General features: G+C 64.5%; 65 protein-coding genes and 1 pseudogene. 28 read left to right on the forward strand and 38 right to left on the reverse strand.

The features are described from left to right. Positions 1-152: 152 nt before the first annotated feature. On the forward strand, positions 153-5,036 hold the full coding sequence (locus AC3WTO_RS28760) for an autotransporter domain-containing protein (RefSeq protein WP_492464364.1): 4,884 nt from the start codon (positions 153-155) through the stop codon (positions 5,034-5,036). A gap of 111 nt (positions 5,037-5,147) precedes the next feature. On the opposite strand, the gene AC3WTO_RS28765 is transcribed toward AC3WTO_RS28760, so the two are convergent. The 4 genes from AC3WTO_RS28765 to AC3WTO_RS28780 form a co-directional block, all read right to left on the reverse strand. Further along, positions 5,148-8,399, reverse strand: coding sequence for an autotransporter domain-containing protein (locus tag AC3WTO_RS28765; protein WP_492558465.1), 3,252 nt, complete (start codon positions 8,397-8,399; stop codon positions 5,148-5,150). A gap of 318 nt (positions 8,400-8,717) precedes the next feature. After that, positions 8,718-13,082, reverse strand: a complete 4,365-nt coding sequence (locus tag AC3WTO_RS28770) for an autotransporter domain-containing protein (protein ID WP_492464366.1) — start codon at positions 13,080-13,082, stop codon at positions 8,718-8,720. Positions 13,083-13,305: 223 nt separating this feature from the next. Beyond that, complete coding sequence (locus AC3WTO_RS28775) at positions 13,306-16,710, reverse strand: autotransporter outer membrane beta-barrel domain-containing protein (RefSeq protein ID WP_492464367.1); 3,405 nt, start codon at positions 16,708-16,710, stop codon at positions 13,306-13,308. 345 nt (positions 16,711-17,055) lie between these two features. After that, positions 17,056-20,514, reverse strand: coding sequence for an autotransporter domain-containing protein (locus tag AC3WTO_RS28780; protein WP_492464368.1), 3,459 nt, complete (start codon positions 20,512-20,514; stop codon positions 17,056-17,058). A gap of 449 nt (positions 20,515-20,963) precedes the next feature. On the opposite strand from AC3WTO_RS28780, the gene AC3WTO_RS28785 reads away from it, so the two are divergent. The 3 genes from AC3WTO_RS28785 to AC3WTO_RS28795 all read left to right on the forward strand — a co-directional run bounded on the left by AC3WTO_RS28785 (position 20,964) and on the right by AC3WTO_RS28795 (position 23,061). Beyond that, positions 20,964-21,638, forward strand: coding sequence for a hypothetical protein (locus AC3WTO_RS28785; protein WP_492464369.1), 675 nt, complete (start codon positions 20,964-20,966; stop codon positions 21,636-21,638). A gap of 80 nt (positions 21,639-21,718) precedes the next feature. Beyond that, entirely contained in the window at positions 21,719-22,633 is a 915-nt protein-coding gene (locus AC3WTO_RS28790; RefSeq protein WP_492558466.1) for an alpha/beta hydrolase, read from the forward strand. A 71-nt stretch (positions 22,634-22,704) separates the two neighbouring features. Then, positions 22,705-23,061 carry a hypothetical protein gene (locus AC3WTO_RS28795; RefSeq protein ID WP_492464371.1) on the forward strand — a complete coding sequence of 119 codons (357 nt, stop codon included), beginning with the start codon at positions 22,705-22,707 and terminating at the stop codon, positions 23,059-23,061. 208 nt (positions 23,062-23,269) lie between these two features. Here the strand turns inward: AC3WTO_RS28795 and AC3WTO_RS28800 are convergent, their stop codons facing one another. From AC3WTO_RS28800 to AC3WTO_RS28815, 4 genes are all read right to left on the reverse strand, one after another. Then, positions 23,270-24,556 carry an NAD(P)/FAD-dependent oxidoreductase gene (locus AC3WTO_RS28800; RefSeq protein ID WP_492464372.1) on the reverse strand — a complete coding sequence of 429 codons (1,287 nt, stop codon included), beginning with the start codon at positions 24,554-24,556 and terminating at the stop codon, positions 23,270-23,272. 2 nt (positions 24,557-24,558) lie between these two features. Further along, the gene (locus AC3WTO_RS28805) at positions 24,559-25,905 is read right to left on the reverse strand and encodes a glutamine synthetase family protein (protein ID WP_492464373.1); all 1,347 of its coding nucleotides are present in this window, start codon (positions 25,903-25,905) and stop codon (positions 24,559-24,561) included. Positions 25,906-26,170: 265 nt separating this feature from the next. Then, entirely contained in the window at positions 26,171-26,413 is a 243-nt protein-coding gene (locus AC3WTO_RS28810; protein ID WP_492464374.1) for a helix-turn-helix domain-containing protein, read from the reverse strand. Between the two features lie 635 nt (positions 26,414-27,048). Further along, positions 27,049-29,847 (reverse strand): autotransporter domain-containing protein, encoded by a 2,799-nt coding sequence (locus tag AC3WTO_RS28815; RefSeq protein WP_492464375.1) that lies wholly within the window; start codon positions 29,845-29,847, stop codon positions 27,049-27,051. Positions 29,848-30,084: 237 nt separating this feature from the next. On the opposite strand from AC3WTO_RS28815, the gene AC3WTO_RS28820 reads away from it, so the two are divergent. Continuing rightward, positions 30,085-30,351 carry a hypothetical protein gene (locus AC3WTO_RS28820; RefSeq protein ID WP_492464376.1) on the forward strand — a complete coding sequence of 89 codons (267 nt, stop codon included), beginning with the start codon at positions 30,085-30,087 and terminating at the stop codon, positions 30,349-30,351. A 597-nt stretch (positions 30,352-30,948) separates the two neighbouring features. Here AC3WTO_RS28820 and AC3WTO_RS28825 read toward each other — a convergent pair. Then, on the reverse strand, positions 30,949-33,342 hold the full coding sequence (locus AC3WTO_RS28825; protein WP_492464377.1) for a CoA transferase: 2,394 nt from the start codon (positions 33,340-33,342) through the stop codon (positions 30,949-30,951). 386 nt (positions 33,343-33,728) lie between these two features. Further along, on the reverse strand, positions 33,729-34,364 hold the full coding sequence (locus AC3WTO_RS28830; protein ID WP_492464378.1) for a hypothetical protein: 636 nt from the start codon (positions 34,362-34,364) through the stop codon (positions 33,729-33,731). An 84-nt stretch (positions 34,365-34,448) separates the two neighbouring features. On the opposite strand from AC3WTO_RS28830, the pseudogene AC3WTO_RS28835 reads away from it, so the two are divergent. Both AC3WTO_RS28835 and AC3WTO_RS28840 read left to right on the forward strand, forming a co-directional pair. Next, positions 34,449-34,556 (forward strand): annotated as a pseudogene (locus AC3WTO_RS28835) (nucleotidyltransferase); the annotation flags it as partial. 258 nt (positions 34,557-34,814) lie between these two features. Then, positions 34,815-35,570 carry an NYN domain-containing protein gene (locus AC3WTO_RS28840; RefSeq protein WP_492464379.1) on the forward strand — a complete coding sequence of 252 codons (756 nt, stop codon included), beginning with the start codon at positions 34,815-34,817 and terminating at the stop codon, positions 35,568-35,570. A 180-nt stretch (positions 35,571-35,750) separates the two neighbouring features. Here the strand turns inward: AC3WTO_RS28840 and AC3WTO_RS28845 are convergent, their stop codons facing one another. Next, positions 35,751-37,229, reverse strand: a complete 1,479-nt coding sequence (locus tag AC3WTO_RS28845) for a protein adenylyltransferase SelO (protein ID WP_492464380.1) — start codon at positions 37,227-37,229, stop codon at positions 35,751-35,753. 279 nt (positions 37,230-37,508) lie between these two features. On the opposite strand from AC3WTO_RS28845, the gene AC3WTO_RS28850 reads away from it, so the two are divergent. Further along, the gene (locus AC3WTO_RS28850) at positions 37,509-37,985 is read left to right on the forward strand and encodes a metallophosphoesterase family protein (protein ID WP_492464381.1); all 477 of its coding nucleotides are present in this window, start codon (positions 37,509-37,511) and stop codon (positions 37,983-37,985) included. 376 nt (positions 37,986-38,361) lie between these two features. On the opposite strand, the gene AC3WTO_RS28855 is transcribed toward AC3WTO_RS28850, so the two are convergent. From AC3WTO_RS28855 to AC3WTO_RS28865, 3 genes are all read right to left on the reverse strand, one after another. Further along, entirely contained in the window at positions 38,362-38,637 is a 276-nt protein-coding gene (locus AC3WTO_RS28855) for a hypothetical protein (protein WP_492464382.1), read from the reverse strand. Between the two features lie 562 nt (positions 38,638-39,199). Further along, a complete protein-coding gene (locus tag AC3WTO_RS28860; protein WP_492464383.1) occupies positions 39,200-39,841 on the reverse strand; it encodes a nuclear transport factor 2 family protein in 642 nt (213 codons plus the stop codon). 648 nt (positions 39,842-40,489) lie between these two features. After that, positions 40,490-40,993 carry a hypothetical protein gene (locus tag AC3WTO_RS28865; protein WP_492464384.1) on the reverse strand — a complete coding sequence of 168 codons (504 nt, stop codon included), beginning with the start codon at positions 40,991-40,993 and terminating at the stop codon, positions 40,490-40,492. A 308-nt stretch (positions 40,994-41,301) separates the two neighbouring features. Between AC3WTO_RS28865 and AC3WTO_RS28870 the strand changes: the two genes are divergently transcribed. Then, positions 41,302-41,583, forward strand: a complete 282-nt coding sequence (locus AC3WTO_RS28870; RefSeq protein ID WP_492464385.1) for a DUF982 domain-containing protein — start codon at positions 41,302-41,304, stop codon at positions 41,581-41,583. A gap of 154 nt (positions 41,584-41,737) precedes the next feature. Here AC3WTO_RS28870 and AC3WTO_RS28875 read toward each other — a convergent pair whose 3' ends face one another. The 3 genes from AC3WTO_RS28875 to AC3WTO_RS28885 form a co-directional block, all read right to left on the reverse strand. Beyond that, positions 41,738-41,893 carry a hypothetical protein gene (locus AC3WTO_RS28875; RefSeq protein WP_492464386.1) on the reverse strand — a complete coding sequence of 52 codons (156 nt, stop codon included), beginning with the start codon at positions 41,891-41,893 and terminating at the stop codon, positions 41,738-41,740. Between the two features lie 73 nt (positions 41,894-41,966). Continuing rightward, a complete protein-coding gene (locus AC3WTO_RS28880; protein ID WP_492464387.1) occupies positions 41,967-42,944 on the reverse strand; it encodes a GlxA family transcriptional regulator in 978 nt (325 codons plus the stop codon). A 226-nt stretch (positions 42,945-43,170) separates the two neighbouring features. After that, positions 43,171-43,503, reverse strand: a complete 333-nt coding sequence (locus AC3WTO_RS28885; protein WP_492558467.1) for a GatB/YqeY domain-containing protein — start codon at positions 43,501-43,503, stop codon at positions 43,171-43,173. A gap of 112 nt (positions 43,504-43,615) precedes the next feature. Here AC3WTO_RS28885 and AC3WTO_RS28890 point away from each other — a divergent pair, with 112 nt between their 5' ends. The 5 genes from AC3WTO_RS28890 (at position 43,616) to AC3WTO_RS28910 (ending at position 48,161) form a co-directional block, all read left to right on the forward strand. After that, positions 43,616-44,029, forward strand: a complete 414-nt coding sequence (locus AC3WTO_RS28890; RefSeq protein WP_492464389.1) for a helix-turn-helix domain-containing protein — start codon at positions 43,616-43,618, stop codon at positions 44,027-44,029. Between the two features lie 284 nt (positions 44,030-44,313). After that, a complete protein-coding gene (locus tag AC3WTO_RS28895) occupies positions 44,314-45,210 on the forward strand; it encodes an ABC transporter substrate-binding protein (RefSeq protein WP_492464390.1) in 897 nt (298 codons plus the stop codon). 25 nt (positions 45,211-45,235) lie between these two features. Continuing rightward, positions 45,236-46,156, forward strand: coding sequence for an amino acid ABC transporter permease (locus AC3WTO_RS28900; RefSeq protein WP_492464391.1), 921 nt, complete (start codon positions 45,236-45,238; stop codon positions 46,154-46,156). After that, on the forward strand, positions 46,153-46,950 hold the full coding sequence (locus AC3WTO_RS28905) for an amino acid ABC transporter ATP-binding protein (RefSeq protein ID WP_492464392.1): 798 nt from the start codon (positions 46,153-46,155) through the stop codon (positions 46,948-46,950). Before AC3WTO_RS28900 ends, AC3WTO_RS28905 begins: the two co-directional genes overlap by 4 nt. 56 nt (positions 46,951-47,006) lie before the next feature. Beyond that, positions 47,007-48,161 carry an amidohydrolase gene (locus AC3WTO_RS28910; protein ID WP_492464393.1) on the forward strand — a complete coding sequence of 385 codons (1,155 nt, stop codon included), beginning with the start codon at positions 47,007-47,009 and terminating at the stop codon, positions 48,159-48,161. A 490-nt stretch (positions 48,162-48,651) separates the two neighbouring features. On the opposite strand, the gene AC3WTO_RS28915 is transcribed toward AC3WTO_RS28910, so the two are convergent. The 6 genes from AC3WTO_RS28915 to AC3WTO_RS28940 all read right to left on the reverse strand — a co-directional run bounded on the left by AC3WTO_RS28915 (position 48,652) and on the right by AC3WTO_RS28940 (position 55,705). After that, a complete protein-coding gene (locus AC3WTO_RS28915; protein WP_492464394.1) occupies positions 48,652-49,533 on the reverse strand; it encodes a LysR substrate-binding domain-containing protein in 882 nt (293 codons plus the stop codon). 434 nt (positions 49,534-49,967) lie between these two features. Further along, the gene (locus tag AC3WTO_RS28920; protein WP_492464395.1) at positions 49,968-50,507 is read right to left on the reverse strand and encodes a hypothetical protein; all 540 of its coding nucleotides are present in this window, start codon (positions 50,505-50,507) and stop codon (positions 49,968-49,970) included. After that, complete coding sequence (locus AC3WTO_RS28925; RefSeq protein WP_492464396.1) at positions 50,500-53,376, reverse strand: sarcosine oxidase subunit alpha family protein; 2,877 nt, start codon at positions 53,374-53,376, stop codon at positions 50,500-50,502. The genes AC3WTO_RS28920 and AC3WTO_RS28925 overlap by 8 nt, the downstream gene beginning before the upstream one ends. Then, complete coding sequence (locus AC3WTO_RS28930; protein ID WP_492464397.1) at positions 53,373-53,636, reverse strand: sarcosine oxidase subunit delta; 264 nt, start codon at positions 53,634-53,636, stop codon at positions 53,373-53,375. Before AC3WTO_RS28930 ends, AC3WTO_RS28925 begins: the two co-directional genes overlap by 4 nt. Before the next feature lie 74 nt (positions 53,637-53,710). Continuing rightward, on the reverse strand, positions 53,711-54,964 hold the full coding sequence (locus tag AC3WTO_RS28935; RefSeq protein ID WP_492464398.1) for a sarcosine oxidase subunit beta family protein: 1,254 nt from the start codon (positions 54,962-54,964) through the stop codon (positions 53,711-53,713). 39 nt (positions 54,965-55,003) lie between these two features. Next, a complete protein-coding gene (locus AC3WTO_RS28940) occupies positions 55,004-55,705 on the reverse strand; it encodes a TetR/AcrR family transcriptional regulator (protein ID WP_492464399.1) in 702 nt (233 codons plus the stop codon). A 282-nt stretch (positions 55,706-55,987) separates the two neighbouring features. Between AC3WTO_RS28940 and AC3WTO_RS28945 the strand changes: the two genes are divergently transcribed. The 7 genes from AC3WTO_RS28945 to AC3WTO_RS28975 all read left to right on the forward strand — a co-directional run bounded on the left by AC3WTO_RS28945 (position 55,988) and on the right by AC3WTO_RS28975 (position 64,993). Then, the gene (locus AC3WTO_RS28945; protein WP_492464400.1) at positions 55,988-57,973 is read left to right on the forward strand and encodes an alpha/beta hydrolase family protein; all 1,986 of its coding nucleotides are present in this window, start codon (positions 55,988-55,990) and stop codon (positions 57,971-57,973) included. Next, positions 57,970-59,208, forward strand: a complete 1,239-nt coding sequence (locus AC3WTO_RS28950) for an NAD(P)/FAD-dependent oxidoreductase (protein WP_492464401.1) — start codon at positions 57,970-57,972, stop codon at positions 59,206-59,208. Before AC3WTO_RS28945 ends, AC3WTO_RS28950 begins: the two co-directional genes overlap by 4 nt. Positions 59,209-59,352: 144 nt before the next feature. Next, entirely contained in the window at positions 59,353-60,351 is a 999-nt protein-coding gene (locus tag AC3WTO_RS28955; RefSeq protein ID WP_492464402.1) for an ABC transporter permease, read from the forward strand. Next, on the forward strand, positions 60,348-61,172 hold the full coding sequence (locus AC3WTO_RS28960) for an ABC transporter permease (RefSeq protein ID WP_492464403.1): 825 nt from the start codon (positions 60,348-60,350) through the stop codon (positions 61,170-61,172). The genes AC3WTO_RS28955 and AC3WTO_RS28960 overlap by 4 nt, the downstream gene beginning before the upstream one ends. Beyond that, positions 61,165-62,790, forward strand: a complete 1,626-nt coding sequence (locus tag AC3WTO_RS28965; RefSeq protein ID WP_492464404.1) for an ABC transporter ATP-binding protein — start codon at positions 61,165-61,167, stop codon at positions 62,788-62,790. The genes AC3WTO_RS28960 and AC3WTO_RS28965 overlap by 8 nt, the downstream gene beginning before the upstream one ends. Before the next feature lie 25 nt (positions 62,791-62,815). Then, positions 62,816-64,387, forward strand: coding sequence for an ABC transporter substrate-binding protein (locus AC3WTO_RS28970; protein ID WP_492464405.1), 1,572 nt, complete (start codon positions 62,816-62,818; stop codon positions 64,385-64,387). Between the two features lie 129 nt (positions 64,388-64,516). After that, on the forward strand, positions 64,517-64,993 hold the full coding sequence (locus tag AC3WTO_RS28975) for an MgtC/SapB family protein (protein ID WP_492464406.1): 477 nt from the start codon (positions 64,517-64,519) through the stop codon (positions 64,991-64,993). Positions 64,994-65,024: 31 nt separating this feature from the next. Here AC3WTO_RS28975 and AC3WTO_RS28980 read toward each other — a convergent pair whose 3' ends face one another. Genes AC3WTO_RS28980 through AC3WTO_RS28990 form a run of 3 tightly spaced genes read right to left on the reverse strand, consistent with a single transcriptional unit; the run spans position 65,025 to position 69,428 of the window. Further along, a complete protein-coding gene (locus AC3WTO_RS28980) occupies positions 65,025-66,182 on the reverse strand; it encodes an FAD-dependent monooxygenase (protein WP_492464407.1) in 1,158 nt (385 codons plus the stop codon). Between the two features lie 10 nt (positions 66,183-66,192). Further along, the gene (locus AC3WTO_RS28985) at positions 66,193-68,187 is read right to left on the reverse strand and encodes a TonB-dependent receptor (RefSeq protein WP_492464408.1); all 1,995 of its coding nucleotides are present in this window, start codon (positions 68,185-68,187) and stop codon (positions 66,193-66,195) included. Next, a complete protein-coding gene (locus tag AC3WTO_RS28990) occupies positions 68,184-69,428 on the reverse strand; it encodes an MFS transporter (RefSeq protein ID WP_492464409.1) in 1,245 nt (414 codons plus the stop codon). The genes AC3WTO_RS28985 and AC3WTO_RS28990 overlap by 4 nt, the downstream gene beginning before the upstream one ends. Before the next feature lie 124 nt (positions 69,429-69,552). Between AC3WTO_RS28990 and AC3WTO_RS28995 the strand changes: the two genes are divergently transcribed. After that, positions 69,553-69,987 (forward strand): helix-turn-helix domain-containing protein, encoded by a 435-nt coding sequence (locus AC3WTO_RS28995; protein ID WP_492464410.1) that lies wholly within the window; start codon positions 69,553-69,555, stop codon positions 69,985-69,987. 104 nt (positions 69,988-70,091) lie between these two features. Here AC3WTO_RS28995 and AC3WTO_RS29000 read toward each other — a convergent pair whose 3' ends face one another. Together AC3WTO_RS29000 and AC3WTO_RS29005 are read right to left on the reverse strand one after the other, a co-directional pair. Beyond that, positions 70,092-70,955 (reverse strand): SDR family oxidoreductase, encoded by an 864-nt coding sequence (locus AC3WTO_RS29000; protein WP_492464411.1) that lies wholly within the window; start codon positions 70,953-70,955, stop codon positions 70,092-70,094. 388 nt (positions 70,956-71,343) lie between these two features. Then, positions 71,344-72,003: an O-methyltransferase gene (locus AC3WTO_RS29005; RefSeq protein WP_492464412.1), complete on the reverse strand. Its 660-nt coding sequence runs from the start codon at positions 72,001-72,003 to the stop codon at positions 71,344-71,346. A gap of 320 nt (positions 72,004-72,323) precedes the next feature. Between AC3WTO_RS29005 and AC3WTO_RS29010 the strand changes: the two genes are divergently transcribed. Beyond that, positions 72,324-73,019: a TetR/AcrR family transcriptional regulator gene (locus AC3WTO_RS29010; RefSeq protein ID WP_492464413.1), complete on the forward strand. Its 696-nt coding sequence runs from the start codon at positions 72,324-72,326 to the stop codon at positions 73,017-73,019. Here the strand turns inward: AC3WTO_RS29010 and AC3WTO_RS29015 are convergent. Then, positions 72,988-73,377: a DoxX family protein gene (locus AC3WTO_RS29015; RefSeq protein WP_492464414.1), complete on the reverse strand. Its 390-nt coding sequence runs from the start codon at positions 73,375-73,377 to the stop codon at positions 72,988-72,990. The two genes, AC3WTO_RS29010 and AC3WTO_RS29015, sit on opposite strands and share 32 nt — an antisense overlap. 494 nt (positions 73,378-73,871) lie before the next feature. Here AC3WTO_RS29015 and AC3WTO_RS29020 point away from each other — a divergent pair, with 494 nt between their 5' ends. The 3 genes from AC3WTO_RS29020 to AC3WTO_RS29030 all read left to right on the forward strand — a co-directional run bounded on the left by AC3WTO_RS29020 (position 73,872) and on the right by AC3WTO_RS29030 (position 77,491). Next, positions 73,872-75,137, forward strand: coding sequence for an alkyl sulfatase dimerization domain-containing protein (locus tag AC3WTO_RS29020; RefSeq protein WP_492464415.1), 1,266 nt, complete (start codon positions 73,872-73,874; stop codon positions 75,135-75,137). A 102-nt stretch (positions 75,138-75,239) separates the two neighbouring features. Next, positions 75,240-76,352 carry an agmatine deiminase gene (aguA, locus tag AC3WTO_RS29025; protein WP_492464416.1) on the forward strand — a complete coding sequence of 371 codons (1,113 nt, stop codon included), beginning with the start codon at positions 75,240-75,242 and terminating at the stop codon, positions 76,350-76,352. Positions 76,353-76,393: 41 nt separating this feature from the next. Further along, positions 76,394-77,491 (forward strand): polyamine ABC transporter substrate-binding protein, encoded by a 1,098-nt coding sequence (locus AC3WTO_RS29030; protein ID WP_492464417.1) that lies wholly within the window; start codon positions 76,394-76,396, stop codon positions 77,489-77,491. Positions 77,492-77,813: 322 nt separating this feature from the next. Here the strand turns inward: AC3WTO_RS29030 and AC3WTO_RS29035 are convergent, their stop codons facing one another. After that, complete coding sequence (locus tag AC3WTO_RS29035) at positions 77,814-78,686, reverse strand: helix-turn-helix transcriptional regulator (RefSeq protein WP_492464418.1); 873 nt, start codon at positions 78,684-78,686, stop codon at positions 77,814-77,816. A 95-nt stretch (positions 78,687-78,781) separates the two neighbouring features. Here AC3WTO_RS29035 and aguB point away from each other — a divergent pair, with 95 nt between their 5' ends. Then, entirely contained in the window at positions 78,782-79,660 is an 879-nt protein-coding gene (gene aguB / locus AC3WTO_RS29040) for an N-carbamoylputrescine amidase (RefSeq protein ID WP_492464419.1), read from the forward strand. Positions 79,661-80,037: 377 nt separating this feature from the next. On the opposite strand, the gene AC3WTO_RS29045 is transcribed toward aguB, so the two are convergent. Beyond that, on the reverse strand, positions 80,038-80,391 hold the full coding sequence (locus AC3WTO_RS29045; RefSeq protein ID WP_492464420.1) for an ethanolamine utilization protein: 354 nt from the start codon (positions 80,389-80,391) through the stop codon (positions 80,038-80,040). 185 nt (positions 80,392-80,576) lie between these two features. On the opposite strand from AC3WTO_RS29045, the gene AC3WTO_RS29050 reads away from it, so the two are divergent. Beyond that, the gene (locus AC3WTO_RS29050) at positions 80,577-81,461 is read left to right on the forward strand and encodes an AraC family transcriptional regulator (RefSeq protein ID WP_492464421.1); all 885 of its coding nucleotides are present in this window, start codon (positions 80,577-80,579) and stop codon (positions 81,459-81,461) included. A 35-nt stretch (positions 81,462-81,496) separates the two neighbouring features. Here the strand turns inward: AC3WTO_RS29050 and map are convergent, their stop codons facing one another. From map to AC3WTO_RS29085, 7 genes are all read right to left on the reverse strand, one after another. Further along, the gene (gene map / locus AC3WTO_RS29055) at positions 81,497-82,264 is read right to left on the reverse strand and encodes a type I methionyl aminopeptidase (protein ID WP_492464422.1); all 768 of its coding nucleotides are present in this window, start codon (positions 82,262-82,264) and stop codon (positions 81,497-81,499) included. Between the two features lies 1 nt (position 82,265). After that, positions 82,266-82,475, reverse strand: coding sequence for a ParD-like family protein (locus AC3WTO_RS29060; RefSeq protein ID WP_492464423.1), 210 nt, complete (start codon positions 82,473-82,475; stop codon positions 82,266-82,268). A gap of 265 nt (positions 82,476-82,740) precedes the next feature. Further along, positions 82,741-83,439 carry a DUF899 family protein gene (locus AC3WTO_RS29065; RefSeq protein ID WP_492464424.1) on the reverse strand — a complete coding sequence of 233 codons (699 nt, stop codon included), beginning with the start codon at positions 83,437-83,439 and terminating at the stop codon, positions 82,741-82,743. 674 nt (positions 83,440-84,113) lie between these two features. Continuing rightward, entirely contained in the window at positions 84,114-84,359 is a 246-nt protein-coding gene (locus tag AC3WTO_RS29070; RefSeq protein WP_492464425.1) for a MoaD/ThiS family protein, read from the reverse strand. Continuing rightward, positions 84,359-86,623: a xanthine dehydrogenase family protein molybdopterin-binding subunit gene (locus AC3WTO_RS29075; RefSeq protein ID WP_492464426.1), complete on the reverse strand. Its 2,265-nt coding sequence runs from the start codon at positions 86,621-86,623 to the stop codon at positions 84,359-84,361. Before AC3WTO_RS29075 ends, AC3WTO_RS29070 begins: the two co-directional genes overlap by 1 nt. A gap of 5 nt (positions 86,624-86,628) precedes the next feature. Beyond that, positions 86,629-87,102 carry a (2Fe-2S)-binding protein gene (locus AC3WTO_RS29080; protein ID WP_492464427.1) on the reverse strand — a complete coding sequence of 158 codons (474 nt, stop codon included), beginning with the start codon at positions 87,100-87,102 and terminating at the stop codon, positions 86,629-86,631. After that, positions 87,102-87,962, reverse strand: coding sequence for an FAD binding domain-containing protein (locus AC3WTO_RS29085; RefSeq protein WP_492464428.1), 861 nt, complete (start codon positions 87,960-87,962; stop codon positions 87,102-87,104). Before AC3WTO_RS29085 ends, AC3WTO_RS29080 begins: the two co-directional genes overlap by 1 nt. Positions 87,963-88,178 lie beyond the last annotated feature (216 nt).

Here is an 88,178-nt window from a genome sequence, read left to right on the forward strand (position 1 = left end):
TTTCCTAGATGACCCCTTTTTTCCCTTCGCTCAAGGGGATGCGGGCTTTGCGACGAATCGTGTTGCAAAACTGACATACACGGCGCTTAATAATAAAAAAACAACATCAGATGTTGCTAAAGTGACATTGAAGATCGTGAGGGGAAAGCTGCATGAAAGCCGTTCCAGTCAGATTGCGTGCATCCAAGCGCATGGTTTTCGCCGGCCTGCTGGGCTGCACCGCGATGATCCCGGTTCCGCTGCTGGCGCAGGAGGCGCCGCAGAAGACCTTCTCGCTGAAGGTGCTGGGCTACAACATCTGGAACAAGGGCGTCGGTGGCTACTTCTGGGACCCCGCCGCGAAAGCCCTGCAGCAGCTGAAATTCCGCGACGAGATGAAGGCCCTGATCAACCAGGCGAAGCCGGATGTCGTTGCGTTGCCGGAATTGAACAACAACCGCGGATTGCCTCCGGCCGGCTGGTTGCAGCAGAAGGTGTCGACGTCGGTCATCAACGAAATGCTGGCGACCATGAACCAGGCCAATGCGGGCAAGCTTGGCTATGTGGCTGCGTCCACCAATGCCGGCAGCGACGGCACCGATGGCGACGTGTTTTCCTCGCTGCCCATGCAGGACACCAGGCAGGACAACACCGTCATCCTCAGCCCCACCAACGGCTTCCCGAAGACCTATTTCACGTCGGCCCACCTTAGTTATGCCGACGAGCCGACCGGCCGCATCATGGAGGCCAAGGTCTACAACCAGAATGCAGCCGATCGCATTCTGCCCACCATCCTGGCTGGCGATTTCAACGCCGGTGACGTTTCAGAGCGCGGCCTGGAACGGGCTTCGCAACAGGAACTGATCCTGCGTGGGGCCGCCGGCGGCAACGCCTTCTACCAGAGGCTGGCCCGGCAATATGCCCAGATGGCCGCGGTCGCCGGCAAGACCGGCACGCCGGCCTATGTCGACGCCTACATCAAGGCAGGCAACAAGAACGCCGCGATCACCGGCGGCATCTTCGTCGACGAGACCTATCCCGTCGCGGACAACATCCCGCAGACGATGAACATCCTCAAGCAGGAATACCAGATGATCCAGCGGCCGCAGGATCAGGAGCCTTTCAAGCCGCATGCCAGCGCCAATGACGGCAGCAGCACCTGGACCACGCTCGGCCATGACAACACCAACACCTGGGCGTCCTGGGATCACGTCAAGATCGACCATATCATGGCGTCGCGGCCTTTCGCCAAATGGATGATCACCGATCCCAACGACCCGAGGGTCGGCGTGCTTTACGGCTATGGCGACTTCCAGAATGGCAATTCGACCAGCTCGATGTCCGACCACCAGCCTTATGCGCAGAACCTGATCTGGGTCGGGCCGCAACTCGAAGCCTACCGGAACGGCAACACCGACAAGACACGCCTGGTCTGGGGCAAGGATGTCTACGACTTCGCCACGCGCGGCAGGACATTCTACCTGACGCGCAACAATCTGCGCGCGGACATGTTCCTCGGTCAGCTCTCCGACGCCAACGGCATTCCCTTCTACGCCTCGCCGACCGCCTCGTTGCGCTCGGACCAGGATCTCGGTGTTCTGCTTGCCTATGCCGTCTATGATCGTAGCGGCGTCGATCAGGCCGGCAGCCGCGCCACGCTGCTCAACTACGTCAAGCCGGACCAACTGGCGCTTTACAACGACTATCTCACCAAGCTCAGCACGAGCGGCACCAGCAATTTCTACCGCACGGTGATCCAGGCCTATTTTGACGCGCATCGCGACGAATTCCCGGGCATCAGCGGCATCGGCAGCATGTCCTGGGAGCAGTGGGGCGACATCCTGATCAAGACGGTCAAGACCGGTGGCCTGACATTCTCCAACGAAGGCGTGCGTGTCGCCGGTGCCTTGCAGGAACTGTCCACGGCGCTCGGTCTCGGCGATCCGGTGATCCGGCAGCAATACGCCACCCGGTACGGCCTGGATTTCGACAGGGATCCCAATGCAGTGCTGAAGATCCCGCTCGATTGCGGTAATGCCGGCATGCTCAGCCTGAAGGGCGCGAAGGCGTCCTGCATCGACAGCCATGACTTCATCGGCGAGACCCTGGTCCGCGACAAGGGCACCGTCATCGTCGACGAGGATGCGGCGCTCGGCAAACCGGACGCCAGGCTGCGTCTCGCCGACGGGCGGCTGCTGGTCAAGGGCACGGCCATGACCAGCCTCGACCGTCAGGTCAGTCTCGAAGGGGCAGGCGGCACCATCCATGTCGCCGAGGCCGCCAACAGTCTGACCGCCCGGCAGAAGATCAGCGGCGACGGCGCGCTGACCAAGGAAGGCAATGGCACGCTCGTTCTCGGCGCCGTCAACGACTACAAGGGCGGCACCACCGTCCAGGCCGGCACGCTCAGGGCAGGCGTATCGGGCGCCTTCGTCGACAGGACGAATTATGCCGTCGCCACCGGCGCGACGCTCGACCTCAATGGTTTCAACCTGACGGCCTCGGCGCTGCAGGGCAACGGCACTGTCGCACTCGGGGCAGCCACGCTGACGCTCGATCTTCCTGGTGCTTCCCGCTTTGGCGGCACGATCGGCGGCAATGGCGGCCTCATCAAATCGGGTGTGGACAAGCAGACGCTGGCCGGCGAGACCAGCTACCGGGGCGACACGAAGATTGTCGGCGGCACGCTGCAATTCGGCGATGGCGCCAACAGTGGTGTCGGGCTCGCCGGCTCCATCCTCGTCAGTGGCGGTGCCGGCCTCGCTTTCGACGCGCCGAAGACCTTCAGCGTCGGCGGCACTGTCGACCTCGGCGATGCCAGCACGCTGTCGATCAAGTCCGCCGGCGGCCAGCCATCGCTGAGGGCAGGCAGCATCAGGCTCGGCAATGGCGTGACCTTCAATCTCAATGGCGTCAGCGATCTGAGCCAGGCCAGCCAGGTGCTGATCGACAGCGCAGCCGTCATCCAGGGTGACTTCGGCACGGTGAATGTCGGCGGCTTCAACGGCGCCGTCGATTACCTCACCTTCAGCACGCGCAGATCGGCCGACGGCAAGCAGTATCTGGTCAGCTACGACCTGAAATGGGCGACCGCCAACAGCCCGACCAGCGGTACCTTCACGCTGAGCGATGCCGCCAACAGCTTTGCCGTTGCAACGGCCCTCTCCGACCAGGCTGGCAATGCCGGCTGGGACGGCAAGTCGCTGACCAAGGCCGGCGCCGGCACGCTGATCCTGTCGGCGGACAACAGCTACAGCGGTGGCACAACCGTGGCCGGCGGCACGCTGCAGATCGGCAATGGCGGCACCACCGGATCGATCGCCGGCAATGTCGCCAACAACGGCACGCTGTCCTTCAACCGCAGCGATGCGCTGACCTTTGGCGGTGTCATCTCGGGCAGCGGCCAGTTGCTGCAGGCTGGCGCCGGTCTGCTCAAGCTCACCGGAGACAGTTCGGGCTTTGCGGGTTCGACGGCGGTCCAGGCCGGAACCCTGTCGGTCGACGGCAAGCTCGGCGGCACGGTCGCCGTCCAGTCCGGCGGCCGCCTGCAGGGAACCGGCACGCTTGGCGGCCTCGGCGTCGGCGGCGGTGGCGCCGCCGCCCCCGGCAATTCCATCGGCACGCTCAATGTCGCCGGCGACGTGTCGTTTGCCGCCGGCTCCACCTACGAGGTCGAAGTGAATGCCGCCGGCGCCTCGGACAGGATCGCGGCCACCGGCAAGGCGACGATCGCTGGCGGCACCGTGCAGGTGCTGGCCGGACGCGGCAATTACGCCTGGCAGACCGACTACACGATCCTGACCGCCGCCGGTGGACGCAGCGGCAGCTTCGACGGCGTGACCTCGAACCTCGCCTTCCTGTCGCCATTGCTCGGCTACGATGCCAACAATGTCTATCTGCGACTGGCGCGCAACGACGTCCGCTTCGCCTCGATCGGAGAAACCGTAAACCAGCGCTCGACCGGTGCCGCTATTGAACCGTTGGGCAGCGGCAACGCCGTCTTCGATGCCATCGTCCAGTCGGATGCATCCGGTGCCCGCGCCGCCTTCGATGGCCTGTCTGGCGAGATCAATGCGTCCACGGTCACCGGCTTGGTCGAGGACAGCCGCCTGACGCGCGATGCCATCAACGATCGCCTGCGTTCGGCTTTCGAGACCGTGGGGGCCAAGCCGCTGCCGCTGATGGGGTATGGCGACGACGCCAGGGACATCACCACGGCGTCGGTCGTGTCCGAACGCTACGGCGCCTGGGGCTCTGCCTTCGGCTCGTGGGGTTCGACCGACAGCGACGGCAATGCCGGCAAATTGTCGCGTTCCACCGGCGGTTTCGTCACCGGCGTCGACGGCTTCGTCACCAATGACTGGCGCCTCGGCTTCCTCGCCGGCTACAGTCATTCGAGCTTCAAGGGTGATGACCGCAGGTCGTCGGCGTCGAGCGACAACTACCATCTTGGCCTCTATGCCGGCACGCAGATGGGCGCGCTGTCGCTGCGCTCAGGGCTCGCCTACAGCTGGAGCGACATCGACTCGAGCCGGCAGGTTTCGCTGCCCAGCCTGACCGACGGCCTGAGCGGCTCCTACCGCGTCGGCACCACGCAGCTGTTCGGTGAGCTGGGTTACGCCATCAAGGCCGGCAATATCGCCTTCGAGCCCTTCGCCAACCTTGCTTATGTCAATGTCCATACCAACGGCTTCACCGAGAAGGGCGGATCGGCGGCGCTCACCGTGCAGGGCGGCTCCAACGACATCACCTTCGCCACGCTGGGCGTGCGCGCTGCGACCGACTTCGACCTCGGTTCAATGAAGGCGACCGCGCGCGGCATGCTCGGCTGGCGGCATGGCTTCGGCGACGTCACGCCGACGGTCGCGCAAGCCTTCGCCGGCTCCAATGCCTTCACGATCGCCGGCGCGCCGATCGCCCGCGACAGCGCCGTCATCGAAGCCGGTCTCGACTTCGCCATCACGCCACAGGCCACGCTTGGCATTTCCTACCAGGGCCAGCTCGGCTCCAAGGCCCGTGACCACGGTGTGCGGGCCGACCTCAGCATCAAGTTCTGAGGAGGCAGCATCCGGAGAGCGCCGCTTTGCGGCGCCTGGCATCAAGTTCCGAGGACTGGAGCATTTCCGCCTTGCGCGGAAACGCTCCAGTACCTGTTCTGCAATTGAGCCTCAGAATTTCGCGCCGACCTGGAGCCGGAATTGCTGTGGGCCGACGCCGCTGCGGCCGTCGATGGTGAAGCCGTAATCGGCGCCGAGTGTCCAGTCCGGGCCGACCCGCATGTCGGCGCCGAGTGTGACCGTCGCATGGTCGCGTGCGCTGCCGGCCGTCGTCAGGAGATAGGACGGGCTGCCGGTCAGGTTGGCATAGGTCAGTGACAGGCTGCTGGCGCTGGCGAAGTCATGTCCGTATTCGAGCCGCAGCTTCGGCGTGAACACGCCCCAGTCGGTCGGCATCGGATAGCCGAGCCGTAGCCCGAGCATGCCGGTGAAGGTGTCGATGGTCTGGTCGCCATAGCGGATCGCAGACCAGGCCGTGCTGTTTTCGCTGAAGGCGTCGAGGCTGCTGCGCGAGGCGCTCATGCGCAGATAGGGCGAGATGAACACGCCGTTGATCGTCGTCTCATAGCCCGTCGTCACCGATGCGAAGATCTGCCGGCCGTCGCGCGATCCGTCGAACAGGGCGCCCGCCGGAGCATCGAACCGCTTCGAGTCGAAACGCAGCCAGCCATAACCGGCGACGCCGTCGAGGAAGACGCCATTCGCGGGATGGTAGCTGCCATAGACCGCGGCACTGTAGGCGAGGCCGTTGCTGCGCGTTCCGTTGTCGCCGATGAAGCTGCGGTCGGAGCCCATGCTGATGCCGAGGCCGGCGGCGAAACGTTCGCTGAAACGGTAGTCCATGCCGGCACTCAGCCCGAACGTCGTAAAGTCGAAATTCTTGCCGTTGTCGGTGAAATCCGTCGATCCGAAATTGACCGATCCGCCGGTCCAGAACGCCAGCGCGCCATCGGCGAAGGGGGAGCAGGTGTCCGGCGTCATGGCGCGCCTGTCTTGCGCATCGTTCGAAGCCCCGATCCGGTCCGCCATTCCCGGAGCCTGCGCCTCCTTTTCCTTGCCCGGGCGGGTGTCGTTCAGGTTCACGCCCCATCGATTGGCGAGACAGCCGCCGCCATGCAGCTGTTCGAGATGGCCGTTGAGATTATCGAGCGCCATCGCGGCGAAGCGCTTCCCCGCCTCCGCTTCGGCATTTGCGAGGCCGGCAATGTCGCTGTCCTTGGTGGGATCGGGCAGGGCGGCGACGCTGAAGGAGATCGTCGCCGGGGCCGAGGTGGCATAGCGGTTGGACAGCGTGTAGGTCGCGACCGCCGTGCCGGAGAAGGTCGGCGATGGGGTGAATTTCAGCTTGTAGCGGCCAGCCGCCACCAGCGAAGCCATCATGGCGCCGCCGGCATCGGCGGTGTCGCCGAAGATGATCGTCGCCGTTCCGGCCGAAGCCGGGGTGAGCGATACCAACCGTGCGTCGGTGAACGGGCCGCCGGTTGCGCCCGTCGTCAGGTCGACGATGGTGTTGGTGCCTGCGACGACCGAGGCGTTGAGGGAAGGCGCCGTGATCGACGGTGCCGCGACCGCAAGCGCATAACTTGCCGTGCCGGTGAAGCCGAGATGGTCGGTGGCCGTCACGGTGATGGTGCTGCTGCCGACTTCGGTCGGCGTTCCGCTGATGGCGCCGCTGGTCGCATCGAAGCTCAGCCCGGCCGGCAGCGTTCCTGTCGTGATCGCATAGCTGTAGGGTCCGGTTCCATTCGTAGCGGTGATCTGGGTGGCATAGGCCGTGTCCACGCTTGCCGGCGGCAGGGCGCCCGCGCCCGGTGTAAAGACCAGCGGCGAGCGTGGCTGCACGGTGACCGTCACTGTCGCCGGCGCGGAGGTGCCGCCCGGGTTCGTCGCCGTGTAGGTGAAACTGTCGGTGCCGCCGAAGAAACCCGGATCCGGCCTATAGGTAGCGACCTCGCCCGCGATGGAAACGGTGCCATGCGCTGGCGCCGTCATGATCGTCACCGTGCTGATGTCGGCGCCGGTGATCGAACCGGACAAGTCGATCGCCACGTCCGTGGCATAGGATGTCGTCGCGGTCTTGTCGGCGGCGACAGGAGCCGCGTGGCCAACGGTAATCGTATAGGGCGCCGAACCGGTGAAACTGTTCCCGTCCGTCGCGGTGATGGTGAAGTTTTCTGTTACCGCCGCCTTTGGCGTGCCGCTCAGCACGCCGCCTGCCGAAAGGCTGAGCCCATCGGGCAGCGACCCCGACGTAATCGTGTAGCTGTAAGGCTGCTTTCCGCCGGTGGCGCTCAGTGTTGTCGAATATTGGGTGCCGACCCGACCGTTGGGCAATGTCGAGGGACTGAGGGTAATGCCAGGCGCCTTGACCTCAAGCTGGAAGCTCTGGGTGGCGGTTTGCGTCGCCTGGTCGGTGACCTCCACCGTGAAACTGAATGGGCCGGCGCTCACCGGCGTACCCGACAGGATTCCTGCGCCATTCAGTGTCATCCCGGTGGGCAAGTTGCCGGATGTTTTTGAAAACCTGTAAGGTGGTGCTCCGCCAATGGCCGTGATGGTCCAGCTGTACGGAACCCCGCCTGTTGCCGATGGAAGGGAAAAAGGTGTGGAAAACGAAACCGCCCCGCCCGGCACCGTGATCGCGAAGGTTTGCTTCACCTCGAGCGCATCGCCGTAGGTGGTGTCGCCGGCTTGCGTCGCGATGATGGTGCAGCTCCCCGGCGCGCGGGTCGACACCTGGCCCATGGGAGTGACTGTGCAGACATTGGGGCTGTTCGACGCGAACGAGATCGGCAGGCCGGAGGTCGAGGAGGCGCTCAGTTGACGCGTTGTTCCGAAGGGCTGGTCGCCCGGATTGTCGAAGGTGATCGTCTGCTTGTCCCGCACTGTCACAGCGGGCGATTGTGCGGAAGCTGGCCCTTCTCCCGCCGAATTGGTTGCGGTCACGACAAAGCGGTAATATGTGCCGAAGGTAAGTCCGCTCACGGTGATGGGGCTGTTCGACCCGCTTGCCGAGATGTTGCCGGGGCTGGCTGTGACGGTATACTTCGTGATCGGCGCTCCGCCATCGTCTGATGGGGCTTGGAACCCCACATCCACAGATGTGCTGCCGACGGCCATGTAGAGTGATGTGATCAACGGCTTGCCAGGCACGACAGCATTTGCGGAGAATGTTTGCTGCGCGGTGTGAGCGGGGTCCAGGCTGGCAGCGCCGGGCCTTGCGGTGGCCGTCAGCATCGGCGCGGTTCCACGATCCTTGGAGTCTGGATTGCTGGCGGGGATCGTCTGCGCGGTCGCGGCAACAGTCAGGGCTCCCGGCGCCAGCATGCAGATCTGCATGGCGATGAAGACAAGCCCCTTCACAAGAGCGTTTCCGTTTTTCACGGAACCGCGGAAGCGCTCCGGTTTTTTACGCAATTGTCGAAGGAAAACCGTTGCCCATTTTTCCCGGAAACGCTCAAGCGCCGGTAGTGTCTTCGAAAAACGCGCCAAGAAATTCCCCAGACGCCCGCGATGCATCCGCGGTGCACTGTGTTGAAAGAAAACGGAGAATCGTGCGCGAGCGCGTTCAGGGTAGGCATCCAGGCATGAGGGTAAATACGGCAGATGCCGTATATCGGCGCGGGTCGTGTCTGTATGGTTATCGCGCCGTTAACGGCCTAAGCCGTCGCTGTCATACGTTCAAAACTTGACATTCAAATCCGCCCGCACGCCATGGTCGCTTGCCTTCGAGCCGACCTGGCCATGATAGGAAAGCCCGAGTGTCGCTTGCGGGGTGATGGCAAAGTCGAGCCCGGCTTCGATGACGGCCGCATCCCTGGCGATCGGCGCACCGGCGACGGTAAAGGCGCTGGAGCCGCTGAAGGCCTGGCTCACTGCAGGCGTCGCATCGCCAAAGCCATGCCGCCAGCCGAGCATGCCGCGCGCCGTTGCCTTCATCGCGCCGATATCGAAATCGGTCGAAGCGCGAAGCCCAAGCGTCGTGAAAGTGTTGTCGTTGGAGCCGCTATAAACGGTCAGCGCCGATGCGCCGCCCGTCTCTGTGAAGCCATTGGTGTGCACATTGACGTAGGCCAGATTGGCGAAGGGCTCGAAGGCGAAGCCGCCGGCCTTGATGCCGTAGCCGAGTTCCCCGAACAACTGCGTGGTGCCGGCACGGTGGGAGATGGTCAGGCTGTCGGTGAAGCCGGGGAAGGTGACCTGTCGGCTGGAGTCGATGTCGCTCCAGGCATAGGCAAGGCCGGAGCGGAGTGATAGCGCTCCCCACTGCGTGCCGCCATAGAGGCCAAGATGGTAGTTGTCGCTCGCAGCGGACGAGTGCGGGTCATCGACCCTGAAGCTCGAATGGCTGTAGCCGGCGAGAAAGCCGAGGCGGATGTCGTCGGTGATCAGGCCGTCGACACCGGTGACGAAGCCGCCGGTTGAACGGCTCAGCTTTGCTGCATTGCCGTCGCCGCCGAAATGCCCCCATGAGCCGAACACCGAGCCCCAGGCGCCATGGCGCTCGGAAGCGACAGAAGCCGTGGTAATTTCCCTGGCATCCTTGCCATAGTTCATCAGCGGCAGCGGTTCTGCACCGACGGTCTCGAAGGCCGAGCGCAGGCGATCGTTGATGGCATCGCGCGTAAAGCGGCTGTCTTCGAGCAAACCGGTCACCGTCGAAGCGTTGACCTCGCCCGACAGGCCGTCGAAGGCGGCGCGGGCTTCATCGGCGGAGAGCAGCAGCAGCTTGTTGTAGAGTTCGAGTGGCGCACCGCTCTGCTGCAGCGTATCCAGCGCGCCGGCCGTCTGAGAGCGGTTGAACGTATCGGCGACTGTCGCAAACAGCGGCTTCTTGCCCGGTTCCTGCGGTTTGCCGGGCTCTTCCGATTTCTTGATCGCGATCTTCAGGTCGACCGCATTCGCATTCTGCACCACTGTCGCATCGAGGAAGGCCGAGTGCGACAGCACGGCCGGGTCGAAGCTGCCGGAGACGCCGCCGCCTGCCGTCAGGATCGTATAACTCTGGCCGGTCTGGTAGCTGGTCTGGGCGTCCAGCGCAGTCACCGCGACCTTGGCTCCACCGAGTGTTGCCGTGCCTGTGGTGACGATGCGGTCGCTGTTGCCGCTGCCGCCAAGTTCGACCGCATAGGTCGAGCCCGCTGCCAGGGTCACGTCTCCCGCCACGTTCAGCGTGCCGATCGAGTTGCCCGGCGTAACCGTGGCGCCGCTCTCCGCCACCAGGCCGCCCAGCGTGCCGATGCCGCCAAGCGATGCCCCCGATTTCACCGTCACTGTGCTGGCAAGGGTGGCAGTTGAGTGGAGACTGTCGCCGACGATCAGCTTGCCGCCATAGACGGTCGTTGCACCCGTATAGCCATGGGCGCCGTTCAGCACGAGCGTGCCGGTGTTGTATTTCGACAATCTGCCGGAGCCGTCGATCGGGGTGTCGAGCGTGACGCTGTCGGTGAAATCGGCGTGGATCGTGCCGTTGTTGTTGATGGAAGGGGCAACCAGCGCCCCCGACAGGCCGCCGCTGCCGATCGAGAGCAGCGAGCCTTGTTCGACCATGACGGGCTGGGAGGCCACCACGGAGCCGCCATCGGCCACGAACAGTTGGCCGGGCAGGGTGTCGCCGCAGGCGCAAGGCGGCCGCCCGATGATCAGCGTGTCGGTCGTAAGCTTCGACCCCGCGCCGGTCACGACGACCTCCGAAGGTTCCAGTCCCGTGGCGGTTGGATCTGCGGCGATCACCGTGGTGTCGCCGACATCGACGACACCGCCCTTGACCACCGCCAGGAAGCCCGTACCGCCGCCAAGCATGTTGCCGACACCGAGGAAGGTCGCGATGTTCCAGGTCGACCCTGGTCCGCTGACCACGGCGCGCGCCGCATCGAACGGATTTTCGATGACGGCTCCGAACAGGCTGTCGATCACACCGCCGTTCTGGATCGTCAGGACGGCGGCATTCGCCATCGAACCGACGAAGGTCAATCGGGAGGCGGTTGCTTTCGTGCCGGTCCCGTCGACAAGCATGGCGCCGCCGACAAGCAGGTTGTCGGTATTCAGCTTCGCGCCGGCAAGCAGGTTCAGCGACCCGGCGGCTTCGACACCCGGCAGCGCGCTGATACCAAAGGTCCCGCCGGCGACATCGAATGACGCGCCTGGGCCGAACAGCGTGAGGGTTGCGTCGGAGCCGACATAAAGGTCGCCGCCGATGTTGCTGGCGCCCCTCAAAATCAGCGAGCCCCGGTCGAGCTTCAGCGATCCCGCGCCCGTGATCTGCCCGCTGAAATCGCTGGCGACGAGGCCGCTGGTTCCCACTTTGAGAAGGGTAGACGCATCCGCGGTACCGATCGTGACGTCGCCGCCATATCCCGACGCGCCGTCATACAGTCCCTTGATGCTGGCTCCGACCCCGTCCTTGAGCTCCAGCGTCGCGCCCTGATCGAGATAGACCGCGGAATTGGCCGACAGTGCCGTGTTGACGCCCGCTACCAGGGTACCGCCGTTGATGACGGTGTCGCCGCTATAGCTGTTCGTGCCGTTGAGGACCGTCGTTCCCGACAGCTGAACCATGCCACCCAGGCCCTCGATGTTGGGCGAGAAGGTGTAGCCGCCATCGGTGTGATTGAAGACGAGCCGGCTCATTTCGTGATTGAGCGCGACGGTGCCTGCCTCCAGCAGGCCTGCCTTTGCGGCGGGCGCGCTGCCGGCTGCGCCGATGTTGATCGTTCCGCTCACGCCGGCTTCGCCCACCAGGACGGTACCGGTGCCACCGCCGATACGCATCAAGCCGTCATCCGTTACCGTCAAGGTACCGTCGAAGTAATGGCCGACATAGAAAGACGATCCGTCGCTCACCCATTCCGAGCCGCTGCCGGTGATGGTGGCGATGCCGTATCCGTTTTCCCCGATGACGCCGATATTCTTGGAGTGGACCTTGCCGCCGTTCTCGACCCGCATGGCACCGGCGTAGCCGCTGTTGCCGATGAGGATATTGCCACCGGTGGTCCAGCTGCCGCCGTCGACGATCACGGTGGCATTCGAAATAGAGGCGGGGCCCGTCGTCGCGGCGCCGCCGAGCTGGCCGCCAGTCTCGATGCGCAATGTGCCGCTGGTGACGCGTACCGTGCCGAGGAAGCCGCTGCCGTCGCCGGTCAGCACCAGTGTGCCGGCACCCGTCTTGGTAAAAGTGGCGCTGCTGGTGCCGATGATCGATCCGGTAAGCTTCAGCGTGGTGTCGGTTTGCGTCTGCAGGCCGCCGCCATAATTCACGAAACTGAACGTGCGCGCGCTGTCGAAGGAAGCCGTCGACCGCAATAGCGTGAGACTAGCAGGCGTCTGGTGGACGGAGGCGAAGGTGACCTTGCCGGCCGCATCGCCCAGGTTGGCGTCGCTGGAGACGGCAAGGATGTAGTTTGTGATGGTCGTGCCGCCAGTATAGGTATTCGTGCCCTTGAGGGTCAGGGTGCCCGCCCCCGTCTTCACAAATGTCCCATTTCCGCTGATCGTGCCGGCAAGCGAGAAATTGCTACTGGTGTTGGAATCGAATTTGACATCACCCACGCCGTTCAGGACGATGTCGTTTGTCAGCGCCATGCCGGTGTTGTCGGCCCTCAGCGTTGTCCCGGCATCCAGCGTGACAGTACCCAGGCCTAGCGCCTTGACGTTGGCAACGCCGATTGTCGCTCCATTGATGGCGAAGAACCCGCCGGTGGAATTGTTGAACTGGCTGGCAAAGGTGGTGCTGCCGCCGGACTGGCGGATCGCGATCGTTCCATCCGATTGATAGACGTCGCCGATGTAGGGATTGTAGGGATCGTTGCCGCCGATGCTGGTGAGGGTTCTCGCGACGCCGCTGTTGTTGACGATGGCTTCGGACCCGTTCAGATAGGAGAGGTCGCGAAAATGGCCTGTCGAGGGCAGCGTGACGTCGCCGCCGGCCAGGTCCAGTTCCTGGGCCCACCCCGCTGTCGGCAACGCAAGCGCGATCGCGCTGCCGCACAGCAGCCCGGCTATGCGCGGCAGCCTTGCCAGGCGCCAAATCTTCAGCGAATTCCCCATCCCACCCCATGCACGACGACGGAACACCGGAAACCGCCAGTGGCTGGCTTCGGCATCTGTGCGTAACCGCGAACCATCTGGTCACGGCATGCACCGCGACCAGAGGTCATGAACGTACCGGCACGACAAGCGCCGGATTCTGAAATTTTTCTGATATTTCGGTTCACGAGGTCGGGACGATGCCCGCTCCGGCGCAGTGCAGCGGGCTATCCATGATCTTCGGTCAGAACTTCACATCCAGATCCGCCCGCACGCCATGATCGCTGGCCTTCGAACCGACCTGGCCATGATAGGCGATGCCGAGCGTGGCCTGCGGCGTGATGGCGAAGTCGAGCCCGGCTTCGATGACGGCGCTGTCCCTGGCGATCGGCGCGCCGGCAACCGTGAAGGCGCTGGAGCCGGTGAAGGCTTGGCTCACTGCCGGCGTCACATCGCCATAACCATGCCGCCAGCCGATCATGCCGCGCGCCGTCGCTTTGGCTGCACCAAGGTCGAAGTCAGTCGCGGCGCGGATGCCGAGTGTGGTGAAGGTGATGTCGTTGGAACCGCTTTTGACGGTGAGCGCCGCCGCTCCGCCCGTCTCGGTGAAGCCGTTGCTGTGCACATTGACATAGGCGAGGTTGGCGAAGGGCTCGAAGGCGAAATTGCCAGCCTTGATGCCGTAGCCCAGTTCGCCGAAGACCTGCGTGGTGCCGGCGCGGTAGGAACCGGTGAGGCCATCGCTGAAGCCGGGGAATGATACTTGCCGGCTCGAGTCGATGTCGCTCCAGCTGTAGGCAAGGCCGGAACGCAGCGACAGCGCACCAAACTCCGTGCCGCCATAGATGCCGAGATGGTAGTTGTCGCTGGAAGCGGATGACCGCCGGTCATCGACCTTGAAGCTCGAATGGCTGTAGCCGGCCAGCAAGCCGAGGCGGATGTCGTCGGTGATCAGGCCATCGACACCGGTGACGAAACCGCCGGTCGAGCGCGACAGTTTGCCGGCATTGCCGTCGCTGTCGGTCGAGCCCCATGAGCCGAAGACCGAGCCCCAGGCGCCGTAGCGCTCGGTTGGCAACGCCGCCGTCGTCATTTCCCTGGCGTCATCGCCATAGCCCATCAGCGGCAGCGGTTGGGCGCCAGCAGTCTCGAAGGCCGAACGCAGGCGGTCGTTGATGGCATCGCGCAGGAGCTGGCTGTCTTCGGTCAGGCCCGTCATCGTCGAGGCGTTGACCTCACCCGACAGGCTGTCGAAGCCGGCGCGCGCCTCGTCGGCCGACAGCATCAACAGTCTGTTGTAGAGCGCCAGCGACGGCCCGTCCTGCTGCAGCGTGTCCAGCGCCCACGCGGCCTGCTTTTGGTTTTGGGTTTTACCGACTCCGGCGAGAGACTTCACGGCGATCTTCAGGTCGACGGCGTTGGCGCTCTGCGAGAGCGTCGCATCGATGAAAGCAGAGCGCGACAACACTGCCGGATCAAAGCCTCCGCTGATGCCACCCGCTGCGGTGAGGATCGTGTAGGTCTGGCCTTCCCGGTAGCTGGTCTTGGGATCGATCGCCGTCACAGCGACCTTGCCGCCGCCGAGCGTCGCCGTGCCGGCGGCCACGATGCGGTCGCTTGTACCGTTGCCGGCGAGCTCGACCTCGTAGATGGAGCTGGCCGCCAGGGCTAGATTGCCGGCGATGTTCAGCGTGCCGATCGAGTTGCCGGGGGCGATGGTGCCGGCGATCGTGACAACTCCGATCGTGCCGCTGCCTTGCAGGCGCCCGCCGGCAAGCACATCGACGGCGCCGCCAAGCTTGCCGTCGACGGAAAGAATGCCGTTCTCGATGCGCGTCGAGCCGGTGAAGCCCGAACTGTCGCCGCTCAGCTTGATCGTGCCGGAACCGATCTGGCGGATGGTGCCACCGCCGGAAATCGCATTGGCAAAGGATGCCGTGTCGCTGCGGTTGAAGGCCAGCGTGCCGTTGTTGACGATCGCCCCGGCAACCGAGCCGGAGGCGCCGCCATTGCCGATCTGCAGGATGCCGCCCTTGATGGTGGTGGAGCCGGTATAGGTGTTCGCGCCCGCCAGCGTCAGCGTGCCGGCGCCGGTCTTCACCAGCGAAGCGCCGGTGCCGCCGACAGCGCCGCCATCCTGCAGGATGCCGTCGATGCGCTCGTTGCCGCCAAGCCCGCCGAGCGTCAGTGTCTTTGAACCCATCAGCACATTGCCGGCGCCCGAAAGCGAGCCGATCGCTATGCCGCTCGTCACCCGCGACAGGTCGACGATACCGCCTGCATTGTTGGTGATTGTCGCGCCTGACGCATCGGCGTCGGTCCTCAACAACACGCGCCCGCCATTGCCGTTGATGATGGTGGATGTGCCGGCGCTGCTTTCGTAGCGGAACAGGACGTAGCCGCCATTGTTGACGATGGTGGCATTGCCCGCGCTGGAATTGTCGAAGAAATCGATCGCGCCGCCCGCCGCATTGGTGATGTGCGCATTGCCGGCCGAAGCGTCGTTCAGGAAATTGGTGCTGGCATCCTTGCGGTTGAGGATCGTGGCCTGGCCGGCATCGCTGGTGTTCGAGAAATCCACCGTGCCTGAATTGTCGAATTGTGCGGATGCGGCTGTCGAACTGCCGTGGAAGCCGACGCCACCACCATCGCCACCGCCAATGACGATCCGCGCATGGTCGGCGCTGCTGCCGTCCTTGAACAGGATGCTGCCGCCATTGGTGCCGAAGCCGCTGCTGGCGGCGGTATTTATCTGCAGCGATCCGGCGCTTGTTCCGGTTTCGAACTCGAGCAAGCTGTTGGTGCCGACAAGGACCGGCCCGCTGCCCAAGGCGCCGGTGGTGGCCACCGAAAGGATGCCTCGGCTGATGGTGGTGCCGCCGCTGTAGCCATTGCTGCCCGACAGCACCAGCGTGCCTTGGCCGAGCTTGGCAAGGCCGCCGCCTCCGTTCAGCGATTGCGAAACCGTGAAGGTGTTGAAGGCGCTCTGAATGTCGAAGCCGCCGCCGCCCGCTCCCCAGGTGATCGCACGATTGGTGCTGGTGAAGGTCGTTCCCGTCACCTGCAGGATGCCGCCATTGAAGATCAGGCCGCCGCCAATGCCGAGATTGTTGTCGGATGCTACCGAAAGCGTGCCGCCCAGCAGCGAGGTGTCGCCCGTATAGGTATTCGCCGCCGTCAGCACCAGCGTGCCGTTGCCGGTCTTGTTGAAACCGGTGGCCGTGCCGTTGACGAGCGTACTCTCGATCTGGGTTGTGACGCCGTCGTCGACAAAGATGGTGCTGGCCGAACCGGATGAAGGGCTGAAGGCTAGGCTGCCGCTGTAGATGAGGTAGCCGTCTTTCAGGAACCGCAGCGTGTCGAAGCTTTGTATTCCCGAGACGCTAACCGCGCCGTATGCACCCTGGAACACGCCGATCCAGCCCAGCCATGGCTGGTTCCCTGTCCCGTCGGCGCTTGTCCAGTTCGTGCTGCCGCCTGTCCAGTTGCCGGAGCCGCCATCGACCGTGCCGTTGGGCGTTGTGTTGCCGCCGTCCCAGAACTGCATGGCCTGGCTGGCGTTGGCAGGCAGCGCGGAGACCAGCGCCAGCGCGGTCGAAGCCCAGAATACCAGTCTCCGCCGACGCGACAACCCCAAACGAACGCCCACTATGTGCACCCCTCAACCCCCGTTTTTCGATGGCTCGTGCAGTACTCGCGCAAACCTTCGGGCTGCCGAAGACCCCTCAACGACAGCTTCCTCATCTGGGCTCACGGATAAACCTATCCGACAAGCTCGGAATTCTGAAATTTTTCTGAAAGTTGCTGTTTTTCCACAGTCGCGATGGCTATTGGTGGCCAAGGCGGAGTGCGATGCAAAAGCGTTTCCCTATTTCGCGGGTATGCGCCAGCGCCTTGTTTTATGCACTTCCGGGCGGAAAACCGCCGCACACTTTTCCTGCAACCGATCTTGGAATCCGAGCCCGCCGGTAACCGGGCGGGCTCGGTTGCGGCCTCAGAACCTCACATTGAGATCCGCCCGCACGCCGTGATCGCGCGTCTTCGTGCCGAGCTGGCCCTGGTAGGACAGCCCGAGCGTCGCCCGCTGTCCGACGGCGACGTCGAACCCGGCTTCGATGACGGCGGCATCCCTGGCGATGGGGGCGCCGGCGATCGAGAACGCATTCGAGCCGTTAAAGGCCTGGCTGACCATGGGCGTCATATCGCCAAAACCATGCCGCCAGCCGAGCGTGCCGCGCATCCTCGCCCGGGCCGTGCCGATCTCGAAATCGGTGGCCGCGCGAAGCCCGAGCGTCGCGAAGGTGACGGCGCTGGTGCCGCCTTGCACGCTCAGCGCCGCCGCGCCGCCCTTTTCGGCAAAGCCGTCGTGGCGCACACTGACATAGGCGAGGTTGGCGAAGGGCTCGAAGGCAAAGTCGCCTGCCTTCATGCCGTAGCCGAGTTCACCGAACAGCTGCGTCGTGCCGGCGCGGGTGCTTGCACTGAGCGCATCGCCGAAGCCGGTGAACGACACCTGCCGGTTCGCATCGATGTCGCTCCATGTGTAGGCAAAGCCGGAGCGGAAGGAGAGGTTGCCCCATTGCCTGCCCCCATAGATGCCGAGATGGTAGCTGTCGCCCGATGCCGAGGATCTGCGGCTGTCGGCCTTGAGCGAGGCGTGGCTGTAGCCGGCTAAGAAGCCGAGCCGCCAGTCGCCTGAAACCAGCCCGTCGCTGCCGGTCACGAAGCCGGCGGTGTTGCGCGCCAGCTCCGCCGCATTGCCGTCGCTGCCGGTATGGCCCCAGGAGCCGAATCCCGAAACCCATGCGCCACGGTCATAGGGGCGTTCCGTCGGCACCAATGTCGTGGCGGCGGTCTTTGCTTCCTCGCCGTAACCCAGCAGCGGCAGGGGGCCGGCCGTTTGTGCGGCGCGAAGCCGGGCGTTCATGGCATCGCGCACGAAGCGGCTGTCTTCCAGCAGCGCCGTCACCGTCGAGGCATTGACCTCGCCGGAGAGGCCGTCGAAGGCGGCACGGATCGCCGGCGTGTCGTCCGGCAGCAGCGCGATCGCGTCGTAGAGCGGATTGGCGGCGGCCACGCCGATGCTTTCCACCGCCTTTGCCGTGGCGATCTGGTTGCCGCTCGATGCCTTGGCGCCGAAGTCGATGTCGTTGCGCATCAGCTTCAGCGTGACGTCGCCCTTGCCGTAGCCGAGCACCGGGGTCAGGAAGGCGAAGTTGGTCGAGACGCTGTCGAAGCTTCCCGACACCGCGCCTTTGGCCGACAGGATCGTATAGCTCGAGCGCAGCCGGTAGTTGCCGCCGGCGCCGACATGCAGCACCGAGCCGCCCTTGATGGTGGCATTGCCGGTCACGTCAACGCGGTCGGACACCTGGCTGTCGGGGTCGACCTCCACCGTGAAGCGCGAGCCCTTGTCGAAGACCAGGTCGCCGTCGACCGTCAGCGTACCGATCGAATTGCCGGCCGACAGCGTGCCGCCGGACGCCACCGTCACCGTCGAACCGAGGCCGGAGCCGACCGTGCCGTGGCCGGCGAGCGTTCCCGCCACTGTCATGGAGCCGCCGAGCACGGCATTGCGATGGCTGGTGTCGGAGCCGACGACCAGTGTTCCTGACGCCACCCTGGTGGTGCCGGCGAAGGCGGCGCTGTTGCCGTCATAGACCAGCGCGCCTGTCCCGGTCTTCACCACCGTGCCGTTGCCGGAGAGGACGCCGCCATAGCGGGCATCTGTGGCCTGGTCGAAGACGAGCGCGCCGCCGGTTTCGATCCTGGCATTGCCGCCGAGCCGCTCGGCCGCCGAGACCAGGCTGCCGCCCTCGATAGTCCAGTCCAGCACCGACAGGCCGCCAAGGGTGAGGGTGCCGGCACCACGCTTGACCATGGTGCCGGCGGCGCCGTTCAGGCCGGCGATCTGCCCGGCGAAACGGCCGTCGCCGGCCTGGTCGAACACGGTGGTGGCGGCATTGAACAGATTGCCCGAGATCGAGGCGGCATTGCCGACCAGCGTGCCGGCCTCGACCAGCGTGTTGCCATAGGCGTTGCCCTTGTTGTCCAGCCGCAGCGTGCCGCCGCCGGTCTTGACCAGATTGCCATTGCCCAGCACTTCGCCGGTCAGACCGAGCGTGGTGCCTGGTGCCGTGTCGAAGCGTCCGTCCACTACCATCAGCACGGGGCGGGCGCTGTCGAAGCCGGCGGTGGTCGCCAGCCGTCCGCCATAGAAGATCAGGATGCCGCTGCCGGCGCCGAGATTGCTGTCGGCGGAGACCTGCAGCGTGCCGCCGGTGATGGCGGTGCCGCCGCTGTAGCTGTTGTTGCCGGTCAGGGTCGTCGTGCCCGGACCGTTCTGGTAGACGACGCCGCTGCCCGAAATCACGCCGGCGAAGGTGAAGCTGTCGCTGCGGCTGAAGGCGAATGCTCCATTGTTCTCGACATTGCCGGCGATCGAGCCGGAAGCACCGCCATTGCCAAGTTGCAAGAGCCCGCCGGCGATCGTCGTGCCGCCGCTGTATGTGTTGGTGCCGCTGAGCAGCAGGCCACCGCCGGCAAGGTTCAACCCCAGCCTGCCGCCGCCGGCACCGTCCTGCATGGTGCCGGCAAAGGTCGAGGGCAGCCCGAGCTTCGAGGTGTCGACGGTCAGCAGCGCGTCGGCCGCGCCATCATTGGTGATGATGCCCGAGCCGGCGAACGCGCTGTTGATGCCGCCGATCGCGGTGCTGTGGCCATTCAGCCGCAACGTGCCGCCGGTGCCGCCTTTGCTGTTGTCGAAGGTCACCGTCGCGCTGGTCGTCAGTGCCTGCTCGGCCAGCACGTTGAGCGTGGTGGAGCCGCCGAGATATTGCAGGCCGCCGCTGATCGCGCCGGCGACGGATGCGTTGATCGTGCCATTGTCAAGCACGGTTCGCTTGCCGCCGCTGATGGCATTGGTCGCGGAGGCGTTGATCGTTCCGTTGCCGGTTACATATTGCTCACCGCCGCTGATGGCGTTCTGCGCGGAGGCGTTCAGCGTGCTGTTGTCGTTGATGAACTGCAGGCCGCCGCTGATCGCACCGGCGGCGGAAGCGTCGAGGCGGCTCGAATTGTAGAACCACTGCAAGCCGCCGGCGATCGCCCCGGCGGCTGAGGCGTTGAGTACATTGCTGTCGTGGAAATATTGCGCCCCGCCGCTGATGGCATTGGCCGTGGACGCGTTGAGCGTGGCGTTCTCATAAAACCATTGCTCGCCGCCGCTAATCGCATTGGCGGCCGCAAGATTGAGCGTGCTCTGGTTGCGGAAGAATTGCGTGCCGCCGCTGATGGCGTTGGCTGCGGATGCGTTGAGCGTGCTGCGTGTCAAGAAGGACTGTTTGCCGCCGTTCACGGCATTGGCCGCTGAGGCGTTGAGCTTGCTGTCGTCCTCGAAAATCCAGTCCGGCGAAGCGTCGGTGAAGACGTCCTTCGTGGTTGCCTGCAGCACGGAGGTGCCGGTGCAGGGGTTCAGCGTGCAGGCTGCCTGCGCCCAGGTGGGATCTTCGACCCAGAGGCCGGAGCCGAGCAGGCCGGCGCACCAGAAACCGAAGAGAATCTTTCCTTGTTTCGTTTGTGTTTCAGATTTTGAAGTTATTCCAAATGGGTCATGCAAAGATTGAGGACAGGCCATTTCGAATCACCTTTCCTCCCCAGTCGGGATTAAGGTTATTTTTCAAATATACGTGGCTTCAATCCGGAAATATTGTGAATCGATATTTGTGTTATTCGAAAGTAGCATATTCGGCGTGCCGTCGGTGCATGAAGGCCGGCGGATAATATTTTCACCTCAAAGGCATGGGGGCGTTTGCTCATTCAGCGAAGGACATCTCGCCAGCAAAGCGGAATCCTGTTGATCTGCGCATCTCTGCCGGACTTGCTGCAGCACCCGAGGGACACATGGACTTTTTCAACATCCCGAAACTGATCGAGCAGGGCGTCTACGACGTCATGATGTGGATCCTGTTCTTTCCGCTCACCGTGCTGCGCATGATCGTCAGCCCGCGCCGGACCTTGCGCTACGTTCGCGAGCAGGCTGCGCAGGACCACGACGCGGCATTCTCGGATGCGATGCGGCCCGCGCTTTTTCTGGCCATCGCCATCATCGTCGGCAGCCTCATCTCCCCGGACGACCTCGATGCCTTGCGCGCCGCCACCGGCAGCACGCTCGGCACGATGGTCTACAGTTCTTGGACAAGCGTCACCGCCTTCTCGATGATCGCGCTGTGTCTCGTGCCGCTGGTCGGCGCGCTGCTGCTCGACCTTCTGACACCGGGCAGGGTCAGTCGCGAAAGCCTTCGCGTCCCCTTCGACCAGCAATGCTATATCGGTGCGCCGTCGATCCTTTTGCTGACCTTTTTCGGCGGCATCGGGCCGGCGCTTTTGGGGTTGACGGTCTCGGGCGCCGCAGTGGCTTTGGTGCTCGTATGGGTGGTCATCGTGGAGTATTTTTACTTTCGCGACAATTCCGAGCTTCGTCCGCTGGTCTGTATGGCGCTCGTCTTCACCACGCTGCTTGGCGGGCTCATGTTGATCGTGCTTGCCGCGCTTTTCGTTTCCGGCATCTCGCATTGAGTTTGCCGCGAGCGCCGGGCCAGCCTTCTTGATTTTGCACGGTTTTCGCTGAATTCTGCGGCATTTGCCAGGGATTGCAGATGCCGTCTTTCCGCTCATGGTTGTACTACCAGATATCGCGCTTCACTTTGGCCCGGCTGCGCGTTCGCAACCTGTCGCTGCCGGACCTGCGCGCCGACCGCGAGAAGATTGCCCGCCGCGTGTTCAAGCTGCCGCCCGGCGTCGTGGTGCGGCCCTGCAGCATCGGCGGCTGTCCGGCCGAATGGCTGGTGCCGCCCGATGCGCGTCCCGGCACCGCCGTGCTGCACCTGCATGGCGGCGCCTACCAGACCGGATCGCTGGCCACCCATCGCGCCCTGGCGGCGCGGCTCGCGGTGGACACCGGCTCGCCGGTACTGCTGTTCGAATACCGGCTCGCGCCGGAACACCCGTTTCCGGCCGCGCTGGACGATGCGCTGCGGGTCTATCGTGACCTGCTCGCCGACACCGAAATCCGCCGCATCGCTTTCGCCGGCGACTCGGCCGGCGGCGGCCTGGCGCTCGCCTTGGCACTGGCCCTGCGCGACGCCGGCGAGCCGCTGCCGGCCGGTTTGGCATTGCTGTCGCCCTGGACCGATCTCGCGCTGACCGGCGCAACCCATCGCAGCGAGGCCCGGCACGATCCGTATTTCCCGACGCCGGATATCCTCGACGCCGCGGCACAGCGTTACGCCGGCGCCGACCGGCGCAACCCGCTGGTGTCGCCGCTCTATGCCGATCTTTCCAGCCTGCCGCCGATGCTGATCCATGTCGGCACCTATGAGACGCTGCTCGACGATTCCGTCATGCTGGCCGAACGTGCCAATGCCGCCGGAACGGCGGTCGAGATCCGGCAATGGCCCTATATGTGGCATGTCTGGCAGGTGTTCAGCGGCAGGATGCCGGAAGCGGATCAATCGCTGGCGGAGCTGGGCGCTTTCCTTCGACAACGGCTTGAAATTTCCACCCGAAGCTGAACAGACCACCTGAAGCGGCCGCTTGTCATCAATGGCGACTGCCGTATTCGAGACATGGAATCGGGAAAAGCATGCAAAAGATCGTCTTCGCCGTCATCGCCATCGCCCTCATCGGTATCGGTTGCTATCGCCAGTTCGCAACCCCATCTGCGTCCGCCGCCGATCAGGCCCGCTGCGAAGCGATTGTGAAGGAGATCTACGCGACGACCCCCGAGAGCATCGCGACGCTGGCCGGGAAATGCGGCGAACCCGGAATGGTCGCCATGATGGACGCCAAAAAGAACAGTGATGGCGCCAAGGCGGCAGCGCAGGCCATAGCCTCGGCCAATCAGCAGGACCTGTGGTCGATCCTGATCAATTGCGCCTTGATCGGTGCCGGCATTGGCGCCGCCGGCGCGGCCGTCGGGGCGGCGCGCAGGAAGGTCTGACTGGACTGCATCTTGCCGTGCCGTAACGAGCTCCACCGGCGGAGGCGTTGGCCCCCGCCGCTCGCTGTTCATACCAACGGTCATTCAGAATGACCGTTGGAGCGCGCGACCGCGCGCCGCGCCCGTTGGCGCGAAAGCCAAGCGGCCCGGAGGGGCCGCGCCGGCGCTTGAGGCGTCCTGGATGTGTACACATCCAGGATCGCTAGTATCAGTGCTTCAGCCGGTCGCGCATGGCGTACCACAGCATGCCGAGCACATAGAGCGGTCCGCGCAGCGCCGCTCCGCCCGGGAAGGGCATCGGGTTCAGCCCCTCGAACAGCGAAAAGCGGCTGGTCTCGCCGGACATCGCCTCGACCAGAAGCTTGCCGGCCAGCGTCGACAGGATGACGCCCATGCCGGAATAGCCATGCGCGTAGTAGACCTCGCCGTCGCGCCCGACATGCGGAAAGCGCGACGTCGTCACCGACACCAGGCCGCCCCAGGCATAGTCGATCCGACGGCCCTTGAGCTGCGGGAAGGTCTGCTCCATGTGCGGGCGCACGAAGGCCTGGATGTCGGCCGGCGGCCGCGGCGTGTAGCGTTCGCCGCCGCCGAACAGCAGGCGTCCGTCGGCCGTGAGCCTGTAGTAGTTGACGACGAAACGCGAGTCCGAAACGGCAGCATTGCTGGGGATGATCTCCCCGGCGTCAGTCAGCGGCTCGGTGGCGACGATGTAGTTGCCGACCGGCATGATGCGGCTTTCCACGCGCTTGTCGATGCCGGCGAGCAGGGCATCGCCGGCAAGCACGGCGTGGCGGGCCCGCACCGCGCCATCCCGCGTCTCCACCCGGATGCCGCCGCGTCGGTCGAGCCGCAGCGCCGGCGTGTCCTCATGGATGGTCACGCCCGCCGCAACCGCCGCCCGGGCCAGCCCGAGCGTGTAGTTGAGCGGATGCATGTGCCCGCCCAGCGCGTCGAAGAACGCACCTTTGTAGGGCGAGGCGACAGCGCCCAAAGCCTCGGCGGCAGACAGCATGCGCGCATGCGGATAGTCCATCACCGTGGCCAGGCACTCGACCTCGCGCTCGAACCAGGCCGCGTCGCCATCGCTGACGGCGCAGACGAGATGGCCGGTCTTGCTGAGGTCGCAGTCGATGGCGTGGCGCTCGATCATCTCCAGCACCAGGCCCCAGGCGGAGAAGGCAAGGTCGAACAGCGCCTTGGCGCGTTCGCGGCCGTAGAGCGAGACCAGCTCCAGCGCCCCTTTGCGCAGGCCGACGATCATCTGCCCGCCATTGCGGCCGGAAGCGCCCCAGCCGACGCGGCCACCTTCCAGCACCACCACCTTCAGGCCGCGTTCGGCGGCATGCAGTGCCGCCGACAGGCCGGTGCAGCCGCCGCCGACCACGACGAGGTCGGCATCGACCTCGCCGGCAAGCGGCGCGTGCCGCGGCGCCGGACTGGCCGTCGCCGCGTAATAGGATCGCTCCATGTCGAGTCCGGAATTGAACCCCATGATCACACCCTCCCGAAGAGGTGATCACGTTCCCAGGCGGTGACGACGCCCTGGAAGCTCTCCAGCTCGACCTGCTTCAGGCGCAGGAACGCGTTGGTGAAGCTCTGGCCGAGCAGCCGGCGCACCGGCTCGCAACCGTCGAGGCGCGCCAGCGCATCCTCCAGCGTGCGCGGCAGATCGGGCTTGATCGTGTAGGCATTGGTCGGCGCTTCCGCCCGCCGTTCCAGCCCTTCCTCGATGCCGAGATAGCCGCACAGCAGCGATCCGGCCATGGCGAGATAGGGGTTGGCGTCGGCGCCCGGCAGCCGGTTCTCGACACGCCTGCCGATGCGTTTCGAAGCCGGCACGCGCAGGCCGCAGGTGCGGTTGTCACGCGCCCATTCGACATTGTTCGGCGCGCTGAAGCCCGGTTTCAGCCGGCGGAACGAGTTCACATTGGGCGCAAACAGCGGCATGACCTGCGGCACATAGGCCTGCAGCCCGCCGATGAACTGCGAGAACAGCGCGCTGTCGCGGTCCTTTTCGTCGGCGAACAGGTTGAGACCGCTTTTCGTATCCACCACCGACATGTGCAGGTGCATCGAGCTGCTCGCCTGCTCGGCGATCGGCTTGGCCATGAAGGTCGCCGCCAGCCCATGCTCGCGCGCCGCCTGCCGCACCAGCCGCTTGAACACAAGCACCTGGTCGGCGAGCCGCAGCGGGTCGCCATGCTTGAAGTTGATCTCGAGCTGGCCGGCGCCGGTTTCGTGGATCATCGTGTCCAGCGGCAGCGCCATCATCTCGGCCTGCCGGTAGATCTCGTCGATGACCGGCTGGAATTCGCCGAGCGCTTCCATGTCGTAGGGCGCGGGCGAGGTTTCGGCGCGGCCGGAAATGCCGACCGGCGCGCCGGGCGGCACGTTCGGGTCGGGGTTCGGGGCGGTGAGGAAGAATTCCAGTTCCGGAGCCATCACCGGCCGCCAGCCGCGCGCCGCATAGAGCGCGATGACCGACTTCAGCACCTGGCGTGGCGCCGACGGCCACGGCGTGCCGTCCTGGGCAAAGGCATCGCAGAAGACATAAGCCCGTCCGGGCCGGGTTCCCGCTGCCAGGCAAAGGCTGGTCAGGTCGGGCTGGAGCCGCATGTCGGCGTCCTGATAGGCGCTCTCGTCGTCGATGGCGCCGGTGTAATGGCCGGTCACCGCCACCATGAAGGCGCTGTTCGGCAGCATGATCGCGGCATCGTCGGGCGCCGCCAGGAGTTTCGGTGCAGGCACGATCTTGCCGCGCAACACACCATTCATGTCAGGTACCAGGCACTCGACTTCCGAGATTGCCTGTTGTTCGAGCCACTTTGCCGTATCAGTCATGTCCCACCACTTCTATGCGCCAGTCAGAAATCTTGTCCGAGATTGCGAGCAGGTTGGTCGGCAAAGGGCCAGGGCGTGGGCGCCGGTCGTCGATCTGCATTGTATCCTCCTGGGATGGTTGGCCGGAATCGGCCGCGCGGAATGCGCCCGTCTGTGTTCGCATGCCTGTCACACAGGCCGCAAGCCATGCGCGCACGCCATCGTTTGGCGCAGGGCGGGACCATGCGCCGCTGGTCGTCAGGGCAGGCTGGTGTGCTTCAGCCTCTCAAGCGGGCTCCTCGCCATCCGCCGCGATCAGCATGTGCGGTTCGATCTCCAGCGCCATCGCGATCACGACGATCATGTCGAGTGTCGGGGTCCTGTCCATGCGCTCCAGCCCGCCGACGCAACGCCGGCTCAGCCCTGCCTGCAAGGCAAGACCGAGCTGGTCGAGCCCCTTGGAGGTCCTGTGCTTCTTCAGGTTCCTGGCGAACAGCCGTCGATATTTCCATTGAACAGGCACTTCCATCTCACATGTCCCCAAGCCCGCGGTGAACCATCTTGCCAGGTCCGGACCGTTCCGTCGGCCCGGTTCGAGTACGGGCGATTGTGGCGCCCGCAACGGAGGTGTCCTCCTCCCCGGGGAATGTGGCCGGGGAGGAGGACGAGGCTGCATGGGGTATCGAAGGAAGTCTTTTGCAGCCTCTTGCACGAACGAGCTTGACAGCCCCCTGTCAAAGTTCGTTCATGAACATGTTGCTCTCCTAATCTTCAGGTTGCGATTCTTCCATATATACAATCTTGAGTTGAAGAAGCGGTCAAGGCCGTTCGACCCTTGCTGTTCCCAAATTTGTTCAGGTGAGTTGCACGGTGGCGCAATGGCGTTTGCGCGGCTGCCTGCGGTCCGGCAGGTGCCCCGGCTGACGGTCCGCAGCGGGGAGGGCTGGCTCGCTGCAGAAGCAGCCGGTTTCCCGGATCGACCGAAAATCGGGTGCGACGGCGAAGCCGCTAAGGTCTCAGTCGCAAACCATGCGCCTCATCCGGCATCCGGCCGGGATGATCGAACGGATCGTCGGCAAAAAAGCGCCCGCTCCGGCGAACCGAAGCGGGCTAGTCGTTGGCCCCTTGCGCGTATCCGTTGTTCGCGGAAACGCGCAAACCCTTCTAGAATTTCACGCTCAGATCCGCCCGGAAGCCGTGGTCGCGAGCCGCGGGGCCGATCTGGCCTTGATAGGACACGCCGAGCGTGGCTTTTGGTGCGATGGCGAAATCGAGCCCGGCTTCGATCACCGCTGCGTCGCGGGCGATCGGCGAGCCCGCCACCTGGAAGACCTGGGTGCCGGACAGCGCCTGGCTCAGCGTCGGCGTGACATCGCCGAAGCCGTGGCGCCAGCCGAGCATGCCGCGCGCTGTGGCCTTGACCGCGCCGAGATCGAAGTCGGTCGAAGCCCGAACGCCCAGCGTGGTGAAGGTGACGGCGTTGGAGCCGCTATGGACGGTCAGCGCACCCGCCTTGCCTTGCTCGGTGAAGCCGCTGGTGTGAATGTTGACATAGGCGAGATTGGCGAAGGGCTCGAGGGCCATGGTGCCGGCCTTCAGGCTGTAACCCAGTTCGCCGAACAGCTGTGTGGTTCCGGCACGATGGCTGCTTGTTTCACTGGCGATTTCGCCGTCGAACGCAATCTGGCGGCCGCTGTCGATCTCGCTCCATGTGTGGGCAAGCCCGGAGCGGAATGACAGGTCGCCCCACTGTGTGCCGCCATAGATGCCGACATGGTAGTTTTCGCTCGATGCCGACGAGCGCCTGTCCTCGACCTTGAACGAGGAGTGGCTGTAGCCGGCGAGGAAGCCGAGGCGCCAGTCATCGCTGACGATGCCGTCGGCACCGGTGACGAAGCCGCCGGTCGAGCGCGACAGCCTGCCGGCATTGCCGTCGCCGTCGGTCGAACCCCAGCTGCCGAACGCCGAACCCCAGGCGCCGTAGCGTGCGGCCGGCGCGAGTGCGGCGGTGGTGATGCCGGCATCGTCGCCATAGGCCATCACCGGCAGCGCGCCGACCGTCTCGAAAGCCGAGCGCAGCCGGTCGTTCATCTGGCTGCCGACCAGCTGGCTGTTCTCGATCAGCCCGCTGACGGTCGAGCTGTGCACCTCGCCCGGCAACTGGCCGAACAGGCTGGCGGCCTCTGCTCCGGTCAGGGTGACGGTGAGGTCATAGAAGGCTTGCCCGATGCCGAGTGCTTCGATGGCGCCGGCGACGGCCGCGCCGTTGCGGCTGGTGGCCCTATCCGCGAAAGCCACGCTGTTGCGGGCGACGTCGAGATAAACTGCGGTCGGATCGTAGGACAGCGTGAGGTCGAGGAAGGCGTAGCAGCCGCAATCGTCGTCGAAACGTCCGCTGATGCCGCCGAGCGCCGTCAGCACGGTGTAGCGTGCATCGCCCCGGTAGCCGCCCATCGGCACCAGCGCGTCGACAAAGCCGCCGATGTTGGCGCCGCCTGTGACATCGACCCGGCTGGTGCCTTGCGGCGCGCCGACCATGACCATCAGCGCCGCGTTGGCCGACTGCCTGTAATTTCCGTCGATGGTCAGCGTGCCGCCTTCGCTGCCATAGCCGCCATAGACGGCGCCGTCGTTTTGGACATCGCCATGCACGGTGCCGCCGCCCGAAAGCATGCCTTGGGGCTCAATGAAAGTCCGCGAGGCGATCGAACCATCGACGGCAAGCACGCCTTGGGCGATGCGGGTGTCGCCGCGATAGCTGCTGTTGCCGGTCAGCACCAGGGCGCCATAACCCGACTTCACCAGCCCGCCATCACCGGTGATGTCGTTCTCCCAGGTGCTGAGGCCCGACGGAACATTGGCGAGGAAATCGCCCCAGTCGAATTTGCCCGGCCCAAGCACCGCCCTGCCGACATCGAGCAGGCCGTAGCCGTAAGTGGCATCGACGCCGGGAGCACCGATATCCTGGGCGGTACCGAGCAGCACCTGCCGCACCTGGCTCATCGTCATATAGGGGAAGGCTTGCGCGACAAGTGCTGCGGCGCCCGCGACATGCGGCGCGGCAAGCGACGTGCCCGTCCTTTTGGCATAGCCGCCGCCGGTGGTCGCGACGGTGATGTCGTCACTGTCCGGCCATTCCAGTTCTCCGGTTTGCGGATTTTGCCGCCACCATCCGCCGCCAGGAGCCGTCAGGCACCAGTTCATGGCCACACCGCACCGGTTTGCCCAGGCGGGCCTGTAGGTGGGAGCGACGGCGGTGACCGCGAGCCAGCCGGCTTCCAGCTCCGGATAGAGATAGGGCAGGCCTGATTCGCCCTCCGGGCCGGGCCGGAAGGCGTTACCCGTCGACCATATCAGCAAGGCATCGGCATTGATGGCTTCGCGATAGATTTCAAGGGAAGACTTCCCGTTGAGCAACGGGCGCTCCCAGGAGTTGCCCCACGCATAGCCATCGATCGGCTCTTCCGTGCCGTAGCTGTTGTTGATGATCCGCAAGCCCTGGCTGACAAGGCTGCGGACACCGTGCAGCGTCGCTAGTGTGTCGAAATACTCACCATCGGCGACGGCGTTGGCCATGACGATCGTCGCCCCGGGCGCCACGCCGTGCATGCCGCTGCCGTCCCGGTTTGCGGCGATGATCGAGGCCACCGCGGTTCCGTGCCCGTTTGCATCGACATTCCATGGCTGCGCCGGATCATACGAGACGCCGGGCGCATAGCGGCCAAGGAACTCCGGATGACCGACATCCAGGCCGCTGTCCACCACGCCGACCCTGACGCCGCTGCCGTCGAAGCCGCGCGCATAGGCCTCGTCGGCATAGATCCAGTCGAGCCCCCACTGCGCCTTGAACTCCGGCGTGCGCCAGGTCTCGGGATTGCCTGGATCGCCGATGCTTTGCGCCATGGCCGGCAAGGCTGTCGACAGCAGCAAGGCTGCAAGCACGGTGCGGCGCGATTTTGCCAAGGCATTCCCCCGATGCCCGCACTGTGTTGAAAGACAAAGGAGATTCGTGCGCGGGCGAGCGGAAACTAGCCGCGCGCCAGGGTCGGAAAAATACGGCATATGCCGTATTTCGACCGGGGGTTGGCAGGACGAGTCACCTGCCGGCAGCCACGAACTGGCGACCCCGCCACCTTGCTGTTAGCCTGCGACGGTGCCGATTGAGCGGCGCGGATCGTGGTGAGCTGCGGAGAGCGTGCCATGCACACTGCGCAGGGTCGAGACGTCCTGAAAGGCGTAACGCTGCGGACGCTGATGCGTGTGCTGCTGTTTTTGCTGGTGGCCGAGGTGGTGCTGAAGCTCCTGTACTTTTTCGGCTGGCGGCTGTTCGAGGCGGTCGGCATCGCGCCCTGGCTGCGCAGGCTCCAGCAGGTGCCGCGCACTTACTGTCCGGGCCGGGCGGTGATGCGGCTCACGAGGTTTCTGCTTGCTTCGGTGCTGCAACGTTCCATCTCTCTGCGGACGTGAGGTTTCGCCCGCCTTCTTCTTCGTTCCGGAATGGATCCCCGACACTCTACACTCCCTGCGGTCGCTCCGAGGTCGAGGATGACGGAGTTTCTATGCTCCCGCCAATCGCGAACGCCGGTGCTGCGATCAACGTCATCGGGAAATGAAATGTTGACGGGAAACGCCGGTGTCATCAGCGGCGCTGGAGATTGGCCGGGCCCCTTACTCCCGTCATCCTCGACCTCGGAGGGAGCGAAGCGACTGGAGAGTGTCGGGGATCCATTCCGGAACTTGGAAAGAGAAGCACAGTCATGTGCCTGCCTCGACAGAAGGCTACCTCCATCTGCAATCACCCTATGCCATGAAGGCTCATCGCCAGATCGTTCTCCGCGTCGCGCGGTCACCCGAGATAGCGCCTGGCCACCGCGACCTCCGCCAGCCGGCGCCGCGCACTTATTGGCCGGGCGGGGACGTGGCTCGTGAGGTTGCCGCTTGCCTCGGTGCCGCAACACTCCATCACCATGCCGACGCGAGACCCGGCCCTTTTCCTCGCGTGAAGCGTCCGCTTTGAACGGCACGTTCCGCAAGCGTCCCGTGCTTGCATCGAACACCACCGCATCAGTCGGGCAGATACTGCGTCGACCAGCTGGTCGACACGCAGCGTGCGCGGATCAGGCCATCGATCTCGTCATCGCTGTAGCCCAGTTTCGTCAGCACATGGCGCGTGGAAGCGCCGTATTTCTCCGCCGGTGGGAAGCTCAGCATCGTGGCGTTGGCTGCGCGTATCGCGCAGGGCGCGAACAGCTCGACCGTGCCGCCGTCGATGGTGTGGCGCTGGAACGCATAGCTGCCGATGCCATCCAGGGCATTGCCGTCCTGTCGGTAACGGTCGCGCAGCCCGGCGATCGACGCGGGGATGACGGCGCCGAAGCCGAGCCCGCGCAGCAGGCCGACCCAATAGTCGGCCGGCCGCGCCCGGAACACCTGCTCCAGTCCGGGTTCATCGACGGCGCCTTCCGGCAGGTCGAGCACATAGGCCAGTTTCCGCAGCTCGCCCGCATTGGCGCAGGCCAGGAAAAACCAGCGGTCGCTGGCAAGGTAGAAACGGTAGCCGGCCCATGTGCCGAGCGCGCTCGGCCCGCTCGGCTCATCGAAGGGGCCGCGTCCCGAAAAATCGAACATGAAGGGCAGCTGGATCAACTGGCCGGCGGCGGTCAGCGACGAGCGCGCCCGTCGCACGTCGCCATGGTTGTGTCTCGACAGCAGTGCCGCGCCCGCGGCGGCGGCGGCCAGGAAGCCGCCCAGCACGTCGATGGTTCCGAAATGCGCATGTTCTTCGGGCGTGTCGGGGCCGCCGCCGAAACGGATCATCACCCCCGTCATGGCCTGGACGGTGTCGTCATAGCCGAGATGATCGCTCATCGGCCCGCGCTTCGGCCCGCCGAAAGCGTCGACCTGGCACAGGATGGCGTCGGGATTGATCGCTTTGAGCGACGCGTCGTCGAGCCCAAGCCCTTCGATCTGCCTGTCGACGGCGTTGATGGTGATCAGGTCGGCCCAGCGGATCAGCCTGTTCAGGATCTCGCGCCCCTCGGCCGCACGGATATCGGCCAGGATGCTTTTCTTTCCGCGTCCGGCCTGCATGCCGAACACGATGGTGTTCCACGGATCGAATGTCGGCTTCACCGGATCGAGCTTGATGATTTCGGCCCCGAAACGAGCCAGCAGCGCGGCGATGGTCGGCCCGGCGATGACATTCGTCATGTCGAGGACTTTCAGCCCGCTCAGCCACGAGCCATCCCTGACGCTCGCCGGTTTGCCTGCGCGCCTGTCGGCTTGTGGCTCGCCGCCGGCGGCACCGAGCCAGGCAAACGGGCCGGGTGAGCGCAGTCTCTTGAGACCGGGGCGTTCGACGATCAGCCCCGCCTGCACGGCATGGCTGGTGTTGAGCCATTCCCGCGTCGAGCGGTGGGCGCGGGCGGGAACGCGGCCCTCGCCGAGCTTCTGTTCCCAGGCAAGGGCGGTGTCGGTCAGGAAGACCTCCTGCATGCGGCGCGAGACGATGTCGGCCCAGCGCCTGGACAGCGGATAGTGCCCCAGGGCGCAGTCGCCCGCCCACTCCCGCATCGGTCGGTACCAGTCGTCCTCTTCGGGAATGCCGAGAGCCCTGATCTCCTCCAGCAGGCCGAGCACGCCGAGGCAGCGCCTGGCGTGGTCGATATGCGAGGCGCAGACGACATAGACCATGCGCCCGTCCGAGCACCGGTAGCTGCGGTAGAACGGGTCGAGCAGATCCTGCAGGGCGGCGTAGGACAGGTCGAGCGGCAGGCCCTGCGTGCTGCGGCGTTCGACCTCCTTTTCGCGTGGCGACTTGTAGCGTTCGGGATAGGGTTCGACCCGCTGCGAGTTGTAGGCCAGCCCTTCCATCAGCGCCGAGGCCAGCGGCACTTCGATGTGGTCGCCCTTGCCGCTAAGGCGGCGGCCGAAAAGCGCGAACAGCACCGCGTTGAGGCCCAGCGCCGCACCATAGGCCGAGGCCAGCGGCAGCGGCGAGAAGCTCGGATCGATGCCCATCAGCACACGGTTGAGGCCCATATCCGTGAACTGGCCGGAGGCCGCCGAGATAATGGCTTCGAAGGCGCGCACGTCGGCGCGCTCCCGGTCGGTCGAGGCAAAGCCCGGCAGCGACAGGTAGACGAGGCCGGGATTGACACGCGCCAGTTGCGCATAAGACAGCCCCAGCCGCGCCATCACGCCTGGCCGGAAGTTCTCGATCAGCACATCGGCTTTCGCGGCCAGCGCCCACGCCTGCGTCAGGCCCGCAGCATCCTTCAGGTCGAGCTCGATGTTGGTCTTGTCGCGCGCCAGAAGCTGCGCTGCCGGCCAGCGTGGCCCGCCGGGGGGCGAGATGCTCGTGACGTCGGCGCCGAAATCGGCGAGCATCATCGCCACTGCCGGGCCGGCAATGTAGTGGCCGAAGTCGACGACCTTGTAACCGGAAAGGGCTGACATTTAGACGCTCCGCTGTCTGGACAGCCTTGCCTACAGCGCCCGGCGCGCGGGCGATTGACCGCAACGGAACAGTGCTTACCCGTTTGGGACAGCTTCCCGTCCGGTGGGCCCGGTTGTCGATGCATGGGCATTGACCGAAATCGATGGGGACGGCCCGTTGTGTCGCAATTCTTCGGAAGCTGTGTCGCTGCGTTGCCACTCAGGACTTCTGCGGCGAATTGCGACTGACTTGCCCCGGCGTCAAAATGCCGGTTCAGGCTTCCAGCCTGGGCCGGGGGGTGCCTGCAGGCGCCTGCAATCGGTCGGTTGGACTGGAATGCCGGTGCGCATCCGATGGACTCGTACACCGCGACCGTTCGGGAATGCCCCGAAGCACTCAGCCGGCATCAGTCCTCTGACTGGTTGCTTGGGGCTTCATCTTGCCAGCCGGCCAGCTCTGGCAGGTCGTCAAGCCAGCTTTTCTCCGTCATCAAGGCATCGCCAGCCAACGGCACGGACTCGGTGGCGTTTTGCATAAGCCAGTCCATCCACTTCCGATAGGCAATCGCGTCCAGTTGGGGCGGCAGCACCTTGGCCTTGGCCAGCATGCGTTTGCGGAAACTGACTTGCCTGCGCAATTTGGTCGTCGTGAACTTGATTGACTTGCCCTGGTATTCAACCGTCCAGCGCTCATTGCCGTGGCTGGTGAGCCTGTCGATGGCGAAACCGGAATCGACCGGCCTGTCGCGCCAGGGAAGCTCGATGGCATTCTTCCTCAGATCGAGTGCCCATCGCCGGTAGTCGTCCCCCGTACGCTGGGGTGGCAGCACACCAGCCTGTTCGACGATCTTCCTGCGGAAGGTCGGCTGCCTCTTGATCTGACCCGTCGTCAGTTCGATGCGATGCCCACGGAATTCGACGTGCCACCGGATCCTGCCGTTGCCGAAATACTTTACCAGCCTGTCGATGACGAACTCGTCATCGGTAAGCGTCGCGCATCCCTGATTGATGCTTTCGAGAATATACTGGCTGTCGGTGGTCATCACGCGGCCTCATGCAGGCCCCTCTCAAAAGCTTCGGGAGCAGAAAAGTCGAGGACCCCCACCATATTGCATTGTTGCTGGCGGGGCAGCCCGGATTGGAAGAAAAGCGGCCGTATCCTCAAGATCATCCTCTTCGGCTCCCACGCTCGCAGCAACTGGGTCGACGAGCCGCTGACGGTGAACCGCAGCGACCTGCTGGTTCGAAGCAATGGCAATTGCACTCAGGGCTCCGGCGAAACGATCACGCTCAATTCCACACGATGGGCGTCTTGGTTGGGGCCGGAAGCGGACAGACGGGTTTTAGACCAGGGAATGTGATAGCGGACACCCCATCGGCCTGCCCTTGAACGTAGAACGTCGACTGAACTGTGAACCGACTTTAGGGCATCGCTGTTCAACGAAACGCATGATAGGCAGGCAAGTAACTCCCGGCTGAAAGGTCTTCCGGTAATGGCTGTCGACAATCGCTCCCCGCGCCTAGCTGTACTGATTGATGCAGACAACGCGTCCGCGAAGATCGTCGACGGTCTTTTCGATGAGATCGCGAAGATTGGTGAGGCCAGTGTCCGGCGAATCTATGGCGATTTCGCCAGCTCGAGATCGAAAGCGTGGATCGATGTCCTGGCACGGCACGCAATCATCCCGCAGCAACAGTTCGCTTATACGACTGGCAAGAACGCGTCTGACATCACGCTGGTTATCGATGCGATGGACCTATTGCATAGTGGCCGTTTCGACGGCTTCTGTCTGGTCTCGTCAGACAGTGATTTTACGCGACTGGCTGCTCGTATCCGTGAGCAGGGTGTCGATGTCTTCGGGTTCGGGGAACAGAAAACACCAGAGAGCTTCCGTCAGGCCTGTCGACGCTTCACCTACACCGAAAACTTGCTCCCCGATGCGCCGGCCAATGCGGAGGCGGCAGGAAGCAAGTCCAAACCCCTTCAGCCGCCGAGCGCGGCCACGCCGATCATCCGCCGCGTTCTCGATCAGATGGAGACAGAAGATGGCTGGGCCCCGCTAGGAGCGGTAGGTGCGCAGTTGGCAAACCTTTCGTCCGACTTCGATCCCCGCAATTTTGGCTTCCGCAAGCTAAGCGACCTCGTCCGCAAGACTAATGGCTTTGAGATCGAACATCCGGAAGGGCGAGCCATACGCATCCGCGAGAGGCCAGCATCAGCGAAGCCCTCGCCCGAGCGGAAGTCCTGACTGGCTGCACCATTGAACTGGAATTTGGGGGCCGACAGCAGACAGTCCGGTTTTGAGCCTCTGGTGGGGATAGCTGCCAGCAAAAAAGCGCTTCGATCCCAGAGACGGCTTCCGCCCCCACAGGCAACGATTGCTGCCATTTCTCTTTCACCCCATCCGGCACCTGTACCGCAGTCGCAATTACGTACCGCAGAATGTCTGGAGGACGCGCTCTTCGTCCGCTGGTGGCTGCGCATATTCCCCCATCTCGGGCTGCTCGTCGAACGGGCGCGCCAGGACGGCGAGCAAGCTCTGGAAAGGACCAAAGTCGCCTTCATCGGTGGCGGCGACGATGGCAGCTTCGACACGGTGATTGCGTGCTATGTACTTCGGGTTCACCCTGCGCATCCGCGCAGTCCGGTCGGCTGCATTCTCCGGCTCGCGCGCCAGCCGTTCACGCCAGCGCAAAGCCCAGCTATCGAAAGCAGTAGGGTCGGTGAAGTGGTTGCGTACTTCGCCGGCGCCTTCGATCTCATGCGCGAGATCGCGAAATGTGAGGGTGAAATCCGCCCGATTGCGCGCCATCAGGTCAAGCAGTTCGGCAGCAAGGTCGAGGTCGCCCGGCTGGTCGGCAAACAGCCCGATCTTGTGGCGGATGCCTTCATGAAACGCAGCCTCGTAGCGTGCCTGGAACGATCCGATGACCGCTTTCGCCTGCTCAAGGCCTTCGTCGTCTCCGCCTGCTTCACTTCCTACAATGGGCAGCAGCGCTTCGGCCAGCCGCGCCAGGTTCCAGACGGTAATGCCGGGCTGGTTTGCAAACGCGTAGCGGCCTTGATGGTCGATGGAACTGAACACCGTCGCGGGATGATAGGCGTCCATGAACGCGCACGGACCATAATCGATCGTCTCGCCAGAAATTGCGACGTTGTCGGTGTTAAGCACGCCATGAATGAAGCCGACCAGCATCCATTGCGCCACCAGCTTCGCCTGCGCGGTTACAACGGCATCGAGGAACCCAAGGGTACGACGGGGGACTTCGGTGAGATGCGGATAGTGCCGCGCAATTGCGTAGTCCGCCAACGCCCTCAGGCCGTCGATGTCTTCCCGTACGGCAAGGTACTGGAACGTGCCGACGCGGATGTGGCTTGCGGCAACGCGCGCTATCAGTGCCCCGGGAAGTCTGGTCTCGCGGTAGACGTGCTCGCCAGTGGCAACCAGCGACAGGGTTCGCGTGGTTGGGATTCCGAGTGCGTGCATCGCCTCGCTGACGATGTATTCGCGCATCATCGGTCCGAGCGCTGCGCGCCCATCGCCATTGCGGGAAAACCGGGTCGGACCGGAGCCCTTCAATTGAACGTCGCGCAATTGGCCGCCGGTATCGAGCAACTCCCCGACAAGGGCGGCACGACCGTCGCCAAGCTGCGGCACGAAGTTGCCGAACTGGTGACCCGCATAGGCCTGGGCGATGGGACGCACGTCAGCGGGGAAGCGGTTTCCGGCCAGCATGTCGAGACCGTCGGAACTACGCAACCAGCCTATGTCGAGGCCCAGTTCCATCGCCAGTATTTCATTCAGTTCAAGCAGACGTGGTGTCGAAACCAAGGACGCATCCGGACGGGCGTAAAGCCGTTCGGGGAGATCGGCGGCGTAAGTGTGGTGGAACTGGGGGCTGGGCATGACAACTCTGGGCTTGTTCAGGTTACCAGCTAAATAGGCATGCCGCGAGGTGCGGGCCAACAATTTGAGAGGGGTCGCAGCCCAATCGCAGTTCTGACACTGGCATCCAGCCAGGAAGCTGCTGTCAGGTGTCGCGGTAGCCCCATTGCATATCTAGAAGGAGGCGAGCGGCCGAGGGTCTTTTGACGGAGCCCCTCCACTGAGCCTCCAAGCGCATACGAACGACGCCGAACTTCCAGTCCTCGCCAGTGCCAGGCAGGACTGATAGTTCTGGGCTCTATGAACACGCTCGGTGTGATCTCAGATACTCACGGCCTTCTGCGTGAGGGCGCAGTCACGCTTCTCCGAGGCGTCGACCACATCGTCCATGCGGGCGACATTGGAGACCCCGCCATCATCGAGAGATTGGAACGTGTCGCGCCAGTCTCGGCAATTCGCGGCAACATCGATGTCGAGCCGTGGGCGTCTATGTTTGCAGATACCATTCAAGTGACGCTGTTCGGGCACAGGATATTCGTGATCCACGACCGAAAGGACATGACATTTGCTCCAGCCGGGATGGGCGTGAAACTCGTGATTTCCGGTCATTCTCATCGTGCCAGTATCGAAAGCCGCGATGACGCTATTTATCTCAACCCGGGCAGTGCAGGCCCGCGCAGGTTCAGGCTGCCTATAACCTTGGCAAGGGTCCAGATCATCCACGGGCGATTGGTGCCCAGGATTTACGAGATTGCCTCAGATGACGAGCGGCCGTGAGGAGTCCCCGCCTCTGGGGCAGAGACCAAGAATGCAGACGCCATCTGCAAACAACTATGCGGGAAGGCCGAGCACGACGCGACCCATCCGGTGCATCGACAACATTGTGGCCAGGAAGTCGTGAGACCTGGTATGCCAAATGACTCAATTGGTTTCGCCAAAGGCCATAGAGACGAAAAAAGGCGGTAGTGAATCCAGGAACTTTGCGTCGTCGGAAAGCCGCATTCCGCGGCGCAAGGTTGCCCGAAGCTTTGAACGCTTTTGGTTCGGCGCTACATGCGTGTCGGCAGACCGGAAGTGGCGGACCTCGCGGCCCCCCACCTCCTGTTTTGAAACGCCTATCGATCAGGCCCTTATTGGATCGGGCCTTCCACCATCATTTGTGACCGGCAAACATATTCACGTTCGCGCAGAATTCGGCGTGAGGCTTGCTCATCGCGGCATCCTGACACTCCTTCATCATCATGCCCTGCTTGTCCTTCGGCGTAGCCGCCCAGGCCGCCTTGAACTCGGTCTCCGACTTCATCGTCTTCATCCCGGAATCGGTGAAGAACGGCGCCATGTTGTCCGGCTCGTCGAGTGCTCCCGCAAAGGCAACGCCGCCAACCATGGAAAGCGCGAGCGCGCCCAGCGCAATGTACTTCAAGTTCATGGGTTGATTCCTTCCCTGCGTTATCGACCGCTCAAACGACGATCGCCTTCGTGGTACGGGGCGGGCCTTGCCGGTGTTTCGCGACTTCAATCTCAAAATTACGTGATCGAAATTTTTGAGGAACCCATTGTCGAGCGATTCGAAATCACTCCTATCAGTGCAGTAATCGATTTCGGCTCGATCGACCCAGACTAGCCCTGCGAAGAACGACGCAGTGGCAGACTTGAGACCGAGGCGCAGAAGAACCCCTTGAATGGCAGGTCCCCCGGATAGCCGCACGGACCGTAAGGAGGGCGCAAAGCCGCCCTTCGATCGGAGCTGGAGTAGCCATGAGGTGGAACCCGTAGACATCCGTGCCAGGCCGCAAGTGTGCACTTGTGAGGGCGACGAGGCTGCTGCCCTCCTTCATTTCATTCGCGCATCATGTCGCCAGGACTGGGGCAAGCAGGCATAAACGCAGTATCCAGCATTGTCTCACACTGGATATTTTCAACCAGCTCAGGGCTTTAACGCACCTGTCGATCTCGTCTTGGCAACTCCAGATGCTGTCTTGACGAACATCTTATTTCGACTCCGCCGACGAGGCGGGAGTGGGCCGCTTGTAGGCATCCATGCCAATGACCAAGCGCTCGAAGCGCCAGGTCCCATCAGGCTGTCTCTTGAGATCACCGCGATAGATGACGCTGGCACCGAGGTAAAGGTCGTTATCGCTGGCAACTGTAACGACACTGTAAGCGATGGCTGTCGCGCTGTCGGTACCGAGTTTTTCGACAAGCGTATTGGAAATCAGGTGGCGTCGCTGGTCGTTTTGACTGGCGCGGTCTCTTTTCACGGCTGCGACAATAGCGTCGACGCCTTCCACCACTTCGATCGGCTTTCCGCTTCCTTTCAGTACTTCGAGTCGGCCATTGTCGGTAAACAGCGACCGTACAACCTCAAGCTTCCCCTCATCATAGGCGATGCCCCAACCCCCGAAGGCATTGGCAATCATCATCTGATCCGCCACACCCGACGAAGGAATAGGTTTCGCGGGTTGCATGCTCACAACACCATCAGTGGTGGCCCAATTTTGACGGGGAGCGTTGGCGACCGGCTTTTTGTCCGTAGTTTCCGCTGCGGAAACAGTGGCACTGGTCGAAGTCATAAAAGTCGGCACAAGAGCCAAACACAGGTAGAACCCAGTAAACCGCCGAGCAAAATCCATGGCCATCCTCCAACCAATTGAGATAAACTTTATTAGGCGAGAAATTTGACTTACTTTCAAATTTTTATTGTAGAAAAACTAATCTTTCCGTCAAATGAATAAACATAAAGGTAGGATGAATATATCTCATTCGAAATATTTGAAGATTCAGGCCGGCAACAGCGGAAGCTTACGCTTGCCGATTCAAATCAGGGGTCCCAAACCTTGAGCGGCTCCAGCAATTTGCCGGCCGAACTGGCCCGCGATGGCGGGTGGATGCACAGTCCCGCGGAAAAGACAGTTGAAGCTACAGCGAGCAAGATTAGTTGCGGCGATCTAGCTCATCTCGAGCATGGGCTACGACCAGCTCTCTCTTGCCGCAATTGGAGCTCTTGCAGATGTAGCCGCGGGTTGGGAGTCCATTATTTTGTATCGGAGTTCATCTCTGACGACTGCGATCTCAGCGCAGCTCTCAAACTAAGTTGGCGACCATTCTTCGACATGCGGCAAACGGCAGCTATGAGGGCGAGGTCAAGCTACAGCTTTACGACCGACATGCGGGCGCAAAGCTGCCGCCCTTCGTGGAACCGCTGGAGGGCTCCTTCCCTCATCTTGTCCTGACCGCCTCAGGCCAGCCACGCATCACGCTGACCCTGCCATCAAGAACAGCTAGCTGCGGTTGAGATTGATCTGGCTGATGACCACGTTTTTCCCCGTCGCCGGGTCCTTGTCGATGGTCGTCAGGCGCATCCGGTTGTTGCCGAGCTTTTCCAGTCTCAGCTGGGCGGCGCGGTCGCCATTGACTTCTTTTGCCCAGCGAATGCCCAGGACCAACGCATCGCCGGCTCGGTTGCCACGCAGGCCGGCAGGACCGGTTCGGGAACCGGTGTACACACCCGTATAGGTTTTTCCGTCGGTCTTGACGTCGGCGCCGATCGCTCGCGAGAAGACGACATATCCGGTGCATTTGCCATTCAGCGACAGCGAGGTATCAGTCGCACGCGACGAAAATTTGCAGTTGATTTTGATAGGCTTGGACCCGGTCTCGACTTCGACTGTGCCCTTGCCGGCCCAACTTCCGGCCAGCGACTTAAGGAACGAGGCATCCGTTGCATGGGCGGGCCCTGCAAGACAAATCGTTGCCGCCGCCAGCCAGCCAATGGATCTTGTCATGGTGGATACTCCTTTGAGCCAGCGTTGCTTCCGACATTTGAAACCGGAATTCGACCGGTCCTGATGCGGCAGACAACCAACGGGTCCTGCTCGAAAACGGGACGGATACCCGATGGTTCCGCTAATTATTGAAGCGCCGCATGCCCAACGGAACCTTCTGTGCTGGTCTCGCGCTGCCGCTCGGGGCCGCAAGGTCCATCGAATTCGCGTCCATCCTCCGAACGGATGAATTCGTTTGAACGAAGTGCCGGATCGTTTGTTTTAAGCGAACCCGATAATTTCGGTGTTGCTCACAAACGAGGAAGCCCATGAAGCGTTTTGCGAAACCCGTTTACATTTTCGTCGGCCTTGGATTTCCGCGCGATGTGGAATCCGTCGAAGAGGCCTTTGAAATCCTCAACGAATGGGTCGGTTCGCGAAGCCCCACTCACGAGCAGGCGCTTGCTGCAGGTCGCGCGGCTCTCACCGACGGCAGCGTGTCCGCGGCACGCCTCGCCTTCGAAGCTTTCGCCAGAAAAACCGGTATCCTCGCCCCCGACGCGCTGGAGCTGGCGGCAGCAAGGGCTGCCGATGAATGGCTGCCTGCATGATCCGGTCTGGGCGGTCGTGCTTATGCGGCCGCCCTCGCCATTCCTGCGGTGGCGTCGGTCTTGTCGCCGTGTTTTCACCGGAATGCGTAACTTCGGCGTCGAACTCGAACTGCATGCGAGCTGCCAGCCTTGCTAACCGCAGTGATTAGGCGCGCTACTTCTCTCGCTTTTCAATCTTCAGATTTGGCAGGTCGGGGCGCTTGGATACCACGCCGGCCTCCTTCAAGGCTGTGTATCCAACCTTTTTGAGGAGCTTCTCTGTTTTGGCGCGCTCCTTGTCGAGAGCGCTCTCGCGTTTGACCTTGGGCATCGGTCCTCCATTCGGTTCATTGTCGTTCGCCCACGGACATATTGCCAGCACTATCGTTGCCGACTGGATACGATCAGCCTGAAAGGTAGGCGGCGCCGCTGTCGTCGATGGGGCGCCGTGCGAAGGCGCGGCGGTAGGCGCGCGAGAAGTCGGCTCCCGACGAGAAGCCGCAGCTCGAGGCGATGTCGCCGACCGCCATATCCGTCTGGCGCAGCAGGTCCTGCGCGCGCTGCAGCCGCAGCCCGCGATGATAGGCTTTCGGCGACACGCCGAGATGTGTCTTGAACAGGCGCTGGACCTCGCGCACCGAGATGTTCTCGGCGGCGGCCATATCGGCGACTTCGACGGTTTCGGCCAGCGTCCGTTCGAGAAAACCGAGCAGTCGCCGAAGGCGCGGGTTGCGCGCGCCAAGCCTGTCGGATGCCGGCAGCCTTTGCGGCGATTGTCCCCGGCGCATACGGTTGTAGATGAACTCGTCCGCAATGCTCGAAGCGACCTGGCGACCTGCCTGTTCGGCGATCATGGCCAGCATCATGTCCATGGCGGCGGACGCGCCGGAAGCGGTGAAACGCCGGCGGTCTATCTCGAAAAGCGTATCGGTCAGGTGCACCTCGGGAAACGCCTCGGCGAAAGCCGGTGCATTCTCCCAATGGATGGTCGCGCGATGGCCATCGAGCAGGCCCGCTTGCGCCAGCACGTAGGCACCGGTTTCCACGGCCCCGACCATGGCGCCCCGGCGTGCCTGCCGCCGCAACCAGCCGAGCATGGCCGGCGTGACGTGGAGCTGTGGGTCGAAACTGGAGCAGACGATGACGACGGGGCTGAACGCAACATCCCGCATCGCACCGTCCACCTGCAGCATCAGCCCGTTGCTGGCTCGCACCGGCTTGCCGTCCTGCGAGACCACGGTCCACGTGTACAGCGGCTTTCCGGCAACCCAGTTGGCTTCCCGCAGCGGTTCGACCGTCGATGAGAAGGCGATCATCGCAAACTGTTCGAGAATGAGGATCGTCACCTCGATGGGCGCGGCGTCCGGGCGGGAGAGGGGCATCGATGTCTCCAATCGCCGTTTAGGCTAGAGCAATTCCAGCAAAAGTGCGCAGCGGTTTTGCGTCTGGAATTGCGTAAAAACAAAGAGATAAAGCATTTTGGAGCCAGTGGAATTATTTGGTGTTACAAAAATGCTTTGAAAACAAAAGCTTGGAGCGTCTCCGTGTTTTCGTGAAAAACGGAAACGCTCCAAGCCTTCCGGTTCCAAAAACGAAAGTGCCCGATCCCTACGCGGTTTCAAGATACCGCCTCGCCACCGCGACCTCCGCCAGCAGGCTGTCGGCGCCTTTGCCCAGCCGGGCATATTCGGCCGCCGCCTGCTCGCGCATGGCGATTTCGGCCTGCAGCACGTCGCGCACCTGCTCGGTGCTCAGCACCAGCTTTGCGGTTTCCGCCGTGGCGCTGAAGAAATCATGGCGGACCAGCGACAGGCACTCGTCGCGCGCGGGGGCGGCTTCGGCATTGTCGAGCGCGGCGATCAGTTCGCGCAGGATCGTCGCCTCAGTTTTCCTGCCCTGTTTCATCGCCGCGACCAGGTCGATCCGCAGCCGGGTTTTCATGCGCTCGCTTTCCAACATTGCTATCTCCATAAAGTTTCATAGCGGATGAGCTATTGCTCTACATGATTCCATATAATACCCTAATATGGAATTTTAAGGAGTAATTCAGAGCATGTCTGAAATCCTTCTCAGCGTCGACCAGGCCGCCGAGCAGCTGAAGCTGCATCCCAAGACGGTGATCCGCTACATCCGCGACGGGCGCCTGCCGGCGACCCGCATCGGCAAGTCCTACCGCATCGAGCAGGCGAGGCTGGACGCCTTTGCCGGCGTGACGAGCGGACATGCCGCCGGCGGCGCGCGCGCCACCTGTGTCGTCGACATTCCCGACATCACGCTGCAGCGCGCCGAGCGGCTGGCGACCTTCCTCGGAGCTGCCGCCATGACCGGGGATGCCGGCACGCCGGCCCTGCATCTCACCACGGCCTTCGACCCGGAGGCTGGCAGCCTGAAGGTCGTTCTGGTCGGCAGCCCGGCCGACACGGCGGGCCTGCTGCAGATGCTGCAATTGCAACTGTCGCGTTCCTGAGGGCACGCTTTTTTCGAATGGTCGGGGTTGTGGGTTTGCCGGGCCGTGTCCAGTTGTGCGGCTCGCCAGGCCTGGAAGCGGTCGAGCACGAACACCCGGCCGAAGAGCTTGCCCGACGCTTCATCCCATAACCAAACGGAATAACGCGGCGAAAACTCAATATTGGACGGAATGCGTTCCGTCTGGCTAGTCTTTGGCCATCGGTAGCACTCCGCCGGCCTTGCCTTGTGGAGAGACCGCAATCGACCGGCTGCGATGCCGGATCGCAAGAACAGGGGAACACCATGAACAAGTCGAGACGGGTCGTTCAGGCGGCCATGGTAACGTTGCTGGCCGCTGCGCCGGCTCTTGCACAGGAAGCGCCGAACTTCTCCCCGGACAAGATCGCCACCGATCCGGCGCTGGCGGCGAAGCTTCCCGAGCGCATCGCCAAGGCGGGCGTGCTGGTCATCGGCTCGGATACGGCCTACGCGCCCTGGGAGTATATCTCCGAAAAGGACAGCACGACGCCCGAAGGCATCGACGTCGATATCGCCGAGGCCATGGCCAGGACGCTCGGCCTGAAGCTGGATTTCCGCACGGCGGCGTTCGACGGCATCCTGCCTGCGCTCGGCGCCAAATACGATCTCGGCATCTCGGCCTTCTCGATCAGCAACGAACGCATGAAGGCCGTCAATTTCGTCAGCTATTCGCAGACCGGCGCCCTGTGGGCGGTCAAGCAGGGCAACCCCAAGGCCTTCAAGCCGGACGAACTGTGCGGGCGCCATGTCGCCATCCAGAGCGGAAGTTTCTTCCAGCGCCTGTTGCAGGAGGAAAACCAGGCATGCCTGTCCGCCGGCAAGCCCGAGATCGAGATGATCCCGTTCGCGACGCAGGCCGAGGCGCTGACGCGTGTCGCCGCCGATGGCGCCGAGGCGACGGTCTCCGGCTCGGCCACGATCGGCTATGCCGCCAAGCAGTCGAAAGGCCGGCTGGTGACCATGCGCCCGACTGGCAAACTCGGCGGCTTCGGCCTCAACGGCATCGCCATCGCCAAGAAGGACACTCAGCTGACGGAGCTGATCGCGGAAGTCACCAACAAGCTCATCGCCGACGGGGTCTACAAGGAGATCTACGGCATGTGGGGCATCGACGATTCCAACATTGCGGTGGCCGAGATCAATCCGAAGGTGAAGGATTGAAGCAGCCAAAGCGGGAGCGGATCAGGTGAGCGTGGACATCGAGAAGGCCGCACCGGACCATCCGGTACCAGTGTGGCAGGCCGACCGGGATGGTGCCGTCAAGCTGAACGAAGTGGTTCCGAGGCGCCATCCCGGACGCTGGCTGGCGACGCTGCTGCTTGTGTGGCTGGCCATTTCTTTTGCCCAGAGCGTGGCCACCAACGAGAACTTCCATTGGGACATCTTCGCCCAGTATGTCTTCGCCCCGCAGGTGATACGCGGCGTCGGCTGGACGATCCTGCTCACCCTCGTCGCCATGGCGGTGGCGATCTCGATCGCGCTGCTGCTCGTCGTCATGCGCGGTTCCGACAATCCGATCCTGCGCACCTGCGCCTGGTTCTGGATCTGGTTCTTCCGCGGCACGCCGGTCTACACGCAGCTGCTGTTCTGGGGGCTGTTCGCGGTGCTGTTTCCGCGCATCTCGCTGTCGTTGCCCTTCGGCGGCGAGATCGTCGGCTTCGACACCAGGATGCTGGTCACGCCGGCGGTGGCCGCGATCGTCGGGCTTGGCTTCAACGAATCCGCCTATCTCGCCGAGATCTTCCGTGCCGGCTTCAACGCCATCGACCGCGGCCAGCTCGAGGCAGCGCAGGCGCTCGGCATGCGGCAGGGCCGGATCTGGCGGCGCATCCTGTTGCCGCAGGCCATGCGGGTGATCGTGCCGCCGACCGGCAACGAGACGATCGGCATGCTGAAGATGACGTCGCTGGTGCTGGCCGTGCCGTTCACGCTCGACCTGATGTTCGCCACCAACGCCATCGCCAACCGGCTCTATCTGCCGGTGCCGCTGCTGCTGGTCGCCGGCTTCTGGTACCTCTCCATCACCAGCCTGCTCATGGTCGGCCAGTATTATCTCGAGCGTCATTTCGGCAAGGGCGTCGACACGATCAGGGCGAGGACGGAATGAACGCCATCATGACACCGCCCCGCGACGCCGCCGCGCAGCCTTGCGTCGTCCTGCAGGGCATCCACAAATTCTACGGTTCCGTGCATGCCTTGCGCGGCGTCGATCTCACCATCCGGCGCGGCGAGGTCTGCGTTGCCATCGGCCCGTCCGGCTCCGGCAAGTCGACGCTGCTGCGCTGCATCAACCAGCTCGAGCAGATTTCCGCCGGCAAGGTCTTCGTGCTCGGTGAACTCGCCGGCTACACCGAGATCGACGGCCGCATGCATGTGCTGGCGCCCGGGCGCATCGCCGAACAGCGCCGCCGCACCGGCATGGTGTTCCAGCGCTTCAACCTGTTCCCGCACATGACGGCGATCGAAAACGTCATGGAAGGGCCGGTGCATGTGAAGAACATGCCGAAGGCCGCGGCGCGCGAAAAGGCGCAGGCCCTTTTGCAGCGCGTCGGCCTTGCCGATCTCGCCGGCCGCTATCCGAGCCAGCTCTCCGGCGGCCAGCAGCAGCGCGTCGCCATCGCCCGGGCCCTGGCGATGGAGCCGGAGGTGATGCTGTTCGACGAACCGACCTCCGCGCTCGATCCCGAACTGGTCGGGGAAGTGCTGGATGTCATCAAGGATCTCGCCCGTTCCGGCATGACCATGATGCTGGTCACCCATGAGATCGGTTTCGCGCGCGAGGTCGCCAACCATCTGGTGTTCATGGACCAGGGAGCCGTCGTCGAGGAAGGCGACCCGCGCGAGGTGCTGAACCGGCCGGCCAATCCGCGCACCCGGGCTTTCCTGTCCAAGGTGCTCTGAAAGCAGCGGTTTGTGTCCGCAACAGCGCCAAGAATTTCAACCTGGATTCCGTCACCATGACCCATATCGACCATGAATTGCTGGCCAGGCTGAAGGCATGGCGGCGTCACCTGCACCGGCATCCCGAAGTGTCGGGCGAGGAACGCCAGACCAGCGCCTTCGTCAGCGCGCGGCTGACCGAACTCGGCATACCGCATGTCACGGGCGTCGGCGGAAGCGGCGTGGTCGCCACGCTCAGGCGCGGCAGCTCGAACCGTTCCGTCGGCCTACGGGCCGACATGGATGCACTGCCGATCGCCGAGGCCAACGCTTTCGCCCATGCCTCCGTCCATCCAGGCGTCATGCATGCCTGCGGCCACGATGGCCACACCGCCTGCCTGATCGGTGCGGCGGCGGCCCTGGCGCGCGACGACAGCTGGTCGGGCACCATCCATTTCGTCTTCCAGCCGGCGGAGGAAAACGGCGAAGGTGCCAAGGCGATGATCGCCGACGACCTGTTCGAACGTTTTCCAATGGAGCGGCTGTTTGCCTGCCACAACTGGCCCGGAATGGCGCCCGGCGTCGTGGCGGTCCACAACGGCCCGTCCATGGCTGCCGGCGGCGACTGGCACGTCACCCTGAAGGGCATCGCCGGCCATGCCGCTTTGCCGCATGCGACGCGCGATCCGATCCTGGCGGCGGGTCATCTCATCGTCGCCCTGCACAGCATCGTCTCGCGCAATGTCGACCCGATCGACACGGTTGCGCTGACCGTCAGCATGGTCAATGGCGGGCTGGTCAGCAACCAGATCCCGGAGACCGTGCAACTGGTCGGCACGCTCAGGACCTTCAATGCCGATGTCCGCGCCATGGTCATCCAGCGCATGGGCGAGGTGATCGAGGGCATCGCCCGTTCCTTCGGGGTCGAAGCCGACTATGAGATCAAATCGACCGGGCGCGTCATGGCCGATACGCCGGAGGAATCGCGCCTGGCGATCCTGGCCGCCGAGAGCATCGGGCTGACGGTGACGCGCGACATCCGCCCGGCCATGGGCGGCGACGATTTCGCGTTCCTGGTCGAAGGCAGGGGCGGCGCCTATGTGCTGATCGGCAACGGTCCGGTCGTCGATGGCGGCAAGCTCCACAACGAACGCTACGACTTCAACGACGACATCATCGCACCCGCCGTCGGCTGGCTCGCGGCGGTGGCCAAGATGGCGGTGGCGGACTAGCTGCATCGGTCACTTTTGACCGTTGCATCTGCACGATTGCGCGGTTGTCCACCGGCCTTCCTGCATGGCAACTGGCGGTGCCTTGGCGCGTCCTTCGAGGCTCGCTTCGCGAGCACCTCAGGATGAGGACGGTTGACGCGACTTCCCCTGCTTTGGATCGTTGCAGGATAAGGAGACCTGGCACCACCGCCCTCATCCTGAGGTGCTCGCCGCACGTCAACTGAAAGCACAGCGCGGTGCCTTGGTGCGTCCTTCGAGGCTCGCTTCGCGAGCACCTCAGGATGAGGACGGTTGACGCGACTTCCCTTGCTTTGGATCGTTGCAGGATAAGGAGACCTGGCACCACCGCCCTCATCCTGAGGTGCTCGCCCGCACGTCAACTGAAAGCACAGCGTGGTCCCTTGCCGGGCGAGCCTCGAAGGACGCACCGCAAACCAGCCGCTGTCGAGTTTCAAAACGGGCTCCAAATGGAGGCGGCTGGTAAAACCCGCTAGCCCGCCTTCACCTTCATCAGCTCGTCGATGAAGTCCTGCAGGATGCGCGACGGCTGCCGGTTGGGCGGTAAAAGCATCAGCGTGCGGAAATAGATCGCCGGTTCGAACGGCCGCAGCACCAGGCCGCGGTCGAGATAGATCTCGGCGGTCAGCCTGTTGACCAGCCCGACGCCGATGCCGGCCTGGACCATGGCGCAGACCGTGGTCGAATAGGGCGTTTCCAGCAGGATCTTCGGCCTTGCGCCGGCTTCTGTGAAATGCCGCTCGGCTTCCTGGCGCGTGGTGTCCTCGGGCGCCAGCGCGATGAAGTCCTCGCCATGCAGGTCCTGTGGCCGGATCACCTCCAGCGCGGCCAGGCGATGGCCGGCCGGCAGGGCGGCTTCGACGCGATAGCGCGCGAACGGGCGTGCCTCGACGCCGGTCTGGTCGATCTCGTCGGCGGCGATGCCGAGATCGAACTGGCCGGAGGCGACGAGGTCGCGCACCAGCGACGACATCCGCGCCTGGAAGGTCACCGCCACATTGGGGTGCCGTTTCAGGAAAGCATGCAAGGCCTTCGGCAGCACATTGGTGCTCAGCGCCGACAGGCAGGCGATGCGCACTTCGCCGGAACCGAAGTCGCGGATGCGCGCGGCGGCATTGCGCAGCTGCGCCATGCCGGCGAAGGTCAGCTCGACCTCCTTGAAGAACAGCTGCGCTTCCGTCGTCGGCAGGATGCGGCCCTTGATGCGATGGAACAGCGCAAAACCGATCTCGCGCTCCAGCTCCTGGATCGCCTTGCTGACGGCGGGCTGCGAGATGCGGAGCACTTCGGCCGCGCGCGATGCGGTTCCGTTGGTCACCACCGCCCGGAAGATTTCGATGTGCCGGATGTTCATCTTTGCCCAGATCCGTTGCCGAGAGCATGTCCGTCTTTCACGGAGACCACAGTACACGACCTCAACCCGCATTCCTCATCTGATGTGAGCGACGTTAGCCGGCGTTCCTGAATGGATCCCCGACACGCTCCAGTCGCTTCGCTCCTTTCGAGGTCGAGGATGACGAGGGGAGAGAGGCGTCGCTAATCTCCAACGCCGGCAACCGCCACCGGCGTTAGCGACTTGCCATAGCACCAACGGTTGCGATTGGCCGAGGACATAGAAACTTCGTCATCCTCGACCTCGGAGCGACCGTAGGGAGCGGAGAGTGTCGGGGATCCATTCCGGAACGCCAGATAGGTGGATCGACCTGTGTCGTACCCGAAAACCTTCTGCCCCTCCGTCTTTGCGCAATCCGGGCGTAAAAACGCCCGGCAAGGCAGCATACCGCAAGCCTATCCCCGGCCGGACAGCGCCGGTTGCCCTGCCGCCGTCCCGAGCCAAGTCCACAGATAGGCGGCAAGGCCGCGCTCGACATGGATGCGCAGCGTGTCGCGGTGGTGATAGGCAATCGCGCCGACACCGCCGAACAGCAGCGACGCCGAGGCGCTTTCCACGCGCGGGTCGACCGGCGTGGCGCGCGCGATCAGTTCGGCTTTTGCCGGTCCGTCGACGTCGAAGACATGCAGGCCGGCGCTGGTTGCCGTCACGCCGAAACCCTTGTCATGCCACCCTGTCGCGATGTCGAGCGGTGCGTTCGACACCACCAGCAACCGGTCGCGGGCGAGCTGTACGGTGTAGCGCTCGCCCTCGGCTTTGCCGAAGACGCCGACGCCGCGCACGGTAAGGCCGGAAGCCGCGCTCCAGGCAGCGAGATCGCCGCTGACCAGATATTGCGCCAGCCCGTCGCGCGTGCGCACGCTCAGGCCGGGCACCGCGATTTCGGCTTCATGCCAGTTCGGCATGGCGGTCCATTTCTGGGCAAGGTCACGCATTGAGCCGTTCTCCGGTGGGGTCGAAGGCGCACGGAGCGGTGATCGTCGCGCGCCGCAGCATGCCGAGATGCTGCAGGTCTATCGTCTCGCCATGGCGCGAGGCGCCGGCTTCGATCAGCGCCAGTGCGATCGGCCGCTGCAGGGTCGGGCTCTGGTAGCTGGAGGTGACGAAGCCCTGGCTGCGCACCGCGCCTTGCTTTTTGGTGATGGCATGCGCGCCGGTGGCCAGCGGCGCCTCGCCATCGGCCACCGTCAGGCCGACGAACTGCAGGCGGCGATCCGCGGTTGCGACTTCGGTGAACAGCGAACGGCGCCCGACATAGTCGGTGGTGCGCTTGGTGCGCGGACCGTCGACGCCGAGATCATGCGGCATGGTGGTGCCGTCGGTGTCTTTGCCGATGACGATGTAGCCTTTCTCGGCGCGCAGCAGGGTCATGGCTTCGAGCCCCATGGTCACGGCATCGAAGGCCTTGCCGGCTTTCTGCATGGCGTTCCACAGCGCTTCGGCCCTATCGGCCCGGATCGAGATTTCGTAGCTGCGGTCGCCGGTGAAGCTGACGCGCGCCACGCGCACGGCATCGCCGCCGAAGCTGCCGGTGGCGATCGCCATATGCGGCAATTGCTCATCGGCGAGCGCGACACCGAGGTCGAGTGCCGCGACCAGCGCCTTCGACTTCGGCCCGGTGACGGTGAGCGTCGCCATGTCGGCGGTGGCGTTGTGGATGTAGACCGCCTCGCGTCCGAAGCGGTCCTGCCGCCATTCCTCCAGCCGGGCATGCACCGCCGCGACATGGGAGGAGGAGCAGGAGACGACGAAATGGTGTTCGTCGAGGCGGACGAGGATGCCGTCGTCGAAGACGACGCCGTTCTCCGACAGCATGAAACCGTAGCGGCAGCGGCCGGCCTTCAGCGTCGACATGGTATTGTAATAGATGAAGTCGACGAATTCGGCGGCCTTCGGTCCCATCACCTCGATCTTGCCGAGCGTCGAACCGTCGAACAGCGCCACCGAGGCTCGGGCTTGCTGCGCTTCGTTGCGGATCGCCGCCTCGGCATCGGCCCCGCCATAATGCGCGGGCCGCAGCCAGCCACCATATTCCTGGAACACCGCGCCGCTGGTGCGATGGAGGTTTTCGAGCGGCAGCCGCCGCACCGGCGCCATCAGTTCGCCGGCAACCGCGCCGGCGAAGCTGGTCAATGGAACCGGCGTGAACGGCGGGCGATAGGTGGTGGTGCCGACCTCGGGCACGCTGCGGCCGGTGATGTCGGCCATCAAGGCGAGGCCTGCCAGGTTCGAGGTCTTGCCCTGGTCGGTCGCCATGCCGAGCGTCGTGTAGCGCTTGAGGTGCTCGACCGAGATGAAGTTCTCGCGCGCCGCCAGCTCGACATCCTTGGCCGTCACGTCGTTCTGGTAGTCGATCCAGATGCGGCCCTTGGCGCCGGCTGTCGGCCATGTCGGCATGATGGCGCCGCTTGCTTCCACGCCGGTGCTGCGGGATGCCGCCGGACCGGATACCGCCTTGGCGGCGCTGGCAAAGACTTCGGACAGGGCGATGGCACCGGCAGCCGCTCCGGCCACCGTGATACCGTCGACCGGATCGCCGGGCAGGAATGCCGCGCGGCCCTCGTCCCAGGCAAGCTTGCCGCGCGCCTGGCAGAATAGGTGGACCGTCGGCGTCCAGCCGCCGGAGACCACCACGCAGTCGCAGGGCAGCACGGTGCTGTCGTCCAGCGTCACCGCCTGCACGCGCATGCCGCCGCGCGCGGCGCTGACGGTGTGTCCGCCGAGCTTCCTGATGTTGGCTGCGACAGCGGGCAAGTCATCCGTGCGCGGATCGACCAGCGTGACCTCGGCGCCCGCGGCGGCAAGTGCTGCTGCGACCTCATAGGCGCTGTCGTTGTTGGTGGCGACGACGATGCGCCGGCCGGCCAGCACGCCGTAGCGGCGCAGATAGACGAGCGCCGCGTCCGCCGACAGGATGCCGGGCAGGTCGTTGTTGGCAAAAGGCAGCGGCCGCTCGATGGCGCCGGTGGCAAGCACGACCTGGCCGGGCCTGATACGCCACAGCGTGTCCGGCCGGCCGTCGAGATGGCGCTGGTTCAGCCCGACCAGATTGTGGTCGTAGATGCCGAAGGCCGTCGTCGAGGTCAGCACCGGATGGCCGCCTTGCCTGAGTTCGGCGACCGTGGCGTCGATCCAGGCCGTGGCCGGTTGGCCGTCGATCTCGGCGTCGCGATGCAGCAGCGTTCCGCCGGGCAGGGGCTGGTCGTCGACCAGGATGACGGATTTTCCGGCTCCGGCGGCGGCGCGTGCCGCGGCAAGCCCGGCCGGCCCGGCGCCGACCACCAGCACGTCGCAATGTTTGTTGATCTGGTCGGCTGAGCCGATCTGGTCTGCGGCTCCCACCGGCTTCCAGTCCGGGTCGGCGCTGCCCAGCCCGGCCATGGCGCGAATGCGCGGCTCGAACAGGTGCCAGTCCGGCCACATGAAGGTCTTGTAGTAGAAGGCGGCCGGGATGAAGCGGGCGAAACGGTCGATGAAGGCGTTGCGGTCGGCCACCGCGTTCGGCACGGCGTTGACGGCGCGGACGCTCAGCCCGTCGCGCGCCGGCTCGGTGGTGGCGCGTGTGTTGGGAATGCCGCCCGCCACATCGATCAGCGCGTTCGGCTCCTCGACGCCGGCGCCCCAGATGCCGCGCGGGCGATGGTATTTGAAGCTGCGGCCGACGACGGCGATGTCCGCCGCCAGCAGCGCCGACGCGATGGTGTCGCCGGCATAGGCCTGGACGGTGCGGCCGTCGAAGCTGAAGGAAAGCGGCCGGGAGCGGTCGATGGCGCTGCCGCCGGAGGCGATGCGGGAGGCACTCATTCGGCATGCTCCGCCAGCGCGGTGGTGCCGGCAAGCTTGTGGCTGACCGTGTCTCGCTCCATCACGAAGAATTCCGAACACGTCGCATGGACCCAGACCTCGCGCGTCGCGCCCTTGGGGTTGCTGCGCTCGTAGAGATAGCTGGCCCAGCGCCCGGCGCTCACGTCGGCGCCGTCCGGGCGGGCATTGCCGGCCTCGCCGCCATAGTGGAATTCGGTCTCGGGTCGCGGCCCGCAAAACGGGCATGGGAAGAGTTGCATGCTGTGTGGTCCTAAATGCAATTCCAGGGAAAGAGCGTTTCCGCGTTTCCGTGAAAAACGGAAACGCTCACGTCCTAATGCGCGATGCCTGAGCCGGCCGCTTCATCGAGCAGGCGTCCGGTGGTGAAGCGGTCGAGGTCGAAGGGCCGGCTGATGTCGTTGTGCTTGCCCGTTGCCAGCAGGTGCGCCAGCAGCGTGCCGCCGGCCGGGATGGCCTTGAAGCCGCCGGTGCCCCAGCCGCAGTTCAGGAACAGGCCGGGTAGCGGCGATTCACCGATGATCGGCGAGGAGTCCGGCACCACGTCGACGATGCCGGCCCATTGCCGCATCAGCTTGAGCTGGCCGAAGCTCGGGAACATCTCCAGCAGCCCGGCGATTACGCCTTCCAATGTCGGCAGGTTGCCGCGCTGGCCGTAGGAGGGCACGCGGTCGAGCGCGCCGCCGAGTACGATCTCGCCCTTGTCCGACTGGCTGACATAGACACCGGTGCCCGGCGACAGCACCACCGTGTCGAGCACCGGCTTGACCGGCTCCGAGACGCAGGCCTGCAGCGCGTAGGAGTTGATCGGCAGCCGGAAGCCGGCCTTGGCGGCGAGCACCGAGGAGTGCCCGGCCACCGCCATGCCGATGCGGTCGGCGCGGATGACGCCATGCGTCGTCTGGACGCCGCGGCAGCGCCCGCCCTCGACGATGAAATCGGTGATCTCGCAGTTCTGGATGATGTCGACACCGAGCCGGCTCGCGCCGCGCGCATAACCCCAGGCCACCGCATCGTGGCGCGCGGTGCCGGCGCGGCCCTGCCAGACGCCGCCGAACACCGGGAAGCGGGCATCGGGCGCGAAATTGTAATTCGGCACGACACGGCGCACATCCTCGGCCGAATAGAGTTCGGCATCGGTGCCGTTGATCTGCATGGCGTTGACGGTGCGCGCCGAAATCTCCATCTCGGCGATGCTGTGGCAGAGCGTGACCATGCCGCGCTGCGACAGCATGACGTTGTAGTTGAGTTCGGCCGACAGGCCTTCATAGAGCCGGTGCGCCAGGCCGTAGAGCGCGACGCTTTCGGGATAATAATAGTTGGAGCGCACCACGGTGGTGTTGCGGCCGGTGTTGCCGCCGCCGATCCAGCCCTTTTCGAGCACGGCCACATTGGTGATGCCGTGGTTCCGGGCCAGATAATAGGCCGTCGACAGGCCATGACCGCCGCCGCCGATGATGATCGCGTCATAGTTTTTCTTCGGCTGCGGCGAGCGCCAGGCCGGCTCCCAGCCTTTCTGGCCGGCGAGCCCTTCCTTGAACAGCGACAGGGCAGAGTAGCGGCGAGTCATTGTCCGGTTTCCATCAGCGGGTGGAGGGGGCTGGCGCGGTCAGGCCCTGGCCTGGCCAGGCTTGTTCCTGGTGAAGCGGACGACGAATTCGTCGAACGCGGCGATGTCTTCCGGCACGGCGTCCTGGCCGCTGAAGGCGAGCAGGTAGGCCGGGACATGCGAGACGCGCACGTCGAGCGCTTCGTCGACATCGAGCGTGTAGTGGCCGATCTGCATGAAATAGAGCACGCGGGCGCGGATGAAGGCGTTCTCGTCATCATACCCGTAGCGGCTGTACATGGCGGTGATCGCCTCGATGCGGCGGCGGTCGGCCTCATCGATGACGGTCCGGATCGAAGGATCGCGGCGCGCCCAGATGCGGATGGCGATATCCAGCTGTGGATCGAACAGGCTGTCGTCGACCCAGCACTGGAACACGTTGAGGATCGCCCTGTTGATGCTGGGCGCCTCCTTGCCGGCATAGGTGACGACCGGGTCCGTGTTCGTGCGCAGCCAGTTCTCCAGCAACTGTGCATGCAAATCCTCCAGGCTCTCGAAGAACCAGTAGAAGCTCGACCGCGACACATCGAGCTTCTTGGCCATGACCTGGATCTTCACCTGGTCGATGCCGTCCTCGATCAGCGTCTTGATGGCGAGATCCAGCCAGTCCTGCTTCGATGTTCTTGACGTGACGTCGCCGGCGGCGGCCGGTGACTTGGTGTTGCGTTCTGCAAGGCCCTGCTTCGATTCTCTTTTCGGCATGGTCCGTCTCCCGTTGGGGATACTATATGGACTGTCTCCGGCTGTTGGCAGCCGGTTTGAACCTTTTTGAAAGCCTTGCTCGTCCTCCGAAATGTCTCCCTGGCATCAATCTCTAAGCAATCTGTACATTGGTGTCTAGACAGCTGCGGAATTGCCTGCAATGTTATCGACAACGCAGAGGCAATCTCGGCAAACCAAAGAAGTTTGGGCTGGCTCACATCGTGAGCCGGCAAAATAAGAGACGTGCCCTGCGTTGCTGGATTGACCCTGGAGGAGGGCTCGATGGAGCGGGACTTGCGATCGTCGCCTGAGTTTGCGGCCACGCTGACTTTGTACGAGGCGCTGTTGGCGCCGGGCGGCCACATCTTCGGCGGACGCGCTCTGTGCGGACATGAATCCGCAGGCGAGGTCTATTTCATCGGCCAGAGTTTCGACCAGGGTTTCGAGAGTGGCATCAGCAGCAGGCTGTGCCGCGCTCTGCGTGGAAGCAAGGCTGTCGAGCGCCTCAACGATCGCGAGACCCGGCAGATCCGCCTTTCCGCCGATGGCGGCAAGCTGGCCGTTGCTGTCGCCGGCGATGATGCCACCACCGACCGCATCGAGATCTGGGTCGACGGCAGCTGCCGCGAGACGGCAACCGTTGCCGGGCGCGTCGAGCAGATCGACTGGGCCGCGGATGCCTCGAAGCTTCTGCTGGTGGTGGCCGGCACCGGCGCCGATCTCGCCGGCATCCACGGCGGCTTTGCCCAGAAGCAGAAGCTGGACGCGCCCGCCTGGATCCCGGAAGTCCGTTCCGACACCGGCAGCGAGCTGTGGCGGACCGTCTGGACATGGGATGGCCAAAGCGAGCCACGCCAGCTGACGGCGGCGCCGCTCAATGTCTGGGAGGCGAGCTGGTGCGGCGCCGGCCGCATCGCCGCCATCAGCAGCGATCATCACAGCGAAGGCAGTTGGTACCGATCGGTACTGACTCTCATCGATGCCCGGACCGGCGCTGCGACCACGATGCATACGCCGCCCGATCAGCTCGGCTTCGTGCGCGGCGCCCCCGATGGTCATGCGGTCGCATTCGTCAGCGCATTCTGCAGCGACCGCGGTATCGTCTATGGTCAACTTTGCCTGCTCGACCCTGACAGCGGCGCGGTCCGCGTCCTCGACAGCCTGGGAGCCGACGTCACCTCGGTCGAGTGGCGCTCGCCCAAAATCATCCACTATGCCGGCCTGCGCGGCCACGAGACGCTGACCGGGGATTTCGACCTCGCCACGTCATCGCCGAAGGAGATCTGGAACTCGGCTGCGCTCACCCACAGCGACTGGGTCCCGACATCCTACCCGATCGGCAAGGACGCCTGCCTCTTCACCGCCGAGGCCTATGCGCGAGCGCCTTTCCTCGCCGAGGCGGCTGCGGGCGAAGTCCGCGAGCTGGCGTCGCTGGCCGCACCCGAGGCCGGGCGCGCCATGTCGCCCTGCGGTGCGATGGAGCCCTTCAGCTGGACCGCGCCCGACGGCCTGGAAATCCAGGGCTGGGTCGTGCGCCCGAAGCATGCCGAAGGCCCGACGCCGCTGCTGGTCGAGGTGCATGGCGGACCGATCTCTGCCCATCACAATCAGTGGATGGTGCGCACGCGCGCAGCGCCGATCCTGGCCAGCCTCGGCTGGACGATCCTGTTCCCCAATCCGCGCGGCAGCACCGGCCGCGGCGACGCCTTTGCCCGTGCGGTCAAGGGTGACATGGGCGGCGCCGATGCGCTCGACATCGTCAGCGGCGTCGATGCGCTGATCGCCAGGGGATGGGTCGACGCGGCCCGCGTCGCCGTGGCTGGTTCCAGCTATGGCGGCTTCATGTCGGCCTGGTTGCCGACGCGGAGCGAGCGCTTCGCCGCCGCCATTCCGCTGTCGCCGGTTGGCGACTGGTACAGCCAGCACCGCACGACACAGATCCCGGAATTCGACGAGATCATGCTCGATGCTTCGCCCTGGTCCGCGGCCGGCGCCTATTTCGAGCGCAGCCCGGCCTTCTTCAGGCACAGGAAGCCGGTGCCGACGCTGGTGATGGCCGGCGGCCTCGATCGCAGCACGCCGCCCAGCCAGGCGGAGGAGTGTTATTTCGCGGCGGTCCGTTCGGACTCGCCCGCCGAGCTCGTCATCTATCCGAATGCCGGTCACAGCATGCGCAGCTATCCCGAATATCTGGACAGCGCCGCCCGGATCCTGCGCTGGCTCGATCAGCATGTGCAGGGCACAGCGGCGAAGGGAGAGAAAGAATGAAGAAGAAGATCATCGTCGTCGGCGGGGGCATTATCGGTTGCTGCACCGCCCATCACCTGCTGAAGGCGGGCGCGGACGTCACCATCATCGAGGCCGACGAACTGGCCAAGGCGACAAGCGGCGCCGGCGCCGGTTTCGTATCGCATTGGTCGGCGGGCATGATCCCGCTCGGCCAGGAAGGTTTCGACCTCCAGCAATACGGCCTCGATTACTACAAGGCGCTGCACGACCTCGGCCAGGAGATCGGCTACCGCCCCAACGGCACGCTGATCATGGCGCTCACCGAGGAAGGCCGTGAGAACTTCGTGCGCCCGGTACTGGAATCGCCCTACGCGCCGGCGCAGATGCAGGACCTGGATGCCGCCCGTATCGGCACCCTGATGCAGGGCCTCGTCGATCCGGCGCGGGTGCATTCGGCCGCTTACAATCCGCTCGGCATCCAGTTCGACACCACGCTCGGCCTGCGCGTGCTGGCCGGCGAGATCGCCCGGCTGGGCGGTGTCTTCCACGACCGCACCAAGGTCACCGCGATCCATGACACCGGCAGCGGCGTCACCGTCGAGACCAGCAACGGCACCCATCAGGCCGACGGCGTGGTGATCGCGGCCGGCGCCTGGAACAACGAGCTGCTGCGCGATTTCGGCTGGCAACTGCCGCTGCTGCGCGTGCTGGCGACCCGGATCGTCACCGACGACAGGGGCCTGCCGTCGACGATCCCGACGGTGCAGTGCCGCGAACTGGCGCTGTGGCTGCGCGAGACCTTCGGCGCCATCATGTGGGGTACCGGTGGCCACTACCATTCTTACTACAAGCTCGGCGACGACTGGATCGCGCCCGGCCAGCCGAAGAAACCCGGCCTGATGCAGGCCATGGCCGATGAGGACCTCGGCCGGCTGCCCGACATCTTCCCGCCGCTGCGTGGCGCGAAGATCGCCAGCTGGGCGCAGGGCGTGCCTTGTTACACGCCTGACCGCGGACTGCTGGTCGGCAAGGTGCCGGGCACCGCCAATGTCGTTGCGGTCGGCGGCGACAATGAAAGCGGCGTCAGCCATGGTCCAGGCCTCGGCCGCCTCTCCGCCGAACTGATCCTCGGCCAGAGCCCCTTCGTCGATCCCACCCGCTTCCGGCTCGACCGCTTCGAGCGCGGAACCTTCGCCAGCGAGGCGGAGGTGGAGGCGGCGATGCCGAAATGGTCCAACCGCAGTTCGCATTTTTCACAGGCTGAGCACGCTTGATCCGCCTCGCCAGCCATATACCGCAGGTCCTGGATGTCGACACATCCAGGACGCTTCGCGCCAACGGGCGCGGCGCACAGTCGCGCGCTCCAACGGTCATTCAGAATGACCGTTGGTACAACTCAGCAAACCCGCGGTGACCTCATGAGTGTGTCGTCCGGCCAACCGACGGCGTGGAAGCCGTCGGGCCATCTGCTGGCATGGCTGATCCTGCGCCGCGTGCTGCTGGGCGTGCTGCTGCTGGTCGCCGCCTCGGTGGTCATCTTCGGCGGCGTCGAGGCGCTGCCGGGCGATTTCGCCTCGACCTATCTAGGCCAGGAGGCGACCCCGCAGGCGGTCGAGAACATCCGCAAGGAGCTGAAGCTCGATCGCCCGCTGGTCGAGCGTTACGTCGACTGGCTCGGCGGCGTCGCGCAGGGTGATTTCGGCACCTCATGGTCCAACCGCAATTCGGTCGGCGAGCAGATCTGGAAACGGCTGGGCAACTCGCTGCTTTTGGCCGGTGTGTCGGCGCTGATCGCCATCCCGCTGGCGCTGGCGCTCGGCATGCTGGCGGTGCTCTACCGCAACCGCCTGCCCGACAAGGCAATCAGCATGCTGTCGCTGGCTGCGGTGTCATTGCCCGAATTCTTCATAGGCTACCTGCTCATCCAGTTCTTCACGGTGCGGCTCGGCGTCGCCGCGTTTCCAGCGACCGTCTATGACGGCATGGCGCTAGGCGAACGGCTGTCGGCGATCGCGCTTCCGGTCGTCACCCTCGTCGTCGCGGTGCTGGCGCACATGATGCGCATGACGCGCTCGGCCATCCTCAACGTGATGTCGTCGCCCTATGTCGAAACCGCCGAGCTCAAGGGCCTGTCGGCGCTCCGCATCATTGCCGAGCATGCCGCACCCAACGCCATCGCGCCGATCGTCACGGTGATCGCGCTCAATCTTGCCGCGCTTGTCGTCGGCGTGGTCGTGGTCGAGGTGGTGTTCGTCTATCCCGGCATCGGCCAGTACATGGTGGATGCGGTGACCGTGCGCGACATGCCCGTCGTGCAGGGATGCGGGCTGATCTTCGCCGCCATCTACATCGTGCTCAACCTTGTCGCCGATGTCGTCTCCATCCTGGCCAATCCGCGTCTGAGGCACCCACGATGAGACTGAGGTCGATGCCGGTCAGTGCGCGTATCGGCTGCGCGGGCATCCTGCTCGTTGTCGCCTGCGCCATCTTCGCGCCGCTGCTTGCACCCCATGACCAGAGTGCCATCGTCGGCGAGGTGTGGGCGCCGATGGGCGGCGACTTCCTGCTCGGCACCGACAGCCTCGGCCGCGATCTGCTGTCGCGCCTGATCTACGGCGCAAGGTCGACGCTGTTCGTCGCGCTGGCCGCCACTGTTCTGTCCTTCGCCATCGGTATCGTGCTCTCCTTCACCTCCGTCGTCAGCGGCGGCCTCGTCGACCAGGTGCTGTCGCGCTTCAACGACCTGATGATGTCGATCCCCGGCCTGATCCTCGCTCTGGTTGTTCTTGCCGTGCTGCCACAGAACGTCTGGGTCCTCATCATCGTCATGGCGACGATCGACTCGACCCGTGTCTACCGCATCGGCCGCGCCGTCGCGCTCGACGTCAGCGTCATGGATTTCGTCGAGGCGGCTTGGCTGCGCGGTGAAGGCAAGCTGTGGATCATCTTCCGCGAGATCCTGCCCAACACGCTGGCGCCGCTGCTTGGCGAATTCGGCCTGCGTTTTGCCTATTCGATCCTGTTCCTGTCGACACTGTCGTTCCTCGGGCTCGGCATCCAGCCGCCGGTCGCCGACTGGGGCGGCATGGTCAAGGACAACAAGGACGGCATCATCTTCGGCGTCTCGGCTTCGCTGGTTCCGGGCGCGGCGATCGCCTTCCTGGTCATTTCGGTCAACCTGGTGGTCGACTGGATGATCAATGCCGCCGCCAGCCTGAAGGGAGGCGGCAATGGCTGAGATGCTCGCGGTCAGGAACCTTCGCATCGAAGTCCCCGTGCAGAACCCGGATGGGTCTTCGGCCAGGCTGACGCTGGTCGACGACGTTTCCTTCGATGTCGGCAAGGGAAAAGTGCTCGGGTTGATCGGCGAATCCGGTGCCGGCAAGTCGACCATCGGCCTGTCAGCGCTGGCCTATGGGCGCGGCGGCGCCCGCATCACCGGCGGGCAGGTGCTGCTGGACGGCGTCGACATCGCCCGGCTGGACAATTCCGCGGTGCGCAGCCGGCGCGGCGCCCGCGTCGCTTATGTCGCCCAGTCCGCGGCGGCCGCCTTCAACCCGGCCTACAAGCTTGGCTGGCAGGTCATCGAAGCGACCGTGCGGCACGGCATCCTGTCGCGCGCCGCCGCGAACAAACGTGCGGCCTATCTGTTCGGCGTGCTTGGCCTGCCCGAGCCGGACAGTTTCGGCGAGCGCTACCCGCACCAGGTTTCCGGTGGGCAGTTGCAGCGCGCCATGACCGCCATGGCGCTTTGCCCGAAACCCGAGCTCATCGTCTTCGATGAACCGACCACCGCGCTCGACGTGACCACCCAGGTCGGTGTGCTGGCGGCCATCAAGCATGCCATCGCGGAAACCGCGACCGCCGCACTCTACATCACCCACGACCTCGCCGTCGTCGCCCAGGTGGCCGACGACATCATGGTGCTGCGGCATGGCAGGATGGTGGAATATGGCACCACCCGCCAGGTCATCGAGGCGCCGCGCGAAGACTACACCAAAGCGCTGGTGCAGGTTCGCCAGGCGGCGAGCCAGCTGCCGCCGGCGCAGACGGAAGAACTTCTCAAGGTCGACGGGCTGACGGCCGGCTATGCCAATGCGCCGGTGCTCAGGGACGTCTCGCTGTCGCTGCCCAGGGGGCAGACGCTGGCCATCGTCGGCGAATCCGGCTCCGGCAAGTCGACGCTGGCCAGGGTGGTCACCGGCCTGCTGCCGCAGCGCGAGGGCACGATCGCCTGGAAGGGGCAGGGGCTGCCGCCGGCCCGCAAGGACCGCTCCCTGGAGCAGTTGCGCCGCATCCAGATGATCTACCAGATGGCCGACACGGCGATGAACCCGCGCCAGAGCGTCGGCGACATCATCGGCCGGCCGCTGACGCTGTATTTCGGGTTGAACGGCAGCGCACGCACCGAACGTGTCAGGCAACTGCTCGACAGCATCGAGATGGGGCCGCAATTCATGAGCCGCTATCCGGCCGAGCTGTCCGGCGGCCAGAAGCAGCGCGTTGCAATTGCCCGCGCGCTCGCCGCCGAGCCCGAGCTCATCGTCTGCGACGAGCCGACTTCGGCGCTGGATCCGCTCGTCGCCGAAGGCATCCTCGAGCTGCTGACGCGGCTGCAGCGCGACACCGCGGTCTCGTACCTGTTCATCACCCACGACATTTCAATCGTGCGCGCCATCGCCCACCAGGTGGCGGTCATGCATCGCGGCCGCATCGTGCGCCAGGGACAGCAGGCAGCCGTGCTGTCGCCGCCCTTCGACGACTACACCGAGCTTCTGCTGAGCTCGACACCGGAAATGAAGCTCGGCTGGCTCGAGGGTGTGCTGTCACGGCGCAGCGCGGCTGCAGCTTCATAAGCAGTTCTTATAGGGGAGGAAACAAATGTCGAAGAACCTGTTCAACATGGACCTGACGGCCAACCGTCGCGACTTTCTCAGGGGCTCGATCGGTGCCGGCCTGATGCTGGGCAGCCTCGGCTCTGCGCTGGCGCAATCGGGTGAGCAAGCCAAGCCGGTCAAGGGCGGTCATCTCAAGCTCGGCATCGATGGTGCCGCAGCGACCGACTCGCTCGATCCGGCGACCTATATCGGCGCGTTCCTGTTCTGCATGGCGCGCAGCTTCGGCGACCACCTGGTGGTCAGCGACCCGGTCACCGGCAAGCCGCTGCCGTCGCTCGCGCAGAGCTGGGAGTCGGCCGACAACGCCAAGACCTGGACCTTCAAGATCCGCAGCGACGTCTCCTTCCACAACGGCAGGAAGATGACCATCGACGATGTCGTCAAGACATTGCAGCGCCACAGCGACGCGAAATCCCGCTCCGGCGCGCTCGGCTTCCTGAAGAGCATCGAATCCATCGAGGGGCACGGCAACGAACTGGTCATCAAGCTGTCGGAAAGCAATGTCGACATGCCGTTGATCCTGACGGCCTACAACCTCGCCATCCAGCCCAATGGCGGCTACGACAATCCCGGCGAAGGCATGGGCACCGGCCCCTACAAGCTGGTCAGCTTCGAGCCCGGCGTGCGCGCGCTGTTCGAAAAGAACAGCAATGACTGGCAGGAGCGCGGCTATGTCGACAGCTTCGAAGTCATCGCCATGAACGACGTCACCGCCCGCATCGCGGCGGTGTCGGCCGGCCGCGTCCACTTCATCAACGCGGTGAGCCCAAAGACGGTGCCGTTGCTGAAGCGCGCGCCGGGCCTGCAGATCCTCAATTCTCCGAGCCGCGGCCACTACACGCTGCCGATGATGGTCGACAAGGCGCCCTTCGACAACAACGACCTGCGCATGGCGCTGAAATACGCCATCGACCGCGAGGCCATCCTGCAGACGGTGCTGGGCGGCTACGGCACGATCGGCAATGATTTCCCGGTCAACGACACCTATCCCTATTTCCCGGCGGAGATCGAGCAGCGTGCTTTCGATCCGGACAAGGCGGCATTCCATTTCAAGAAATCGGGACACGACGGCCCGGTCGTGCTGCGCACCTCGGAAGGAACCTTCCCGGGAGCGGTCGATGCCGCCGTGCTCTACCAGGAAAGCGCGAAGAAGGCCGGCATCCAGATCGAGGTCAAGCGCGAACCCGCCGACGGCTACTGGAACAATGTCTGGCGCTCGGCGCCGTTCTGCATGTCCTATTACGGCAGCCGCCTGACCCAGGACCTTATGTACGCGACCGAGCATCTGTCGGACTCGCCGGCCAACGAGACCAATTTCAAGCGGCCGGATTTCGACAAGCTGATCAAGGAAGCGCGCGTCGAGGCCGACGAGGCCAAGCGCAAGGAACTCTACCACGCCGCTGCCGTCATGGTGCGCGACGAGGGCGGCTCGATCATCCCGATCTTCAACAACAACCTCAACGCCGCGACGGGCAAGCTGAAAGGCTATGTCAACGATGTCGGCAACGACCTGTCGAACGGCTACGTCGCCTCGCGCGTCTGGCTGGAAGCCTGATACCGGCGGTCACCTTGAGTGACCGTTGCGGCGCGTGCTCCACTGGAGCGTTTCCGTTCGCGGAAACGCTCTCTTTCGTTGTTCTCGCATCGGTTGGAACCCGCCGTTCCAACCGGCGTTCTTGAATTCATGGAAGAGTTCATCGACCGCTTCGGGCAACCGACATGGCTGCCTTTTTCCGTGGTGTCTGCGCGGCTGCTGCTGGCGGCGGTGCTTGGTGCGGTTGTCGGCATGGAGCGGGAATGGCGCAATCGGCCGGCAGGCCTGCGCACCCACATCCTGATCTGCCTGGCTACGGCGATGATTGCCATCCTGACCATCGAGATCACCCATGTCGACGTCTTTGCCGGTCAGGAGATCAGGATCGATCCGATCCGGCTGGTCGAAGCGACGACCGCTGGCGTTGCCTTCCTGGCCGCCGGGCTGATCTTCTTCGCCAAGGGCGAGGTCCATGGGCTGACCACCGGCGCCGGCATGTGGCTGGCCGGCGCCATCGGCCTGGCCGTTGGGCTCGGCTTCTGGCAGATCGCCCTTCTGGCTACCGTGCTCGCCGTGATCGTGCTCAGCCTGCTGCAGCTCGTGCAGATCGACAAGAAGGATTCGTAACCTCCACGATCGAAGGTTGCCGCCGGTCCGCTCAGGCGTCCAGCTCCAGAGCAGGCGCGGAAAACAGGCCCGATGCCAGCCTGACGAAGGGCCGTGACAGCATGATCGGCAGGACCCAGGACTGTACCCGCATGCCGAACCTGCTTTGCGGGATGTAGTGGCCGCCGATCTTTCGGGAGACCGCCTGCATCCTGGTCACCAGCGGCCGCAGGCGCGCCTCATAGGCATCGAAGGCTTCCGCATGCGGCCTGCGCGCCAGTTCGCTGGCCAGCACATAAGCACCGGCCATGGCGGTCGACGTTCCCTGGCCGGCCAAAAATGTCAGGCACCAGGCTGAATCGCCAAGCAGCACGACGCGGCCCTTCGACCATTTCGGCACCTCGATCTGGGAGACGGTGTCGAAGAAGGACGTGTCCCAGTCGATCGCGGAGCGCAGCGCCGAGGCCACCGGTTCCGGCCAGGCGCCGAAGTGCTGCTGGAGGACATCGCGGCGTCCGTCCGCGTCGAGACGTTCGGTCGCCTCGTCGCGCCAGCAGAACAGCGTCGCTGCCGTGCCGTCGCCGATATCGTAGAGCCCGCCCTGGTGGTCGACATCCATCATGCCGACGAAGCTCGCCCCGAGCGATGCCTGCAGCGGAACGCGCCAGGCGCTGGCGCGATAGCCGAGCGGTCGCAGGAACTCCTCATGCGGGCCGAACAGCATGGCCCGCAGGGCACTGCGATAGCCGTCGGCTGCCACGACGATGTCGAAGCGATCGTTGCTGCCATCGGAGAAGGTCACGTCGACACCGTTGCCATCATCGTTCACGGCGGTGACGGTCGTCTGGTAGCGGATTGCGACATCGGCTTCGACATGGCGCGTCAGGATGTCCTGGAACGCATAGCGCATGATCGCCAGCATGCGGCCGCCCGATGCCTTGAACAGCGTGCGGTAGTCGTAGGAGAACAGTTTGCGGCCGTGTCGGTCGCGGTGCAGGGCAGGGCCGAGCGGCATCGCACTGGCCTTGAATTCTCCAATCAGCCCGAGCTGCTCGGCGACGTTCCAACCATTGACATGCAGCCCGATCGAATAGCCGCCGGTGCGGCCCTTTTCGGCCTTCTCGACGACCATGCAGTCGATGCCGTGCAGCTTCAGGCAGGCGGCAAGGGTCAGGCCGGCGGGGCCACCGCCGGCGATCAGGATGCGCATGGCCGCCTCCTCAGAACGTCAGGTTGGCGCGCACGCCGAAGGTGCGGCCTTCGCCGAGCTGGTAGACGTTTCCGTAAGGCGCACCGGCGTTGAAGCCGTAGGTCGTGTAGGTCTTGTCGAAGAGATTGGTGACGAAGGCTTCCGCGGCGACCTTCTTGTCCAGTTCCCATCTGAAGCCGAGATCGATCAGCGCGTAACCCTTCTGGCCGACCGTGTTGGTCTCGTCGAAATAGACGCGGTCGACATAGTTGAGCGCGGCATAGGGAATGAGCGCCGAGCCGTCGCCGAGTTCGTAACGGTAGTCGACCATCAGGTTGGCGGTGAGGGCAGGCGCATAAGGCACGGTCTTGCCGGTGAAGTTCGCCTTGCCTCCGGTCGGGTCCCGGTATTCGGTGAACTCCGAGCGGTTGTAGCCGAGCCCTACGGTGACGCCGAGTTCATCGGTCGGCCTGGCGCGCAGCTTGACGTCGACGCCCTTGGCGGCGACCTCACCGACATTCTGCAGATATTGGAACGGCTGCATGCCGACGAACATCTGGTAGTCCTTGGTGACGTTGTAATAGGTCGAGACCTGCGCCTCGAGCGTTTCGGCCGCATTGCGGTACTTGAGGCCGACTTCGCCGTTGTAGGTGGTCTGCGGATCATAGGTGAAGGCGTTGTTCAGCGAGGTGACGGTACGGGTGAAGCCGCCCGCCTTGAAGCCCGTCGAGAACAGGCCGTACACACGCAGTTCGTCGGTCAGCCCGTAACTGGCGCCGAGCTTGGGTGAAAGCGCGGTGAAGCTGTTGTCCTTGCCGAAATTGATCATGCCGGACGCCTGTGCGGCGGCCCGCTCATAGTCGAAGCGCAGCCCGGGTGTGATGTCGAGCCGGTCGGTCGCATGCCAGGTCACGTCGGCGAAGGCCGCGTAGGAATCGATCTTCTGCCGCGCCACCTGCCGCATCGCCGGCAGGTTCCGGACGAAATCGAGATGCTGGTAATAGAGGCCGGCGACATAGTCGATCGCATTGCCCTGGTCCGGATTGGAGGCGATGCGCAGTTCCTGGCTGAGCGTCCACTGCTTTTCGGGCGTGTAGGAACCGAAGACCGTGCGGTCGAAATCGCTCTTCTGGTAGCCGGTCAGGGCGGTGACCGTGGCATTGCCGAGGTCGTAGCTGGCGTTGATGCCGAAATTCCAGGTGTCGAGCGTGTATTTCGACGGGATCGGCAACGCGATGCGGTCCTTCAGCATCCGCTCCATGACGAAATGTTCCTCGGTCGAGGTGACGCGGCCACGCCCGGCCGACACCATCACGTCGAGCGGGCTGCCGTCCGGGGCATAGCGCAGCCGCATTTGCCCGTTGATGTCGTCCGAACCGCCGACGCGCTCGTTCGTCATCATCGTCGTGTAGGGGTCCTTCTCGTGTTGCCCGGTGAAGGTGGCATCGCCATAGAGCACGCCGTCGATGATCGGCACATTGGCGTAGGCCGTGCCGCTGACACCCCTGTTGGTGACGCCGCCATCCAGGCCGAAGCGCAGCTCATTGTCGGGCTTTCGGGTGGTGATGTTGATGACGCCGCCGAGAGCGCCGCGACCGTAGAGCGTCGCCTGCGGGCCGTAGAGCAGCTCGACGCTTTCAACGCCGCCGGGCAGGCTGCGCGACAGGTTGAAACTGTCCTGCGGCAGGCCGTCGACATAGACCTGCGTGCTCGGATTGTAGAAATCGAGCGAGGCCTGGCCACGAATGGTGAAATTCGCATAGGCGCGGCTGGAGCGGGTGCGGATGTTCACATCGGGGAAGATGCGGTCGAGATCCGCGACCTTGTCGATGTTGCGGATGCGCAGCGCGTCGGCATTGGCGACGTCGACCGTCGAAGGCACCGCGAAATTGTCCTGGCTGCGCTTGGTCGAAGTGATGACGATGCGCTCGAGCAGCGTGCCCTGGGCAGCCTGTTGGGCGGCCGCCGGCTGCGGCAGCGCGGCGGCGAGGATGGCGGAGATGCCGCAGAGGCGATGACGCATCATGGTTCCAGTACTCTTTCATGGGAGGGCGCCCGGCCGGGGACGGCCAGGAAGCGGGAGACAAGCAGCAGGGCGGCAAGCAGGAAGGCCGCCGATGCGCCGAACAGCGCGCCATATCCGAACAGCTTGCCGAGATGGCCGGCGACGGCCGATGCTGCGATCGCGATGATGGCGTCGAGGCTCTGCAGGGCGGCGAAGTCGGTGGCGGTCTGGTCGGGATTGCACCAGTTCATCATCGCGGCGTAGAGCGCGACGAAGGACAGGGCGACGGCTGCTCCCTGGGCGATGAGAAGGCCGGCGGCGAGCGTCTGCGATATCGATCCGACGATTTCCAGCGAGGCCAGCGCCGCAAGAAGGGCGGCATTCAGAAGTGCCGCAATCACGACCGCCCGTCTTATGCCGGTGGCCTGGACCACCAATGCGCCAAGCGTCGCGGCAATGAAGCCGGCGACCGCTCCACCTGCGCCACGCACCATGCCGATCGTGTCGAGCGACATGCCCTTGTCGACCAGATAGGGGCCGGTCATCGCCGATCCCATGCGGATGCCGATCTGGTAGACGAGCAGGAAGACGACCCCCTTCATCAGCAGCCGGTTGGAGAGCACGCTCCTCAGCGCAACGCGGCGAACGGACGATGTCTCCCTGTCACGCCGCGCTGCCAGACCGGACGAGAACAGCACCGGCAGGCTGAGAAGCGCGATGAAGCCGGCCATGACCACCATGGAGACGGCCCAGCCCGCGGCGCTGTAGACCATCAGCCAGAGCCCGCCGCCGATCAGGAAGCCGACATAGGCGCCTGCCGTCGATGCGCCGCTGGCCGCGCCGCGCGTTTCCGCGCTCGTTGCCCTGACCGCAAGCGAATCCGTCGCGATATCCTGCGTCGCCGCCAGCGTCGCCATCACCAGCAGCACCACCGAAAGCGGCAGCAGATGGGTCTGGGGCGGGAAGGCCGCGGCTGCGAGGAAGCAGGCGGCGACGCCCGCCTGGCAGGCCAGGATCCAGGAGCGTTCCGTGAAGAAACGGTCGACCAGCGGTGCCCACAGGAATTTCAGTGCCCAGGGCAGGAACAGCACTGCCAGGTAGCCGATCTGGTCGAGCGGCATGCCGGCATCGCGCAGGGCGACCGGCAAAGCGGATTGCACCATGCTGCCGGTGACGGACTGGGCGGCATAAAGACCCGCCAGCAGGCCGAGAACGGCCCATGTTCCGGCCCGGGCCGAGAGGTTCATGGATGTCGCGGACATTGCCCCTCGCAATGAAAAACACGCGCCCCCATAGGCCTTTTGCTAAAACTTGACTATTGTAATCAGGTTCAAGGATATTGTGATCCGGTCCGTTTTTTCGCGGACACGGTTGGCGGGGTCGGTCATGAATCTACGGGTGGAACAGCGGACCCTGGCGCAGTCGGACCAGGATCATGTCGTCGTGCTCGGCCCGAACCCGGCCGACGCCACGCCGACCATATCGGTGTCGCCACGCGATCGCCGGCCGCTGCAGCGGGCGCGCGACCTGATGATCGCCGACCTGGCGCGGCCCTGGACGCTGGATGAACTCGCCCGCGATGCCGGCCTGACCCAGAAGCGCCTGAAAACAGGGTTCAAGGCCATGTATGGCTACGCCGTCTATGCCTTCCTGCAGGAGCAACGGCTTCTGGAAGGCCGCCGGTTGATCGAGAGCGGCGAGATGAACGTGACGCAGGCGGCGCTCGCCGTCGGATACGGCAATCCCAGCCATTTCTCGCAGCTGTTCCTGCGCCGCTTTGGCACGCAGCCGTCCCGGCTGCGCGCGGTCGCAGTTGCTTAAGCGCACCTCCAGGGGACGCATGACGATACGTTGACCCTGGCGCGTTTCCAAGGCGGTTTCCGGTACGTTCCGGGACATGACGTCGTCCCCGGAACAGGCGCCGCTCAGCCGGCAAAGTAACCCGGCTGGTCGAGATCGGCGATGAGGTCGGGACCCTTCGGCTTCCAGCCGAGCAGCTTGCGTGTCTGCTCCGCCGACGCCGACATGTTGGTGCCGGCGAAATGCGCGAACCAGCCAAAATGCTCCGCCGGGCGCGCTTCGACCGGCAGACCGAGCCGGCGGCCGATCACCGTGGCGATCTCCTTGAACGGCACACTCTCGTCGGCGACTGCATGGTATGCCTGTTCGGTCACGCCCTGTTCCAGCGCCAGCCGGTAGACGCGTGCCGCATCCAGCCGGTGCACGCCTGACCAGGCATTCGAACCGTCATCGATATAGGCCGAGACACCCTTTTCGCGTGCCATGCGGATGAGCAGCGGCACGAAGCCGTAGTCGCCGAGGCCATGCACCGACGGCGCCAGCCGCACCGTCGCGACACGCACGCCGCGCTCGGCCAGCGCCCGCGCCGCGACTTCCGATTTCCGCAGCGATGGATTGGGAATGTCCGCCTCTGTCGCCCCGCGCGGCAGTCCGAGCAGGCCCGACGTCACCAGAAGCGGACGTCGCGATCCGGCCAGCCCGCTGCCGAGGGTCGCGATCACATGCTGGTCGAGCGCGGCACTTTCGACGAACTTCGAGAAGTCGTGGTTGAAGGCGGTGTGGATCACCGCATCGGCGGCCGCGGCCGCGCTGCGCAGGGCCTCGTCGTCCTCCAGCGTGGCGCGAACCACATGCGCGCCTTTCCAGGCCAGCGCGGACGCCTTTTCCGGGTCGCGGGCAAGCCCGGTCACCGTGTGGCCGGCCTCGATCAGGTCGTCGACGACAGCCGAGCCCACCCAGCCGGTGGCGCCTGTTACGAATACATGCATGGCAAGTGGTCTCCGTTGCGCGCACCCGTTGCGGGTGGCGTGTGTTGTGTTGATCCATGGGGAGGGCATGCATCGCATACCCTGGTTCTGATCCGGCTCTGGTCGCATCACCGTTCCGGAATGGATCCCCGACACTCTCCGGTCGCTTTGCTCCCTCCGAGGTCGAGGATGACGGACTTCATGAGCTGTCGGCGCTCATTGTCATCGCCGGCGTCAACATCAAGGTCGGGGGCTAATCAACGCCGCCAGCAACCTCTCTGTCATCATCGACATTGGTGATTGGCCGAAGCACTCAATACCCTCGTCATCCTCGACCTCGTAGCGAAGCGAAGAGTGTCGGGGATCCATTCCGGAACGGCGGTGAAGCAGCGCCGGCTCGTGTCTTCGATCAGCCTCTGCCGACCCAGACCGACAGCTCGACATCCTCGTCGAAGGGCAGCGACAGATAGCCTTGCGCCGGATCGCGCACCCGCTGCAGATATTCGGGGCACATGTCGGCATTGTCCGCCACCACGATGGCGCCGGGTTTCAGCCACGGCTCCAGCAGGCTCAGAACCTCCGGATAGATCGCCTTGGCGCCGTCGAGCAGCACGAGGTCGATCGCCTGCGGAAGATCGGTGGCAAGAGTCTTCAGCGCGTCGCCTTCGCGGATCTCGACGAGGTCGGCCAGGCCGCCGGCTTCGATGTGCTGTCTGGCGCGCGCCACCTTGGACGGCTCGAATTCGGTGGTGATCAGCCGGCCGCCGCCATTGTCGCGCAGCGCAGCCGCAAGATGCAGCGTCGATATGCCGAACGAGGTGCCGAACTCGACGACCGAGCGGGCGCCGCTGCCGCGTGCCAGCATGTAGAGCAGGGTTCCGGTCTTCTCGGAGACGGGAAGCCAGAGATCCTTCATGCGCCCGTAGAGGTCGAGATATTCGGTCTTGCTGTCGAACAGCCGGGCCCGATCAGCGGCGCCGATGGTGGCCGCGCTCGAGCCGGATGTCGCCGCCTCGTGGAACAGGCGCTCCAGCAAAGGCGCCAGCGGGGTTGTCGTCAATGTGTTCACGTCTCTCTCCGATCGATGTTTTCGCGTGGCCTTTAGGTACGCCGCGCCAGCTACGCCTGCTAATCGCATTGGTTGGAGAAAGCCTTGACCTCCGTTCATGTTATTGTTTTTGCTTGAGAATGTGGGCCGGCCAGCTTGGCTGGAACTGCCCTGGACGATGAATAGCACGCCAATTGTTCAGATTTGCCGGGGGCCGAGGAACTATCGGATGCCGATCCATTCTGGAACGCCGACAAAGGCGCGGCGGTGCAGACCCAGCTTCATCCTTGCGCGCTGCCGGCTATGGGCTTAGCTGTTCGCGTTCCACAATCAGGACCGGCATGCCACCACGACGCCCGACAATCTCGCAGACCAGAAAACCGCAGCAGGCCCGCTCGGCCGAACTGGTGGCCGCGATCCTCGAGGCCGCTGTCCAGGTGCTGGCGCGCGAAGGCATCAAGCGTTTCACCATGGCGCGCGTGGCGGAGCGCACCGGAGCCAGCATCGGTTCGCTCTACCAGTATTTTCCCAACAAGGCCGCGATCCTGTTTCGCCTGCAAAGCGACGAATGGCGTCAGACCACGGAGATGCTGCGCAGCGTCCTGCAGGATCAGGGCAAGCCGCCGCTGCAGCGCCTGCGAACACTGGTGCGGGCTTTCATCCAGTCGGAATGCGCGGAAGCCGAGGTGCGCGCCGCGCTAGACAGCGTTGCCCCGCTCTACCGCGATGCGCCGGAAGCCCGCGAAGCCCGTGCCGAGGGCGACGGCATCATCGAAACCTTCATGGTGGAAGTGCTGCCCGGCGTGCCGCACGCCATGCGCGATACCGCCACCGACCTCATCATGTCGGCCATGGCGGCGCTGGGCAAGGAGTTCTCCGAGAGCCCGCGCACCGCTGCCGAGATCGACGCTTATGCCGATGCCATGGCGGACATGTTCTGTGCCTATCTCGAAACGCTTGGGCGCCGGGGCGGTTTGCCGGAAGGCGGAGGCGAATCTTCGGGCCTCAGCGCGCCCGCACGGGGCTGGTCGCGGTGATGCCGTCGATGCTCCAGGGGCCGGGCCCGGCCACGGCGAGATACAGGAAAGCGAAACCGTAGACGACCGCGAGCTTGCCGTCGTCGAGGAAGAAGCCCGGCTGCGTCTGCGTCGTGAAGTAGGCGATTGCCGTGACACCGGCCAGCAGCAGCGCGACGGAGCGCGAGGCCAGCCCGAACAGCAGCATCGAGCCCAGCATGATTTCCACGATGCCGCTCAGCCAGACCGGCGTGAAGGGCTGCGGCATGCAGCCGATGCTGGTGCAGCCAAGTAACTTGATCACCGCATGCTGGGAAAATGTCAGCGCGATTGCCACGCGCAGGATGCTGAGCAGTCGCGGTTGCATGTCGAGGGACATCGTTATCCTCGGTTGAAGATCATGCTTGGATGCTTAGGCGAGCGCGCGATCACGCAACAATGAACTTGTCGAGAGACCGGCGTCAGCGGATGGCCGCGCCGCATGCCAGTCGAGCATCGATCCGGTTCATTCCTGTCCCAAACGTCAGGAACCGCGCTCCAATTCGTGCATGAAATGCCCTATGAGTTCGTTTGAAATTCGACGTGGCAGGTTTGCGGTGCGTCCTTCGAGGCTCGCCCGGCAAGGGCTTGGGCTGTACTTTCAGTCGACGTGCGGGCGAGCACCTCAGGATGAGGGAGGTCGTGCCGGGCCTCCTATTCTGAGACGCTCCAAAGCTGAATTCTGAAATGCTCCAAAGCTGGGAAGCTGCGCCAGCCGTCCTCATCCTGAGGTGCTCGCAACGCGAGTCTCGAAGGACGCACCAAAGCATCGCCGGTTGTCCAGAGTTCCGAAACTGGCTCTAACATGGCCGCCAAAAGAAAGGACGCGCCTCGATGTCGACTGAGTTTGCCGGACGCGAACAATTGCGGGCGAGTTCCGCCGAATTCCGCAGGGAAGTCATCGAGGTCGCCGAGGGCGTCTTCGCTGCGGTCGGCTATTCGGCAAGCAACGTCACGCTGATCCGGGGCGAGGGCGGATCGGTCATCGTCGACACCGCTGCCAATCCCGTGGATGCGCAGGCCATTGTCGAAGCCTTCGGAAGCCGACTGCTGCGACCCGTCAGGGCGATCATCTACACGCACAACCACCCGGACCACTCCGGCGGTGCGACGGTCTTTGCCGGGGCCGACACGCCGGACATCTGGGCTCATCGCACGCTGCTGGAGTCCGGTCCGGAATTCGCAAGGGGACCGCGCGATGGCGGCGACGCCTTCGGAACGGCGCTGCCGGACGCGCTTTTCATCAATGCCGGAACCCAGCGCGAATATGGCCGCGTCACGCCGCACACCCGCGAGGGGTTCATTGCGCCGACCCATACCTTTGCCGGAGACAGCGAGATAATCGAGGTGGCGGGTGTGGTGATGCAACTCATGCACACGCCGGGAGAGTCGCCGGAGAACACCGCCGTCTGGATCGCCGCCAGGGACGTGCTGATCCCCGGTGACGACGTCCTGAAATCATACCCGAACCTGTCGCCGATCCGTGGCCTCAAATTGCGGCCTCCGGAGCGATGGATCGCCAGCCTCGACAGAATGCTGGCGCTCGATGCCGGCGCCATGGTGCAGGGTCACATGCGCCCTGTCGTCGGCAAGGCGGAAGTGCGCAAGGCGCTGACCGACTATCGCGACGGCATCAGCACCGTGCTCGAGCAGACGCTCGCCGGCATCCGGCAGGGCAGGACGCCGGACGAACTGGTCCGTGAGGTCAGGCTTGCGCCCGATCTCGCCGCCAGCCCCTATCTGCAGGAATATTACGGCAGCGTGGCCTGGGCGGTGCGCGGCATCTATGCCGACTATGTCGGCTGGTTCGACGGCAACGCCACCCATCTCAACCCGCTGCCGCCGGCCGAGCGCGCCGCGAGGATGATCGATATGGCAGGCGGGCCGGAGGCCATGCTGGCGCGCGCCGGCGCGGCTGTCGAACAAGGCGACTTCCAGTGGGCCGCCGAGCTCAGCGATTGCCTGCTGGCCGTGAACCCGGCGGACCCGGCAGCCAGGCAGGTCAAGGCGCGCGCGTTGACCGAACTCGGCGAGCGCCAGCTCAACGCCACAGCCCGCAATTATTACCTGACCACGGCGCAGTTCCTGTCGCGGGTCTAGACTGGAGTGCGGCTCGCCTGACCTCGCCATGTCCCAATTGGGACATTGACCGTGCACCCCTCGGTGCGGCCTCATCCGGCTTCGATTGTCGAAGGGGCCCGCATGTCACGCACGCTTTCCACCACGCCGAAACAGGACGGGTTCCGGGCGCCGGGCGAATTCGAGCCCAAGGCCGGCTGCTGGCTGATCTGGCCGGAACGGCCCGACACCTGGCGGCTGGGCGCCAAGCCGGCGCAGAAAGAATTCGTCAAGGTGGCGGCAGCCATCGCCGAGAGCGAACCGGTCACCATCGCGGTGTCGCGCCGGCAATGGCTCAATGCCCGCGCCATGCTGCCGGGGCATATCCGTCTCGTCGAGATGGCCACCAATGACAGCTGGCTGCGCGACAGCGGTCCGAATTTCGTCATCGACGACAAGGGTGCGGTGCGCGGCGTCGACTGGACCTTCAACGCCTATGGCGGCTTCGACGGCGGCCTCTATGCACCCTGGGACCTCGATGATCTCGTCGCCCGCAAGGTGCTGGAGACGGAACGGATGGACCGCTACCGTTCGCCCTTGATCGCCGAAGGCGGTGGCCTGCAATGCGACGGGCAGGGCACGCTGGTCACCACCGAACAGTGCCTTTTGAACCGCAACCGCAACGGCCATCTCGGCAAGGAGGCGGTGGAACGGCAGCTTTGCGATTATCTCGGTCTCGACACCGTGATCTGGCTGCCGCGCGGCTTCGCCTTCGACGAGACCGACGGCCATATCGACGATCTCTGCTGTTTCGTGCGGCCGGGCGTGGTGGCGCTGAGCTGGACCGACGAGCGCGACGACCCGCAATATGAGATCGTGCGCGAGGCCGAGGACATATTGCGCTCAGTCACCGATGCGCGCGGCCGCCGGCTGGAAGTCCATCGCATCCGCCATCCGCTGCCCATCGAGATGACGGCCGAGGAGGCCGCAGGCGTCGATCGCGTCGACGCCACCTGGGCGCGGCCCGAAGGCAACCGGGTCGCCGCCACCTACATCAACTATTATCCCGGCAACAGCGTGGTGGTGGTGCCACAGTTTGCCGACGAAAAGCTCGACATCGCGGCCAAGGCGAAGCTCGCCGAACTATTTCCGGCTCATCGTATTGTCGGCATCGAAAACTCGCGCGAAATTCTGCTGGGCGGCGGCAACGTCGCCTGCATCACGCTGCCCGTCTATGCGGGCGGCAAACCGGCCTGAAGAGGGCGAATGCCCCGCAGGCCAACACAATGGGAGATATTATGCGCTTATCCATGATCTCGGCACTTGCAATCGCATGTTGCGTTTTCGCGAGCACCGCCAGGGCCGAGGAAGAAAAAGTCGTCAATGTCTACAACTGGTCCGACTACATCGCCCCCGACACGGCGGCGAAGTTCGAGAAGGAGACCGGCATCAAGGTCGTCTACGACGTCTATGACGGCAATGAGGTGCTGGAGACCAAGCTTTTGACCGGCGGATCGGGTTATGACGTCGTCTATCCGTCCGCCTTTCCGTTCCTGAAAAACCAGGTCACGGCCAACGCTTTCATGCCGCTGGACAGGGCGAAGCTCGGCAATTTCGCCAAACTCGATCCGCAGGCGCAGAAGCTGGTCGGCAACGCTGACCCGGGCAATGTCCATGCCGTGCCTTACATGGAGGTGACCGACGGCGTCGGCTACAATGTCGAGGCGGTGAAGAAGCGCATGCCCGACGCGCCGGTCGATTCCCTCGACATGGTCTTCAACCCGGACGTGGTGAAGAACTTCGCCGATTGCGGCGTCACCATCCTCGACGCGCCGGCCGAGATCATCCCCATCGCGATGAACTATCTGAAGATCGATCCGAAATCGACCAACCCCGAAGATCTCGACAAGGTCGAGGCGCTTCTGGCCAAGGTGCGGCCCTACATCCGCTATTTCCATTCCTCGAAATACATCAACGATCTCGCCAATGGCGACATCTGCGTCGTGCTCGGCTGGTCCGGCGACATTCTGCAGGCGCGGGCGCGTGGCGCGGCCGCAACCAAGAAGATCGACATCGCCTATGCCATCCCGAAGGAAGGAACGCTGATCAATTTCGACACCATGGCCGTGCCGAAGGATGCGCCGCATCCGCAGAACGCGCTGGCCTGGATCGACTTCAACATGCGCCCCGACATCGCGGCGGCGAATTCCAGCCACATCTCCTTCGCCAATCCGATCCCGGAATCGCTGCCCCTGGTCGATCCGGCCGTGGCCAAGGACCCCGGCGTGTTTCCGCCGGCCGAGGTGAAGGCCAAGCTGTTCGTGCTCAATCCGGCTGACGCCAAGCAACTGCGCCTGCAGAATCGGCTGTGGACGCGGGTTGTGACGGGGCAGTGAATGGGGCGGGCGCCTTTGGCCTGCCCGTGCCGGGATCCATTCCCTTCAATGTTCAGGAATGGATCCCCGACACTCGCCGCTCCCTGCGGTCGCTCACGAGGGCGAGGATGACGGAGTTCGGTTGCCTGCGCCAATCTCCGACGTTGATGTCACCGTTGGAGATTGGCTGAAGCGCAGCCTCAAACGCCGTCATCCTCGACCTCGAAAGGAGCGAAGCGACTGGAGAGTGTCGGGGATCCATGCCGGAACGAGGGGGAAGATGCAGCGGTCCAGACCCAGGCTATGCCGGGTGGCAAGCGCACTTGAACACGAAGGGCGAAGCCTACGCCAAAGGCGCCATACCAGTCGCCCTCGCAGCGGCCATCAGCTCCACCTGCGAATGAATGCCGAGCTTGGCATAGACCTTCTTGATGTGGTTGCGCACGGTTCCGGGCGAGATGGCGAGGTTGCGTGAAATGGATTTGGCCGAGCCGCCGTCGATGAGCAGGTCCGCGATCTGGCGTTCGCGCCCGCTGAGCCGCGACAGCCGCAGAGCGGGCTGCGCATGCTCGGCTTCCATCTGTTGTTCGGCGCGCCATTGATGCCAGAGCTGCGTCAGCACCAGCCGCGTCGCACCGCTGATCGCTTCGGCCAGCGCAAGGTCGTCCGCGCCGAAGGCCGACGCGCCACGAAAGCGCAGGAAGGTGATGTAGCCGGCCGCCCTGGCGTCGAGGTTGAAGACGCCGGTGATCTCGTCGAAGCTCTGCGACGGTTCGTAGAAGTCGCGGTAATAGGCGGTTCGCCGGAAGTCGCCCGTATCGAGCGCGGCGAGGGGCAGCAGGAAATCCTGTCGCGTGCTGGTAAACATGCGGAAGAACGGGTCCTGCCGGTAGAGGCGCGCGTCGTAGTTGCGGTTCCAGGGATCCGGCCCGCGGTCGTCGATGGTGACGGAACTGTTGTCGCGCAGGTAAAGCCCGACATAGGCGCGGTCGCAGGCCAGAAGTCCGCTGGCTGCCGTGGTGAAGGTCGCCGAGATCTCTTTGCTCGAGCTGGCCTGCGCCGCCGCAGCCAGGCCCTGGCTCCAGCGTCCGAACCGTTCCAGAGCAATTCCAGCAAAAGTGCGCAGCGGTTTTGCGTCTGGAGTTGCGTCAGAACAGGGAGTGTTTCCGCGTTTCCGCGAAGAACGGAAACGCTCTGGGGAAAAAGCCGGCTGCATGTCGTTGACGATAGACCGTGCGGGCAGGAATTCAAGTTAAAGCAATCATGTGACCGTTATCGCCGGTCAACCGTGACAAGGGAGTTCGCCGCATCATGCGCAAGGTAACCGTCGCCGCCACACAGATGGCCTGCGTCTGGGACGAGAAGGACAATGTCGCGCGCGCCGAGCGGCTGGTGCGGGAGGCCAAGAAGAAGGGCGCCGATCTCGTCCTGATCCAGGAACTGTTCGCCGCTCCCTATTTCTGCCAGGACCAGTTTCATGGCTTCTTCGACCTCGCCCGGCCGTTTGCCGACAACCCTCTGATCGGACATTTCGCCGCTCTGGCGCGCGAGCTCGGCGTCGTGTTGCCGGTCAGCTATTTCGAGCGCGCCGGCCAGAGCTATTTCAACAGCCTTGCCGTCATCGACGCCGACGGCAGCGTGCTCGGCAACTACCGCAAGAGCCACCTGCCGGACGGTCCTGGCTACACGGAGAAGTTCTATTTTTCTCCGGGCGACACCGGCTTCAAGGTGTGGAAGACCAAGGCCGGCACCATCGGCGTCGGCATCTGCTGGGACCAGTGGTTTCCCGAAGCCGCGCGCTCGATGGCGCTGCAGGGCGCCGAGATCCTGCTCTATCCGACCGCCATCGGCTCCGAGCCGCATGATGCCGGCCTGGATTCCAGCGCGCACTGGCAGCGCGTCATGCAGGGCCATGCCGGCGCCAACATCATGCCGCTGCTGGCCTCAAACCGCATCGGCACCGAACAGGGCCGCGCCGGCACCAGCATCACCTTCTACGGCTCGTCCTTCATCGCCGATCCGACCGGCGCCAAGGTGGCCGAGGCGGATCGCGAAACCGAAACCGTGCTGACCGCCTCCTTCGACCTCGACGCCATCGCCCACCAGCGCCGCTCCTGGGGTGTGTTCCGTGACCGGCGGCCCGAGCTGTATGGGCGGCTGGCGACGCTGGATGGTGGGCTGTCGGACTGAGGCGGCAGCGCGTGGTGTTGCCGGGTGGCTGCTCCATATCTTCAGACGTTCCGGAATGGATCCCCGACACTCTTCGGTCGCTTCGCTCCCTGCGAGGTCGAGGATGACGAGGGGAAGGGCGGTTCGGCCAATCTCCGACGTTGGCGATGACGCCGCCGCTCCTGGTTAGCGCTCCCGGTGACGTTGATCGTGGCACCTGCGTTCGCGGTTTGCGCACGGCAAAAGAATTCCGTCATCCTCGACCTCGTAGGGAGCGAAGCGACCGAAGAGTGTCGGGGATCCATTCCGGAACGCTGAGGATCGTGGGACGGTCCAGACCTGCATCGCTGCCGGAACGCCGGATCGCAAACTCAAGAGAATGTCGACGCCACAGGCACTTACCCTGCCTCCGCCTCCTGCCAGTGCGGATAGGTGACATAGGCGGTGATCGCGCCGTCGTCGTGGGCGCGGATCGTGACGCGGTCGCCCTTCGGCATATGCACGATTTCGCCCGGCCCGGCGGTGATCTCGCCGCTCTCGCTCGTCACCGACAGCCGCCCCTTCAGCACCACCATGACGTCGTCGACGGCAAGCGTGATGTCGATGCTGACGTCAGGCCCGTAGCGGCCGTAGCCGATGGTGATCGGCGCGCCATGGCGCTGGTCGACCAGATTGCCGGTGAAGACCTCGCCGTCCAGTCCGGGTACATGTTCGAAATTGGCATCGGACACGGAAAACTTGCTAACGGTCATGCGGGGCTCCTTTGCGCGGGTTGGCATCGGACAACGCAGCAGGTCGATGTCTGGTTCAAATGACCGGCTCTTCGAAGCTTCGGGATGCATCGAGGGGTGAGACCGCGTCTTGCTTTTCGAACAGCAAGATCGGTCGAGCGCGTTATGGCACCAGGCGGCTATCTGGGCCGGCCACGGAGAAAACGATGAAGCCGGCACTTCAGACCTACCATGCCCGCATGCAGCGTGTGCTCGACCATATCGACCGTCATCTCGACGGCGATCTGGATCTTGACGCGCTGAGCCGGGTTGCCGCCTTCTCGAAGTTCCATTTTCACCGGCAGTTCATGGCGACCTTCGGCCTGTCCGTGCATCGCTACGTCCAACTGGCCCGCATGAAGCGTGCTTCACAGCGGCTGGCCGTTGCGGACGCCGAAAGCGTCACGGCGATCGCGATGGATGCCGGCTACGATGCACCCGATGCCTTCGCCCGCGCCTTCCGGCAACGGCTCGGGCAATCGCCGTCGTCGTTCCGGAAGTCGCCCGACTGGGAACCGTGGCTTGTGGCCTTCGGGCCTCTCGACAATGCGAGGAGCAAGCTGATGCAGATCATTTTTAGCCAAGACGACGTGACGATCCGCGATGTGGAGCCGACACCGGTGGCGATGCTGGAACATCGTGGCGACCGCGCCACGCTCGGCACGACAGCCGAGCGCTTCAGGGCCTGGGGCAAGGCCGCCGGCTTGTCGGCCGAGATGCGCTCGACCTTCATGGTGTTTCGCTCCGAGCGCTGTCCAGCCAATCCGGCCGACTATGCCATGGACCTGTGCGTCGAGACGGACCAGCCGGTCGATCCGGACGATGCGCTGATGAAGGCCGGCATCATCCCCGGCGGACGCTGCGCGGTGCTGCGCTATCCCGGCAACACCAACAACCTCGAACCCGCGGCAACCTATCTCTACCGCGAATGGCTGCCGGCCAGCGGCGAGGAGGTGCGCGACTTCCCGGTCTATTGCCGGCGCCGTCTCGCCCTCATCCCGGAAGTGCCGGCGCATGAGGTGGTGGTGGAACTGTTCCTGCCGCTGAAGTAGCAGCGGGCAGGGACGGCATGCGCTGGCAGCTGTCCTTACGCCACCAGCTTTTCGTCGCTGCGCAGCGTCAGCACTTCGACGCCGGTGGCGGTGACGGCGACGGTGTGCTCGAACTGGGCGGAAAGCTTGCCGTCATTGGTCACAACGGTCCAGCCGTCGTCGGCCGTCGTCACCCTGCGGGTGCCCTGGTTCACCATCGGTTCGATGGTGAACACCATGCCTTCCTGCAGCTTGACGCCGGTGCCCGGCCGTCCGTGGTTCAGCACCTGCGGCTCTTCATGCATCTCGCGGCCGATGCCGTGGCCGCAATAATCGCGCACCACCGAATAGCCGTTCTTCTTGGCGTGCTTCTCGATGGCGTAGCCGATGTCGCCGACAAACGCGCCGGGCCGCACTTCGCGGATGCCTTTCCACATCGCCTCCTGGGCAACGCGCACCAGCCGTTTCGCGACGGGCGAGGCATCGCCGACCAGATAGGTCTTGGAGGAATCGGCGATGAAACCGTTCTTCTCAAGCGTGATGTCGAAATTGACGATGTCGCCGTCCTTGATGATCGCGGCCGCATCCGGCACGCCGTGGCAGACGACATGGTTGATCGAGCAGTTCAGCACATGCTTGTAGCCATACTGCCCCTTGCTCGCCGGGCGCGCGGCAAGGTCCTCGCTGATGAAGCGGTCGACCAGCGTATCCACCTCAAGCGTCGACATGCCAGCCAGCTCCAGCCCGTCGAGCATCTCGAACACGGAGGCCAGCAGCCTGCCCGACTGGCGCATCAGCGCCAGCTCGTCCGGTGTCTTGACCATGTCAGGCGACAGCCAGGCTGGGGGCAGGGCGGTCCTGCGCCGTGGCCAGTTCCCGCTTGACGATCTCGGTGAAGGACAGCGTCGGATTGGCCTCGGCCAGCATGCCGATCTTCATCCAGAATTCGGCCTGCGCGTTGATGGACCGGCACATCACGGTCGAGGCGCGCCGCACCTCCTCATGCAGGTCCTCGTCGATCTTCACGATGCCCATTTCTGTCTCCGTTGGATATACGGAGCATATATGGTTCGTATGTCGATGGGTCAAGCGGAGGCGAGACGCTGTTTGAACCGGATGGATGGGTAACTGTCTTCCCGCGGGCACAGTTTCGCAGCAGCGCTACACATAACGCCAATGCGTCGCGCCGCTTCCATCGGGAGAAACTCATCCGGTTTGGGTGGCGCGAAGGCGAGGCGCTGGTATCTCCCCCGCAACGGGGGGAGATACCAGCGTCTCGCAATCCCGGCTGGGCGCCAGCTCAATAATACTCCAGCTTGGGGTACCATTTTTCGCCGCGTCCCTCCGGCGTGAGGTCGAGCGCCGACCACAAGGGCGCGAAATCCGGGCCGCCGCGCGGATCCTTGCCGGCATCGGCCATCTCGCCGGTCATTTCGCCCTTCCAGAACAGCCGGACCTTGCCGTCATCGGATTTCTGGAACACGGCGAGCACCGGATACTCCCAGCCCTTTGCGGGATCGAGGCCACGGAAGTCGAGAGCGTAGTCGTCGCCGACGGTCTGGTGGAACTGCAGGTGCTGCCAGCCGCGCTCCCTGGCGAACGCCACCTGGCGCTCGACGGGACTGCGGCCGAGGATGGCCAGCGCCACGCGTTGCTTCAGGTCATTGGCGTTGGCGTTCAAGGGGCCGAGCAGGTTGGTGCACATCGGGCAGGGCCGCTCGCGTTCCGGGCCATACATCCAAAAATAGCTGACAAGCGTCTGCTTGTCGCCGAACAGCTCGGCCAGGGAAACTTCCGCGCCGTTCACGTCCTTGAAGCGGTAGTCTTTTTCGATGGCCGGCCCGCGCGGCAGCTTTCGCCGCTGCTCGGCCACGCTGTCGATATGCCGCTGCAGTTCGATTTCCTCGGCCAGCAGTTTCTGCCGGGCCTGCGCATAGGCTTCGGTTTCTCCGGGCCAGGATCTGCGCTTGGTTGCCAGCTCGATGGGTGAGGTGGACATGCTGCTCCTCCAGGGTCGTGCGTTTCGTTCGGAAGTCGCTGACCTGGCTGCGGGGTGGCCAGCTTCCGTATCCTACGCTTAAAAACGATCCCGGCGTGTGTGCCGTTCCAACACTCCTGCCCGTTCTTGCCAGCGAACGCTTCGAAGGCGGGATTGGGTGCGTCCTTCGAGGCTCGCCCGCAAAGGGCCGGGCTGTGCTTTCGGGCGATGTGCGGGCGAGCACCTCAGGATGAGGGGCGTTGGGCGAAACGGCGCTCAATCTCCAGGACGTTCCAGATTTTCGCCCGAAAGGCACAGCGGTCCTCATCCTGAGGTGCTCAGGATGAGGATCGCTGGGTGAAACGGCGCTCAATCTCCAGGACGTTCCAGATTCTCGCCCGAAAGGCACATCGATCCTCATCCTGAGGTGCTCAGGATGAGGGGCGCTGGGTGAAACGGCGCTCAATCTCCAGGATGTTCCAGATTCTCGCCCGAAAGGCACAGCGATCCTCATCCTGAGGTGCTCAGGATGAGGGGCGCTGGGTGAAACGGTGCTCAATTTCCAGGACGTTCCAGATTTTCGCCCGAAAGGCATAGCGGTCCTCATCCTGAGGTGCTCGCGAAGCGAGCCTCGAAGGACGCACCTTGTATGAGGACGTGCCGGCAACGGCCGCCACGCTGCAAAGGCGGGGCCTCTACCCCCCAGCGAGCCGCGGCAGCAGGAAGATCTCCGATCCCTCCGGCAGCGTCTTCGACCAGGTGTCGCGGTAGATGGTGCCGTCGATGGAGACCGCGATGCCGCGGTCAATGAACGGTTCGAAGGCGGGATACTGTTCAGCGAGTTTCCTGAACAGTTCCCTTATGTCCTTGGCCTCGATGTCGAGCTTGTCCTTGCCTCCGGCGACAGCGGCGAGCGATCCCCAGAGCGTGACAGCGACCATCAGGCTCCCCGTTCAGCCTCGAGCGCGGCCAGAATGCGCGGCGGCGACATCGGGATGTGCGTCATGCGCACGCCGACCGCGTTCGACACCGCATTCGCGATCGCCGCCAGCGGCGGCACGATCGAGGTCTCTCCGACGCCGCGCACGCCATAGGGGTGGTTGGGGTTGGGGATTTCGAGGATCTGCGTGTCGATCATCGGCAGGTCCGAGCAGACCGGGATGCGGTAGTCGAGGAAGCCGGCATTCTGCAGCCGCCCGTCCTTGCCGTAGATATACTCCTCGTTGAGCGCCCAGCCGATGCCTTGCGCCGCACCGCCCTGGTACTGGCCCTCGACATAAGTCGGGTGCACCGCCTTGCCGGCATCCTGCACCACCGTGTAGCGCAGCACCTTGGTCGCGCCGGTCTCCGGGTCGACCTCGATGTCGCAGATATGCGTGGCGAAGGAGACGCCGGCGCCGTCGGCGACGAGCTCGCTGTGGCCGGCGATCGGCCCGCCGGTGTTGCCGGACTGGGTGGCGATCTCCTTCAGCGAAAGCGCCGGCAGGTTGCCGTATTTCTCGCCTTTGGCGATGGCATGGCCCTTTTCCCAGACGACGTCGTCGACCGGGATGTCCCACATCTGCGCGGCGCGCTCGCGCATGATCCGGATGGCGTTGCGAGCCGCCGAGATCGTCGCCATCGATGACGAGAAGGTGCCGCGGCTGCCGTCGGTCATGTCGTTGTAGCCGAGGCTGGACGTGTCGGCGATGATGGTCTTGACCTGGCCATAGTCGATGCCGAGCTCCTCGGCCACGATCAGCGACAGCGAGGCGCGCGAACCGCCGACGTCGACGGTGCCGACGGCGAGCGAAACCGAGCCGTCCATGCCGATGTTGAGGTCGGTGCAGGTCTGGCCGCCGAAGTTGAACCAGAAGCCGCAGGCCATGCCACGCCCCTGGTTCTTGCCGAGCGGCGCCTTCATGTGTGCATGGCTCTTCACCGCTTCCAGCGTCGGGCCGATGCCGATCGGGCCATAGACCGGACCATAGGACGCGCGCGTGCCTTCCTGCGCGGCGTTGAGGATGCGGAAGTCGACCGCATCCATGCCGACCTTCCTGGCCAGCTCATCGACGGCGCTTTCCACCGCGAACGCTGCCATCGGCGCCGATGGCGCGCGATAGGAGGCGGTCTTCGGCCGGTTGACCAGAACTTCGAAACCGACGGTCTTGACGTTCTCCAGCCTGTAGCAGGCAAACGACGTCATCGCGCCGATCTCCGCCCACATGCCGGGATAGGGACCGTTGCTGTAGCGCAGCGTCGCTTCAGCAGCGGTGATGGTGCCGTCCTTGCGGGCGCCGATCTTGATGTCGATGGAGGTGGCGCTGGTCGGGCCGGACGCGCGGAACACCTCGTCGCGCGTCATCACCAGCTTCACCGGGCGGCCGGCCTTGCGCGACAGCGCCAGCGCCACCGGTTCGGCCCAGACATGGGTCTTGCCGCCGAAGCCGCCGCCGATCTCCGAAGAGGTGACGCGCAGCTTCGAGGCTTCCATGCCGAGCAGCTGGGCGCAGTGCTGGCGATAGACGAAATGGCCCTGCGTGCAGACCCACAGTTCCGCGGTGCCGTCGGTGCTGACGCTCGCCACGCAGGCATGCGGCTCGATATAGCCCTGGTGCGTCTGTTCGGTCCGGTAGGAGCGTTCGACGATGAAGTCCGCCTCGCCGAACCCCTTGTGCACGTCGCCATGGCCATATTGCGCGCGCTTGTGCACATTGGACGGCTTGACCGGCTTCTGCTCCAGCCCTTCGGTGAAGATGGCGTCGTTGATCAGCGGCGCGTCATGCTTGCAGGCCTCGTCGACATCGGTGACATGCGGCAGCACCTCGTAGTCGACCGCGATCAGCTTCAGCGCCTGCTTTGCCGTGCGCGCATCGATGGCCGCAACCGCCGCCACGGCATGGCCGTCATAAAGCGCCTTCCTGCGCGCCATGCAATTGTCGAGGATGTCGCGCAGCGCGCTGTCGTCGCCGGTGAGGTCGGGCAGGTCGGCCGCCGTGATCACCGCCTTGACGCCGGGCAGCGCTTCCGCCTTCGAGGTGTCGATGCCGCGGATGACGGCATGGGCATGCGGGCTGCGCAGGATGCGCCCGACCAGCTGGCCTGCCATGTTGAAATCGGCGCCGTAGCGGGCGCGGCCGGTGACCTTGTCGACGCCGTCGGGCCGGATCGGCCGCGTGCCGACTGAAGCGAAGTTGCGGTTGGAGAACCGTGGATCGAAATTCATCGCCTTCAACCCCTCATCACGCCGGCGGCGTCCTGGACGGCGCGCACGATCTTGTCATAGCCGGTGCAGCGGCACAGGTTCCCGGCCAGGCCGAAGCGGATCTCTTCCTCGGTCGGCTCCGGGTTCTTGGCCAACAGGTCCTTGGCGGCGATCAGGATGCCCGGCGTGCAGATGCCGCACTGCAGGGCGGCATGCTCGAGGAACTTCTGTTGCAGCGGATGCAGCCTGTCGCCATGCGCCATGCCTTCGATGGTCTCGACATGGCGGCCTTCCGCCTCGGCACCCAGCACCAGGCAGGAGCAGACCAGCCGGTCGTCGAGGATGACGCTGCAGGCGCCGCAGTCGCCGGTGCCGCAGCCTTCCTTGGCGCCGGTCAGGCCGAGCCTGTCGCGCAGCACGTCGAGCAGCGTCTCGTCAGGCTGGCACAGATATTCGATCGGGTCGCCGTTGATCGTCGTTGAAACCGCTATGCCGGCCATCACTTGCCTCCTGCACGTTCGTAAGCGGCGGTGGCGACACGTCTTGCCAGCACGCCGGCGACTTTCCGCCTGAATTCGATGGTGCCGCGCTTGTCGTCGATCGGGCGGCAGGCGCCCGAGCAAACCTTGGCCAGCCGCTCCAGCGTCGCCTCGTCCAGCCTGGAACCGACCAGCACTTCGGCCGCTTCCTCGACCAGCAGCACGGTGGGGGCCGCAGCGCCCAGCGCCACGCGCGCCGTCTTGACCACGCCGGCCTCGTCGAGCGTCAGGTTGACGCCGGCGCTGACCACCGCGATGTCCATTTCGGTGCGCGGAATGAAGCGCAGATAGGCATCGCCCGAACGCGGCGCGCGGCTATCGAGCAGGATCGCCTCGATGATCTCGCCCTTGGCGAGCGAGGTCCGGCCCGGCGCGGTCGGCACGCTTTCGACGGCGATGGTGCGCTTGCCGGACGGCCCGGCCACCACGGCCCTGGCGCCAGCCGCCACCAGCGCCGGCACCGAATCGGCGGCCGGCGAAGCGTTGCAGAGATTGCCGACGATGGTGCAGCGGCCCTGCACCTGTTTCGAGCCGATCAGGTTCGCCGCTTCGACGACGCCCGGCCATGCCTTTTTCAAGGTCTTGTTCTCGCCCAGCACCGCGCAGGGCACGGCGGCGCCGATGCTGAAACCGCCGGCAGTCTGCCGGATTTCGCTTAAGTGCTCGATCGCCTTGATGTCGATGATCAGGTCGGGCTCGATGAAGCCGCCTTTCATCCGCACCAAGAGGTCGCTGCCTCCGGCGAGAATGGCGGCTGTTCCGGATGAGCCGACCAACTGGCCGACGGCATCCTCGATCGTAAGCGGACGTATGTAGCGCATCGTCTCCCCTTCGCAAGTTGGGGACAGTTATAGAGGCTCCTGCGCCAATGGTCATCCGGGGATGGATGGTGAATTTGTGTGCCAGGGCGAGAGGGGTGCGTGGCATGAAGGGCGCGGCGCCTTCTATCTCCCCCCTTGCGGGACCGTTGCAAAATTAGGTGGTTGTGATTCCCTGCGTTGAGCAGGGGGATGTTTGCGATGGTTGTGAAGACGAGC

The organism is Mesorhizobium sp. EU05-FHT14A09 (assembly GCF_058790995.1).

Bases quoted from the DNA above. Each gene is read 5' to 3' on its own strand.
- AC3WTO_RS28840 (WP_492464379.1), top strand. From the start codon at position 34,815: ATGGCTGTCGACAATCGCTCCCCGCGCCTAGCTGTACTGATTGATGCA.
- AC3WTO_RS28805 (WP_492464373.1), bottom strand. From the start codon at position 25,905: ATGACTGATACGGCAAAGTGGCTCGAACAACAGGCAATCTCGGAAGTC.
- aguA (WP_492464416.1), top strand. From the start codon at position 75,240: ATGTCACGCACGCTTTCCACCACGCCGAAACAGGACGGGTTCCGGGCG.
- AC3WTO_RS28825 (WP_492464377.1), bottom strand. From the start codon at position 33,342: ATGTCAGCCCTTTCCGGTTACAAGGTCGTCGACTTCGGCCACTACATT.
- AC3WTO_RS29070 (WP_492464425.1), bottom strand. From the start codon at position 84,359: ATGGTCGCTGTCACGCTCTGGGGATCGCTCGCCGCTGTCGCCGGAGGC.
- AC3WTO_RS28945 (WP_492464400.1), top strand. From the start codon at position 55,988: ATGGAGCGGGACTTGCGATCGTCGCCTGAGTTTGCGGCCACGCTGACT.
- AC3WTO_RS29030 (WP_492464417.1), top strand. From the start codon at position 76,394: ATGCGCTTATCCATGATCTCGGCACTTGCAATCGCATGTTGCGTTTTC.
- AC3WTO_RS28830 (WP_492464378.1), bottom strand. From the start codon at position 34,364: ATGACCACCGACAGCCAGTATATTCTCGAAAGCATCAATCAGGGATGC.
- AC3WTO_RS28990 (WP_492464409.1), bottom strand. From the start codon at position 69,428: ATGTCCGCGACATCCATGAACCTCTCGGCCCGGGCCGGAACATGGGCC.
- AC3WTO_RS28855 (WP_492464382.1), bottom strand. From the start codon at position 38,637: ATGAACTTGAAGTACATTGCGCTGGGCGCGCTCGCGCTTTCCATGGTT.
- AC3WTO_RS28870 (WP_492464385.1), top strand. From the start codon at position 41,302: ATGAAGCGTTTTGCGAAACCCGTTTACATTTTCGTCGGCCTTGGATTT.
- AC3WTO_RS29010 (WP_492464413.1), top strand. From the start codon at position 72,324: ATGCCACCACGACGCCCGACAATCTCGCAGACCAGAAAACCGCAGCAG.
- AC3WTO_RS28785 (WP_492464369.1), top strand. From the start codon at position 20,964: ATGGACTTTTTCAACATCCCGAAACTGATCGAGCAGGGCGTCTACGAC.
- AC3WTO_RS28940 (WP_492464399.1), bottom strand. From the start codon at position 55,705: ATGCCGAAAAGAGAATCGAAGCAGGGCCTTGCAGAACGCAACACCAAG.
- AC3WTO_RS29085 (WP_492464428.1), bottom strand. From the start codon at position 87,962: ATGCGCTACATACGTCCGCTTACGATCGAGGATGCCGTCGGCCAGTTG.
- AC3WTO_RS28865 (WP_492464384.1), bottom strand. From the start codon at position 40,993: ATGACAAGATCCATTGGCTGGCTGGCGGCGGCAACGATTTGTCTTGCA.
- AC3WTO_RS28850 (WP_492464381.1), top strand. From the start codon at position 37,509: ATGAACACGCTCGGTGTGATCTCAGATACTCACGGCCTTCTGCGTGAG.
- AC3WTO_RS28995 (WP_492464410.1), top strand. From the start codon at position 69,553: ATGAATCTACGGGTGGAACAGCGGACCCTGGCGCAGTCGGACCAGGAT.
- AC3WTO_RS28955 (WP_492464402.1), top strand. From the start codon at position 59,353: ATGAGTGTGTCGTCCGGCCAACCGACGGCGTGGAAGCCGTCGGGCCAT.
- AC3WTO_RS28980 (WP_492464407.1), bottom strand. From the start codon at position 66,182: ATGCGCATCCTGATCGCCGGCGGTGGCCCCGCCGGCCTGACCCTTGCC.
- AC3WTO_RS28960 (WP_492464403.1), top strand. From the start codon at position 60,348: ATGAGACTGAGGTCGATGCCGGTCAGTGCGCGTATCGGCTGCGCGGGC.
- AC3WTO_RS29060 (WP_492464423.1), bottom strand. From the start codon at position 82,475: ATGGGCATCGTGAAGATCGACGAGGACCTGCATGAGGAGGTGCGGCGC.
- AC3WTO_RS28795 (WP_492464371.1), top strand. From the start codon at position 22,705: ATGCAAAAGATCGTCTTCGCCGTCATCGCCATCGCCCTCATCGGTATC.
- AC3WTO_RS28885 (WP_492558467.1), bottom strand. From the start codon at position 43,503: ATGAAAACCCGGCTGCGGATCGACCTGGTCGCGGCGATGAAACAGGGC.
- AC3WTO_RS28910 (WP_492464393.1), top strand. From the start codon at position 47,007: ATGACCCATATCGACCATGAATTGCTGGCCAGGCTGAAGGCATGGCGG.
- map (WP_492464422.1), bottom strand. From the start codon at position 82,264: ATGGTCAAGACACCGGACGAGCTGGCGCTGATGCGCCAGTCGGGCAGG.
- AC3WTO_RS28770 (WP_492464366.1), bottom strand. From the start codon at position 13,082: ATGGGGAATTCGCTGAAGATTTGGCGCCTGGCAAGGCTGCCGCGCATA.
- AC3WTO_RS28810 (WP_492464374.1), bottom strand. From the start codon at position 26,413: ATGGAAGTGCCTGTTCAATGGAAATATCGACGGCTGTTCGCCAGGAAC.
- AC3WTO_RS29015 (WP_492464414.1), bottom strand. From the start codon at position 73,377: ATGTCCCTCGACATGCAACCGCGACTGCTCAGCATCCTGCGCGTGGCA.
- AC3WTO_RS29080 (WP_492464427.1), bottom strand. From the start codon at position 87,102: ATGGCCGGCATAGCGGTTTCAACGACGATCAACGGCGACCCGATCGAA.
- AC3WTO_RS28935 (WP_492464398.1), bottom strand. From the start codon at position 54,964: ATGACTCGCCGCTACTCTGCCCTGTCGCTGTTCAAGGAAGGGCTCGCC.
- AC3WTO_RS28860 (WP_492464383.1), bottom strand. From the start codon at position 39,841: ATGGATTTTGCTCGGCGGTTTACTGGGTTCTACCTGTGTTTGGCTCTT.
- AC3WTO_RS29000 (WP_492464411.1), bottom strand. From the start codon at position 70,955: ATGCATGTATTCGTAACAGGCGCCACCGGCTGGGTGGGCTCGGCTGTC.
- AC3WTO_RS28890 (WP_492464389.1), top strand. From the start codon at position 43,616: ATGTCTGAAATCCTTCTCAGCGTCGACCAGGCCGCCGAGCAGCTGAAG.
- AC3WTO_RS28965 (WP_492464404.1), top strand. From the start codon at position 61,165: ATGGCTGAGATGCTCGCGGTCAGGAACCTTCGCATCGAAGTCCCCGTG.
- AC3WTO_RS28950 (WP_492464401.1), top strand. From the start codon at position 57,970: ATGAAGAAGAAGATCATCGTCGTCGGCGGGGGCATTATCGGTTGCTGC.
- AC3WTO_RS28875 (WP_492464386.1), bottom strand. From the start codon at position 41,893: ATGCCCAAGGTCAAACGCGAGAGCGCTCTCGACAAGGAGCGCGCCAAA.
- AC3WTO_RS28760 (WP_492464364.1), top strand. From the start codon at position 153: ATGAAAGCCGTTCCAGTCAGATTGCGTGCATCCAAGCGCATGGTTTTC.
- AC3WTO_RS28970 (WP_492464405.1), top strand. From the start codon at position 62,816: ATGTCGAAGAACCTGTTCAACATGGACCTGACGGCCAACCGTCGCGAC.
- AC3WTO_RS28820 (WP_492464376.1), top strand. From the start codon at position 30,085: ATGCACACTGCGCAGGGTCGAGACGTCCTGAAAGGCGTAACGCTGCGG.
- AC3WTO_RS29035 (WP_492464418.1), bottom strand. From the start codon at position 78,686: ATGCAGCCGGCTTTTTCCCCAGAGCGTTTCCGTTCTTCGCGGAAACGC.
- AC3WTO_RS28985 (WP_492464408.1), bottom strand. From the start codon at position 68,187: ATGATGCGTCATCGCCTCTGCGGCATCTCCGCCATCCTCGCCGCCGCG.
- AC3WTO_RS28880 (WP_492464387.1), bottom strand. From the start codon at position 42,944: ATGCCCCTCTCCCGCCCGGACGCCGCGCCCATCGAGGTGACGATCCTC.
- aguB (WP_492464419.1), top strand. From the start codon at position 78,782: ATGCGCAAGGTAACCGTCGCCGCCACACAGATGGCCTGCGTCTGGGAC.
- AC3WTO_RS28930 (WP_492464397.1), bottom strand. From the start codon at position 53,636: ATGCAACTCTTCCCATGCCCGTTTTGCGGGCCGCGACCCGAGACCGAA.
- AC3WTO_RS29020 (WP_492464415.1), top strand. From the start codon at position 73,872: ATGTCGACTGAGTTTGCCGGACGCGAACAATTGCGGGCGAGTTCCGCC.
- AC3WTO_RS28800 (WP_492464372.1), bottom strand. From the start codon at position 24,556: ATGGGGTTCAATTCCGGACTCGACATGGAGCGATCCTATTACGCGGCG.
- AC3WTO_RS28925 (WP_492464396.1), bottom strand. From the start codon at position 53,376: ATGAGTGCCTCCCGCATCGCCTCCGGCGGCAGCGCCATCGACCGCTCC.
- AC3WTO_RS28905 (WP_492464392.1), top strand. From the start codon at position 46,153: ATGAACGCCATCATGACACCGCCCCGCGACGCCGCCGCGCAGCCTTGC.
- AC3WTO_RS28915 (WP_492464394.1), bottom strand. From the start codon at position 49,533: ATGAACATCCGGCACATCGAAATCTTCCGGGCGGTGGTGACCAACGGA.
- AC3WTO_RS28920 (WP_492464395.1), bottom strand. From the start codon at position 50,507: ATGCGTGACCTTGCCCAGAAATGGACCGCCATGCCGAACTGGCATGAA.
- AC3WTO_RS29065 (WP_492464424.1), bottom strand. From the start codon at position 83,439: ATGTCCACCTCACCCATCGAGCTGGCAACCAAGCGCAGATCCTGGCCC.
- AC3WTO_RS28975 (WP_492464406.1), top strand. From the start codon at position 64,517: ATGGAAGAGTTCATCGACCGCTTCGGGCAACCGACATGGCTGCCTTTT.
- AC3WTO_RS29045 (WP_492464420.1), bottom strand. From the start codon at position 80,391: ATGACCGTTAGCAAGTTTTCCGTGTCCGATGCCAATTTCGAACATGTA.
- AC3WTO_RS28895 (WP_492464390.1), top strand. From the start codon at position 44,314: ATGAACAAGTCGAGACGGGTCGTTCAGGCGGCCATGGTAACGTTGCTG.
- AC3WTO_RS29050 (WP_492464421.1), top strand. From the start codon at position 80,577: ATGAAGCCGGCACTTCAGACCTACCATGCCCGCATGCAGCGTGTGCTC.
- AC3WTO_RS28845 (WP_492464380.1), bottom strand. From the start codon at position 37,229: ATGCCCAGCCCCCAGTTCCACCACACTTACGCCGCCGATCTCCCCGAA.
- AC3WTO_RS28790 (WP_492558466.1), top strand. From the start codon at position 21,719: ATGCCGTCTTTCCGCTCATGGTTGTACTACCAGATATCGCGCTTCACT.
- AC3WTO_RS29075 (WP_492464426.1), bottom strand. From the start codon at position 86,623: ATGAATTTCGATCCACGGTTCTCCAACCGCAACTTCGCTTCAGTCGGC.